Origin of the sequence: Phenylobacterium immobile (ATCC 35973) (assembly GCF_001375595.1) — a bacterium.
Taxonomy (GTDB): Bacteria; Pseudomonadota; Alphaproteobacteria; order Caulobacterales; family Caulobacteraceae; genus Phenylobacterium; species Phenylobacterium immobile.
In genome coordinates, this window is the sequence record NZ_CVJQ01000001.1 from 1,833,709 (window position 1) to 1,945,137 (window position 111,429).

Genomic DNA, 111,429 nt, shown 5'->3' on the forward strand with positions numbered 1-111,429 from the left:
AGGCTGTAGCCGTATAGCACCCAGGCGATCATGCCGATCGCGGCTACGGCGCTGACCTGCATCAGCATGGACAGCATGTTCTTTTCGCGGACCAGACCGCCGTAGAAGAGCGCGAGGCCGGGAACGATCATCAGCAGCACGAGCACGGCCGAGACCATCATCCAGGCGTTGTCGCCCTTATCCATGACGTCTTCGATCGCCGGGGCGGCTTCTTCAGCGGGCGCGGCGGCCGGAGCGGCGACAGGCGCGGCGGCTTCAGCCGGAGCGGCCGTGGCCACCGCCGGTGCGGCTTCCTGCGCCAGGGCGGGCGCGAGCGGCGCTCCAACCATGGCGGCGGCGAGCATCAAGCCCGCCAAGCCTTTGAATTTCATGAGAGACATAACTCCAGATCCCCTTTTCTTGCGCGTCAGAGCGCCGCGGCGCCGGTTTCGCCGGTCCGGATGCGCACGGCGTCCTCGACGTTGACGACAAACACCTTGCCGTCACCGATCTTGCCGGTGGCGGCGGCGGCCTTGATGGCCTCTATGGCCTTGGCGGCGAGAGAGTCGTCGACGACGGCTTCCAGCTTCACCTTGGGCAGGAAGTTCACCTGATATTCCGCGCCCCGGTAGATTTCAGTCTGCCCCTTTTGACGGCCGTAGCCTTTGACTTCCGAAACCGTCAGTCCCTCCACGCCGGCTGCGACGAGCGCTTCGCGCACGTCGTCCAGCTTGAAAGGTTTGACGATCGCCATGATGAGTTTCATCGCTCACTCCTGCGTAGCCCCGTGAGGGTCGCCGCTCTGTTGCTCGTTTGGCCGCCCGGACGTCCCCATCCCCTTGCACGACGGCAAGCCAAGCTATCCGCCGAACCGGGGTCTCTTGGCGCGGACCGGGGCGGGACCAGCCTGCAGAACTCGCAGCGAGCCCAAATTTGAGGCGCCTAAGCAGGACTTCGCCGTATTTTTGAGCTCAACTTGTCCGCTGCTTCGCGAGCCATGATTTCGCCGACAAGTTCTGGTCTTTCACGACCCCGTGAACGTCGGAAACCCAAGCTTCGCCGAGACGTACCTAGCGCTGTCGCGCCGCGTCTCGGAGAGGCAGGGCCGGCAGCTGTCTCCTGATGACAGGGGATCGACCTAAGCCTTGAGGACCCTATGAATTTGAATCGCCTGACGACCTTCACCACGGCTGCGGCTTTCGTCGCGGTCCTGGCCGCGCCGCACATGGCCGCCGCGCAAACTACGACTCCTGCGAGTCCGGCCGCCACGTCCGCTGCGCCGGCCACGACGACTGCGTCCCCCAGCGTGGTCGCCAAGGGCGATATCGTCGAGACCCTGAAAGCCTCCGGGCAATTCACCATGCTTCTGAAGGCCACCGACGCGACCAACCTGACCGCGGTGCTGAAGAACAACCAGGGCCTGACCCTTTTCGCGCCCACGGACGCGGCCTTCGCCGCCGTCCCCCAGGCGCAGATGACGGCGATGATGGCCGACAAGGCCGGCCTGCAGAAGGCGGTCATGCATCACCTGATCAACGCCAAGGTGGATTCCTCCAAGATCAAAGGCGCCAAGGGCCCGGTGCCGAGCGTGGCCGGCGACAAGATCGAGCTCGACGGTTCGACCGACGTTCTGAAGGCCGATAACGCAACGATCATCCAGGCCGACGTGACCCCGACGAACGGCGTCATTCACGTGGTCGACGCGATCTTGACACCCGGCGCCGCGACCGCCGTGGCGCCGGCGACTGAAGAGCCCGCCGCCGCGACAGCCGCGACCGCGCCGGCCCAGTAAAGCGAGCCGGCGACAACACGGTATAGAGACGACCCGGTAGACGGGCGGCGTCACGAGATGGAGCCAATTTGCAATTGGGGCGCTTTCGCAAGTCGAAGCTTTAGAAAGGACCCAACATTATGAAGCTCAATCTGTTGATGACCGCCGCGTCTGCTGCAGTTCTGATCGGCGGCGCGGCGATGGCCCAGAACGCCGCCCCCCCGGCGGCCTCGACGACTGCGACTCCCGCAACTGCCGGCGTGGTGAATCCGTCGGAGGGTCCAGGCTCCACCGCGCCGTCGGGCGCCCCGTCCGACGCGACCATGAGCCCTTCGGAGCCGGCGGCTGAGGCCACCCCCGATGTTTCCGCGACCCAACCGGCGACCATGCCGGCCGCAACCCCGGGGACGGACGCCTCGACAGGCTTGACCAGCGACGCCTCGACCACTGCCTCGGCGGGCGGCGCGACGGTCACCACCACGATGACCGCCAACCAGCCGGTGGCCGATACGGCGGAAACCCGCGCGAAGTACCCGCCGATGTCGCGGGCCGGAAAGCGCACCCAGGCCGCTGGCAACTAAGCTGAGAAACTAAGCCATAAGGGCCGCTTGCAGCGGCTTGAAGGGAAAGTCGGCGGGCCCTATGGTCCGCCGGCTTTTTTACTGCCCTGGCGCGGCCTTCACCCCTTCCGATGATGTCTGACAAGCCGCTCTCGTTTCAGGGCCTGATCCTGACCCTTCACGATTACTGGAGCCGCCAGGGGTGCGCGATTCTGCAGCCCTATGACGTCGAGGTGGGCGCCGGCACTCTGTCGCCGATGACCGCGTTGCGGACCCTTGGGCCGAAGCCCTGGAAGGTCGCCTACGTGCAGCCTTCGCGCCGTCCGGCTGATGGTCGCTATGGCGAAAATCCCAACCGCCTGCACCAACACCACCAGTATCAGGTGATCCTGAAGCCAAATCCCGCCGACCTGCAGGAGCTTTATCTTGGCTCGCTCGAGGCGATCGGCATCGATCCGGCTGTGCACGACATCCGGTTTGTCGAGGATGACTGGGAGAACCCGACCGTGGGCGCCTGGGGCCTGGGCTGGGAAGTCTGGTGCGACGGTATGGAAATCACACAGTTCACCTACTTCCAGCAGGTGGGCGGCCTGGATGTGTTTCCCGTTGCCGGCGAGCTGACCTATGGGCTGGAGCGGTTGAGCCTCTACCTGCAGGATGTCGACAACGTCTACGACCTGCAGTTCAACGACGAGTTCAAGTACGGCGACATCTATCTGGCGAACGAGCAGCAATTCTCCGCCTATGAGCTGGAGGTGGCCGATATCGATACGGCCAAGCGCCACTTCGAGGATATGGAGGCCCAGGTGCGGCGGATCCTGGCGGCGCGTGGACGCCAGGGCCAGCCGCTAGCTTTGCCAGCCTACGACCACGTGCTGAAGGCGAGCCACCTGTTCAACATCATGGACGCCCGCGGCGCGATCGCGGTCGCCGAGCGGCAGAGCTACATCGGCCGCATCCGCGACCTTTGCAAAGCCTGCGCGGAGGCCTGGGTGGGCGAGCAGGGCTCCAATTCCCAAGGCGAGGCGGCGTAGAGACCATGCCGCAGCTGTTGATCGAACTCCTCTGCGAGGAAATTCCCGCGCGCATGCAGGCCAATGCGGCGCGCGATTTCGAGCGCCTGATGCGCGAGCGTCTGGCCGACGAGGGCCTGCTGCCCGAGGCGATGAAGGCGTTCGCCGGCCCCAGGCGCCTGACGCTCGTGGCCGAGGGCCTGCCGGCCGTGCAGCCCGATCGTCATGAGGACCGCAAGGGTCCGCGCGTCGGCGCGCCCGACGCGGCGATGGACGGCTTCCTGCGCTCGACGGGCTTGACCCGTGAGCAGTTGGTCGAACGCGACGGTGTCTGGTTCGCTCATTTGCACAGGGCTGGCCGGCCTGTGCCGGCGATCGCCGCCGAGGCGTTGGACTCCGTCATCCGCGGCTTTCCGTGGCCGAAGTCGATGATCTCGGGGACCAGCAAGCTGCGCTGGGTGCGGCCGCTGAAGCGGATCCTGTTCCTGTTCGACGGCGAGGTCGTTCCCTTTGAGGTCGAGGATATCGCCAGCGGCGACCTGACGATCGGCCACAGGTTCATGGGATCGCGCCAAGTGCTGAAGGTCCGCGACTTCGACAGCTACCAGGATGCGCTCGCCGCCAACTTCGTGGTGCTCGATCCTGAGGAGCGCAAGGAGCGGATCATGGACGCCGCGCGAACCATCTGCTTCGCGCGTAATCTCGAGCTGGTCGAGGACGACGGCCTGCTGGACGAGGTGGCGGGCCTGGCCGAATGGCCGACGCCGGTGATGGGCGACATGGATCCGGATTTCCTGGATCTGCCGCCGGAAGTGATCCGCACGTCGATGCGGGTGCACCAGCGTTACTTCGCGGTGCGCGATCCACGCTCGGGCTTTCTCGCGCCGCACTTCATCACGGTCGCCAACATCGAGGCGACGGACGGCGGAACGACCATTGCGCGCGGCAACGCCAAGGTGCTGTCGGCCAGGCTCTCGGATGCGCGCTTTTTTTGGAACGAGGATCTACGGGTGCGCCTGGCGGATCGCGCCGCCAAGCTGAAGGGTGTGACCTTCCACGCCAAGCTCGGGACGATGCACGACCGGGTCGAGCGGATCGTCGCCCTGACAGAACGCTTGGCGCCGTTCGTCCGTGACGACGAGGAGACCCTTGTCCACGCGGCCACCGCCGCGCGGCTGGCCAAGGCCGATCTTGTCAGCGGCATGGTCGGGGAATTCCCCGAGCTCCAGGGCGTCATGGGCGCCTATTATGCGGAGAAGGAAGGCCAGGACCCGGAGGTCGTGGACGCCATCCGTCATCACTATCGCCCGCAGGGGCCGGCCGATTCGACACCGGTGCAAAGCGCCGCGGCGACCGTCGCCCTGGCCGACAAGCTGGACACGCTCGTCAGCTTCTTCAGCATCAACGAGAAGCCGACTGGCTCCAAGGATCCCTACGCCCTGCGCCGCTCAGCGCTGGGGGTCATTCGGATCCTGCTCGATACACGTACGCGCCTGCCGCTGGGACAGTTCGTTTCTGAGGAACTGGTGGCCTTCCTTGGCGATCGACTGAAGGTGCTGCTGCGCGACCAGGGCCAGAAGCCGGATCTGGTGGATGCAGTGTTCGCCCTCGGCGATGACGACCTGGTGCGGGTGGTCGCAAAGGTGGGCGCGCTCGAAAAATTCGTCGGATCGGACGACGGCGCCAATCTTCTGGCCGGATTCAAGCGCGCGGTGAACATCCTGCGGGCCGAAGAGAAAAAGGGCGCTTTGCCGCACGGCGCTCCGGTCGACATGGCGGGTGCTCCTGGGGAAGAGACTTCTCTGATCAATGCGTTGGGGCATGTGGAGATCGAACTGGACAAGGCGCTGGAGAGGGAGGACTACGCCTCCGCCATGGCCGTCCTATCGACGCTGCGCGCGCCCGTGGACGCCTTTTTCGACAAGGTGCTAGTGAATTCCGAGGTCGCCGCCGAACGGGAAAACCGGTTGCGGCTTCTGCTGCAAGTCCGCGACGCGATGAAACGTGTGGCGGACTTCGGCCAGGTGGTAAGTTGATTTTCAGGGCTTAGGCTGAAGGGGGACGCGGTATGGCCGACACTATGGTCGATACTCGGTGGGTCTATGCGTTCGGAGGAGGCGGCGCTGACGGCGACGCTTCCATGAAGAACTTGCTGGGCGGCAAGGGGGCGAATCTCGCTGAGATGTCGTCGCTGGGCCTGCCGGTGCCGCCAGGGTTTACGATCACCACGGAAGCCTGCGTCCACTACTATTCCAACGCCCAGGTCTATCCGGCGTCGCTGGACGGCCAGGTTGAAGCAGGCCTCAGGCGCGTTGAGGAGCTGACGGGCAAGACCTTCGGCGACGCCGCCAACCCGTTGCTGGTGTCGGTGCGCTCGGGCGCGCGCGCCTCGATGCCGGGCATGATGGATACGGTGCTGAACCTGGGCCTCAATGACCAGACGGTCGAGGGCCTGGCGGCGCTGGCCGGCGACCGCCGGTTCGCCTTCGATTCCTATCGCCGCTTCATTCAGATGTACTCGAATGTCGTGCTGGGCCTGGACCATCACATGTTCGAGGAAATTCTCGACGAGCATAAGGACCGCCTCGATGTCACCGTCGACACAGCGCTGACCGCCGAAGGCTGGGAAGCTGTCGTCGGCGACTACAAGAAGGCCGTCGAACGCGAGCTCGGCCATCCCTTCCCGCAGGACCCGCAAGCCCAGCTGTGGGGCGCGATCAGCGCGGTGTTCGCCAGCTGGATGAACGATCGGGCGAAGTTCTATCGCCGTATGCACGACATCCCGGAAAGCTGGGGCACGGCCGTCAACGTCCAGTCGATGGTGTTCGGCAATATGGGCGAGACCTCGGCTACGGGCGTCGCTTTCACCCGTAACCCGTCCACTGGCCAGAACCGCCTTTACGGCGAGTTCCTGATCAACGCCCAGGGCGAGGACGTCGTCGCCGGCATCCGCACGCCGCAGGCGCTGACGCAGATCGCCCGCGAGGAGATGGGCGACAAGAACCCGTCCATGGAAGAGGCCCTTCCGGAAGTGTTCACCCAGTTCAAGGGCGTCGTCGAGAAGCTGGAGTCGCACTATAGCGACATGCAGGACATCGAGTTCACGGTCGAACGCGGCCGGCTCTATATGCTGCAGACGCGCAACGGCAAGCGCACCGCCAAGGCGGCGCTGAAGATCGCCGTCGACCTGGCCAATGAAGGCGTCATCACCCACAAAGAAGCGGTGATGCGCGTCGAGCCGGCGTCGCTCGATCAGCTGCTGCACCCGACGATCGACCCGAAGAGTCCGCGCAATGTGATCGCCGCCGGCTTGCCCGCCTCGCCTGGCGCAGCCACCGGCAAGGTGGTGTTCACCGCCGAGGACGCCGAACACCAGGGCGCTGCGGGCGAATCCGTCATTCTGGTGCGCGAGGAGACCTCGCCCGAGGACATCCGCGGCATGGACGCCGCCCGCGGCATCGTCACCGCCCGCGGCGGCATGACCAGCCACGCCGCCGTGGTGGCGCGCGGCATGGGACGGCCTTGCGTCTCTGGGGCCGGCGAGATCCGCATCGACCATAAGGCCGAGGTGTTCGTCACGCGCGGCCAGACCATCAAGGCGGGCGACATCATTACCATCGACGGCTCGACCGGCGAGGTGTTGCTGGGCGCAGCCAAGATGGTTGAGCCGGAACTGTCGGGCGATTTCGCCACCCTGATGGGCTGGGCCGACGAATCGCGCCGCCTGAAGGTTCGCGCCAATGCCGAGACCGCGGTCGACGCGCGCACGGCCCGCCAGTTCGGCGCCGAGGGCATTGGCCTTTGCCGCACCGAGCACATGTTCTTCGACCCGGACCGCATCGCCGCTGTGCGCGAAATGATCCTGGCCGACGACGAGGCCGGGCGTAGATTGGCGCTGGCCAAGATTCTGCCGATGCAACGGCAGGATTTCGTCGAGCTGTTCGGGATCATGGAAGGCCTGCCGGTCACCATCCGCTTGCTCGACCCGCCGCTGCATGAGTTCCTGCCGCACACGGAAGAAGAAGTGGCCGCTGTCGCCGCCGCCACCGGCCTCGACGCTGACAAGCTGCTCAACCGGGCGCGCGAGATGCACGAGGTGAACCCGATGCTGGGCCACCGCGGTTGCCGCCTGGGCGTATCCTATCCGGAAATCTACGAAATGCAGGTCCAGGCCATCATAGAGGCCGCCTGTGAAGTCGCGGCGTCGGGCCGGCCCGCGCCGATCCCTGAGATCATGCATCCGCTGGTCGCCAAGGGCGAGGAGATGAAGTTCCTCCGCGAGCTCACCGACCGCACGGCCAAGGCCGTCATCGCCGAGAAGGGCTGTGAGATCGAATATATGGTCGGCACCATGGTGGAGCTGCCCCGCGCGGCCCTGCGCGCCGCCGACCTGGCCGAGAACGCCGAGTTCTTCTCCTTCGGCACCAACGACCTGACGCAAACAACCTTCGGCATCAGCCGTGACGACTCCGGCCGCTTCCTGAACGCCTATATCGACAAGGGCATCTTCGAAAAGGATCCCTTCGTCACCCTCGACCAGGAAGGCGTCGGCGACCTGATCCGCATCGCCGCCGAGCGGGGCCGTTCGGTGCGACCGAACGTCAAGCTCGGCATCTGCGGCGAACACGGCGGCGACCCGGCTTCGATCACCTTCTGCGAGAGCGTCGGGTTGGACTATGTGTCCTGCTCGGCCTACCGGGTGCCGATCGCGCGTCTGGCCGCCGCCCAGGCCGCCATCGGCGTTATGGAGAAGGATCGCTAAGCGACGTCCGCAGCTTTCAAGCGCTTGCAACGCCGGTTCGTGGGTATCCACGGACCGGCGTTCTCGTGTTTGACGCTGTTGCGCAAAAACCACATTCGTCCGTGGTCTGATCAGCGCCGCTGAACGGACTCCAAGAGGCCGCGTTTCAAGCCGAACCCGGGGCACGGGTTGGCGGCTGTTCGTAGGTAGTTGGAGTTTGAGAACATGAATAAGCTTATCGCCGCCGCATCCGTCGCCGCCCTGGCGATGGCCGTCCCTGTGCTGGCGCAGGCCCAGAGCACCGAACTGACCGGCCTCTATGGCAGCCTGGGCTATGGCCACACCAACGCCGCCGGCAGCGTCGACGTCGGCGCGATCCAGGGCCGGCTCGGCTATCGCGCCAATCCCTACCTCGGTCTCGAAGGCGAGCTCGGCTACGGGATCAATGGCGACAAGGTCTCGGTTGGCGCCACCGATGTGCGGATCAAGCAGCGCGGCGAGGCGGCCGCCTATGGCGTCGGCTTCCTGCCCATCGGGCCGCAGTTCGACCTGACGGCACGCATCGGCTACGGCACGACAAAGTTCAAGGCGTCGGCCGCGGGTGTCGGCGTCACCGGCTCGCAGGACAGCTGGAACTACGGGGTCGGCGGCCAATATCGCTTTGACGGGGTGAACGGAATCCGCGCCGATTTCACCCGCAAGGATTTCACCGGATCCAACACCGGCCACGCCGATGTCTATTCGGTGGGATACGTCCGCCGCTTCTAAGACCCGGCGAACGTGACTGGAGAGAGGCCGGCGGCGCGGTGCGCGACGCCGGCCTTTTTCGTTTCAGCCCAGGGTGACGTAGAGCTCGCCCTCGATGGTCCATTGGCCGACGGCCTTGCGCCAGACCGCTGTGTAGGGGCCTGAGGCGTAGGTGATGAGCGCGCCGGCGAGCTTCATCTGGGCGATCCAGCGGCCGTGCTCGACCGCGCGTTCGCCGTCGGCGCCGAGTTCGATCGAGTCAGGCGTGCGGACGTAGGCCACGAAGTCGGGATCGCGGAACTGGCCGGCGAAAGCGTCGATCATGGCGTCGGCGCCGACGATCAGCGCGCCGTCGCCGACGATCAGTTTCACGTCAGGGGCGAAGAACGGCCGCAGGCGCGCGGCGTCCTTGGCGGCGATCAACTTGTTGGTCAGCCGTCGGCGGGCGCGGATGGCGTCGTCCGGCGCGGTCGACATGGTTTAGGCCGGATCGGCTTCCAGGCGCTTGTCGAGATAATCACCAACGCTGCGCTCGACCGAGGGCAGGTGCTCAGTCCAGAAGTGGTTGGCGCCTTCGACCACCTCATAGTCGATGACGATGCCCTTCTGGGTGCGCAGCTTGGATACGACGCGTTCGACCTCGACCGGCGGGACGACGGTGTCGGCGGAGCCATGCAGGATCAGGCCCGAAGCGGGGCAGGGGGCCAGGAAGCTGAAGTCATAGGCGTTGGTCGGCGGCGAGACCGAGATGAAACCATCGGTTTCCGGCCGGCGCATCAGGAGTTGCATGCCCACCCAGGCGCCGAAGGAGTATCCGGCGACCCAGCACTGGGAGGCCGCGGGATTGGTGCTCTGCAGCCAGTCCAGGGCCGTAGCCGCGTCCGCCAATTCGCCGATGCCGCTGTCAAACTCGCCCTGGCTGCGGCCGACGCCGCGGAAGTTGAAACGCAGGACCGAGAAGCCGCGCTTCATGAACAGGTGGTAGAGCTGCACCGCGACCGGGTTGTTCATCTGGCCGCCGGCCCGCGGGTGCGGATGCAGGATCAGCGCCACGGGCGCCGTCTCCGACTTGCCCTGGGTGTAACGGCCTTCAATCCGTCCGGCCGCGCCGGTCAGAACGACTTCAGGCATACCTACCTCTTGCAGGGCCCGCGAGCTGTCCCGGGGGCTGTGGAATACTTGACTAAAGCACTCGGGCTTCTTAAGTCCGGCCCTTCGGTACGGAACCGGCTTGAAGCCTCCGCGCAAGGCGGCGGCTTGTAGCACAGGCCGCGCCCAATGCGCGCGAAAACTGCAGCAGGTCCAGTCATGCGGCTCTCCACGAAAGGACGTTACGCCGTGATGGCGATGGCGGATCTGGCTCGCCGCCAGAGCCCGTCCGAACGCGGCCTTTCGCTTGCCGATATCGCCGAGCGACAGGACATCTCCCTTTCCTATCTGGAACAGCTATTTGCGCGCCTGCGCCGCAAGGGCCTGGTGATCAGCGCGCGTGGTCCGGGCGGCGGCTATCGCCTGGCGACAGCGGCCAGCGAAATCACCGTGGCGGCGATTATCCACGCCGTGGACGAGCCGCTGCACGCCACCCGCTGCGAGGCGCTGGAACACCAGGGCTGCATGCATCGCGGCGAGCGGTGCCTGACCCACGATCTTTGGGATGACCTGGGCCGGCACATCGAGAACTTCCTGACCTCGGTCAGCCTGGCCGACGTCGCCGAAGGCCGCGTCGGCGGCCGCATGGGCGTGCGGGAGGCCGCGGAGTGACTGCGGTCTACCTGGATCATAACGCCACGACGACCGTGCGACCCGAGGCGGCCGAGGCGGTCGCGCGGGCGCTATCGGTCACGGGCAACCCGTCGTCGACCCATGCGGCCGGCCGTGCGGCCCGCGCGGGGCTGGAGGCTGCGCGCGCGCAGGTCGCCGCCTTGATCGCGGCGCCGGCCTCCACCGTGGTCTTCACCAGCGGGGGGTCGGAGGCCAACGGCCTCGCCATCGAGAGCGCGGTCGCCGGCGGATCACATCGCCTGATCATCTCGGCGATCGAGCATCCGAGCGTCCTGGAAACGGCGCAGGCGAGCGACGCGGCCATCGAGATCCTGCCGGTGGACAGCGATGGCGTCGTCGATTTGTCCTGGTTGGCCCGGCGGCTGAACGCCTGGGACGCCGCTGACGGCAGGCCCTTCGTGGCGATCATGCTGGCTAACAACGAGACCGGCGTGATCCAGCCGATCGCTGACGCCGCCACCCTGGTGCGCGCCGCCGATGGCTGGCTGCATGTCGATGCGATTCAAGCGGCGGGCAAGGTGGCGATCGATAGCCGGGGGATCGGGGCCGACACGCTAGCGATCTCGGCGCACAAAATTGGCGGGCCGCAAGGGATCGGCGCTCTGACATTCGGACCGCGCGCGGCCCTCCGTCGGCGGCTGCAGGGCGGCGGCCAGGAGCGCGGCTGGCGCGGTGGGACGGAGAACCGGCCCGGGATCATGGGATTTGGCGTATCCGCCGAGGCCGCGATGCGTGGTCTCGACGCAGCGGGCCGCCAGGCGGGCTGGCGCGACTCCGCTGCGTTGGCCCTGAAGGCGCACGGCGCCGTCGTGGCGGGCGAGGGCGCGCCCCGGATCGCCAATACGCTGAGCGTCGCTGCGGCAGGTTTCCCGTCTGAGATGCAGGTCATGACGCTGGACTTGGCGGGCGTGATGGTCAGCGCAGGCGCGGCCTGTTCGTCCGGCAAGGTGAAGGCCAGCCCGGTGCTGGCGGCGATGGGCTTTGGCGACCTCGCCGGATGCGCCATCCGCGTCAGCGGCGGCTGGGATACGACAGAGGCGGACTGGCGACGGTTCGCTGACGTCTGGGTGCAAGCATATCAACGGCATTCGGCGCGACGCGCGTCGGCCGCCGTGGGAGTAGGAGCCTAATGGCCGCCGTCCGTCAGACCGTCGATCAGGTCCAGAACCTCGAGAAGTACAAGCACGGCTTCGTCACGGAGATCGAGCAGGACTTCGCGCCGAAGGGCCTGTCCGCCGATATCGTGCGCTTCATTTCGGCTAAGAAGGAAGAGCCGGAATGGATGCTGCAATGGCGCCTCGAGGCCTATGAGCGCTGGCTGCAACTGGACGAGCCCACCTGGGCCAAGGTCAGCTTCCCAAAGATCGACTACCAGGACAGCTATTACTACGCCGCGCCGTCGCAGAAGGCGGGCCCGAAGAGCCTCGACGAGGTCGATCCGGAACTGCTGGAGACCTACAAGAAGCTGGGCATCCCGCTGCGCGAGCAGGAGGTCCTGGCGGGCGTCGAAGGCGCGCCGCGCTATGCCGTTGACGCGGTGTTCGACAGCGTCTCGGTGGTGACCACCTTCAAGAAGGAGCTAGGCCAGCATGGGGTGATCTTCTGCCCCATGAGCGAGGCGATTCGTGAGCATCCGGAACTGGTGAAAAAGTACCTAGGCTCGGTGGTGCCGACCTCGGACAACTACTTCGCCTGCCTGAATTCGGCGGTCTTCTCCGACGGCAGCTTCGTCTACATCCCGCCGGGCGTGCGCTGCCCGATGGAGCTTTCGACCTACTTCCGCATCAATGCGGCCGAAAGCGGTCAGTTCGAGCGGACCCTGATCATCGCCGACAAGGGCTCCTACGTTTCCTACCTGGAAGGCTGCACCGCGCCGATGCGCGATGAGAACCAACTGCACGCCGCGGTGGTGGAGCTGGTGATCCTCGACGACGCTGAGATCAAATATTCCACGGTCCAGAACTGGTATCCGGGCGATCCGGAAACGGGGAAGGGCGGCATCTACAACTTTGTCACCAAGCGCGCCGATTGCCGGGGCGAGCGGGCCAAGGTGTCGTGGACCCAGGTCGAGACCGGCTCGGCGATCACCTGGAAATATCCGTCCTGCATTCTGCGCGGCGACGACAGCGTCGGTGAGTTTTATTCCATCGCCATCACCAATGGCCGCCAGCAGGCCGACACCGGCACGAAGATGATTCACCTGGGCGCCAACACCCGCTCGCGGATCATCTCCAAGGGCATCAGCGCCGGCAGGTCGTCGAACACTTATCGTGGCCTGGTTTCGGCTCATCCGAAGGCCAAGGGCTCGCGGAATTTCACCCAATGCGACAGCCTGCTGATCGGCAAGGACTGCGCGGCCCACACCGTGCCCTACGTCGAGGCGCGCAACGGCCAGTCGGTGTTCGAGCACGAGGCGACGACGACCAAACTGTCGGAAGACCAGCTGTTCTATGTGATGCAGCGGGGCCTTTCCCAGGAAGAGGCGGTCCAGCTGCTGGTCAACGGCTTCGTCAAGGACGTGCTGCAGCAGCTGCCGATGGAGTTCGCCGTCGAGGCCCAGAAGCTGGTGGCGATCAGCCTCGAAGGGAGCGTCGGCTGATGGCCCTGCGTGACGCCTACTACGCCAAGCTGAGCCGGCGCGACGAGGCCCAGGCTGCGGCCGAGCGTCCCTATCACGAGGCCCATGCTGCGCTGAAGGCGCTGTTCCAGGAGATCATGCGCGACCGCGAGCTCCTGGATTCCATGGGCGCAGAGGTCGAGCTGAACGGCGATGAGCTGCAGGTCGATCCGGGCCCGATCTTCATCCGCGCCAGCGTCGATAAGGCCGGTGATTACCATCTGACCTATGAGATCAAGGCGGCGGACGATCCCGAGGTTCGGACGGTCCCCGTGAAGACGATCCCCGATATCGAGGAGGCGATCGCCGCCCTTCTCGTCGACTATGACGACCGCGATTAAGTCTGGAAGATGATGCTGAATATCAAAGACCTGCGCGCTGAAGTTCAAGGCAATGAGATCCTGAAAGGCCTCACTCTGGAAGTACCGGCCGGTGAGGTGCATGCCATCATGGGACCGAACGGCGCCGGCAAGTCGACGCTGTCCTATGTGCTGACCGGCCGCGACGGCTATGAAGTCACCGGAGGCTCAGCGAGCCTCGACGGCGAGGATCTGCTGGCGCTCGCGCCGGACGAGCGCGCCGCGCGCGGCGTCTTCCTGTCGTTCCAATATCCCCTGGAAATTCCAGGTGTTCCGGCGCTCACCTTCATTCGCACGGCGCTGAACGCGCAGCGCAAGGCGCGCGGCGAGGACGAGGTGACGGCGCCGGCGTTCCTCAAGCTCGCCCGGGAAAAGGCCGAGCTCCTGAAGATCGACTTCGACATGCTGAAGCGGGCGCTAAACGTCGGCTTCTCCGGCGGCGAGAAGAAGCGGATGGAGATCTTCCAGATGTCCATCCTGGAGCCCCGCCTGCTGATCCTCGACGAGACGGATTCGGGCCTCGACGTCGACGCCCTGCGGATCGTCTCGGAAGGCGTCAATGCGCTGCGCAGCGCCGACCGGGCGATGCTGGTGATCACCCACTACCAGCGCCTGCTCGACTACATCAAACCCGACCGCGTCCATGTGCTGGCCGGCGGGCGTATCGCCGACAGCGGCGGGCCGGAGCTGGCCCTCACGCTGGAGCGCGAAGGCTACGAACGCTATGCGAGGGCCGCTTGAGCTTGAAAGCCGCCATTGCGGCGCGCGACCTCGCCCAGCTGCCGAGCCGGCGCGACGAGGACTGGCGCTGGACGGACATCCGCGGCCTGATCCGGGTCTTGCCCGAGGCATCACAAGGCCATGCGGGCGCGGTGGGCGAGGGGCCGTTCGACGCCCTGGCCGATCGCCATGTCCGCGTAGTCAACGGCCTCGGCGGGGAGGCCATCGCGGTCGCCGCCGGTGAGACGACGACCGTGGCTCTGCGGTTCGTGTCGATCGCCGCCGGCGCCCACACGGCCTCGGTGACGGTGGACGTCGCCCCGGGCGGTCGCTTGACCTTGCTGGAAAGCTATGAGGGCGACGAGGGCGGCTATGTCGTCCAGGCCGGCCTGTCGATCACCCTGGGCGAGGGCGCTGAGGTTGAGCGCATCGTCCTGGCGCGCGACGGCGCCTTGGGCGTCAGCGTCAGCGAGGCCGATGTCGTGCTCAGCCCGCAGGCTAGCTTCAGGCAGACCGTGGTCACCGACGGCGCGCGCCGCCAACGGCTGGAAACACGCGTCGCCCATCCCGGCGGCGGGGCCCTGGCGCGTCTCGATGGGATCTATCTGCTGGACGGTCAGCAACACGCGGACCTGACCACCGTGCTCGATCACCGCGGGCCGGATGGCCGCACCGACCAGCTGACCAAGGGCGTGGTGCGCAACCAGGCGCGGGCGGTGTTCCAGGGACGCATCGTTGTCCATCAGGGCGCGGATCAGACCGATGCGCGGATGGGCCACCACGCCCTGATCCTTTCCGACCAGGCCGAAGTCGACGCCAAGCCGGAACTGCAAATCTGGGCCGATGACGTGTCGTGCAGCCACGGCAACACCATCGGCGCGCTGGACGACGAGGCGTTGTTCTACGCCCGTCAGCGGGGCATGCCGTTCGAGACGGCGCGCGCCCTGCTGATCGAGGCCTTCGTCGGCGAGGTCGCCGACCGGATCAGCCATGACGGCGCCCGCGAGGTCGTGCGCGCGTTCGCCGCCAGCCGCCTGGAAGCCTGAGCATGGCCTTCGACGTGCAGGCGGTTCGGGCGCAGTTCCCCATCCTGTCGCGCCAAGTGCACGGCAAACCTTTGATCTATCTGGACAGCGCCGCCTCGGCCCAGAAGCCGCGAGCGGTGATCGACGCCATGGTCCAGGCGATGGAACATTCCTACGCCAATGTGCACCGCGGCCTGCATACCTTGGCCAATGAGACGACGGACGCCTACGAGGCGGCGCGGCGCCAGGCGGCCGAGCTGATCGGCGCCGATATCAATGAGGTGGTCTTCACCAAGGGCGCCACTGAGGCGATCAACCTGGTCGCCGCGGGCCTGGGGGCGAGCCTGCAGGCGGGCGACGAGGTCCTGCTGACCGAGATGGAGCACCACGCCAACATCGTGCCGTGGCACTTCCTGCGCGAGCGCAAGGGGGTGGTCCTGAAGTTCGCCAAGGTGCGCGACGACGGATCGCTGGATATCGACAGCTTCAAAGCGCTGCTGAGCGACAAGACCAAGGTCGTGGGCGTTAGCCACATGTCCAATGTCCTGGGCACGGTCAATCCGCTCGCCGAGTTGATCGCTCTGGCTCATGACGCGGGCGCGGTCGTCTTGGTCGATGGCTGTCAGGCGATCGTCCATGAGATCGTCGATGTGAAGGTGCTGGACGCCGACTTCTACGTCTTCTCCGGCCACAAGCTCTACGGGCCGACCGGCATCGGCATCCTCTATGGCAAGGCCGAGGCCTTGGCGGCGTTGCCGCCGTACCAGGGTGGCGGCGAGATGATCGGCCAGGTGTCGCTGGAGGCGATCACCTATGCCGACCCGCCGCATCGGTTTGAGGCCGGCACGCCGCCGATTCTCGAGGCGATCGGACTGGGCGCGTCGATATCGTGGTTCCGGTCGCTGGATCGCGAGGCGGTCGTGGCCCATGAGGCGGCGCTCTACGCCCGGGTGCGCGACGGCCTGAGCGGTGCGAACTGGCTGCGCGTGATTGGTGAAGCGCCAGGCAAGGGGCCGATCCTGGCCTTCACCGTCGAGGGCGCCCATGCCCATGACGTGGCTCAGATCCTGGATCGGTATGGGGTGGCGGTGCGCGCCGGGACCCATTGCGCCGAGCCGCTGATGAAACGTTTTGACCTGACGTCCAGTGCGCGAGCATCTTTCGCACTATATAACACCGAGGAAGAGGCCGACGCCTTCGTAGAGGCCCTCTTCAAAGCCCAAGCCTTCTTTGCCTAGAGCGCCCAAATGACCGAAGCCGTCGAACCCGTCGCCAAGCTCGACCAGACTGTCCTCGACAACCTGACCGACCAGATCATCGAGCAGCTGAAGACCGTGTTCGACCCGGAAATCCCGGTGGACGTCTACGAGCTGGGCCTCATCTATGAGGTCGATATCTCGGATGAGCTCGACGTGACCGTCGAGATGACCCTGACCGCGCTGGGCTGCCCGGTGGCCGGAGAGATGCCGGGCTGGGTCAAGGACGCGGTTCTGAAGGTGCCGGACTTGAAGTCGGTGCGCGTCGCGCTCACCTTTGAGCCGCCGTGGGATCCGTCCCGGATGTCCGACTCGGCCAAGCTGCAATTGAACATGCTCTGATGGAAACAATCGGCGTCACCCCCCAGCTGCGTCCGCGCCGCCCGCGGCCCAAGGTCGTCACCCTGACCGAGCGTGCGGCTGAGCGAGTGCGCGAGATCATGGCGCGGAAGGCCCAGGATGCCGCTGAACCGCCGTATCTGGGCTTGCGCGTCGGCGTGAAGAACGGCGGTTGCGCTGGGCAGGAGTATGTCCTGGACTACGCCACCGAGGCCGGACCGCTGGACGAGGTGGTTGAAGACAAGGGCGTGACGATCCTGGTTGAGCCCAAGGCTGTGCTTTTCCTGATCGGCACAGAGATCGATTACGAGGTGAGCAAGCTCTCGGCCAAGTTCACCTTCCGCAATCCCAACGAGACCGACGCCTGCGGTTGCGGCGAGAGCGTGACGATCGTCCCGGCGACCGACGCTTAAGGCGCGGGCCATCTTCTCCCGCAAACGGGGAAGGGACCGACTTACCTAGATCAGGTCGCCGTGGGCCGGCGGCTTGGTGTGGTTGGCTTTCAGGGTCGCCCAGCTGTCGGCGTCCATCCATTCCGTCCAGATCCGGTAGGTCCAGAGCTGGGCGTGTTCGTTGATATTGGTGTCGACGTGGGCGACGCCTTCGATCACCTGGACCGGCGTCTTGTTCAGACCCATCGAAAAGTTCAGCGGATAGCGCTGGGCGATCACACCCTTCATGGCGCGCGTGGACTGGTCCCAATTCTCTCCGTCGTCCTGCTCCAGCAGGCCAGCGGCGCCGAACACGTGGTTCTCGGAGTTGATAATCTCCTTCTTCTTCGCCTCGCTGGCGTCCTTCGGCACGAAGCTGAACCACCAGATCTCGGTGTTCAGCGGCCCCCGGGGCAGACGCAGCGACAGCTGGTAGGCGCCGGTGGACACCCACAGGTTCGGGAAGATGTTGGGGTGGCCGGAGGTGTCCACGCCGACCTCGCCCAGGGCGGCGCGGCCTTGCGGCGTATCACGGTAGAGATCTTCCATGATCGGCTCGATCCGGTCGGCCATCGAGCGTCGCGCGTCGCGGGCTTCCTGGCTGCCGCGCGGGCCGCCAATGGCGTGGCCATAGGCTCCGAACACCACGCGGTGGCCGCGCGACATCCCCACAGCGCGAGCCTTTTCCAGCACGGCGTGGTCTTCCGGCGTGAGCTTCGAGCCGCCGCGCAGCATGCCGACCATGAACGCTGAGGCGTGGCTGATCTGCGGGTGGTACCAGTCGAACAGGTTGTCGACGGCCAGCTTCCAGTTGCAGCCGATCAGGTTCTTCTGGACGCCCTCGACGATCACCATGTCGCCACGCTCGGCGATCAGGTCGATGCTCATCCGGCCGACTTCCCCGAGGTATTCCTCAAGGTCCGGGGCTTCCGGATCCATGGTGGCGAAGACGAAACCCTTGTAGCTGGCCACCTTGCCGGCCTTCACCAGGCCCCACTGCGACTTGTCGAGTTGCTCGTGGTAGAAATCCTTGTAGCCGGGAACGCCGATCAGCTGGCCGTCGAGGCCATAGGTCCAGCCGTGGTAAGTGCAGAGGAACGAGCGGGCGTTGCCGCTCTCGGCCCGGCAGACCGCGTTGCCGCGGTGGCGGCAGCTGTTCAGCAGGACCTGCAGCTCGCCCTTCTTGTCGCGGGTGGCGATCACCGATTCTTCGCCGATGAAGCTCAGGAAGAAGTCGCCGGCCTTCGGGATCTGGCTCTCGTGGCACATGAAGTTCCACGCGCGGGCGAAGATGCGCTCCAGCTCGAGTTGGTAGATATCTGCATCAGCGAACATTGCCCGATCGACCGTGCCGGTCTCGACATCGACCATCGTCCTGAACGGGGTCTTCATCTCGTGCAGCATCGGGGATCCTCCGAAAAACGATCAGGCGAAGCCGCCCTTATTTTTCGGAGGAGCTTAACCGCGCGGATGCTTGGCGCATAGCGGCATGACACGCGCCCTGCCGAGCGCTCGGGATCTAGGGATCTAGACCAGTTCGCCGGCCTTCGGCGGGGCCGTGTGCTGGGCCTTCAGCACAGCCCAGCTTTCCGCGTCCATCCAGTCGGCCCAGTTGCGGTAGGTCCACAGCTGGGCATGTTCGTTGATGTGGGTATCTATGTGGGCATGGCCACGCTCGCCCACCTTGGTCACCCCGGTTCCAATCGCCATGGAGAAGTTCAGCGGATAGCGCTGGGCGACCACGCCGCGGGTGGCGCGGGTGGATTGGTCCCAGTTCTCACCGTCGTCCTGCTCAAGCATGCCGGCGGCGCCGAAGGTGCGGTTGGCGCGGTCCATGCGAATCTTGCGCTCGGCGTCGGACAGACCCTGCGGGAGCAGGGTGAACCACCAAAGCTCGGTGTTTCCGGGTCCGCGCGGCAGGCGCAGGCAGATCTGGTTGCCGGTGATCCACATGTTCGGGAAGATGTTCGGGTGGCCCGATGTGTCGGCCATGTCGCCCAAGGCCTCGGCGACTTCGGGCCTTTTGCGCCATTCCTGGTTCAGGAACTGATCGAGGGGTTTGCCCTCAGCCTTCATTTCTTCGACGATTTCCCATAGCCGCGGCTGGATCTTGTTGCCGCCGATCGCATGGCCGTAGTCGCCCAGTGTCACCCGGTGGTTCCACGGAGTGAAAAGGCCGGTCTCGGCGTGCTTGCGAGCGCCTGACATGGTGGCCGAGGCGTGGCTGATATCGACGTGATAGAAGTCGAAGAGGTTGTCGACAGCCAACTTCCAGTTGCAGCCGATGATGTTCTTTTGGACACCCTCGACGATCATCATCTCGCCCTGGCCGCTGAGAAGATCGAGTGCGAGACGGGCGACGGGGCCCAGGAACTCTTCCAGGTCCGGGGCTTCCGGATCCATGGTGGCGAAGACGAAACCCTTGTAGCTGGCCACCTTGCCAGCCTTCACCAGGCCCCACTGCGACTTGTCGAGCTGCTCGTGGTAGAAGTCCTTGTAGCCCGGGACGCCGATCAACTGGCCGTCCAGGCCGTAGGTCCAGCCGTGGTAGGTGCACAGGAACGATCGCGCATTGCCGGCTTCCGCGCGACAGACCGCATTGCCACGGTGGCGGCAGCTGTTCAGCAAGACCTGGAGCTCGCCCTTCTTGTCACGAGTCGCGATCACCGATTCTTCGCCGATGAAGCTCAGGAAGAAATCGCCGGCCTTCGGGATCTGGCTCTCGTGGCACATGAAGTTCCACGCGCGGGCGAAGATGCGCTCCAGCTCCAGCTCATAGATGGATTGGTCGGCGAAAATGGCGCGTTCAACGGTGCCTTTTTCGGCGTCGACCATGGTGTGGAACGGCGTCTTGATCTCGTGCAGCACGGCGGCCTACCCCCAGCGACTTTATGCGGAACGTTGGTCTCCCGCCGCATGCAAGTTGCTGCCGGCCTCATCAAAGAGCAAGCCGGCCCGATGTGCAGAACCGGGCAAGTTCATTCTGAAATGGGCCAGGTCGTTATTCCTTGGCGATGGGCGTCGCGCGCAGGAGGAACGCAGGCGTATCGGAGCCGAAGCCAACGACGCGGTCGTTGTCTTCTCGACTGCGGCCACGATCGGGATCCCGCTGCGGAGCGCGTTCGCGCTCCCGTTCGCGGCGGGGACCGCGTTCATTGCGATCAGGGCGATCGTTGCGCTCAGCGCGTTCCGGACGCTCGCTGCGTTCGGCGCGTTGCGGGCGTTCTACGGGCTCAGCACGCGCGACCGGCTCGGCGGCTTCTTGCGACAAACGGCGCGGACGGCGGGCGGGACGTTCGGCCGGGGGCGCCTCATCGTCTCGCTCAACCGCAGGCGCAGCGGCCTGCAGGGGCGTGGTCGAGGCTTGTTGCTCGCGCGGGGCGGGGGCAGGGGTTCGGTCGCGTTTGTTGCGGTCACGGTCGCGATCGCGGCCGCGTTCCTTCTCGCGGCGCGGGCCGTCCTTCATCGTCTCCCAGTCGAGGTCGATCGTCAGCTCGGCGGGGGTCTGCCCGATCAGCTTGATGACCTTGTCGAGGTTCTTCGAATCCGCCGGCGTCGTGATCATATAGGCCTCGCCGGTGCGTCCGGCGCGGCCTGTGCGGCCAATGCGGTGGACGTAGTCGTCGGCGTGGTGCGGCACGTCATAGTTGAAGACGTGGCTCACGGCGGGGATGTCGAGACCGCGGGCGGCGACGTCGGAGGCCACCAGTAGTTTCAATTCGCCTTTGCGGAACATCTCAAGCGTTCGCATCCGCGTCGCCTGATCGAGGTCGCCGTGGATGGCCGCGGCGTCGAAGCCGTGGGTCCGCAGCGACTTGGCGACGATGTCGACCTCTGACTTGCGGTTGCAGAAGACGATGCCGTTCTGCACGTCGTCGCGGGCGATGATGTGGCGTAGCGCCGTGCGCTTGGCCTTGGCGTCGGTCACCGGCAGGCGCACGACAAACTGGCTGATGTTCTCGTTGGTGGTGGCGGGACGCGAGGCCTCGATCCGCTCAGGATCGCGCAGGAACTGCTTGGTGAGGCGCGTGATCTCCGGCGGCATGGTCGCCGAGAAGAACAGGGTCTGCTTCTTAGCCGGCGTCAGCTTGAAAATGCGCTCGAGGTCCGGGATGAAACCCATGTCAAGCATGCGGTCGGCTTCGTCGACGACCATCAGCTGGACGCCGGTCATCAGCAGCTTGCCGCGCTCGAAGTGGTCGAGCAGGCGGCCCGGCGTGGCGATCAGGACGTCGACGCCGCGGTCGAGCTTGAGTTCCTGGTCGGAGAACGAGACGCCGCCGATCAGCAGCGCCCAGGAGAGCCGCTGGCCCTTGGCGTATTTTTCGAAGGAGGCGGCGACCTGGTCGGCGAGTTCGCGGGTCGGGGCGACGACCAGGGCGCGCGGCATGCGCGCCTTGGAGCGACCGGCCGCGAGTCGGTCGATCATCGGCAGGGTGAAGGCGGCGGTCTTGCCCGTGCCGGTCTGGGCGATGCCCAGCACGTCGCGGCCGGCGAGCGCCACGGGAATGGCGGCGGCCTGAATGGGTGTTGCGACGGTGTAGCCGGTCGCGGCGACAGCTGCGAGGGTCGCGGGCGACAGGCCCAGGGCGGAGAATTCGGTCATTGGGTACAAGAAGAAAATGGGCGCTCGTCAGCACAGACGTGGCGCGGCGGCGCTGACGGCGGTCGTCGCGCGGTGGCGAAAATAGGCTTGGACGACCTTAAGTCAACGCACGCAGGGAAGTTCGTCGGTCGGAGAGACAACATTAAGCCGAATTAGGTTGGAAGAGGCAGGGTGCGCGCGCGAAAAGCGCGCCGATTCTGCTGGAGTTCGCCCGTGTTCGCCCTCGTCGCCGCCGCATCTCTGATGGCCGCTCCGGCATTGCCGGCCCTGCCCAAGATCGAGCGGGCGCCACAGATCGTCTACCTCGACCGTTCCGGCCAGTGGCTGGGGGTGCGCGGGGGCCGATATGCGCCGCCGATGGATGTGGCGCGGCTGCCGGCCTACGTGCCCGCCGCCTTCGTCGCCATCGAGGATCGGCAGTTCTACGGCCATGCAGGATTCGATCCGCGGGGGATGGCCCGCGCGCTTGTGACCAATCTGGAGAAGGGCCGGATCGCCCAGGGCGCCTCGACCATCACCCAGCAGGTCGCGCGGATGCTGTTCCTGAACAATGCGGTGACGCTCGAGCGCAAGGGGATGGAGATCGTCTACGCGATCCAGCTGGAGCGGGCCTACAGCAAGAACCAGATCCTTGGGTTCTATCTGAGCCGCGCCTATTTCGGCGCCGGCGCCTATGGGCTGGAGGCCGCCGCGCAGCGCTACTTCGGCAAGCCCGCTGCGCGGCTGACGATGCGCGAGGCGGCGATGCTGGCGGCGGTGATGAAGTCGCCGGTGGACTATCACCCGCTGATCAATCCCAAGCGGTCGGCTGAACGCAGCGGCCTGGTGCTGGACGCCATGGTGGAGACCGGGCTGATCACGCGCGCCCAGGCGACGCGGGCGAAGGCCGAACGGCCAAATGTGCGTCCTGACGCCGAGGCGGATGCGGCGCAATATTTCGTAGACTGGCTCGATCCGCAGGCGCGCAAGGCGATGGGCGCGGTGAAACAGGACATGATCGTTGAGACCACGCTCGACCAAGGTCTTGAGGTTCAGGCCGCCCGCAACGCCAAGGCGGTTGTCGTCGGCCACGCGGCGCAACGGGTGGAGCAGGCGGCGCTCGTCTCGCTGGATGGCTATGGGCGGGTGCGGGCGATGATCGGCGGCGTGAACTATCGCGTCGCCCCGTTCAACCGTGCGACCGGAGCGCGGCGGCAGGCGGGCTCGGCCTGGAAGCCGTTTGTCTACCTGGCGGCGATGGAGGCCGGCCGCACGCCGGACGACCTGGTGGTCGACGAGCCGGTGACGATTCAGGGCTGGTCTCCGCGCAACTATGACGAGGGCTATGCGGGTCCCTTGACCCTCGAGGTCGCCTTCGCCCGCTCGCTGAACACGGTCGCCGCGCGGCTGGCGGATGAGACCGGGCGAGACCGGGTCGCCGCGACAGCGCGCCGTCTCGGCGTGACCTCGCCGATCAGCGTTAGCCCGTCTATGGCGCTGGGCGCCGTGCAAGTGACACCGCTGGAGCTGGCGCAGGCCTACGCGCCCCTGGCCAACGGCGGCTACGGCGTCCAGGCCTATGGGGTCGAACGGATCCGCACCCGGGCGGGCAAGGTCGTCTGGGCGCGCAGGGCGCCGGCGCTCAGCTCCGTCGTCGCCAACCCGGCCCTGGGCGAGCTGAACCGGATGATGCGCACGGTGATCACATCGGGCACCGGCGCGCGGGCGCGGATCGCCGGCTACGACCTGGCGGGCAAAAGCGGCACGACCTCGGACTACAAGGACGCCTGGTTCGCGGGCTATTCCGGCGGTCTCGTCACAGTTGTTTGGCTGGGCCGCGACGACGCCAAGCCGATGGCGCGGGTGACGGGCGGCGGGGCGCCGGCCGAGCTGTGGCGCGGCTTCATGGTCCAGGCGCTGAAACGCGGGGCCATGCCGATCCCGGCCGGTGCGCCCGCGCCGCCCGCGCCCCCGCTCAGCGAGGTCGAGCCGGCGACTGAATAGTCAGACGTCCAGATCGGCCAGGGCGAACTCGGCGTTTTCCTGGATGAAGCGGAAACGCAGTTCGGGCCTGCGGCCCATGAGCGCCTCGACCAGGTCGGCGACGGCTTCTTCGGCGCGAGGCAGGGTGACGCGGGCGAGCGTGCGCCTGCTCGGGTCCATCGTCGTTTCCTTGAGCTGGGCCGGCATCATCTCGCCCAGGCCCTTGAAGCGGCTGGTCTCCGGCTTCTTGCCCTTGAACTCGGTGGCCAGGAGCTCGTCGCGGTGGGCGTCGTCGCGGGCGTAAACCGCCTTGCCGCCGTGGCTCAGGCGATAGAGGGGCGGCAGGGCAAGGTAGAGCCGACCGGCGCGGATCATGTCGGGCATGGTCCGGTAGAAGAAGGTGATCAGCAGGCTGGCGATATGGGCGCCGTCGACGTCCGCGTCGGTCATGATGATGATCCGCTCATAGCGCAGATCTTCCTCGCGGAATTTCGTCCCGCCCTGCACGCCCAGTGCGAGCATCAGGTCCGACAGCTCCTTGTTGGCGCCCGTTTTGTCGAGAGAGGCCGAGGCGACGTTCAGAATCTTGCCGCGGAGCGGCAGGATCGCCTGGTTCTTGCGGTTGCGCGCCTGTTTCGCAGAGCCGCCGGCGGAGTCGCCTTCAACCAGGAAAAGCTCAGCGCCGTCGGTTGAGGTCCCGGAGCAGTCGGCGAGCTTGCCCGGCAGTCGCAGCTTGCGCGTGGCCGAGGCGCGGGCGACCTCGCGGTCCTTGCGGCGCTTGAGACGTTCCTCGGCGCGCTCGACGACGAACTGCAGGAGTGCGGTGGCCGACTTGGGCTGGGCGGTCAGCCAGTGGTCGAAGGGATCGCGGAGGGCATTCTCGACCAGACGCTGGGCCTCCGACGAGGAGAGCTTCTCCTTGGTCTGCCCCTGGAACTCCGGGTCGCGGATGAAGACGCTGACCAGGGCGCCGGCCTGGGCCACCACGTCGTCGGCGGTGATCAGCCCGCCGCGCTTATCACCCGTCAGTTCAGCGTAGGCCTTGAGGCCGCGGGTCAGCGCCGCGCGCAGTCCCGCTTCGTGTGTGCCGCCTTCCGGGGTGGGCACGGTGTTGCAGTAGGACTGCATGAAGCCGTCGGCCTCGCCGAAGCCGGCGGGAGTCCAGGTGAGCGCCCACTCGACCTTGCCTGGTTCGCCCTTGCGTTCATAGCGCCCGGTGAAGGGCTCCGGCGTGACTGTCTCGACGCCCTTGATGCGCTCGGCGAGGTAGTCGGCGAGGCCATTGGGGAAGCGAAACGTCGCTTCGGCGGGGGTCTGATCGTGGATGCGCGAGGGGTCGCACGTCCAGCGGATCTCGACGCCGCCGAAGAGGTAGGCCTTGGAGCGGGCCATGCGATGCAGGCGCGCCGGCTTGAATGCCACGCCTTCGCCGAAGATCTGCGGGTCCGGGCGGAAGGCGATCTCGGTGCCCTTCTTGCGGCTGGCCGCGCCGCGCTCGATGGGCCCCACCGGCTTCCCCCGGCTGAAGGCCTGGCGCCATTCGAAGCCGTCCTTCCATGCGGTGACGACGACGCTTTCGGACAGGGCGTTGACGACGGAGACGCCGACGCCATGCAGGCCGCCGGAGGTCTCATAGGCCTTGCCGGAGAACTTCCCGCCGGAGTGCAGGACGGTCATGATGACTTCCAGCGCCGACTTGCCTGGATGCTTGGGATGTGGGTCGACGGGGATGCCGCGGCCGTCGTCACGGACGGTCAGCACGCCGTCAGCGTTCAACGACACTTCGATCAGCTTGGCGTGGCCGGCGACCGCCTCGTCCATGGCGTTGTCGAGGACCTCGGCGAACAGGTGGTGAAGGGCGCGTTCGTCGGTGCCGCCGATATACATGCCGGGACGCTTGCGGACTGGCTCCAGGCCTTCGAGCACCTCGATGTCGGCGGCGGAGTAGCCGTCGGTCTTGCGCGGCGCGACGGGCTCGGGGCGCGGCTCATGGACCTGCGCCAGCGGCGAGGCCGGCGGAGGGTTGAGCGCGTCGTCCTCATCGAAGAGGCTGGGCGAAGGTTGGGCTACGGACTTAGCTGACATGACCTGACAGACTGGGGCGATTCTGGCGCCGGTATGAGCAAGACGCGAGGGCAAGGCAATCTGAGGGCGGCCTTGGCGGCCGTGACCCTGAGTGCGACGCCCGCCTGGGCGCAACGGACGCCCGTGCTTTGGGCGTGGGAACGGCCGGAAGACCTGTGGTTCGCGCCCGGCGTCGAGGTGACGGTTCAGACGGGCTTTGTCGAGGTCGGTGGGGCCGCGGTGACAGGGCGGGGGCGGATGTTCGTATTGCACGCTGCGCCCGGCCAGGTCTCGACGGCGCTCGTGCATATCCAGATCGACCATGGCCAGCACCGGCAATGGACGGCCGCCTTGCGCGCGCGGACGGCGGCCAAGGGGCTAGCCTTCGCCCGGGCGGGTTCGCCCTACGGCACAGCGTTATCAATGACTGGGCTCGCGTCCTGGTGCGGGAGCGAAACCTGGCTGGCGCTGGCTCCGGTGGACGACATCGTGCCGATGCTGTTTCGCGTGGGACCGGGCGGACGGGCGCTTGCGGCAGCCATAACCACTCGGGCCAAAGGGCATTCAAGATCCTGCACGCCCGCTATCCGAAGTCGGAATGGACGGCGAAGGCCCCATGCTTCTACGACTGAGCGTGCATGAAAAAGGCCCGGACGTCGCCATCCGGGCCCCCTCATAACGTCAGCTTTCGCCGATTAGCACTTGTAGTACATGTCGAATTCGACCGGGTGAGGATGGAGCTGGAGGCGCATGACCTCTTCCATCTTCAACTCGATGTAGGAGTCGATGAAGTCGTCATCCATGACGCCGCCGGCCTTCAGGAAACCGCGGTCCTTGTCCAGGTTTTCGAGGGCTTCGCGCAGCGAGCCGCAGACTTCCGGGATTTTCTTCTGTTCGCGGGGCGGGAGGTCGTAGAGGTTCTTGTCGGCGGGGCCGCCCGGATCGATCTGGTTCACGATGCCGTCGATGCCGGCCATCAGCAAGGCGGTGAAGGTCAGATAGGGATTGCCCATCGGGTCGGGGAAGCGAGCTTCCAGACGCTTGGCCTTCGGGCTGTCGACGTGCGGGATGCGGATCGAGGCCGAACGGTTGCGGGCCGAATAGGCCAGCTTCACCGGGGCTTCGTAGCCCGGCACCAGACGCTTGTAGGAGTTGGTCGTCGAGTTCGAGAAGGCGTTGATGGCCTTGGCGTGCTTGATGATGCCGCCGATGTACCAGAGGCACATTTGGCTGAGGCCCGCGTACTTGTCGCCGGCGAACAGCGGCTTGCCTTCGCCCCAGATCGACTGGTGCACGTGCATGCCCGAGCCGTTGTCGCCGAACATCGGCTTGGCCATGAAGGTGGCCGTCTTGCCGTAGGCGTCAGCGACATTGTGGATGACGTACTTATAGAGCTGCAGGCGGTCGGCCATGACGACCATGGTGTCGAACATCAGGCCAAGCTCGTGTTGAGCGGGCGCGACTTCATGGTGGTGTTTTTCCGGCTTCATGCCGAGCTCGCCCATGATGGAGAGCATTTCGCCGCGCATGTCCTGCAGGCTGTCGACCGGGTTCACCGGGAAATAACCGCCCTTCGGACCCGGGCGGTGGCCCATGTTGCCGCCTTCGTAGGCCTTGTTCGTGTTCACCGGCAGTTCGACCGAGTCGTAGCTGTAGCCGGTGTCATGCGGCTGGGTGGACCACTTCACGTCGTCGAACACGAAGAATTCGGCTTCCGGGCCGAAGTAGACCGTGTCGCCGATGCCGGCCGACTTCACGAAGTTCAGCGCGGCCTTGGCGATTGAGCGCGGGTCGCGATTGTAGGGGGTGCCCGTGTCGGGGTTCACGACGTCGCAGAAGATCGCCAGCGTCGTCTGCTGGTAGAAGGGATCGATGATCGCAGTGTCCAGGTCCGGACGCAGCTTCATGTCGCTTTCGTTGATGGCCTTCCAGCCGGCGATCGACGAGCCGTCGAACATGGTGCCGTCGGTCAGGAAGTCGTCATCGACGAGCGCGAGGTCGAAGGTGACGTGCTGCATCTTGCCGCGAACGTCGGTGAAGCGGACGTCGACGTACTTGACGTCTTTTTCCTTAATAAGAGCCAGAATATCCTTGGCGGTGTTGGCCATGGAAACGATCCCCTTTCCTTGAGCGCCGCGGCCCCTTGGACCGCGTTTTCGGTGGTTGGTGACTTAGACAGATTCTTCGAACCGCCTCGGTTCAGACAGCCTCCGGACCGGTTTCGCCGGTGCGGATGCGCATAACATCGAGGATGTCGGAGATGAACACCTTGCCATCGCCGATCTTGCCAGTGCGCGCGGCGCTGGCGATCGCCTCAATGGCGCGGTCGAGCTGGTCATCGGCGATGACGACCTCAATCTTTATCTTGGGCAGGAAATCGACGACATATTCGGCGCCGCGGTACAGCTCGGTCTGGCCCTTCTGGCGACCGTAGCCCTTGGCCTCGATCACGGTCATGCCCTGAACCCCAAGCTCCTGCAGGGCTTCCTTCACTTCGTCCAACTTGAACGGCTTGATGACGGCTTCTATTTTTTTCATTGGCTCGATCGGTCACTCTTCAAGCGCCCGCCTCAACGGACGCGGCGGACGGAGCACGTAGGCGGGCGCGCCGACAAGGGGCTATGCGACGGAACGCCCGCGAGCGTGCGGTAAACAAGCATATGTGCAAATAGTAGGCGCCTTGGGGACAATTTTCGACCATTGCCTAAAGGGCGATGTTGAGCCGCATTTTTACCGCGGGTCGGCCAAAAAGTTGGCGCAGAGATCGACGGGCCTGTTCAATGCAGGCTCTCGCCGAAGAAAACGCGGCGAAACTTGGCGTATTCGATCGAAAGCCAGCTTGGCCTTGCGGCTCCAGTTTGCTGAAGATTGTTACATTCGGCGCCCAATTTCCGGCGGCTCCGCAGGGGGGCCGACGCCTCGCTTGTGGGCGAAGGCGCAATCGCGCCACAACAGCCCCTACGGCGGAGGACTTGAGTTGAGCAGTATCCTGACGGTCGCCGAGATGCGCACAGCCGACGCCGCGGCGCTCGGCGCGGGCGCTTCCAACGCCATATTGATGGAGCGTGCGGCCGCAGCCGTGACGGAGGCGATCTGCGCGCGCCTGACGCCCCAACCGCTGACGGTGATCTGCGGGCCCGGCGACAATGGGGGCGACGGCTATGTGATCGCCCGCCTGTTGAAGTCTCGCGGCTGGCCCGTGACCGTTTGGGCGATCGCGGAGCCTGCGAGCGAGGGTTGCCTTCGTGCGCGGCAGGAATGGGCGGGGCCGGTCGCCCTCGCGGGGGCCGCGCCGCCGGAAGGCCTGGTGGTCGACGCGATGTTCGGCGCGGGGCTGGCGCGCCCCTTGAGGGGCGAGGCCGCGACCTTGGCGGCGCGGCTCGCCGAGAGTCCCAGTCGGGTAGTCGCCGTCGACCTTCCCAGCGGTCTTTCGGGCGACACAGGCCGTCCCTTGGGAGCCTGCGTCGCCGCGGCCCTGACCGTCACCTTTCATGCGCGCAAGATCGGCCACGTCCTGGAGCCTGGCCGCAGCCTGTGCGGCGAGGTCGTCGTCGCCGACATCGGCCTGGCGCCCCTGGCGACGACGGTTGTCGAGAATGACGTCGCCCTCTGGTTAGCCGGGTTTCCCTGGCCAGACGCTGCGTCCCACAAGCACTCCCGAGGCCGGATGCTGGTGGTCAGCGGCGACGCCTGGAACACCGGCGCCGCACGGCTGTCAGCGCGAGCCGGCCTGCGCATCGGCGCCGGCGTTGTCACGCTCTTCTCGCCCATCGAGGCGGCGGCGACCAACGCCGCGCATCTGGAGGCGGTCATGTTGCGCCCCTTCGAGACCGACATGGAGCTGGAGCAGGGTGCGGCGGACGTCGACGCCGCGGTCATCGGTCCGGCGGCGGGTGTGACGGAATCGACCTTGCTGAACGTGATGGCGCTGGCCCGTACGGGCGCGGCCCTGATCCTCGACGCCGACGCCATCACCATTTTTCGCGCCGACAGCGACGAGTTGTTCTCCATTCTGGATCGCGACGACGTGCTGACGCCGCATCCCGGCGAGTTCGAGCGGTTGTTTCCGGGGCTCCTGGCCAAATCGGAACACAGGATCGCCGCAGCGCGTGAAGCCGCGGGGATCGCCGGGGCCGTGGTTCTGTTGAAAGGCTCGGACACGGTGATCGCCGCGCCGGACGGGCGCTGCGCCGTCAGCCTCAACGGGTCGCCCTGGCTGGCGACCGCGGGATCGGGGGACGTGCTGACGGGGTTCATCGGCGGGCTGATCGCCCAGGGGATGGATAGTTTCGATGCGGCCTGCGCCGGCTGCTGGATTCACGCCGAGGCGGCTGAATTGCATGGCCCCGGTCTGATCGCGGAGGACTTGCCGGACCTGGCGCCTGAAATCCTGCGCCGACTCTACGACGCGCGCCAGGACTAGACGAGCGGCGGATAGGCGTGGAGGCGGCCTTGCGGATCCTCCACGTATTCGCCGTCCCAGTAGTGCGGTCCCACCGGGACCTTGCCGTGGCCGCCGGGGATATCGAGGACGTAGGTGGGCTGACACAGGCCGGACCAGCGCCCGCGCATAGCGCGCATCACCGCCTGGCCTTCGTCGAGGGTGGCCCGCAGATGGCTGGTGCCCGGCGCAAGGTCGCCATGGTGAAGGTAATAGGGCTTGATGCGTGTCTCGACGAATGCGCGCATGAGGGCGCCCAAGACCTCTGGATCATCGTTGACGCCCTTGAGCAGGACGCTCTGGGACAGCATGGGGACGCCGGCGTCGACGATGCGAGCGCAGGCGGCGCGGGCTTGAGGCGTGAGCTCGCGCGGATGATTGGCGTGCAGGGCCAGGTAGACGGCCTTGTCTCCGCATTTCAGCGCGCGCACCAGGGCGGGCGTGATCCGTTCGGGATCGACGGCCGGGACTCGGGTGTGGAGGCGTACGACCTTCACGTGGGCGATGTCGGCGAGGCGGGCCATCACCGCCTTAAGCCGTCGCGGCGACAGGACGAGGGGATCGCCGCCTGACAGGATCACTTCCCAGATGGCCGGCGTCGCGGCGATGTAGGAGAGGGCGGTCTCGATCTCGGCTGGCGTGAGGGCGCCGACCCCGCCGGGGCCGACCATCTCGCGCCGGAAACAGAACCGGCAGTAGGTGGCGCAGGCGTGGGTGAGCTTGAGCAGGCAGCGGTCTTCGTAGCGGTGGACGACGCCGGGGACAGGGCTGTGTGCGTCGTCGGCGATGGGATCTGCGGACTCCTCCGGCAAGTGGTTGAATTCCTCAGCCTGGGGCAGGAATTGCCGCGCAATGGGGTCGGCTTCGTCCAGCGGGTCGATCATCTCGGCCAGGGCCGGCGTCACCGCCACCGCGTAGCGGGCGGCGACCCGCTCCAGGGCGGGCAGCTGTTCCGCGCGGATCAGGCCGGCGTCGGCGAGCGCCACGGCGCTCGTGAGCGTCTTGAGGGGCTTGTTCATGGACAGATCTCCGCAACGGGGCTCCATAGCACCTGCTCGATGTGGTTCGCGCCAGAGGCGAGCATCACCAGCCGATCAAAGCCAAGCGCCGCGCCAGAAGCCTCAGGCATGATCTGCAGCGCCGCCAAGAAGTCCGGGTCGATGGGGTAACGTTCGCCGTAGACGCGAGCCTTCTCGGCCATCTCGGCCTCGAAGCGCGCGGCCTGCTCCGTGGCGTTGGTCAGCTCGCCGAAGGCGTTGGCGAGCTCGACCCCGCAGGCATAGAGCTCGAAGCGCTCGGCCACCCGCGGATCGTCGGCCTTACGCCGCGCCAGCGCGGCCTCGGCGGCGGGGTATTCGTGGAGGATGGTGGGGCGGCCGTGGCCGAGGTTGGGTTCGACCTTCTCCACAAGCACACGGCTGAAGACGTCCGACCAGGTGTCGTCGTCAGCTACGCGAACGGCCACGGCCGTCGCTGCTGTGGCCAGGGCGTCGCGATCCGTCGCGCCGGTCGTAGCGATGGTCGCCAGGAGGTCGATCTGCGCGAAGTCTTCGAAGGCCTCGGCTAGCGTCAATCGAGCGGGTTCGGCGAAGGGGTCGCAGGTCGAGTCGCGCCATGTTAGCGCCGGACGGCCGGCCGCTTCGGCGGCCAGCGCCAGCAGCAGGGCGCAGTCCGCCATTAGAGACTCATAGGGCTCTTCCGCCCGGTACCACTCGAGCATGGTGAATTCGGGATGGTGGAGGCGGCCGCGCTCGCGGTTGCGCCAAACCTTGGAAATCTCAAAGATGCGCTGCTCTCCGGCGGCCAACAGGCTCTTGCACGCGAATTCGGGAGAGGTGCGCAGGTAGAGGGCGCGGCGGGCGCCATCAAGCCCGAGCGCCTCGGTCTGGAAAGCATGTAGATGGGCTTCGTTGCCGGGGGAGACCTGCAGGCCCGCTGTCTCGACTTCGACAAAGCCGCGGTCGTCGAACCAGGCCCGCACGGCCTTCAAGATACGGCCGCGCGCTTCCAGGAACGGCCGGCGGTCCTGGTGGATGTCAGGCCGCCACCAAGGGGACGGAGAAGGCAGGTTCACGGGCGAAATCTTCGGCAGGCTGGCGATTTGGCCGCCGATCGTATAGGTGCGCCGACACAGGCTGTCGCCAGCAGAGTCATAGGCGGACCCCGGTCCGCAGAAATCTTAAGGACAAGAAACGTGAAAGTTCAGGCCAGCTCGCTGCGCAAGGGCGCCGTCGTCGACATGGATGGCAAGCTGTACGTCGTGCTCAACGCTGAAAATATCCACCCAGGCAAGGGCACGCCCGTGACCCAGCTCAACATGCGCCGCATCTCGGACGGGGTGAAGGTGTCGGAGCGCTATCGCACCACTGAGGTGGTCGAGCGCGCGACGGTGGATCAACGCGACTACACCTTCCTCTACAAGGACGGCGAAGAGTACCACTTCATGAACCCCGAGAGCTTCGACCAACTGGTGGCGCGCGACGACATCATCGGTGAACTCGGCGCCTATCTCGCTGATGGCATGACGGTAACCTTGCAGACCCACGAGGGGGCGCCCATCGCGCTGGAGTTGCCTGCCCGGGTGACCCTCGAGGTTGTGGACACCGAGCCGGTGACCAAGGGTCAGACGGCTTCAGGTTCGTATAAGCCGGCGATGTTGGCCAACGGTGTGCGCACCATGGTGCCGACCTACATTACCGCCGGCACCCGCATCGTGGTGCTGACCGAAGACGGTTCCTATTACGAGCGCGCGAAGGACTGATTAGTCCTGGCCTCGCGCCAAACAGCAAAACGGCGCGGAGGGTGACCTCCGCGCCGTTCGCATGTCGACCTTGGTCGGAAGCTTAGTCTTCCGAGTCGCCTTGGATCGAACCCGCACCGCCTTCAAGGAGGTCGGCCTGGGCTTCTTCGTCGGCGAGACGATCTTCTTCGAACTGCGAGTTGATGACGTTCTCACCGCGCGCCTGGCGCTCGGCTTCGTCTTGGCTGCGCGCGATGTTCAGGGTCACGGTGACCGTGACCTCGGCATGTAGGCGCACCTTCACCTCGTGGACGCCGATCGTCTTGATCGGCTTGTCCAGGACGACCATCGAGCGTTCGACCTTGCCGCCTTCGGCGTTGACCGCGTCGGCCACGTCACGACCGCTGACCGAGCCGTAGAGCTGGCCGCTTTCGCCAGCCTGACGGATCAGGATGTACGACGTGCCGTCCAGACCTTCGCCGGATTGGGCGGCGTCAGCCTTGGTGCGGGCGTTGCGGGCCTCGATGTCGGAGCGCTGGGCTTCGAACACCTTCAGGTTGGCGTTGTTGGCCCGGAGCGCCTTGGCGCGGGGCAGCAGGAAGTTGCGGGCGTAACCGTCCTTGACGTTGACCACGTCGCCGAGGGTTCCCCAGCCTTCCACGCGTTCGAGCAGAATGACTTTCATCTGTGCGCTCCCTTACTTCACGACGTAGGGGAGGAGGGCCAGGAAGCGGGCGCGCTTGATGGCCTTGGCCAGTTCGCGTTGCTTCTTGGCCGACACCGCGGTGATGCGCGAGGGCACGATCTTGCCGCGTTCCGAGACGTAACGCTGCAGCAGCTTCACGTCCTTGTAGTCGATCTTCGGGGCGTTGGCGCCGGAGAACGGGCAAACCTTGCGGCGGCGGAAGAACGGGCGGCGGGCGCCGCCTGCCGATGCGCCGGCGGTCGGGGCCGTGGAGGTTTCGTCAGTCATAGCGAGAGCCTCCCTTTCTTAGAATTGCGGGACATCGTCGCGACGATCGCGGTCGCGATCGCGGCGGGCGAGGACCGGAGACAGCTCCAGGTCCAGTTCTTCGACGCGAACGGTCATGAACCGCAGGACGTCTTCGTTCAGCGACAGCTGGCGTTCCATTTCCTTCACGGCGTCCGACGGAGCGTCGATGGCCAGGAGGGAATAGTGACCCTTGCGGTTCTTCTTGATCCGGTAGGTCAGGTTGCGCAGGCCCCAGTATTCGATCTTGGCGACATTGCCGCCGCCGGCTTCGATCTGGGCCTTCAGGGTGTCGTTGAGGGCTTCGGCCTGTTGCGGCGAGATATCCTGCCGCGAAATGACCACGTGTTCGTAAAGCGCCATATGGCTATTTACTTCCATGCTTGGGGCGGCGCGTCCGGTGGCGGAAGGTCCGACCGGATACGATGGATCTCTGATGCGCGGCGGCCGGGAGTTTCCCGAACCCTTTAGTGTTCCGCGCGAGACCGCTCCCGTGAAGAGGCGGGCGAATAGGGGAAAACCGCGGTTCTGGCAAGGAATACCTCCCCCTGCGTAGAGGGGGAGGGCAAGCATCCCCTACTTCTTGGCCCTCCAGGCCTTCACCGCGGCCAGGCTCTGGTTGACGTGTTCGTTGGGGTTGAGGTTGTCGTAGGCCAGCAGGATCTTGCCGTTGGGGGCGATCACATAGGTGGTGCGCGCCGACAGGTCGGTGGGCGGGGTGATGCCGGCGACCTTAAGAGGGGCGTCGTAGCTCTTGGCGATCTTGGCGCCCGGATCGGCGGCCACGGGGAACTTGCCGCCGCAGTGCTCGGTCTCGGCGGAGAAGGCGGCCAGTTCGTCGATCTTGCCGGCAGTGACGCCGATCACCGATGCGCCCTGAGCCTTGAAGTCGTCGACGGCCTCCGAGAACAGGTGGGCCTCGATGTTGCAGCCCTTGGTGTGGGCCGAGGGGAAGAAATAAAGCACGACGGGTCCCTTTTTCAGGGCGTCAGCCAGCTTGTAGGTGAAGGGCTTGCCGGCGAGGTAGGCGGGCGCAGTGAAGGCCGGGGCCACCGTCCCGGGCTTGAGGTCGGCCAGGGCGGGGCTGGCGGCGAAGGCGGCGAGCGCGAAGGCGGCGGCGAGGCGTTTCATGGCGGAGCTTCCTGGAGGCGTTTTGGGGGCTTATTTCCAACCAGACTACGCCCCTGGCGCGGATTGGGAAGCGCGACCGTCAGCGCCGACCCTTAACTTGCGGGGCGTTTTCATATCCCCTAAGTCCTCCCGCCTCAGAAGAAGCAAGAAAGTGAGAGGGAGCGGCATGAGCCTAGCGTTCATCTTTCCCGGACAGGGCAGCCAGGCCGTCGGCATGGGCGCCGAACTGGCCGAGGCCTTCGCCTCGGCGCGCGAAGTCTTCCAGGAGGTCGACGACGCCCTGGGCCAGAACCTCTCTCGGCTGATGCGCGAGGGCCCTGAAGACCAGCTCACCCTAACCGAAAACGCCCAGCCCGCCCTCATGGCGGTGAGCCTGGCGGTGATGCGCGTGCTGGAGCGCGACTTCAGCGCTGGCATCGGCAAGGCGGCCTTCGTGGCGGGCCATAGCCTGGGTGAATATTCGGCCCTCGCCGCCGCTGGCGCGCTCAGCCTTTCCGATGCGGCCCGACTCCTGAGGGTGCGCGGCCAGGCCATGCAGCGCGCCTTGCCGGTGGGCGCAGGCGCCATGGCCTCCCTGATCGGTCCGAAGACCGATGTCGCTCTGGCCGAGGAGGCCGCCGCCGAGGGCGCCAAGTTCGGCGTCTGCGTGGTCGCCAACGACAACAACCAAGGCAATGTGGTCATCAGCGGCGACAAGGCCGCCGTCGGCGCCGCGATCGAGAAGGCCAAGGCGCTAGGGGCGCGTGCGATCCTGCTGAACGTGTCGGCGCCGTTCCACTGCCCGCTGATGCAGCCGGCCGCAGACGAGATGGCCGAGGCCCTGGCGTCGGCGCGGATCATCGCGCCCGCTGCGCCCGTGGTGACCAATGTCACGGCGCGGCCGACGCTGGATCCGGAAGCGATCCGCGGCCTTCTGGTCGATCAGGTGACCGGCCGGGTGCGCTGGCGCGAGAGCATGCTATGGCTCGCTGGCGAAGGCGGAATCACACGGTTCGCCGAGGCGGGTTCGGGCAAGGTCCTGGCTGGGATGGCGAAACGGATCGCCCCTGACGCAGCGGCCGTTTCCCTGAACAGCCCGGCCGATCTCGAAACCTTCGCCGCGACCGTCTAAGGAGCCCGCCATGTTCGACCTGACCGGCAAGACCGCCCTCGTCACCGGGGCCACCGGCGGCATCGGCGCCGCGATCGCCCGCGCGCTGCACGCCCAGGGCGCGACGGTCGTGCTCTCCGGCACCCGCGAGGTGGCGCTGCAGACGCTGGCCGAAGAGCTCAAGGAGCGTGTCGCCATCGCGCCGGCGAATCTGTCGGACTCCGCGGCCGTGGACGGCCTGGTGGAGAAGGCGGAGACCATCGCCGGCCAGCCGCTGGACATCCTGGTCGCCAACGCCGGCATCACACGCGACGGCTTGATCTTGCGAATGAAGGACGCCGACTGGGAAGACGTGATCAAGGTGAACCTTGAGAGCTACTTCCGGCTGGCCCGGGCGGCGACCAAGGGCATGATGCGTCGTCGCCATGGCCGCATCATCGGCATCACCTCGATCGTCGGCGTGACCGGCAATCCAGGGCAAACCAACTACGCCGCCTCCAAGGCCGGCATGATCGGCTTCTCCAAGGCGCTCGCTCAGGAGGTCGCGACCCGCGGAATCACCGTGAACTGCGTCGCCCCCGGCTTCATAGAAAGCCCGATGACGGACGCCTTGAACGAATCCCAGAAGGCCCAGATCATGGGGACAATCCCGGCCAACCGGCTCGGGACCGGATCGGAAGTCGCGGCGGCCTGCGCCTACCTGGCGAGCGCCGAGGCGGCTTATGTCACAGGGCAAACCTTGCACGTCAACGGCGGCATGGCGATGATCTGAGCAGCGCCTATCTAGGGCGTGGCGCCCTAGTCGGGAACATGCTAACCGGCTGGCCGAACCAATCCATGCTGCGGCGGAAGACGCCGCAGTTAGAAGCTGACTAACGAGGGACCTACCTAATGTCCGACGTCCTTGAGCGCGTCCGTAAGATCGTCATCGAACACCTGGACGCCGATCCGGAGAAGGTCACTGAAAAGGCCAGCTTCATCGACGATCTGGGCGCCGACAGCCTCGACAACGTCGAGCTTGTGATGGCCTTTGAAGAAGAGTTCGACATCGAAATTCCCGACGACGCGGCCGAACACATCCAGACGGTCGGCGACGCCGTGAAGTTCATCCAGGAGCGGGTCGGCGCCTAATCGGCCCCCCAATCTGAGTTGACTCTCTGCTGACACCCATGGGCCGCCGCGCCGTTGAGGACCAAACTCCTCGGCCGCGGCGGCTTTCGTTTGAGGATCGCCCGTTTGAGCACCACTGCCCGCCGCGTCGTCGTCACCGGAATCGGCCTTCTGACCCCGTTGGGTCAGGGGACGGAGCTGAGCTGGAAGGCGATTCTCGAAGGCAAGTCCGGGGCCGGTCGGATCACCACGTTCGACCCCACCGACTACGCCTGCCAGGTCGCCTGCGAAGTGCCGCGGGTGGATGGCCGGGGCGGCGGCGGACCTGAGATCGAGGGCTCGTTCGATCCTGACAAGACCATGTCGCCGAAGGATCAGCGCCGGGTCGACGACTTCATCCTTTACGCCATGGCCGCCGCCGACGAGGCTGTCCGCGATGCCGACTGGATGCCGACGGACGAACATGAACGTCGGCGCACGGGCGTTATCCTGGGATCGGGCATCGGCGGCTTGGCGACGATTGAACGGACTTCCATCGAACTGGCGGAGAAGGGTCCTCGGCGGGTCAGCCCGTTCTTCATCCCCTCGGCGCTGATCAACCTGGGAAGCGGCCAGGTCTCGATCCGCTACGGTTTCAAGGGTCCTAACCACGCGGTTGTCACCGCCTGCGCGACGGGCGCCCATGCGGTCGGCGACGCGACGCGCCTGATCAAATATGGCGACGCGGACGTGATGCTGGCGGGCGGGGCGGAAGCAGCGATCTGCCCGGTCGGCATCGCCGGCTTCATCGCCTGCCGCGCGATGTCCACCGGGTTCAACGACTCCCCTCAAAAGGCCAGCCGCCCCTACGACAAAGGCCGGGACGGGTTTGTCATGGGCGAGGGTGCGGGCGTCCTGGTGCTGGAAGAATACGAACACGCCAAGGCGCGTGGCGCGAAGATTTACGCCGAGGTCGTCGGCTACGGATTGGCCGGCGACGCCTATCACATCACTGCGCCTGTCGAAGACGGCGACGGCGGCTTCCGGGCCATGGAGGCGGCGATCCGCGACGCCGGCATCAGCCCTGCCGATATCGACTACGTGAACGCCCACGGGACCTCGACGCCGCTCGGCGACGAGATCGAGCTTGGCGCGGTGTCGCGGTTGATGGGCGAGTCGGTGAACGGCCTGACCATGAGCTCGACGAAATCGGCGACAGGGCACCTCCTGGGCGCTGCGGGGGCGATCGAGGCGGCCTTCACCTGCTTGGCGATCCGCGACCAGATCGCGCCGCCGACGATCAATCTTGACGATCCGTCGGTGGAGACGCCGATCGATCTGGTGCCGAACAAGCCCAAGCCGATGGCGATCAATGTGGCGCTGTCCAACAGCTTCGGCTTCGGCGGCACCAACGCCTCGGTGATCTTCAAGAAAGTCTGACGTGGCCCGCACGCGCCGTCGTGCGCAGAACCGACGTCGCCGTCTTGCCCCGGCTTTCCGACGCCCCACAGCTCTGGGTGCGATCGGCCAGGGCGCCATCGCGCTGGCGGCGTGCCTGGGCCTGGCTGCGCTTTGGACGGGCTGGACCTACCTGGGGCCAGGCCCGGACGCGGTCTCCGGCGGGCTGGTGTCGATCGTCCTGCCGAAGGGCGCCGGCGTCGGCGACATCGCCGAGCAGTTGAAGGATGCCCGTGTCATTCGCTCCGAGAGCGTCTTCATCATGGTGGCGCGCGCGACGGGCGCCGCCGGTGGACTGAAGGCCGGCGAGTACGAGTTCCGACAAGGTGCGCCTATGGCCGACGTCCTGGCGGACATTCGGGCGGGCAAGGTGGTGCGCCGCATGGTGACGATCCCCGAGGGCTGGACCAGCGCCATGGCCGCCGAGGCCGTCGGCAAATCCGCCGTGCTGACGGGATCGACGGTTACGCCCGAGGAAGGGGTGCTACTGCCTGAGACCTACCGCGTCGAACGTGGGCAGACCCGGCAATCGGTGCTGGCGCGGATGGAGAAGGCTCAGGGCGACCTCCTCGCGGAGCTGTGGCCGGGGCGGCAGAAGGATTTGCCGTTCAAGACGCAGCGCGAGGCGGTGACGCTGGCTTCGATCGTCGAGAAGGAGACGGGGCTCGCTTCGGAGCGTCCACGGATCGCGGCGGTCTTCATCAACCGGCTGCGGAGGGGCATGCGGTTGGAGAGCGACCCGACGATCATCTATGGCGTGACCGCAGGCCGGCCGCTAGGACGCCGGATCTTGGCCTCGGAGATTGCTGCGCCGACAGCCTACAACACCTATCAGATCGACGGACTGCCGCCGACGCCAATCGCCAATCCGGGCCGCGACGCCATTGCTGCGGTGTTGAATCCGCCTAAGACCACCGAGCTATTCTTCGTGGCCGACGGCCAGGGGGGGCATGTTTTCGCCTCGGACTATGCGACCCATCAAGCCAATGTGGCGCGCTATCGCGCCTACCAGCGAAGTCAGGGCATCCGATGAGCGCGACCGTTTCCGGGATGACCGGCTTCGGACGGGCTGAGGGCGTCCACGGGGGCTGGAGCTGGGCGGTCGAGGCGCGCAGCGTCAACGGACGCAACCTCGAAGTTCGGTTCCGTGGCCCGCCAGGGTTTGACACCCTGGAACGAGTGGCGCGCGAGGCCGCGCAGAGCCGGTTCCAGCGGGGGCAGTTGACGATTGGTCTCCAGGCCAAGCGCCAGGAGGCGATGGGCGGCGTTCGCATCAATGTCGAAGTTCTGGAGCGCTATCTGGCTGCGGCCAGTCCCTATGTGGCCACGGGCCTCGCGGCGCCCCCGACCATGGACGGTCTGCTGGCCCTGCGCGGCGTGATCGAGCAAGATGCTGGCGAGGACGAGGCGGATAGCGCTGAGGCGGAGGCGGCCATGGCCGCCTCGCTCGGCCTGGCGATCGCCGCCCTGGAGTCCGCGCGCAGGGAGGAGGGCGAACAGCTGTCGCCGATCCTGGGCGGCCTTATGGATCGCATATCGGACCTGACAGTCCAGGCGGGCGCGCTGGCCGTTGATCAGCCCGGGGCCATCAAGGCGCGCTTCGCGCGGCGGATGGCCGAGCTGCTCGGTGAGGCCGTCAGTGAAGAGCGTGTCGTCCAGGAGGCCGCCGCCATGGCCGTGAAGGCTGATGTGCGCGAGGAGCTCGACCGCTTGGCTGGCCACGTCCGTGCGGCCCGCGCGCTGCTGGCTTCGGGTGAAGCCGTGGGGCGACGACTGGATTTCCTGACTCAGGAATTCATGCGCGAAGCCAACACCCTGTGCTCAAAGTCAGCGATCGGCGCGTTGACGACCGTTGGCTTGGATCTCAAGGCGACGATCGAGCAATTTCGCGAACAGGTGCAGAATGTGGAGTGAACGCCGATGAGCGATGACCACGGCCGGCCTTGGGAAACCCAGCGTCGCGGCCTTCTGCTGCTCGTATCCAGCCCCTCGGGCGCCGGGAAGACCTCGTTGTCGCGCCGTCTGGTGGCCGACTATTCCGATATGGTCCTGTCGATATCGGCGACGACACGGGCGCCCCGGCCGGGCGAGCAAGAGGGGCGCGAGTACTTCTTCAAGACCCGCGAAGCCTTCGAAGCGATGATCGCAGCCGGCGAACTTCTGGAGTGGGCTGAGGTCAACAAGAACCTCTACGGCACGCCGAAGGCGCCGGTGATGGCGGCCTTGGAGACCGGCAAGGATGTGCTGTTCGATATCGACTGGCAGGGTGCGGCCCAGGTCGCTGAGCATGCGCCGCACGACAGTGTGCGCGTGTTCATTCTCCCGCCGTCCTGGACCGACCTGTCGCGCCGCCTGCATGCGCGCGCTCAGGATTCAGAAGCTGTGATCCGCGCGCGCCTCGATCTGGGCAAGCAGGAGATCGAGCGCTGGGCCGCCTATGATTATGTGATCGTCAACAAGGATTTCGACCGCGCCTACGCGGACCTCGGGCATATCTATCGCGCCGAGCGGATGAAGCCCGGCCGCAACCCTTGGCTGCCGGGCTTTGTCGACAGCCTGCTTGACGAGACGATCTAACGTTCAGAACAGCGATTACGCCGCACCGCGTCGCGAGCTTTTGCCTGGGCGCAGCGCGGACTTAGGTCGATCTGTCGGGCGGCCGGGGGTCTTGATGCGCGCGATGAGCGAACAGGCATGTCAGTAGGCGGGAGCCTTGGCGGCTGTCGACGCCGGCAGGACCGCGTTGGCCGTTTCCTGGATGGGGGTGTCCGTTGGCTCCAAACCCGCGGCCTTGAGGCCGGCCGCGACTGTGCGATTGGGCTCGCCGGATAGGGTTGTGAAGGTGAGGGTGGCGCTCTGGGCGCGCAGTTCACCTCGGTTGGCGAAGCCCCGCTTCTCCGATGCGTTCAGGGTCACGCCATAGGTCTTTCCAGGCCAGGCCCGGCACAGCAGGACAAAGGTCTTCTCGTCGTTGAGCAGGCGCGGGGTCTGAACGCACTCCAAGGGTTCGCCGCCCGGCGCCGGCCCGTAGTCGAAGCCGTTCAGCAGCATCTTCTGGTTGAAAGTCACTTTCAGGACCAGAACACCCGGCGCCACCGTCTGGTCTTGGGCCGGGTAGGTCGCCACGACTTTCGGCGCTTCGCCCGAAAACACCGTCACGGGCGAGACGGTCTGGGCGAACGCTGGTGCGGCGGCGACGGTCGCCGCCAGGGCGAGGCAGATCAGGCGCATGAGTCCACTTTGCGCGCCAAGCGTGACCAAGAGAAGGCCCGAAGCGGCGCTCTGGCGGCGGACAACAGTTTGTCAGGTGGGTTGAACTTCACCGTATGAGCGGCCAACTCGGACGCTGACGCGCTGGAGATTCGATGCCGCACGACGACAGCTTGATCCTGATCCTGGTCGCCGGATTCGTGCTGGCCTTCGTCTTCGGCATGCTGGCGCTACGCCTCAAGCTGTCGCCCCTGGTCGGCTATCTGCTGGCGGGCGTGGTGGTGAGCCCGTTCACACCAGGCTGGGCGGCCGACAGCGGCCTGGCCTCACAGTTGGCTGAGATTGGCGTGATCCTGCTGATGTTCGGGGTCGGTCTGCACTTCTCGGTCGCCGACCTGATGAAGGTGCGCAAGGTCGCCATCCCTGGCGCCGTCGTGCAGATCGCGGCGGCCACTCTGCTGGGGTGGGGCGTGGGTCGGCTATGCGGGATGGGCGACGCCGAGGCGCTGCTGATGGGCTTTGCGCTCTCCGTCGCCTCAACAGTGGTTCTGCTGCGCGCGCTCGAGGAGCGCAAGGCGGTAAAGAGCGACGCTGGCCGCATCGCCGTCGGCTGGCTGATCGTCGAAGACCTGGTGATGGTCCTGGCGCTGGTCCTTCTACCGCTGGTTGCGAGCGCGGCCTCCGGCGCCGCCACCCCCGCGTCGATCGCCATTAGGGTTGGCGCGACCCTCCTCAGCGTCACGGCCTTCATCGCCCTGATGTTGGTGGTGGGCGGCCGGGTGCTGCCCTGGCTTCTCGTAAAGATCGCTCATACCCGATCGCGCGAACTCTTCACCCTAGGCGTTCTGGCGATCGCCCTAGGCATCGCCTGGTTGGCCTATGCCGTCTTTGGCGCATCATTCGCGCTCGGCGCCTTCATCGCCGGCGTCGTCTTGAATGGCACTCCGCTTGGCCACAACGCTGCGGAGCGTTCGCTGCCGCTGCGCGACGCTTTCGCCGTCCTGTTTTTCGTCTCGGTGGGCATGTTGTTCGATCCGCGTGTGCTGGTCGAAGCGCCGCTTGAGGTCGCCGCGGTGCTGGCGATCATCGTGGTAGGCAAGGCCATCGCGGCGCTGATGATCGGCGCGGTCTTCAAGGTCGAGCGCGGCGCGAGCCTGACCATCGCCGCCAGTCTCGCTCAGATCGGCGAGTTCTCTTTTATTCTCGCGGGGTTAGGATTGAAGCTTCATATTCTTTCGCGCGAAACCCACGACTTGATCCTGGCCGCGGCGCTGCTATCGATCGTGCTTAATCCGTTCGCCTTCCGATTGGCCGACCGACTGCGCGGCGCGCCGAAGGCGGCGGAGGCGTCAGCTTAGACCGGCGTCGCGGTTACGGATATCTCTGAGGGTCACCGGATCGCCCGGCATCTTAATCTGTGCGCCTGCCAACTTTAGCGCAGCCACACGGTGTTCATCGAAGCCCGGCACACAGGCTACTTCCTCCCAGGAGAGATAAGGACGCCACAGAATAAGATCGTAAGCACTTGATAAACCTACGAGCTTCGCCAGTGGTTCAACGCTTGCGGTGTTTAGGTCCAAGCTCGGCCTCCGCGTAACATGGGTCACCCAGCACGCGACCAACCCAGGGCGACAGCCCGAGTTCCGCACAGAACGTCACGATTGTGAATTAAAATGTGGACAAACGCCGTCATTGACGACCTCGCGCCCGTTGCTTCTGGCCGCTATACGACGGGGATGATCGGTCGTTTGAACCATGTCGGGGTTGCGACCCCCTCTATCGCCGAGGCGGTTTTGGTGTGGCGCGACATGCTGGGCGCCGACGCCATCCGGCCAACATTCGACATGGTCGAGCAGGGCGTGCGGGTCTGCTTCATAGATCTGCCCAATGGCCAGATCGAGCTTATCGAACCGCTGGGCGAAAGCTCGCCGCTGCATGGCTTCCTGGCGCGCAACCCGCGCGGAGGGCAGCATCACCTCTGTTTCGAGGTTGAGGACATCATTGCGACACGCGACGCCCTGATGGCCAAGGGCGCCACGATCCTGAATGCGGGCCAGCCACGGATCGGCGCCCACGGCGTGCCGGTGATCTTCGTGCGGCCCGCTGACATGGGCGGCGTCTTGATCGAGTTGATGGCTAAACCTGAGGAGACGCACTGATGGGCGTTCTGACCGGATTTGCGATCTACCTGACCGTCTGGTGGACGGTGTTGTTCGTCGTCCTGCCGCTGGGCACGGTGACCCACGCCGAAGCCGACATCAGGTTGACCGATGGCAGCGACCCGGGTTCCCCGGTGAACCCGAACCTGAAGAAGAAGTTCATCACCACCACCTGGGTGTCGGCGCTTGTCTGGTTGATGATCTGGGCGGTGATCCATTTCCACCTGATCAACCTGTCTGATCTGCCCTGGCGCAGCTAAGCTGCGCCGGCGGTCAAAGACCGCGCTGCGAGATTCGAAACACCTGAGGATTATCTATGCGTCTGTCGCGTTACTTCATGCCTACCCTGCGCGACGCGCCGGCCGACGCCCAGATCGTGTCGCACCAGTTGATGTTGCGCGCCGGCATGATCCGCCAGGAGGCCGCCGGCATCTACGCCTGGCTGCCGCTGGGCCTGAAGGTGCTGAAGAAGATCGAACAGATTGTCCGTGAGGAGATGAACCGCGCCGGCGCCGTCGAAATCCTCATGCCGACGCTGCAACTCGCCGACCTGTGGCGCGAGAGCGGCCGCTATGAAGCCTATGGCGAGGAGATGCTGCGCATCAAGGATCGCCACGAGCGCGACCTTCTCTACGGCCCTACCGCGGAAGAGGTCGTGACCGATATTTTTCGGTCATACGTGAAGTCCTACAAAGACTTGCCGAAGAATCTTTACAACATTCAATGGAAGTTTCGCGACGAGCGGCGCCCGCGTTTCGGCGTGATGCGCGGGCGTGAGTTCCTGATGAAGGACGCCTATTCCTTCGACGTCGACGAGGCCGCCGCACGGCGGGCCTACAACCGAATGTTCCTAGCCTATCTCAACGTCTATTCGCGCCTGGGCCTGAAGGCGATCCCCGTGCGGGCCGACACTGGTCCGATCGGCGGCGACCTGAGCCACGAGTTCATCATCCTGGCCGAGACCGGCGAGAGTGAGGTTTTCGCACATAGGGATCTGGTGGAGATGGGCGCGCCCGGCGCCGACATCGATTGGGACGGGGATCTCCAGCCCCTGGTCGATCAACGCACTCGCCTCTACGCTGCGAGCGACGAGATGCATGATCCCGCTCGGTTTGAAGCCGAAGCGCCGGAAGACAAGCGCATGATGGCGCGTGGTATTGAGGTCGGCCACATCTTCTACTTCGGTGAGAAATATTCCAAGCCGATGAAGGCCTCGGTGACCGGGCCGGACGGCGTCGACAAGCCTGTGCACATGGGCTCCTACGGTGTTGGCGTCTCGCGCCTGGTGGCCGGGATCATTGAGGCCAGCCATGACGACGCCGGCATCATCTGGCCGGACTCCGTCGCGCCCTTTGGCGTCGGCATCGTCAACTTGCGCCCCGGCGACGCGGCGGTCGACGCGGCTTCCGAAGAAGCTTACCGCGCGCTCGCCGCCTTTGATCCGTTGCTGGACGACACCGACCAGCGCCCCGGCGCGAAGTTCGCCGCCATGGACCTGGTGGGCATCCCCTGGCAGCTGGTGATCGGGCCCAAGGGTTTGGCTGATGGCGTCGTCGAGCTGAAGCGCCGCGCGACCGGCGAGAAGCAGAGCCTGCCTTTGACCGACGCGCTGAAGGCGATCGGCGCGTGAGCGCAGGCGCCGCCGGCCAAGGCTACGTCGGAAAGAGCGCCGCGCCGTTCGGCCTATGGGAGCGGATGCTGGCGAGTCGCTATCTGCGGGCCAAGCGCAGCCAGGGCGGCGTCGCCCTGATCTCGGTGATCTCCTTCATCGGCATCCTGCTCGCGGTGGCGACGCTCATCATCGTCATGAGCGTGATGAACGGCTTCCGCGCCGAGCTGCTCGGCCGGATTCTCGGCTTCAATGGTCACCTGTATGTGGCTGGCGCGCCGTTGGATCCGGATCAGCGGCAGGCGGCCGTCCAGCGCCTCCTCAAGGTCCCGAACGTCGTCCAGGCCTCCCAGGTGGTCGAGGCCCAGGCGATCGCGGTCGGGCCGTCACAGATCTCCGGCGCGATCGTCCGCGGACTATCGCCAGCTGACCTCAAGGCCACTCAGTTGGTGTCGGGCAACATCAAGTCCGGCTCCCTGCGCGAGTACGGCGTGGGTGAGTACGGCGGCGACACCGTGGTGATGGGCGAACGACTGGCGCAGATGATCGGCGTGAAGGTCGGCGACTACGTGACCCTCATCTCGCCCTCGGGCGGCGCCACGGCGTTCGGCGGCGCGCCGCTGCAAAAGCCCTATCTGGTCGGCGCGACCTTCGCCGTGGGCATGAGCCAGTACGACCAGACCTATGTCTATATGCCGATCAGCCAGGCGCAGCTGTTCTTCGGTCGGGAGAACGCCATCGACGTCATCGAAGTGAAGGTCGCCGATCCCGACGCCGCGGCGCGGATGAAGCCCGGCGTCGAGCAGGCCTTGGGGCGCGGCGCCATCGTCACGGACTGGACCCAGCGGGACAGCTCATTTTGGGGCGCTTTGAAGGTCGAGCGCAATGTGATGCGTCTGATCCTCATGCTCCTGGTGGCGATCGCCGCGATGAACATCATCTCCGGCCTTGTGATGCTGGTGAAGAACAAGGGCCGCGACATCGCCATCCTTCGGACCATGGGGGCAGGGCAGGGGTCGATCCTGCGCATTTTCGTCATGGCCGGCGCCTCTGTCGGCGTCCTGGGCACCGCCGCGGGGATGCTGATCGGCGTGCTCTTCTGCCTGTACATCGGCCCGATCCAGAACTTGGTGGAATGGGCGACGGGCCAGACTGTCTTCTCGTCAGACGTCTATTACCTGAGCCGCGTGCCGGCCAAGGTCGATCCGGCGGAGGTGGGAGTCATCGTCTTCTGGGCGCTGGCCATGAGCTTCCTCGCCACCCTGCCGCCAGCCTGGCGGGCCAGTCGGCTCGATCCGGTGGAGGCGCTTCGCTATGAGTGACACCGTCCTGTCGATCCGCGGCCTGGAGCGGCGCTACGTGACCGGGGACAAGACCCTGACGGTGCTGAGCGGCGTCGACCTGGATGTGTCCGCGGGCGAGATTGTTGGCCTTGTGGGTCCCTCGGGATCAGGCAAGTCGTCGCTGCTGCACGCTGCGGGCCTGCTGGAGCATCCTGACGCCGGACGGATCAGCATCCTCGGCCAGGATTGCTCGGATCTCGCCGACCGTCCGCGGACCCATGTGCGCCTGTCGACCATCGGCTTCGTCTACCAGTTCCACCACCTGCTGCAGGAGTTCTCGGCCCTCGACAATGTCGCCTTGCCGCAGATGATCCTGGGGGCCTCGCGCAAGGCCGCACGCGATCGGGCGGCGACGCTGCTAGGGGAACTGGGGCTGGCCGACCGCATCGAACATCAGCCGGCGCAGATGTCGGGCGGTGAACAGCAGCGCGTCGCCATCGCCCGCGCGCTCGCCAACAATCCACGACTGCTGCTTGCCGACGAGCCCACCGGCAACCTCGATCCTGCGACCTCGGCGGCGGTGTTCGATAATCTCTACGGCCTGGCGCGAAAGCAGGGAGTCGCCTGCGTGATCGCCACCCATAACCTTGAACTCGCCCGGCATATGGACCGTATCCTCGCCATGAAGGACGGCCAGCTGGAGCCGCGTGGGCCGGGCGATCTCGCGGCCTGATTGCCGCGGGGAGCAAAGCCTTATAGGACGCACTCACGGTCGGTTTCGGGGTGTAGCGCAGCCTGGTAGCGCATCTGCTTTGGGAGCAGAGGGTCGGAGGTTCGAATCCTCTCGCCCCGACCAACCGGCCTCTAAGCCTGCAGCAAGGCTCATTGATGATCGACGCGTCATGTCACGGCGGCGCGGTGAGGTTTTCAGAGTGGCGACCGCGCCGGCGGATGGCGGCGAACGGCCGCCTGTTCCCCGCTGAAGCGCTGGAGTTGATCGCTATGCGGCACACGACAGGCTCGGCGTAAGAGACCGCGCCGCGCCGCTGGAAACTTCAGCGCAATCCCAGTATGTCGGCGCTGATCGCTGGTTCGTCAGGATTTCCATATGCTCGCGCGCATCTTCCGCCCCGCCAAGAACGCCATGCAGTCCGGCCAGGGCATGAGAGCCGACTGGCTGCTGGAGTTTGAGCCGGCCTCGGCGCGCAGGTCAGATCCCTTGATGGGGTGGACCCAGACGACCGATACCGAAGGCCAGGTGCGCCTCAGCTTCGAGACCAAGGAAGATGCGGTGCGTTACGCCGAAGCGCACGGCATCGCGTTCCAGCTGGTTGATCCGAAGCCCGTGAAGCGGATCATCAAGGCCTATGCCGACAATTTCGCCTTTGGTCGCAAGGTGCCCTGGACGCACTGATTCTCAAGAACACGACCCCGTAGCTCAGCTGGATAGAGCACGTGCCTTCTAAGCATGTGGTCGCAGGTTCGAATCCTGCCGGGGTCGCCACGATCGCCTGATCGACCCGCCGTCAGTCGACTTGCGTGGTCGGCAGCCAGGTGGCGAGGATCCGCCGGAAGACATCGGCGTCGATCTCGTAGTCCATGTCCTGGGCGCGGCCGAGAACCTCGTCAATCTGCGGACCATGATGGTCAAGCCGTCGGAGCCGCAGGTCACCAAGCCGTCGGTCTGGGGTGGTGAGGAGGCAAAGCCCGAGAGCTCGGCGAGCGCTCGGCTTCCTTCGACTCGTCGACATGCTAGGCTGTGAAGCTCAACCTCGCCTCCGTATGGCGGCAAGCTCAGCGAAACGGACGCAGCGGAACATGACCGACCTGGAAGCGCTCCTGGACCTCGATCGTCGCCGCGTGGACGGCTGCAACGCCCAGGACGCCGCGATGATGCGCGCCGTGTTGGCCGACGACTACGTCCATATCCACACCGGCGGGACCTTCGATACCGCGGACAGTTATGTCGAGGGAGCAACGAGGGGAGATCGGCGGGTTGAGCCGCGGACGCTTCAGGTACGCATCTGGGGCGATAGCGCGGTGCTGATCGGCCCCCAGGTCATGCATATCAAGACGCCGAACGGAGAGCGTATCCTCAACATGGTCTGCACCCAAGTCGCGCAGCGGACCGCCAACGGTTGGAAGTTCGTATCACTGCAGGCGACGGCGCTGCCCGCCTAGCCGAGCGGCTTTTGGTAGATGTCGTCGTCCTCGACGCCAGCCGCGTCGAGGAGACGTTTGGCCGAGGCGATCGCGGCTTCGCGCGTTAATGAGATGGCGACTCCGTCGGGGCCCGTGATGGCGACCTCGTTATCGACCTTGGTGATCTCGAGCGGAGTGTTGAACGCTTGGGTATGACCCATGCTCAGGAACTCCTCAGCCGGGTCGCCGCCTCGTCGAGGGCCGTGCGGTTGTTCCCGTGTCGCGCGATGAGTTCGCGGGCCTGGTCGGCGCTGATGCCGTGCTTGTTGGCGAAATATTCGACTTCATAGTCTTCGCCGCCTGCCACGCGGCTGCGGTCGGGCTCGCCGCGATTGTTGGTGCTATCGGCCACTATCGTTGTCTCCCATGAAGTTGAGAGGCCAACGACGACTCGGCGAGGGATGTTCCCGTTAAGGCCCGGAGATTTCCTCCAGCGCCCGCTTGGCGGTGCGCGGGCCGAACCCACCGATCACGCCGACGACGACGAGCATAGCGCCGGCGATGAAGACGAAAACGCCCGGCGCGCCATAGCTCTCCAGGAAGAAGGCGACCATGAAGCTGGTCAGAACCGTCGACACCCGGCTCCAGCTGTAGACGAAGCCCACCGCGCGCGCGCGGATGCGCGTGGGGAACAGTTCAGCCTGGTAGGCATGGTAGGCGTAGGACAGCAGGTTGTTGCTCAGTGTGATCAGAACGCCGAGCAGGATCAGGGCGGCGGCGGCGCGCTGGGTGGTGAAGAGCAAGCCGAAGGTGGCGGTGCCGATCGCCGCGGCGATGATCTGGTGCTTCCGCTCAAACCGGTCGGCGATGAAGCTGAAGATCAAGGGACCGATCGGATAGGCGAAGGCGATGACGAAGGACCAGAGCAGGCTCTTGGTCACGGTCACGCCCTGGGAAGCCAGGAGCGAGGGCACCCAGTTGCCGAAGCCGTAGAAGCCGATGGTCTGGGCGAAGTTGAACACCGCCAGCATGATCGTCCGCCGCCGATAGGGCGGCTGGAATATCTCGGCGAAACGTCCACGACCTTCGAGGGGGCTGGACGGCTGCGGCTCAGCTCTCGGCTGGACCAGGGGGCCGGTCTCAGCCTCGACCTTCTGCTCGATGCGGCGCGTGATGCGGTCGGCCTCTGCGAGACGGCCGTGGGTGGCCAACCAGCGGGGAGACTCCGGCACGCGGGCGCGGATGAACCAAACGAAGACCGCGCCGATCGCGCCGGCCAGCATCACCCAGCGCCAGCCTTCCAGGCCGAACGGCGCCAGAGGCGTCAGCAGGTAGCAGGCGATGGCGACGGTCGGGACGGCCATGAACTGGATCGCCTGGTTGATGGCGAGCGCCTTGCCGCGGACCTCGCGGGCGACCAGTTCGGTGACGTATGTGTCGATGGTGACCATCTCGACACCGAGGCCGATGCCCGAGATAAATCGCCAGAGATGCAGGCCATCGGCCGTGTTCTGGCAGGCCATGGCGACCGTAGAGACGGTGTACCAGATCAGCGACCAGGTGAAGATGAGCCGTCGGCCGAAGCGGTCGGCCGCCTGGCTGAAGACGATGGTGCCGATGAACAGCCCAGCGAAGGTGGCAGCGGCGAAGGTCGCTTGGTCGCTGAGTCCGAAGAGGCCGGAATCCTTGCCAAAAATCCCCTCGGCGGTCAGCGCCGGGGAGATGTAGGCCGTCATGAACAGATCGTAGAATTCGAAGAACCCGCCCAGCGAGAGCAAAGCGACGAGACCCCACACATGTCGCGACATCGGCAGCCGGTCCAGGCGCGCGCCGATGCCGGCCGCCGTCGCGGCTCCCGATGCTGTGTGCTCCACCCGTCAGGCCCCCCTGAGCAGCGGGGCCAGAATCAGCCGCCGCCGTAACCACCGATGATCGGCAGGATTTCGCCTGTGATGTAGCTTGCCGTCTGCGGTGAAGCCAGGAAGACATAGGCGGGCGCAATCTCTTCTGGTTGGGCGGGCCTGGCCATTGGCGTCTTGGCGCCGAACTCGGCGATGTTGGCGGGCGACTTGTCGGCTGGATTGAGCGGCGTCCATACCGGCCCTGGGGCGATGGCGTTCACGCGGATGCCTTTGGGAATGAGGTGGCCCGAGAGCGCGCGGGTGAAGGCGTGGATGCCGCCCTTGGTCATCGAGTAGTCGAGGAGCTCCTTTGAGCCCTCGATGCCGGTGATCGAGCCGGTCATCAGGATGCAGCCGCCAGGCCTCATGTGCGGCACGGCGGCCTTGGCCATGTGGAAGTAGCCATAGAGGTTGGTCTTGATCGTCCTGTCGAAGTGCTCTTCGGTCAGGTCTTCGAAGGCGTTCACGTGCTCCTGAAAGGCGGCGTTGTTGACCAGGACGTCCAGTCGACCGAAGGCCTTCAGGGTCTTGGCCACGGCGTCGGTGGCGAAGGCCGCATCCGCCACGTCGCCAGGCAGCAGGATGGCGCGGCGGCCTTCGGCCTCAACGGCTTTGGCGGTAGTCTGGGCGTCTTCCGTCTCATCGAGGTAGGCGATCGCCACGTCGCAGCCTTCGCGGGCGAAGAGGACGGCGACCGAACGGCCGATCCCGGAATCGGCGCCGGTGATGAGGGCGGCCATGCCCTCGAGCTTGCCGGAGCCCTTATAGAACGGCGCATCCCACATGGGTTGGAGCTCAAGGTCGGCTTCGAGCCCGGGTTTCTGCAGATGCTGTCGCGGCAGGGGCGGCGCGGGATATTCGCGCGCGCCAGCCTGCATCGGCTTTGCCTGAGGTTTCTTGAAGCTCCGAGACTCCTTTGCGTCGACCTCGTCCTGAATCTTTCGCTCAGCCAGCGCGGTCTTGCGGGCGGCGTCTTCAAAGTTCTCTGTGGCCATCTGGGCTCTCCTTCGAGCCCTGCAATCTGCCAGCCGGCGCCAAGGTTCCGAGGATCAGGCCGGATAGGCTTCCAGCGCCTGAGCCAAGTCGGCGATCAGATCATCGGGGTCTTCGAGGCCGACGTGAAGGCGGATCATTGGGCCGCCGTAGTCGCGGCGAAGTTTGCGCGCGCGCAGCTGGGGATCGCAGGTCACCGCCAGACTTTCAAAGCCGCCCCAGGAGAAGCCGAGGCCGAACAGCTTCAGCCCGTCGATCACCGCGTCCACGGGTCCGGGCTTGAGGACGATGGAGAAGAGGCCGCAGGGACCGCTGAAGGTGCGCTCGTAGATGGGGTCGCCAGATAGGGCCGGGTGCAGGACGGTCTCGACGGCCGGATGGCTCTGCAGCCACCGGGCGACTTTCAAGCCGCTGTCGCCGTGGCGGGCGAGCCGCGTGGGCAGGGTGCGCAGACCCCGCAACATAGCGTAGGCGTCTTCCGGCGAGACCGCCCAGCCGATGTGCAGTCCGCCGTCCGACAGCGCCTTGGCCAGCGCAGGATGGCGCGCGGCGGCCGAACCCATGAAGACGTCGGAGTGGCCGCCCATGTACTTGGTGAGGGCCTGGATCGAGATATCGACCCCGAGGTTCAGCGGCTTGCAGAGGTAACCCGCGCCCCAGGTGTTGTCGCAGGCGGTCAAGATGCCGCGGGCGCGGGCCAGAGCGGCCACGGCGGCCATGTCCTGCAACTCGAAGCTGAGCGATCCCGGCGATTCCATGAGGATCAGTTTGGCCGCGGGCGATGCGCCGGCCACGAGGTCCTCCGGCGAGGTCCTCGGATCGAAATATGTGGTGGTGACGCCGAAGCGCTTCAGCACAGTCGCGCAGAACCGGGCGGTGGGCCGATAGATCGTGTCGGTGACCATCACCTCGTCGCCCGCCGACAGGACCGCCAGCATGGCGCCGGTGACGGCGGCGAGGCCGGAAGGATAGAGCTGTACGCCCGTGGCGCCCTCGAGGTCGGCCAGCGCGTCCATCAGGGTGGTCTGCGCCGCCAGGCCTTGTCTCCCGTAGGTGACGTAGCCGTCATCGTCATAAAGCGACGCAGCGTTCGGCAGCAGGATGGTCGAGCCCTTCTGGATCGGCGGGCCGACCGTGCGGGGCAGGGAGGCGGCGGCCTTGCCGGCGCGGATGGCCCTCGTGGCGTCGTGCTCCGCCACGCCTTAAGCGCCAGTCGCGACGGGGAGGTCGTTGCGACCGCCCCATTCGGTCCAGGATCCGTCGTAGACCGGGACGTCGAGTCTGCCGAGGCGGGCGAAGGCTAGCGCCAGGATCGCGGCGCTCACGCCGGAGCCGCAGGTTGTGATGATCGGCCGGTCCAGATCGACGCCGGCCTCGGTGAAGACTGCGCGCAGGTCGTCCGGAGGCAGCATGGCGCCGTCGGGACCGATGACCTGCTGCCAGGGCGTATTCAGCGCGCCGGGCATGTGGCCGGACCGCAAGCCGGGGCGGATCTCAGGGACGTCGCCGCGAAAGCGGTCGGCGGCGCGGGCGTCGACGATCTGGACATCGCCCGCCTCCAGGTGCGTGCGGACCTGATCTGCGTCGGCGACCAGGGCTGCGTCGAACTGCGCCGCCACCTGGACGGCCGTCGCCGTGCCGCCCCCCTGTTCGACGGGATGGCCGGCGGCGCGCCAGAGCGTCAACCCGCCGTCGAGCACGAACACCTTGTCGAACCCGGCTGTGCGCAAGTGCCACCAGACGCGGGGGCCGGAGAAGATGCCTTGGGCGTCATAAATGACGATGGTGTCGCCACGGTTCAGGCCGAGGGCGCCGACCGCGGCGGCGGTCGCCTCAGGCGCCGGCAGCATGTGCGGCAGGCTGCTCGCCTTGTCCTTGATGTCCTCGATATCGAAGAAGACGGCGCCAGGGATATGGGCGGCTTCGTACTCGCCCCGCGGCGATCTTGGGTCGCCCGGCAGGAACCAAGTGGCGTCGACCACCTTCACGTTCGGCTCGTCCAGGCGGGCGGCCAGCCAGTCGACTGTGACGAGGGGATCGGTCATGTTCAGGCGATCCAGGGCGGCGTCGGAAGGCCCTTTTCCGCGAGGAAGGCCGAGTTGTATATCTTCGACTGATAGCGCGAGCCGTGGTCGCAGAGCACGGTCACGATGGTGTGGCCAGGACCGAGATCCTTGGCCATGCGGATAGCGCCGGCGACATTGACGCCAGTGGAGCCGCCCATGACCAGGCCCTCGTGCTCAACCATGTCGTAGATGGCCAGCAGCATCTCTTCGTCACTGATGCGATAGGCGCGGTCGACTTTCAGACCCTCGAGGTTCGCGGTGATCCGCCCCTGGCCGATGCCCTCGCTGATCGAGCCGCCGTCCGACTTCAGTTCGCCGTCGGTATAGTAGCTGTAGAGGGCCGCGCCGTGGGGGTCGGCGAGGCCGATGGCGACGCTGGGCTTTCGCGCCCTGAGCGCCTGGGCGACGCCCGCCAGGGTGCCGCCTGAACCCACCGCGCAGATAAAGCCGTCAACCTTGCCGCCGGTCTGGGCCCAGATCTCAGGGCCTGTGGTTTCGACGTGGGCCTGGCGATTGGCGACATTGTCGAACTGATTGGCCCAGATCGCGCCAGCCGGTTCTTTCTCGTTCAACTCCTCGGCCAGCCGGCCAGAATAGCGGACGTAGTTCATGGGGTTGGAATAGGGCGCCGCATCCACCTCGACCAGTTCGGCGCCGTAGAGCCGGATGGCGTCCTTCTTCTCCTGGCTCTGGGTGCGCGGGATGACAATCGTGCACTTGTAGCCCAGCGCCTTGGCGACCATCCCCAGACCTATCCCGGTGTTACCCGCGGTGCCCTCGACGATACGGCCGCCCGGCTTCAGCAGGCCCTTGGCCTCAGCGTCGCGGATTAGGAACAGGGCGGCGCGGTCTTTCACGGACTGACCCGGGTTCATGAACTCGGCCTTGCCGAGGATTTCGCAGCCCGTCGCCTCGCTGGCGTACCGAAGGCGGATGAGCGGCGTATCGCCAATGGCGTCCAGGACGCTGTTGCGGATGGGGGCGCTAGCAGTCATGCCCGCTACTTAAGGCCCAGGCGCCTCCAGGAACAGAGGGCCGATCAGGCCTTGGCGAGATTAAGCTGCACCACGTCAGTTCGCCGGCTACGGAAGCCGGCTTCGCAGTAAGCCAGGTAAAAGCGCCAGAGCCGGTGAAAGCGGGCGTCGAAGCCTTGGTGCTTAATCTCGTCCCATGCGGCTTCGAAACCCTGAGCCCAGGCCGCAAGCGTTCGTGCATAGTCCTGGCCGAAGTGCAGGGCGCCATCGCAGACGAGTCCCTGCGCGGCGATCTCGCTCGCCAGTCGGCTTTGCGAAGGCAACATGCCGCCCGGGAAGACGTACTTCTGGATGAAGTCTGAGCGGCTGCGGTACTCCTCGAAAAGATCGTCGCGGATGGTAATGATCTGCAGGCCGGCGCGGCCATCATCCTTGAGCCGATCGCGAATGGTCTCAAAGTAGATTGGCCAATATTTTTCACCAACCGCCTCGAACATCTCGATCGAGGCGACGCGGTCGTAAGTCCCGCGGACGTCGCGGTAGTCGATGAGTTGGATGTCGGCGCGCTCGGCGAGGCCGGCCTCGAACAGCCGCTTTCGGGCGAAATCGTACTGCTCGCGCGATATGGTGACGCCGCTTACCTGGGCGCCGACTTCGCGGGCTGCGAACTCCGCAAAGCCTCCCCAACCGCAACCGATCTCCAAGACGCTGTGGCCCGCCTGCAGGCCCATGCCGCGGGCCAGGACCTCATACTTGCGTGTCTGAGCGGTCTCGAGGCTGGCGTCGACCCCGTCATAGAGGGCGGAGGAGTAGGTCATCGAGGGGTCGAGCCAGGCGGCGTAGAAGTCGTTGCCGAGATCGTAGTGCACCTGAATATTGCGGCGGGAACCGGCGCGCGAGTTGCCACGCAGAGCATGGCCGATTCGCTGAATCAGCCGGGTGAGTGGATTGCCAAGCGTCACCTGCTTTATCTCATCGAAGTTGAGGCTAAGGGCCTCGAGCAAGGCGGCGAGGTCGGGGCTGTCCCACTCTCCGGCCAGGTATCCCTCGGCGAAGCCGATATCGCCCGCGACGAGGACGCGGCGCGTCGTGCGGTAGTCCCGTAGGATAAGGCTGCCGTGTGGTCCTGCGCGCTGACCTTCCAGGCGAAAGGCTTCGCCCCGTGGTGAAACAAAGCTCAGGGAGCCAATCCGCCAGTTTTGCGAAAGGCTCTGAATGATGGCGCGGAAGGCTGCGGGCGCGCCGTCGAAACGCGCGCGTCCGCCAATGGAGTTGTCCTGGGCGAGGCTCATGTCCGGTCCGAAGCGTCCTTCCGGCGATTTGAAGACCCAGACGCGTCTCTTGGCCAGGGCGTCGATGATTGGACTTACGGGCCTGGGCAAGCGGCGGACGCGGTCCGGGTGACGGAAATCGTCTTGTGGCGCTCCGCGCGACGGGTCACTTAGCGGGTCATACAAGCGCGGCGCGGCGCGAAGGGTTGGAGCGGCATGGCCGTCTTGAAGCTGGAACGATGGGGGTTGAACGTCGGCGACGGGCATCCGTTGCTGGTGATCGCCGGGTTGAACGTGCTGGAAGACGAGGCTCTGGCGCTGGAGACGGCGCACACCCTGAAGGCGATTTGTGCGCGGCTGGACCTGCCGTTCGTCTTCAAGGCCAGTTTCGACAAAGCCAACCGCTCGTCCATCAGGAGCTATCGCGGTCCCGGTCTGGAAAAGGGGTTGGCCATCCTGGCCAAGGTGAGGGCCGAGGTCAGCGTGCCAATCGCCACCGACCTCCACGAAGTCGTCCAAGCCGGGCCGGTGGCGGCTGTGGCCGACATTGTGCAGATCCCTGCCTTCCTGGTGCGTCAGACTGATCTGGTGGTCGCCGCCGCCCGGGCGACGCACGCGGCTGGCGGCTGGCTGCACGTCAAGAAGGCCCAGTTCCTCGCGCCTTGGGACTGCGCCAACATTCTCTCAAAGATTAAGGAGGCGACGGAAGGTGCGGATTTAACGCTTCTTTGTGAGCGGGGGTCGTCGTTCGGATATAACAATCTCGTCGTGGACATGCTGGGTATGGCCGAGATGAAGAAGCTTGGCGTGCCGGTGACGATCGACGCCACCCACGCCGTGCAACTGCCGGGAGCCGACTCCCGCAACGGCGTGGCCTCCACGGGCGGTCGCCGTGACGGGGTGCCCATCATAGCCAAGGCCGCCGTGGCGGCAGGCGCCGACGGCGTTTTCTTGGAGTTCCATCCTGATCCTGATCGTGCCCTGTGCGACGGTCCAAGCTGCCTCCCGCTCGCGGAAGCGGAGAGTCTGCTGACGACGCTCAAGGCGCTGCATGGCGTCGTGAACGGAGGCTGAGGCGTGGAGCTTGCCGATCTTCAGGACCTACTGAACCGCGCGCCCGGGCGGCGGGTGGTTTGCCTCGGCGACTTGATGGTCGACCGCTTCGTCTATGGCCAGGTCACCCGCGTGTCGCCCGAGGCGCCGATCCCCGTGCTCGCCCGCTCTCGAGAGCTGGTGATGCTTGGCGCGGCGGGCAACGTCGCGCGCAACGTGGCGGCGTTGGGCGGCGAAGTCGCTCTGATCGGCGTGATCGGCGGCAATGACCCCAACGGCCGCGAGGCCCTGCGCCTCGTCGAGCAGGAAACGCAGATCGAAGGCTATCTTGTCGATGATCCTGACCGCCCGACCACACTGAAGACCCGCTTTGTCTCTGGCGGCCAGCAACTGCTGCGGGTCGATCTCGAGGACGACAAGCCGATCGGCGGGACTGTCGAGCAGCGGGTGATCCGGTGCGTGGAGGATTCCTGCCAGGGCGCCGGGGTTGTGTTGATTTCGGACTATGGCAAGGGCGTAGTGACCGACGCCGTGATCGCCGCGGCGCGGCGCGCGGCGACGGCTTGCGGCGCCAAGATCGTCGTCGACTCCAAGGCGCGATCCTTCGCCCGTTATGGCGCGGTCGACCTCATCAAGCCGAATGCAGCCGAGTTGGCCTATGCGACCGACATGCCGACAGAGAGCGATGATCAGGTGGCGGCGGCGCTCTTGCGCGCGCTGGAACTTTGCGAGGCGAAAGCCGTCGTCGTAACGCGGGCGTCGAAGGGCATTTCAGTCGCGGTGCGGGGCGAAGCCGTGCGTCACTTCCCGGGCGTGCCGCGAGAGGTGTTCGACGCTTCGGGGGCGGGCGACACGACCCTGGCGGCCCTGGGACTGGCCCTTGCCGCCGACGGTGCGCTGGAAGACGCCGTCGCCTTCGCTCAGCTGGCCTCAGGCGTGGCGGTGGGCAAGGTCGGCACGGCCACTGTCTCCCCGGATGAGCTCGTCGAGGCCGCGCTCTCGGCGCACATGGCGCCGGCCGAGGCGAAGATCGTCGGTCCGCAGCGGCTGAGCGAGATCGTGGCGCGCTGGCGGGCGAAGGGCCTACGGGTCGGCTTCACCAACGGCTGCTTCGATATCCTGCACAAGGGCCACGTGGCCTACCTCACCCAGGCTCGGGCTTGGTGCGACCGGCTGGTGGTCGGCGTAAACAGCGACGCCTCTGTCCGCCGGTTGAAGGGCGAGAGCCGCCCGCTGAACGGCCTGGAGTCGCGCGCCATGGTGCTGGCCGGCATGTCCAGCGTCGATCTGGTGGCGCCCTTCGAAGACGACACGCCGATCGGCCTGATCGAGCTCGCCAGGCCCGATATCCTGATCAAGGGCGCGGACTATGCCGAGGACGGCGTGGTGGGCGCCGACCTCGTCCGCGGCTGGGGGGGCGAGGTCAAGCTTGCTCCGCTTGTGAACGGCTATTCCACCACAGGCGTCATCGCCCGCATGCTGGAGACCAAATCATGACCCGCAAAATTATCTTCGTGACGGGGGGGGCCGGCTTCATCGGCTCCAACATCGTGGCGAGGCTGGCCGAGGATCGCGGCCTCGACGTCGTGGTCTGCGACCGGCTGCGGGAGGCCGACCTCGGCAAGTGGCGCAACATCGCCAAGCACCCTATCGGCGATTTCGTGGCGCCGGAGGACATGTTCGATTGGCTGGAAAGGCGCTGGCGCGAGGTCGAGGCGGTGGTCCACATGGGGGCGATCTCGTCGACCACCGAACCGAACGCCGACAAGATCATCGAGCAGAACTTCTGCCTGTCGCGCGATCTCTTCCGCTGGTGCGCCGACCGTCAGCGCAGGATGATCTACGCCTCCTCGGCCGCCACCTACGGGGCGGGCGACGCAGGCTTTGTCGACGACAACGATTTCGAGGCGCTTGCGGCCCTGCGGCCGCTTAATACCTACGGGTGGTCAAAGGCCCTCTTCGATGCGTTCGCCGTGCGTCAGGCCGCGCGTGAGTACGCCCCACCGCAGTGGGTGGGCCTGAAATTTTTCAACGTCTACGGCCCAAACGAGGAACATAAGCGCTCAATGAAATCGGTCGCCTCGCAGGTGTGGCCAAAGGTGCGGGACGGCCAGACCGTGCAACTGTTCAAAAGCTATCGGGAAGGCGTGCCGGACGGCGGTCAGATGCGCGATTTCGTCTATGTTCGCGACGTCGCCGAGGTCGTGGCCTGGTTAATTGCGAACGAGCAGGTGAACGGCGTTTTCAACCTCGGCTCCGGCGAGGCGCGGACCTTCGCGGATCTCGCCAAGGCGGTGTTCGCCGCCGCCGGCCGTGAGCCGCAGATCGAATACACCGCCATGCCGCCGGCGATCCGCGACAAGTACCAGTACTTCACCCTGGCCCCGATGGAGCGCCTTCGCGCCGCGGGCTACGATCGGCCGATGACTTCGCTCGAAGACGGGATCAGCGACTATGTCGAACGCTACCTCAGCCAGCCGGATCATTATCGCTAGGCCATGAGGCCTCCTGGCTGGATCACCGCCGCCGCCATCGGGCTGGTCGCGCTGGTCGTCGGCGCGGCGGCGCTGTTCTGGGGCGATGTGATGCAGAGCACGCTGGATCCGCGCACGCCGTTCCAGACCTATACGCCGCCGCCAGCGCCGGACTACGAGGAGCCCCAGGCCTGGCTGTTGAAGCCCCGCAGTGTCGAGCGGCCTCAGGCGGATCTTGAGGCTGATGTCTTCTTCATCGCGCCCACGACATATGACGGCGGCCGGGATTGGAACGCGCCGATCGGAGACCCTGCGGCGGACCAGCTGTTCCGGCGGGTCATGGCCCCCAACTACGCGGGGGCGTTTACGCGGGTGGGGCGGATTTTTGCGCCGCGCTATCGGCAGGCCGGGCTCTATAGCCAGCTGACCCTGCGCGAGGACGCCCGTGATGCGCGCCGGTTCGCCTACGGCGATGTCGCCACGGCCTTTCGCTGGTACGTCGCCCACAGCGGCGACCGGCCCTTCGTCCTGGTCGGGGTGGAGCAGGGCGGCTTTCTGGGGCAACGTCTCTTGGCCGAGGAGATCACGGCGCGGCCGCAGGTGCGTTCGCGCCTGGTGGCCGCCTATCTGATCGAAACTGCGGCCCCCGCCGACCGCCCCGCCGCCGTTCCCTGCGTGCGCAAAGACCAGGCTGGCTGCTTCGCGGCCTGGATCAGCGCGCGGGTGAATCGGGAGGATCGCGCGCGGGAGTTGCTGGATCGCGCCCTCGTTTGGACCGCCAAGGGTGAGGTCGAGAACCTGCGCCGCCGTCCGGCCCTGTGCTTCAATCCGATCCTGGGCGCGGTGAGCGATCAACCGGCGTTGGCGCGGTCGCACCTGGGCGCGGCGAACGCCACGGGGCTCGAATGGGACGCCAGGCCCGCGTTCCTGAAGCGCCAGGTCGCCGCACAGTGCCGGGGCGGGGTCTTGCGGGTGTCGCAGCCGAAGTCACCGTCCCTCCGTCCGGCGGGCAGCTGGATCGAGCGGCGGCGCGCGCCAGGGTTCAACCTGTTCTACGCCGATCTTGAGGCCGACGCTCGCGGGCGGGTCGCCGCCTGGCGGGCCCTAGCCCGCGGCGCGCAGTCCCAGCCCGGCCTTCCAGTCGAATAGCGCCTCCAGCACCTCGAGCCCTGCCGCTCGCGGCCCGGCCTTGGCCAAGCCCTGGCTGACGATCAGGCGAGCGTCATCGCCGGCCGCGGCGATCAGGTCGCGGTGGGCGATGGGGTCGGCGAAGACGTAGTCGGGAAAGCCGCTCTGGCGCAGGCCTAGCGCGTCGCCGCCGCCGCGCAGTTCCAGGTCGGTTTCGGCGATGACAAAACCGTCGTCGGTGCGTCGTAGGATATCCAGCCGTCGCTGTGCGATCTCCGACAAGGGCGGATCATAAAGCAGAACGCAGGCGCTTTCCCGTTGGCCGCGCCCGACGCGACCGCGTAGCTGGTGGAGCTGGGCCAGGCCAAAGCGCTCGGCCTGCTCGATCACCATGATGGTGGCGTTGGGCACATTGACGCCGACCTCCACGACGGTGGTCGCCACCAGGATCGACAGGCGGTTCTCCGCGAAGTCGGCCATCACCGCGTCCTTGGCGGCGGCGGTCATCTTGCCGTGGATGAGGCCGACGCGCCTTGCCAGCGCTGGTCCGAAGCTGGCGGCGAGCTCCTGAGCGCGGGTCTCGGCGGCCTTCAGATCGACCAGTTCGGATTCGGCGACCATGGGGCAGATCCAGAAGGCCTGGGCGCCTTCCGCCAGCACGTTGCGTAGGCGCGCTTCCACCTCGGCGACACGGGTCATGGGGACGGCGCGGGTCGCCACCGGCGTGCGGCCAGGCGGCTTCTCGTCGATGCGGCTGACGTCGAGATCGCCGTAGACGGTCAGCTCCAGCGTGCGCGGTATCGGCGTCGCCGACATGGCCAACAGGTGCGTGGACGCGCCTTTTGACTGCAGCCGCTGGCGTTCACTGACGCCGAAGCGATGCTGTTCATCGATCACCGCCAGCTGCAGCGCCTCGAAGATAACGTCGTCCTGGAAGACGGCGTGGGTGCCGACGACGACCTTGGCCGCACCGGAAGCCAGGGCGCGCAGCTTTTCAGCGCGGCTCGCGCCCTTGTCGCGCCCCGTGAACAGGATCGTCGACACGCCGTGGCCAGCCAGCGGCTCGGCGATGGTCTCGAAGTGTTGACGCGCGAGAATCTCGGTGGGCGCCATGAGGACGCTTTGTCCGCCGCCCGCAGCGACATCGGCCATAGCGCACATGGCGACGACCGTCTTTCCGGAGCCGACATCGCCCTGGATAAGCCGGCTCATTCGCTTGCCGGCGGCGAGATCGCCGCGGATTTCGGCCAGAGACCGGCTCTGTGCGCTCGTGAAAGCGAAGGGCAGGTCAGCTTGCAGCCGCGCGGCGACGTCGCTAGCCGCGATGCGGGACGCGGGCTGGTCTTGCCGAGCAGCCTTGCGTTCGGCGAGGGCCAGTTGATGGGCGAGAAGCTCGTCATAGGCGAGCCGGCGCCAATGGGGGCTCTGGGCGGAAAGTTCGGCTTCGCTCCGTGGATTATGAAGGCCCGCCAGGGCCTCGCGCCAGGCGGGAAAGCGCTCCTGCGCGCGCCAGGGACCATCCAGCCATTCGGGCGGCTCCGGCGCGCGTGAGAGCGCTTCCAGAGCGAACTTGCGGACGGTGCGGGGCGGCAGGCCAGCGGTAGCCGGATAGACGGCCTCGACCTCCGGCACCTCGGCGGCTTTCTCGGCGTCGACGAAATAGTCCGGATGGATCATCCGCCATTCGCCGCGGTCGAGCTCGACCTTGCCGGAGATCACCCGCTTGGCGTTCAGCGGGTGGCGTTGTTCGAGGCTTGCGCCGAAATTCCCAAAGAACACCAGGGTGAGGAATCCCGTTTTGTCGAACACCCGGATGCGCCACGGCTGCTGGGGTCCGCGCGGCGGGGTGTGGCTTTCGACATGGACGGCGAAGGTCATGACCTCGCCGTCGACCGCCTGGCCGATCTCAGCCACGGTGCGGCGGATCAGCGAATGCGGCTTCAAGAACAGGACATCGCGCACGATCGGCCCGGCCAATTTCTCGAGAAGAGGCGCGACTCGTGGCCCCACGCCCTTGAGCGTCGAGATCGGAGCGAACAGCTTGAACAGAATCTCAGGCCGCATGCTCGCACCATACTCGCTGGCTTTGGGCTGGCGCGCCCTCTATATCCGCGGCCTTCATGCAGAATGATCCACACGACGAGATCCGGCTGAAGAAGCTGAAGTTCCGCGCCTGGCGTCGGGGCTTCCGCGAGGCCGACCTGATCCTGGGTCCGTTCGCGGACGCCTACGCCTCGGCCATGTCCCCCGCCGAACTCGACGCCTTCGAGCTGATCTTGGATCAACCTGACCAGGATCTCTACGGTTGGATCCTCGACCGGGAGCCGACGCCGCCGGAGTTCGACGGCGAGATCATGCGACGCATCAAGGCGTTCCGAGACCAGGCCTACGCGATGCGGGCGGACGACCATGGCGGCTGACGGCGGGCGCGCGCCCGGCCAAGCCGCCCTTCGGCGCGCGGCCGACGATCCCGGACGCCTCGACCTCGTCGGCGCGCCGGAAGGCTTCGACGCCCTGGTCATGGCCGACGTCGTGCGGGCCCGCAAAGGCCTGTCGGTGTTTGTCGCCCGTGACAGCGCCCGGCTGACAGCCTTCAGCGAGGCCTTCGCCTTCTTTGCCGCGGACATCGAGGTCTTGGCCTTCCCCGCGTGGGATTGCTTGCCCTACGACCGGGTTGGTCCGTCGGCCGGTGTCGCCGCCCAGCGGATGACGACGCTCTCAAGGCTGGCGATGGGTATCGACGGCAAGGCGCCGCGCCTGCTGGTCACGACCGCGCCGGCCCTGATCCAGCGCGTGCCGCCGATAAAGGCGGTGACCGGCGCCACCTATTCGGCCAAGACCGGCGGGACCGTCGATATCGCCGATCTCGAGAGCTATTTCGCGGTCAACGGCTACCAGCGGGCCTCGACGGTTTCCGAACGTGGCGAGTTCGCCATCCGCGGCGGCGTGATCGACGTCTTTCCGCCAAGCGCGGAGGAACCGGTGCGCTTGGACCTTTTCGGCGACACCCTGGAATCGATCCGCGCATTCGATCCGGAAAGCCAGCGCTCGACCAAACAGCTTAAGACCCTTGATCTCCTGTCGGTTAGTGAGGCGCTGCTCGACAAGCATGCGATCAGCCGCTTCCGCAGGCGTTACCTTGAGATCTTCGGCGCCCCCGGAGACGACCCGCTGTATGCGACGGTGAGCGAAGGTGGGCGGCGCGCCGGGATGGAGCACTGGCTGCCGCTCTTCTACGAGAAGATGGCGGCGCTGTTCGACTACCTGCCCGATGGAACCCTGATCGCCCTCGACCATCTTGCGCGAGAGGCGCGGGAAGAACGGATGGCGTTGATCGCCGACGCCTTCGACAGCCGCAACGCCGCCGAGCGCAAGGTGCACTATCACCCTCTGCCGCCGGCCGCGCTCTACCTCACCGACGCCGAATGGCGCGAACAGCTGGCGGTCCGCCCGGTCCGGCGGTTCTCCGCGTTCAACGAAGCCGACGGTGAGGCGGTCATCGACATGGGCGCGCGGCCCGGCCGCAGCTTCGCGCCCGAGCGCCAACGCGACAGCGTCAACCTGTTCGAAGCCACCGTTGATCACGCCAGGGCCCTCACAGAGGGCGGCAAGCGCGTGCTGTTCGCATCCTGGTCGGAAGGCTCCTCCGACCGGCTGGGGTCCATGCTGGCTGATCACGGGCTGCAGAAGGCGCCCTTCGCGCCCTATTGGGATGCGGCTCGGGCCGCCAATCCGAAGGTCGTGCAGCGGGTCGTCCTGCCTCTGGAGGCGGGCTTCGAAACCGACCAGCTGGCGGTCATCTCAGAGACGGACATCCTGGGGGATCGCCTGTCGCGGCCGAAGCGGCGGCGTCGCGCCAACAACTTCCTGGCCGAAGCGTCATCGCTGACGCCGGGAGACCTGGTGGTCCACATCGATCATGGGATCGGCCGCTATGCGGGCTTGAAGACCCTCGATGTCCAAGGCGCGCCGCACGACACCTTGGAGCTGCACTACGGCGCCGAGGCCAAACTCTACCTGCCTGTCGAGAATATCGATCTCCTGACGCGCTATGGCGCCGACAACGATGGCGTGCTGCTCGATCGCCTGGGCGGCGCGGCCTGGCAGGCGCGCAAGGCCCGCGCCAAGGATCGCCTGCGTTCAATGGCCGAGGGCTTGATACGGATAGCCGCCGAGCGGGCGACCAAGTCGACCGAACCGTCGATTCCGCCGCATGGGGTGTTCGATGAATTCTGCGCCCGTTTCCCCTATGAGGAAACCGAGGACCAGTTGAACGCCATCGGCGACGTGCTCGAAGACCTCGGCGCCGGTAAGCCTATGGACCGCCTGATCTGCGGCGACGTCGGCTTCGGCAAGACCGAGGTGGCCCTGCGCGCCGCCTTCGTTGTGGCCATGAGCGGCCAGCAGGTGGCGGTCGTCGCGCCGACAACGCTTTTGGCGCGTCAGCACTTCAAGACTTTCAGCGAGCGGTTCGAGGGTTGGCCGGTGAAAATCCGCCGGCTGTCGCGCCTGGCTCCGGCCAAGGAGGCCGCCGAGACCCGCGAGTTGCTGAAGAACGGCGAGGTCGAGATCGTCGTCGGCACCCATGCGGTGCTGTCGAAGCAGGTGGGGTTCCGCGACCTCGGCCTGGTGATCGTCGACGAGGAGCAGCACTTCGGGGTCAAGCACAAGGAGAAGCTCAAGGAGCTTCGCGCCGACGTGCACATGCTGACGCTCACCGCCACGCCGATCCCGCGCACGCTGCAGATGTCGCTGTCCGGCATCCGCGAGATGTCGATCATCGCCACCCCGCCGGTCGACCGGTTGGCGGTGCGGACCTACATTACCCCGCAGGATCCCGTAGTGGTCCGCGAGGCCCTGCTTCGCGAAAAGTACCGCGGCGGCCAGGCCTACTATGTCGTGCCAAGGATCAGCGACCTGCCGGCGGTAGAGCGGTTCCTGCGCGAGGACGTGCCCGAGGTGAAGTTCGTGGTCGGTCACGGCCAGATGGCGCCGACCCAGCTCGAAGAGGTGATGACCGCCTTCTACGACGGCAAATACGACGTCCTGCTGTCGACGACGATCGTCGAAAGCGGCCTGGATATCCCAACCGCCAACACCATGATCATCCACCGCGCCGACATGTTTGGCCTGGCCCAGCTCTACCAGCTGCGCGGACGGGTGGGACGGTCCAAGAGCCGCGCCTATGCCTATCTGACGACTCCGTCTGAGAAGCAGATCACGCTCTCGGCCGAGAAGCGCCTCAAGGTGCTGCAGTCCCTGGACAGCCTGGGCGCCGGATTCCAGCTGGCGAGTCACGACCTCGATATCCGTGGCGGGGGCAACCTGCTGGGCGACGAACAGTCGGGTCACATCAAGGAGATCGGCGTCGAACTTTACCAGCAGATGCTGGAGGACGCGGTCAACGAGCTGAAGGAGCGAGGCGGCGAGACCAACGACGAGCGGGGATGGTCGCCGCAGATCAACACGGGCGCGGCCGTGTTGATCCCCGAAGCGTACGTGCCAGACCTGAACGTACGCTTGTCGCTCTATCGTCGCCTGTCCGAGGCCGAACGCGCAGACGATCGCGAATCGCTGGCCGCTGAGCTTATCGACCGGTTTGGCCCGCTGCCGCCGGAGGCCGGCCAACTACTGAAGGTCGTCGCGATCAAGGGCATGTGCCGCCAGGCCAATGTCGCAAAGATCGATGTCGGGCCCAAGGGCGCGGTGGTCAGCTTCCGCAACGAGACGTTCAAGAACCCGGGTGGCCTGGTGGAGTTCGTATCCAAGAACCCGGTCGCCTGGCGAATTCGCCCCGACAACAAGGTGGTCATCAAGGGTGAGTGGGAGACGCCGGAGCAGCGCCTCGCCGCCGCTGAGAAAGTGCTGGCGGAACTGGCCAAGCTCGCCGCCTGAAGCCTGTGATCTTGTAACGCTGGGCGTTTAGCGGCGAGTTCAAGGGAGAACACCCATGAAAAGTCTGAAGGCGTTGGTCGTGTCGGCTATTCTCGCCGTCGTCGCCTCACCCGCCGCCGCACAGGCTGCGGTGAGCCAGGACGTGAGTTGCCTGGTGCTTTCAATGGCGCCCGCGCAGTCGACGAACCTAGCCATCAAGCAGAACGGCTTGATGGCGCAGTCCTATTTCATGGGCAGGCTCGACGCGCGGGACGCCGCCAATCTTAGCGCGTTGCTGAACGCCCAGGTCGTTGGTCTGACCCCGGAACGCGGCAAAGCCGAGAACGCCCGGTGCACGATGCTTATCGACAACCGTATTACGGCGATGAGGGCGACGCTTTCGCGCGTGAAGTCGCAAGCGGGTGTCTGAGCGCCGTGGGTTTCCTGACCTGCGTGTTCAGGTGGGGTTCAGGCGGAGCGCTCTAGAAAGATCGCAAGGTTGGTCGTCGCGCTCTCCCGTCCCTCGAAGCGGCGGCCGCCCTTGATGGAAGACACGCCCATCGGCGGCGCGTCGCCCCACCCGGGCGGCGCGCCGTTTTCCGTGTCGACCCGTTTTCCATTTGCCATGCGCGCAAGCCTTGGCCACTTTCCGCCCGCTTTGGCGCGGACGGAGACCTTGGCTTGAGAAGAGCAGATCCGCTCCGTTGGGACATGGCGCACTGGCTGCGCGTCGGGCTGAACACCGTGGGACGGGCGCTTACGCGTCTCTGGGGCCGCGACGTGATGCTCTACACGGGCGGAGCGTCGTTCTTCGTCATGCTGGCCATCTTTCCTGCCTTGGCTCTTATGATCGGCGGCTACAGCCTGTTCAGCGACCCAGAGCACGCCGCGGAAACCGCGCGAGGGCTCGCGCAGATGGCGCCGGCCGAGGCCAGGCCCCTGCTACAGGGCGAATTTCTGCGGCTGGCGCACGCGCCTCACGTCGCCATGTCGGCGCAGAGCGTACTAGCCTTTCTGATCGGCGCCTACGCGGCCCATCGCGGCCTAAAGGCGGTGATCGCCGGCCTATCCTTTATCCACGACGAGGATGAGCCTCGCGGTTTCGTCAGTTTCAACCTCATGGTGCTGGCGGTGCTGATCGCGGTCTTCGTGCTGATCGCGGTGATTACGACGGTGTTCTTCAGTTTGCGGGTGATGGGCTCGACCTTCGCGCTGCGGCCGCTGCGGGGTGTCTCGTGGCTGCTCAGCGAATGGACGTGGGCCAGTATCGGCCTGACCCTGTGCATGGGCCTGATCTACCGTTTCGTCATGTCACGCCGGCCCGTCGACTGGCGCGCTTCCTTTGCAGGCGGTGCGGCCGCGGCTGGCCTGTGCCTGTTCGCGTCCTGGGGGATCGCCGTCTATGTCGAGCAGATCGCCCACCTGGGGGCGACCTATGGCTCAGTTGCTGCGATCATCGTCTTTCTGATCTGGTTGTCGTGGAACGTGAATGCGCTGTTTTTCGGCGGCGCGCTCGCCACTGAGATCGAGCTGTCGATCGACGCAGCACGACCGTTCAGTCCCTGACGACGACGAAGGAAAGAGTCTTCCCATCCTCATCACGCTCTATAATCCGGGCGCCGATCTGGCTAGCGAAGTGCGGCACGTCGATGCGCGCCAACGGGTCGTCGGCCAAAAGGCGCACACGCACGCCGTGGCCCGCCGTCTCCAGCGCGCGGCGCAGGCGAAGCGTCGGGACCGGGCAGCGATGGCCGCGGGCGTCGACAAGGACGTCTACGTCCATGACTCAGCGGCCCCGCCGGAAGCTGGGCGCTCGCTTTTGCAGAAAGGCCATGACGCCTTCAGCGAAGTCAGAGGAGCGCGCGGCCTTGGCTTGAGCGTCGCGCTCGGTCTGAAGATGGTTGGCCCAGGAGGCGTCGAGGCCTTCCCACGTCAGGCGCCGGATTGCGCCCATCACCTCGGGTCCGGCTGCGATTTCACGGGCTAAGGCGTTGGCGGCTTCGGCCAGGGCGTCGTCGTCGACCACGGCGTTCACCAGACCCCAATCCAGCGCCTTGGCGGCGTCGACGGGGCGAGCCAGCAGCATCATCTCCATCGCCCGCGCCTTGCCGATGAGGCGCGGGAGCAGCCAGGTCGAGCCGCCGTCGGGGGCCAGGCCGATGGTTTTGAAGCCTTGGAGGAAATAGCCGCTGCGCCCAGCGACCAAGATGTCGCCCATCAGGGCGAGCGAGCAGCCTATGCCCACAGCGCCGCCGTTGACCGCGCAGACGATTGGCACGGGGCAGTCGCGCAGGCTCTGGATCAAGGGGTTGAAGACCTGATCTAGGCGCGCGCCGGCGTCAAAGTCTGCGGGATCAGCGGGAAAGGGCGCTTCAGGATCGCGCAAGTGCGCGCCCGAGCAGAAGGCCTGGCCCGCTCCGGTGATCACGAGACAGTCGGCCTCGATGGCGCGCGAAGTGATCTGACCAATCAGGCTGGCGAGCTCAGCCGCCATCCTCAGCGAGAGCGCATTACGGGAGGATGGATCATTGAGCATGGCGGTGATCACGCCGTCTGCCGCCTCGACGGTCAGTTTGGTGTAGTCCATCGGGCCTCTCCACGCCCGCGCGGCGCCGTCACACAATATCGGGTTGGGGGAAAGTCGCACCAGGCAGATGGCTCTGTTGGGTTATCGCGGTGCGCTCGGCGTCTGACAGGCGATTGAGCACGGCGATATAGCCATCCGCTACGCCGTCGCCGTTCAGGTCGACCTCAAGCACGGTGAACGGTGTTTCGGGCGCCGGAGGGTGCGGTTCGCCGCCGCCTGGCGTAGGTTTGATCGTCGTTTCGCCGTGGAAGCCAGCGCCGCGGATCAATCCCTTCAGCGCGCCCTCTGGCGGAGGCCCATCGCCGAAGCGCATCCCTGCAGCGCGGCCATCGGCGGTGACCAGGCGATCGCCTTCGAGAAAGCGGAAGTCGAGGATTGCGCCCAGTAGTCGATCGGCGCCGCCTGCTTCATTTGGGGCGCGTAGAACGAAGGAGTCGCCGCCAACGCCGCCCGCCGCGAGCGTGTGAGCGTCGAGATAGAGGTGGTCGTCTCCGGCGCCCCCGATCAATGTGTCCCAAAGGCCTTCTGGGGCGCCGCCACCGGAAAGTGTGTCGGCGCCATCACCGCCAGAGATGAAATCCGCGCCCTTCGCGCCGATGAGCCGATCATTGCCGTCGGTGCCTGCCACGTGCGTCACCGCATCAAACCGCATGAACTCCGGCTCTTCGGAAAGGCGCCACTGCCCACCGCTCCCGCTCGCTTCGGAGCCTGCCAGGGCGATTGTCGGAAGGCTGGTCGCCGCCGCTGCGGACGCCGCATGCGCGGTCTCGGCGGCCGCGAGGGCGTTGCGCGCCTGACTCGGATCTGACGGCGCTGTCGCATCCTGCCCAGCCGCGCGCGGCGCGTCGGATGGGGGCGGGGCGTTGGCGCCATTTTCGGTGGCCTCAGCGACCGTGCTCGGGGTCGGGGCGTCAGGCTCGACCCCCGCCAGGGTGGCGGTGAACAACGGCAGGCGCGATTCGATGGCGAACGCCGCGCCCACGATCAACGCGATCAGCACCTGCGCTTCGCGACCATCATCATTGGCCGCCCGGAAGGCGGACCTGGGCGACGCCGGCAGGCGGTCCGCCAGGGCGCTGCGCAGGTCGGGCGCCTCGGCCATGACGTCATCGGCCGCGTAGTGGACGACAACGCGGGCGCCGATCCGGGCGACGTGGATCAGCACCTCAGAATCCTGGTCGGTCACCACGCACCAGGGGTCGCCGGAGTCGGACGCGCCGAACGCCACCTCGACGGGCGTGGCTTCAGCCGTCAACTGGTCGACCAGCGCCTGCAGGCTCGCCCGCTCCGGGGCTGTCCAGCCGCCTTCGGCCTGAAGTCTGGCGATAAAGGGGAGAATGTCGCCCATGCGGCGGGTCTAGGGTCCTGGAGCCATATCTAGGTCAGGCGCTCGCTCTCAAGGCGTCGGCCTCGAAGAGCAGGCGGTGAAGTTCGGGTTCATAGAATTCCAGGAGCGTCCTGGCGAATGAACTCGGATTAAGGTTCAGGGCCAGCGCCCAGGCCGCCTGCATCTCGATAGGCACGCGGCCGACGCCGCTCTCCACCTGGGAGACGAACGTGTAGTAGCGCAGGCCGACCCGCTCGGCGAGTTCGGCCTGGGTCAGGCTACGCGCTTCCCGCGCCGCCTTCAGCCAACGACCAGCCTCCTGGCGCAGCGCCTTGGTCTGGGCGGCCTTGGCGGGATCAGGCGCGGGTCTCGACATGAAGGCCTTGCATCCGGTTTGAAGGGGCAGGCTTCCAGGCCTTGCCGCCCGGCGATTCCGCCGCTAGTTTAGTTTTAACGCAACTAGTAAACGATAGATGCATCTTCGCACGTCGAACGTATCACGTCGTCAAGGAATGAGAAGCATGAAGCGCAGGCTGCTGAACTCGGCCGTCTTCCCGTGGATGGTCCTTCCCCTTGTGATGGCCGGGCACGCTTGCGCCGAGACCAGCATCTCCACCGCCACGACGGCCCCGGTGGCGACAGCCACGGCGGCTAACGGCCAGCCCGACAGCCTGCTGATCACCACCGCAGGGTCTGTCGTCCCGACAGTTTCGGGTGCGGCGGTGACGGTGAATTCGAACCATGCCGTCACCAACAACGGTTCGATCAGCTTCAACGACGTGAACGACGCGACGGGCGTCCTGCTCGCGGGCGGCGCCGGGGGCGGCCTGACCAACACCGGCTCGATCAGTCTCGGCGAGACCTATGTGGCCGCCGACGGCGACAATGATGGCGATGTCGATGGCGTCTTCGCCCAAGGCGCGCGGCGTTACGGCGTGCGGCTGGGCGCCGGGACTTACACAGGGAACCTCAACAACGCGGGCTCCATCACCGTGAAGGGCGTTGATTCCGCGGCTGTCCTGCTCGAAGGCCGGCTGGTGGGATCGCTTTTGAGTTCAGGCTCGATCTCGGTGATTGGCGAACGCACCGTCGGCTTGTCGGCCGCCTCCGTCGCCGGCGATGTGCGGGTCACGGGCGCCGTCTCCGCGGCGGGCGAAGCCGCCACCGCGATCCGGCTGGGCCAGATCGACGGATTAGTCGCCCTTCAAGGCGCCATCACGGCGACGGGCTATCGCTACACCAGCCGGCTGACCGATGCGGAGCGGGCCAAGCTGGACGCCGACGACCTGAAGCAGGGCGGTGCGGCCGTGGCGATCACGGGCTCGGTCGGCCGCGGGTTGTTGCTTGATGCGCCCCCTAGCAATGTCGACGCCAATGACGCCGACGAGGACGATGACGGCGTCGACGATTCCGCGGAGCTGACGGCGGCGGTGACGTCCTATGGCGGCGCGCCAGCCATCCTGATCTCTGGCGACCAGGCCCTGAGCCTGGGCGCAGTCGGACCGGGCGCTCTGGCCTACGGCGTCGTCAACAAGGGTCAGGTCAATGCCTATGGCGTGTTCGACGGAATCGACGCCACGGCGCTGAAGATCGGCCGATCTGGCGGGCAGGGCGTAATTGTGACCGGCGGCATCAACAACCTGGGCGGCGCCGTTGTGGCTTCAGCGTACAACGCCTCGGCGACGGCGGTGCTCCTTGAGGGTGACGCGAGTGTTCCGGCCCTGTTGAATTCCGGCGCAATCACGGCGACGCAGACGGGCGGAGCGCACAACGCCAGCGCCATCGTCGATCTGTCCGGAAGCCTGGGCTGGATCGAGAGCTCCGGGACGATCACGGCGGGAGTCACGGCGACCACGGGGGTCAAGCCGACAGGCGAGGCGATCGCCATCGACCTGACGCGCAACGGCGCGGGTGCGACGGTCCGGCAAACCGCCGGTAGCGAAGCCGCGCCTTCGGCCATCACCGGCGCCGTGCGGTTTGGCGCGGGCGACGACAGGCTGGAGATCCTGTCCGGCTCTTTGACGGGCGACATGCGCTTCGGCGCTGGTGCGGACACGCTGGTGGTGGATGGGTTGGCCAAGGTGCAGGGCGCGCTGAGCGACGGCGACGGTCGGCTGACGATCGACCTCAGGTCAGGCCGGCTGGGCCTGACCAACGCCGGCGCGGTGGCGGTCAGCGCCCTGAACGTCGGCGCGACGGGCGTGTTCGCTGTCACCATTGATCCCACGGCCGGCGCGACCGGCGGGCTGAATGTGGCGGGCGAAGCCGCATTCGCGGATGGCGCGAAGGTGGAGGTCGCCCTGACCTCGCTTTTGAAGGATCCCGCCAGTTTCGAAGTGGTGCGGGCCGGTTCGCTGAAGGTCGGCGCCGTGGGCGCCACCCTGGGCGGCGCACCCTACCTCTATGCTGCGTCGCTGAAGGCCAATGCGACCACGGGCGTGCTGTCGGTGGATCTAAGACGCAAGACGGTCGAAGAGATTGGCCTGACGGGTTCTGGAGCGCAGGCCTATGACGCGGTGTTTGGCGCGCTGGGACAGTCGAGCGCCCTGCAAGGCGCCTTCCTGGCGCAAACGACCCAGGCGGGCTTTGAAGGTCTCTATGATCAGATGCTGCCGGACCATGCCGGGGCGTCGCTGATGTCGGCCGCGGCGATCTCCGGGGCCATCGCCTCGGCGACGGCGGCGCCGAGGCGCGCCTCGACCAATGTCGATTCGGCCGTCTGGGCGCAGGAGATCGCCTTCAACATCCGCCGCGCCCGTGAAAGCGCCGCCGGTTACGCTTCCAGCGGCTTTGGCTTGGCGGCGGGGGCGGAAGCGATCTCAGGACCTCAGGCGCTGGGGCTCAGCATGAGCTTCGTCAGCACAGACTACCGTGACCGTGGGGCCGACGATCGCGAGCAGGTCTCGATGTCGCTGATCTCCGGCGGCGCCTATTGGCGTGTGCGACAGGGTGCGTTCCAGGCCCATGTCGGCGCGGGCCTTGGCTATGGCGTGTTCGACGGCAAGCGGCGCCTGAGCGGCGCGGGTCTCGACCTTGTGGCGGACGGCAAATGGCGCGGTTGGCTGGCGAAGGCCGACGCCAGCGCGGCCTACACACTGGAGGCTGGCCCCTTCTATGCGCGGCCTCAACTGTCTGTGAATTATGTGCGGCTCGCGGAGAGCGGCTACCAGGAACGTGGCGGCGGCGACGGGTTCGATCTCAAGGTCTCCAGCCGCACAGGCGACTTCCTAACCGGCGAAGGCCTGATGGCGATTGGCGCGCGGTTTGGCGGCGACGACTACTGGGCGCCCGAGGTCAGCGTCGGTTATCGCCAGCGCCTTGCTGGATCGCCCGGCCGGACAACCGCCAGCTTTTCCGGCGGCGATTCCTTCACCGTCGACCCCGAACGACCCTTCAAGAGCGCCGTCCTTGCGCGCGGCGGGGTGAAGATCGGCTTTAGCGACGTCTTAATTGCAGTCGATGGCGGCGGCGCCTTTGAGGCGAACTACCGCGAGTACGATGTGCGGGCGGTGATCCGATACCAATTCTGATGTTGCTATAACGATAGTTGTATTATAACTATATATGGGTTCCTCCCCTTCCGCCGTCTGGCCGGAGCGCGCGCGACACTTCCCCCCGTCGCCGTGTTCCGATCAGGCGGCGGACGCTGAGAAGGTCTTGGAAAGATGCGTAAACGTTACGAAATCCGCTGGGCTCGCGTTCCTGAGACGCTCGGCATGGCGGTGACCCTGATCGCCTTGGGCGTGGTCTTGGCTGGCGGCCTGACCGGTCCTTTCTAGGCGGAGCGCCGTGTCTCCGGTAGCGGCATGAAGGCTTCGATATTCGCCGGAAGCTGGGCGCGCATGTCGCAGCGTAGGCCCTCTGAAGCGTAGTCGAGCGAGACCGCGCCGCGCAGTTCGCCTTTGAAGGCGCCATGGATGAGGCGAGTGCCAAAGCCCTTGCGCGTTGGTGGCGTCACGAGGGGGCCGTTGCTTTCGCGCCATTCCAGACGAAGTTCGCCAGAGGGGCTCGCGCGCCACGTCAGAGCGACCTGGCCGGTGTCGTTGGACAGCGCACCGTACTTCACTGCGTTCGTGGCGAGTTCGTGGAACACCAGGGCTAATGTCAGAGCTGCGGACGGTGTTAGGCGCATCGGCGCCCCGCTGACCTCGATCTGTCCGGAGGCGGCGGCGCTGAAGGGCCTCAAGGCTCGCATCGCGACATCATGCAGCGCCGCCCCGTTCCAATTTTCCCGCGTCAGGACGTCGTGGACTTCCGACAGACCGATCAGGCGGGCTTCGAAGGCGCCATAGGCGCGGTCGGGGTCACGTTCATGCCGCAGGGTCTGGGCGGCCATGGATTGCACGGTGGCCAGGGTGTTTTTAACCCGGTGATTCAACTCGTTGATCATCAGCCGCAGCTGGTCCCGATGACGCGCCTGTTGCGTCTCGGCCAGCTTGCGGGGCGTGATGTCCTCGACGACCGAGACGAAATAGTCCGGCGCACCGTCGGCTGTCCGCACAAGGGAAACCGTCAGGTTGGCCCAGAGCAAGTCTCCGGTTTTACGTAGGTAGCGCTTCTCCATGGTGAAAGTCTCGATGCGGCCTTCGAGCATCGACTGCACACGGCTTACATCTGCGGCTAGGTCATCAGGGTGGGTGATCGCCTGAAAGGTGAGACTGAGCAGTTCCTCGCGGGCGTAGCCCAGGGTGGCGCACAGCCCGCCGTTGACCTCCAGGAACAGGCCATCTGGGGAGACGCGCGCAACACCGATGGCGGCCTGGTCAAAGACTGCGCGGTAGCGGGCTTCAGCGGCCTCCAGTCGCAAACGTTCCTCCACGCTGGCGGAGACATACTCGCAATAGAGAACCAGTCCGCCGATTTCACCATCCTGGTCTCGCCAGGGCGACATCGACCAGTTGACCCACTCGACCGCGCCGCCGGGCTGCGGGAAAGGGTCCGCGGGATGCCGTCTGGTCTGGCCATCGTTAAGGACGAGGGCGTGCAGCTCACGCCAGCGCGCGGGGATGTTCGGAAAGACATCGTAATGGCGCCGCCCGAGGACGAGCGCGGGATCGCCCGGCATATCCTGGTCAGTCAGGAATCGGCTCGAAACGGCGAGGTAACGCATTTCACGATCGAAAATCGCGATGCCTAACGGCGCCTGGGTGAGCGCGGTGATCACGGCCGACGGCGCCGCGCACGGGCTACCCGTAGCGTCTGTACGATCAGCGTCTTCCATGTACGGCCCCGGAACTCGAATACTGTGAGGGTGTGTCGATACTCGGGGTCGAGTATCTGTTATACTGGATGGTGAGACGAACGGTCGCAACCTGCGCGTCGATCGAGGTGCGCTTTGGCGATCAAAGCAACGCGCTGCGCAGAACCCGCACCGCGATCGCCGTGGAAATGACCAGGACGCCGGGAGACCCTGACACGTCTGTCGGCGCGAGGTGGGGGGAGAATGGCGGCGTCAGACGCCATCAACACGCCGAAGGGGCCGCGTATCGGCCTGGCCGCGCGGCTGCTGGGCGCGCGGACGGCAGGGTTGTCGCTTGGCGCGCTAGCCGTGGGCGCTGTCCTGCTTGAGCAGCAGCGATCGGCTGTCCTTTTCGGCCTCCTGGTCGCCAACGCGCTTCTCTGGCCGATTGTCGCCTTTTTGCTGACCTCGCGGAGTGAACGGTCCGTTCGCCAGGAGAGCCTGAATCTCATCATCGACTCCGCCCTTGGCGGCGTCTGGATCGCCGTGATGCACGGCGCCCTGTTGCCGAGCGCCTTGCTGGTCGCCACGCTCTCGATGGACAAGGTGGCGTTCGGCGGCTGGCGGCTGCTTGCGCCGGCGGCGGCTGCGCAGGTCTTGGCCGGCTCCGCTGTGTGGCTGGCGCTGGGATCGACGTTTGAACCTAATGTTTCAGCGCGGGTGGTTATGGCCTGCTTGCCGCATCTGGTGATTTATCCCGTCATGGTCAGCACGGCGACGCACCGTCTGCTGAGGGTGAGCCAAGCCCAGCGCCGCCTGATCGCCGAGATGGCGCGACACGATTCCTTGTCCGGTCTACTGAACCGAGGGCAGTGGGAACGCGAGGCCGGCGACCAGTTGGCGCATCTGCGCGGACTGCCGGAAGGCGCAGCGCTGCTGCTGATCGACATCGACAACTTTAAGACTATCAACGATCGCCACGGCCACTTGGTTGGCGATCAGGTTATCCGCAGCGTCGCCGACACCATACGTGGTCTTACTCGCGAGACCGACGTCGCCGGACGATACGGCGGCGACGAGTTCGTGGTCGTTCTCGCGGGCGCAAACGCGGACGCCGCCTGGCGGATCGCCGACCGGCTGCAATCGGCGATCGCCACCACCGCCCATCTGATAGGCCTCCAGGGCCAACTGACCACGAGCATCGGGATCGCTTCGATCGGCCCGGAGATCGCCAGCCTTGAGCAGTGGGTCGGCAGAGCCGACGCCGCTCTCTATCAGGCCAAGGCCGGCGGCCGCGCGCTCGTGGTCGCCGGCTAGCGCTCGGCGACCATCTCCGCCTCGATACGACCCAGGCCTTCGACCTCGCAGGCCACATGATCGCCGGGCTGGAGGTACCGCGGCGGCTTCATCGCCGTGCCGACGCCGCCTGGCGTTCCCGTGTAGATGATGTCGCCAGGTTCCAGGGTCATAACCTGCGACAGTTCTACGATCTGATCGTACACGTCGAAGATCAAGTTCGATGTATTTGAATTCTGGCGAACTTCTCCATTGACGATGGATCGGATGGCCAAGGCGTGCGGATCGGAGACCGCGTCGGACGTGGTGATCCAGGGACCGAAGGGGCCATGGGTGTCGAACGACTTTCCCAGCATCCATTGAGCTGTCTTGCGTTGCCAATCCCGGGCGCTGACGTCGTTGCCGACACAGTAGCCGAAGATCGCCGCCGGCGCGTCGGCCTTGGAGATATGCCGACCGCCCTTGCCGATAACGGCGACCATTTCGACTTCATAGTCGACCATGGTCGAGGCCTTCGGCACGTCGATGGGATCGAAGGGTCCATGGGCGGCGGTGGGTTGCTTGCAGAACCAGATCTGGTGTTCCGGCGTCTTGCCACTCGTTTCGGCGACGTGGTCGGCGTATATCAGACCCATGCACAGGATCTTGTTGGGGCGCGGAACGGGCGCCAGCAGGCGCACTTGATCGAGGGGGATTGCGTCAGCGCCATCCAACCAGCCCGCGGCGACGCCCGAGAGCGCATCCCACTGCTCGATCAGACCAATCATCCCCAGCGCTGAGATATCGGCGGGGGCCGGAATGACCCCAGCGTCGCTGACGAGGCCGATTTCCGGCGATTGCGCGCCGGCGCGCAAGAAGGTCGCGAGTTTCATATGAGATTCCTTAATCGAGACGACGCCCAAGGCCCACGCTCTTTGGCGCGGGTTCTGCTGAAGGTTAGGCGAACGCGCGGGCCTGCTCCAAGACTTTCCGTCATCGACGCGATGGCGGAAGCGGTGGGATTCGAACCCACGGACGGCTCACACCGTCGCTGGTTTTCAAGACCAGTGCCTTAAACCACTCGGCCACACTTCCATCGTCGACGCCGAGGCGCCGCGCCACCGGGTCCTATTGGGCTCCGGGGCGCGGCTCAAGAGGCAAGGCGTCGCCTAGCCCTTCAGGAAGGGGATCACCGCTCGAAGAAAGGCTTCCGGTTCTTCGAACTCCACGAAATGGCCGACGCCGCCGCCCCACAGATGCAGTTCGACATGGGGGATGAGCGCCAGCGCAGAGAGCGCCGCGTCCATTGGCACCATCCGGTCCTGGTGGCCCCAGAGCACCAGGGTCTGGGGTTTAAGGTTCTGCGCGGCTTCACGAAGATCCGCCGTGCCGAGGGGCGCGACGCTCGCCGGCGGATGAGCCATCGCCTGTTGGGCGGAAGCGAATCGGGCGTCGATCATTGCCTTGGTCAGCAAGCCCTCGCGCGGGATGAACAGGCGCATGATCTGCTCCATGTTCTCGTAACTGGGGTCCGCCCGAAAGGCGGTGAGGGCCTTGATGCCGTCGGGCGGGCTAGGGGTGAAAAGGTTTGGCCCAAGGCCAACCGGACATTTCAAAACCAGCTTCAGCACGCGCTCCGGATGGTCGTGGGCGAGACGAAGCATCGGCGCTGCGCCCATCGAGGGACCATACAGATGGGCCTTGCTGATGTTCAGGGCATCCATCACCGCGAGGATCGCGCGTGCGTAGAAACGATCATTGGTTTCACCGGGAAGCGCCTCCATCGGCGGGCTAGCCCCGTAGCCCGGCAAATCGAGCATCACGACGTGGAAGTGGCGGCTGAGTTCGTCCACCACCCATTTGGTGTTGTCCCAGCCGTTTGCGCCTGGACCGCCGCCATGGAGGCAGATCAAGGCGTCGCCGTCCCCAGCCTCATTGTAGTGGACGACGGTTCCCGCCGCTGCGATCTGACGGCGCGTGTCCTCAAAACTGAGCATCACTTCCTCCCTGGCTTTGCAGCTGAGCTTAACCGGCATACGCCGTAAGGCCAACGCGATGGGATCGGCGGTTAACCGCTCCGCAAGTCTCGCCTGCCATGGTGGCGTTGCGGCGATGGTCGGCGGAGGCGGACGACCGGGATGGGTCGGACTTTGCACATCGGAATCTGGCGGTTCGCGGCGGTGCTGGTTGCGAGCGCGAGCCTTGCCGCCTGCGCGTCGGGCGGTCCGAAGACCCTGAGCGCCGGCCAGAAGGTCGGCGCGCCCTATCGGGTCGCCGGCAAGACCTATGTGCCGAAAGCCGATCCTCATTACGACAAGGTGGGGACGGCGACCTGGTACGGGGACGCCTACCACAACCGCCCGACCGCCAGCGGCGAGCGGTTCGACATGAATCGGTTGACCGCGGCGCACACGACCCTGCCGCTTCCATCCATGGTCGAGGTGACCAATCTGGAGAACGGGCGCAAGGTCGTGGTGCGCGTCAACGATCGTGGCCCATTCTCGGGTGGGCGGATTATCGACCTCAGCCGCGGTGCGGCCCGGGCGCTGGGTTTCGAACGCCAGGGCTTGGCGAAGGTGCGCGTACGCTATATCGGTCCCGGCGCCGGCAACGCGCCACGGTTGGCGCGTGCGGAAGCTCCGCCCGCACCGCGCCCGGCCGGCGCCAGTGATGCGCTGTTCGAGGCTACTCATGGGGCGGTGAACCCGGCCGACACGCCGCCGGCGGATCGGCGTCCGCCCGACCAGCTGGTCAACGCGCCTACGATCAGTCTCTCCAACCCGTATCGTGTTCAGGTCGGCGCCTTCGCCGATCCAGCGAACGCTCGGCAGGCCGCCGATCGACTGTCGCCGGCTGGCGTCGCCGTGATCGAAGCCGTGGCCCGTGATGGCGTGACCTTCTACAGGGTGTACCTGCCGGCGCCGGCGGATGAGGCGCAAGCCTTCGCTTTACGCGATCAGGCCGCCGCCTATGGGTTCACGGAGGCCCGCGTCGTGCGGCCCGCTGGACTTTAGCGGCGAAGCGGCCAATTTGGACCGGTGGCGCGCGGTCGGTTCATCACATTTGAAGGCGGGGAGGGAGCGGGTAAATCCACCCAGCTCCGGCGCCTGATTGCGCGCCTCCGGGCGCAGGGTCTGAACGCCTTGGCGACCCGCGAGCCCGGCGGATCCGCAGGCGCAGAGCAGATCCGCGACCTGGTGCTGAGGGGCGCGGCTGACCGTTGGAGCGCGATCTCGGAAACGCTGCTGATGTACGCGGCGCGCCGTGACCATATCGAGCGCGTGATCGAACCCGGCCTCTCCCAGGGGGCCTGGGTGATTTGCGACCGTTTCGCCGACTCGACGCGCGCTTACCAGGGCGGTCCCGCCGGCGCGCCGCCAGGGCTGATCGCGGCCCTTGAGACGCATGTTCTCCAGGGAACCACGCCGGACCTGACCCTCGTGCTCGATCTCCCAGCCGAGATGGGCTTGGCCCGCGCGGAAGCCCGCGCCGGCGCGGAGATGCGCTTCGAGTCCAAGGGCCTAGCCTTTCATCAAAACCTGCGCGACGCTTTCATGGCGATCGCGGCCGCGGAGCCAGAGCGCTGCGCTGTGATCGACGCCGCCGGGGATCTCGATGCGGTTGAATCCGCAGTTTGGTCCGCCGTCTCCACGAGGCTCGACCTTGGCTGAGCTGATCGCCCACCCACGCGACGTCTTTGACCTGGCGGGTCACGAAGGCGTTGAGGCTGAATTTGAAGCCGCGCGTGCGCGGGGGCGGCTGCATCACGCCTGGCTGCTCACCGGGCCCGAAGGGGTCGGCAAGGCTACCTTCGCCTATCGCGCGGCGCGTCGTCTGCTAGGCGCCGCCTCATCGCCTGAGCGTGGACCGTTGGGGGCCGATCCCGACGATCCGGTGGCCCGCCAAGTCGCTGCACGGTCCCATCCGGATCTTCTGATCCTTGAGCGAATTGGCGAAGACGGTAAGCCGCGCAAGGTCATTCCCGTGGACGAAGCGCGCCGACTTGGTGAGTTTTTCTCAAAGTCGCCGGCGTCGGCGCCGCACCGCGTCGCCATTGTCGACGCCGCTGATGATCTCAACGTCAACGCGGCCAACGCCATCCTGAAGACCCTGGAAGAACCGCCGCCGAGCGGGGTCCTGCTCATGGTCAGCCATTCGCCTGGCCGTCTCCTGCCTACGATTCGTTCCCGTTGCCGAAGGCTCGCCTTTGCGCCGATGGCGCTCGATGCCGCTGCGGCCTTCGTGTCAGCCCGCAGTGATGCGAACCCGGAAGAGGCGCTCCGCTTGGCGAAGATGGCCCGCGGCGCTCCGGGCCGCGCCTGGAGCTTGGCCGGGGAGGGGGCGCTCGCCCTGGACGATGCGGCCCGTGAGTTGCTGGCGGGATTACCGGGCGTTGACGCCGCAGCGGCGCTGGCCCTGGCCGACCGCTTCCGCGGGCCTGAGGGCCAGGCGCAGTTCAATCTGTTGTTCGAACGCCTCGCTGAGCGCGCGCACGCCTTTGCGCTGAACCGCATCGAGGCCGGCGTCGGCGGCCTCGACGGCTGGGCGCAGGCATGGGAGACGCTGCAGCGCCTGCCGCGTGAGGTTGAGGGCTTGAACCTCGACCGCGCAGATGCGCTTTTTACGGCTCTGGTCGATCTTCGCCGCGCCGCCGCCTGAACCTCGCGTTTGAACCATGCTCATCGACAGTCACGTCAACCTCCATGCGCCGCAGTTTGACGAGGACCGCGAGGCGGTGATCGCCCGCGCCCGGGAGGCTGGCGTCGGTCTGATGGTCAACATCTGTGACAAGCTCGCCAACTATGAGAAGAACCGTGCGGTCGCCGAAGCCCCGGACATCTGGTGCACGGTGGGCGTCCATCCGCACGAAGCCAGAGAGACACCGGACCTCGCCCCGCAGACCCTGGTGGCGATCGCCGCTGATCCGCGAGTTGTGGGGATTGGCGAATGTGGGCTGGATTTTCACTATGACCTCAGCCCGCGGGACGTCCAGGCCGAGGTTTTCCGGGCCCATTGCGCAGCGGCGCGCGAGACCGGCTTACCGCTCGTGGTGCACACCCGCGAGGCTGATGACCTGATGGGCGACATCCTGGAAGACGAGCACGGGCAGGGCCCGTTTTCGATCCTGATGCATTGTTATACGTCTGGGCATGCGCTGGCGGCACGCGCCGACCGGCTGGGCGCTTGGTTCAGCGTGTCCGGCATCGCGACCTTCAAGGCCGCGGAAGATGTCCGCGACGTGATCCGTCAAATGCCGGCCGATCGCATTATCGTCGAGACAGACTGCCCTTATCTAGCGCCGATACCCCATCGTGGCCGGCGCAACGAACCGGCCTACATCGCCCACGTCCTGGCGAAGGTCGCGGAGATACGCGGTTGGACGCTTGAAGAGGCCGAGACGAGGACCGCATCTGCGTTCTTTGATCTTTTCCAGAGAATTCCCCGCCCCAGCGGAAGCGTGGCATGACTGAGATTCTGGAGTTCACCATCCTGGGCAGCGGCTCCTCGGGGGGCGTGCCACGGTCCGACGGCGTTTGGGGGCGCTGCGATCCCGCCGATCCGCGCAACCAGCGTTCGCGCTGTTCGCTGCTGGTGCGCCGCAAAGGTCAGGAAGGTGAAGAAACTAGCCTGATCGTAGATACCGCCCCGGAGCTGCGCCAACAGGCCGTCGCAGCGGAGGTGCGCCGGTTGGACGCGGTGCTCTATACGCACGACCATGCTGACCAGACCCATGGGATCGACGACATCCGGCCGTTCTACCAACACCAGAGGCAGGTCATCGATTGCTGGATGGACGCGGCGACCCTCACCAGTCTTACGCGCCGGTTTGACTATGTTTTCGAGACGCAGGGCGGGTATCCTGCCATTGCGCGGCCTGCGCTGATCCCGCCCCATGGGGATTCCTGGTTCATCCGCGGGCCGTCGGGCCGCATTCCGGTGAAGACTTTTGATCAGGCGCATGGGCCAATCCGCTCGGTGGGCTACCGGTTCGGGGGCGTGGCCTATTCGCCGGACGTCTCAAGCCTTGACGAGGCCGCTTTCGCCGCCTTGCAGGGGCTGGATGTTTGGATCGTCGACGCCCTGCGCGACACGCCTCATCCCACCCACGCGAACGTCGAAGCAGCGTTGAGCTGGATCGCCCGGCTCAAGCCGAAGCGGGCGATCCTGACTGATCTGCACATCGATCTGGATTACCAGGAACTCAACGCCCGCCTGCCGCCCGGCGTCGAAGCGGCGTATGACGGCCTGCGCTTCGACCATCTGATTGAGTAGGACAGCCGTTGAAATCACCACTCAACCTGGGATTTCTCGCCTCCGGAAACGGCACAAGCGCACGCGCCATTATCGCCGCGGCGCGCTCGGGCCAGCTGGCGGCGGAGCCTAAGCTGATGGTGAGCAATCGTCGTGATGCGCCGGCCCTGGATTTCGCGCGCGAGAATGGCGTCCCCGCACTGCATATCGCCACCTTGCCAGATGCGGCTGCAGCGGATCACCGACTTGCAGAGGCTCTTTCGAGGCATGGCGTCGATTTCGTTGTTCTGTCCGGGTATCTTCGCCTGCTAGGCTCGAAGGTGCTGAGTCGGTTCCAAGGCCGCATCCTCAACATCCACCCTGGGCTTCTGCCGGAGTTCGGTGGGCACGGGATGTACGGCATGCGCGTGCACGAGGCGGTGATCGCTTCGGGCGTTCGGGAGAGCGGCGCCACCATTCATCTTGTCGATGGCGAATACGACCATGGCGCTGTGGTCGCACAACGCGTGGTTCCGGTTCTTCCAGACGACAGCGCGGCTACGTTGCAGTTGAGGATCGCCGCGCAAGAGCCTGCGTTTTTTGTGGAAACCTTGATCCGGATAGCGAACGGCGAGCTTCACTTGCCCTTGGGGGGCCACGTTATTTCGTGAGATTCGTTCGCCGGAGGATACGCTCAATTGAGCGGTCTTCAGCGCGGTCGAGCAGTTGCAGGAGCATGCCGAGCAGGCGGCTTGCACCGTAGATCAGCAGCACTTGGAGCACGACGCTGGGCATCGGGTCGTCCGAAGTTCGATGGTTGGACCGATACGCGACAGAAGCGTCGGAATACCACAAGTTAACTATCTTGGAAGCTACCCGGGGTTGTGAAAATGACATGCGTCGATTTCCGATAATATACATTAGGCGATGAACTGAAACAGGACCTGCACGGGGCTGCGCTCGGGCGAACTCGCTAAATTGAATCTCTTCGCCTTCTGAAGGCGGTTGATCGTTCCTAACGTGAGATATGGATTTGTACCGGGCGCGCACCTATCTTGAAGCCAAGGGGAAGTCTTTCGAAACGGAGAGTCTTCGATGCGGACTGCAATCTTGGCTGGAGCCGCCGTGGCGGCGCTCAGCTTCTCAGGCGTCGCGCTGGCCGCGCCCGCGTCGGTCACCGTGAATGTCGGCCCGGAACTTCAGGAAAAGGCCGACAAATATGGCCAACGTGATCTGGATCTCCTGACGCGCGACCTGCAACGCACGGTGAGCCATCGCCTCGCACGATCGGGCGCCTATGACGATGCTCGGATCGAGCTGACGCTGGTCGACGCCAAGCCAAACCGCCCGACCTTCGAAGAGATGGGCGCCAGCCTTGGCCTTTCGCCGCTCAGCTTCGGGATTGGTGGCGCGGAGATCGTCGGTCGCGCCATCCGCCCTGATGGTGTGGAAACGCCGATTGGCTACAAGTGGTATGAGACGGATATACGCCAGGCGCCCTATAGATCGACCTGGGGCGACGCGCAGATCGTCTTTGAACGCTTCGCCTACCGCCTCGCCAAGGGCGACCAGGTGGCGATGCGCTGATCCCGCGCGGCTTTGCTTGCACTGATGAACGGCGCGCGGTCAGATCGGTCGCGCGCCGTTTTCTTGTCCGGAACCCATCATGAAGCGCCCGCCTCCGCCTGACGCCCTGCGGCCTATCGATCGGCTGATCGCCATAATGGCGCGCCTGCGCGACGCCGAGGACGGCTGTCCCTGGGACATCGAGCAAACCTTCGCGACCATTGCGCCTTACACGGTGGAGGAAGCCTATGAGGTAGCCGATGCGATCGAGCGCGGCGACCTGGGCGACCTGAAGGATGAGTTGGGCGATCTATTACTGCAGGTCGTTTTCCATGCCCGGATGGCTGAAGAGGCCGGCGACTTCGCCTTCGACGACGTGGCGCGCGCCATCAATGACAAGATGATTCGCCGGCATCCCCATGTTTTTGGTGAAGAGTCCTACGCCGACCTCAGCGCCCAGGTTGAGGGCTGGGACGCGATCAAGGCGGCTGAGCGGGCCGACAAAGGCCGGGCCGATAGCGTGCTCGACGACGTGCCGGTCGGCCTGCCCGCTCTGACCCGCGCCGTGAAGCTCTCCAAGCGCGCCGCCCGCGTGGGGTTCGTGTGGCCATCGATCCATGAGGTTCTGGCCAAGCTGGCGGAGGAAGTCGGTGAGCTGGAGGCCGAGATCGCCGCCGGCGACCTGGACAAGGCCCGCGCGGAACTGGGCGACGTACTGTTCGTCGTCGCCAATATCGCGCGCACGCTGGACGTCGATCCAGAAGACGCATTGCGTGGCACGAATGCAAAATTCGTTCGTCGTTTCCAACACATCGAAGCGCAACTTGCGGTGAGCGGCCGCACGCCGCAACAGTCCGACCTCGCAGAAATGGATGCCTTGTGGAACGAGGCGAAGGCCATCGAGAAGAGCAAGGCGGCGGAATGATCCTCATCGGCCAGTTCGATTCGCCCTTCGTGCGCCGGGTCGGCGTGGCGATGCAGGTCTATGGCCTGGCCTATGAGCACAGGCCCTGGTCGACCTTCGGCGACGCCGACCTGATCCGCCCGTACAATCCCCTCACCCGCGTGCCGACCCTCGTGCTGGACGGTGGCGAGGTGCTGATCGAGAGCTTCGCGATCCTGGATTGGCTCGACGAACTGGCGGGCCCGGATAAGGCGTTGATCGACGCCGCGGGCGACGGTCGTCGTCAAACGCTGCGCCGCTCAGCCCTGGCCACGGGTCTCTGCGATAAGATGGTCAGCCTCATCTACGAGCGCGCCCTGCACGACGTGACGTCGGAGGCTTGGCTTAACCGCTGCGAAACCCAGGTCGGCGCAGCGATGGACGCGCTGGAGCGTGAGCGGGCGGGTGCAGCCCTTCCCTACTGGTCCGGTGATCGACTCACCCACGCCGACATCTCCCTTGCTTGCGCCGTCCGCTTCCTGGGCGAGGCGCATCCGACGATCTTTGCGCTCGCCCGCTGGCCGAACCTCGTGGCGCACGGGGAACGCTGCGAGGCGCTCGCGGCTTTCCAGGCTGTGAAGCAGGTTTTCATTCCGCCGGCTTGAAGCGGATGTCCCCAGGGTGGCGCTTAGGACGTCTTACCGCGCCTTCACGTAGGCTTGCGGGAATCGTTGCTCGAACTGACCCAGGGCCTGCGGCGAAAGGCTGACTTCCAGACGCACGGAACCGTCGTGGTCGTCTGAGCGGTCGATGACGCGGCCATTGCGGTAGAGCCAGGCGATCGCCTCCCCCTCGCCTGCGGGCGTGTAGATTGCGACCGGCGCGGCCTCGTCGACCAGACCCGCCAGGGCGTCGAGCAGGAGGTCGCACCCCTCCCCAGTCTCCGCCGAAACGCAGATCGCTTGTGGGTCAGCGCGCCGCGCGTCGCGTTCAGCTTCGTCTCGCGCGTCCGGGTCGAGCAGGTCGATCTTGTTCCAGACTTCGACCAGTCGCTGTTCATCGGCCTCGATGCCAAGTCGCGCGAGCACGGCGCGGACATCCTTCGCCTGGGCCAGGCTCTCTTCGCTGGCGATGTCGCGCACGTGGAGCACGACATCGGCCTCGGCGACTTCCTCAAGGGTGGCGCGGAAGGCCTCGACCAGTTCGTGGGGCAGGTCGGAGATGAAGCCGACGGTATCGGACAGGATCGCCGGCCGGCCATCGGGCAGCTTCACCAGGCGCAAGGTCGGATCCAGGGTGGCGAACAGCATGTCCTGGGCCACGACATCGGACTGGGTCAGCCGGTTGAAGAGCGTCGACTTGCCGGCGTTGGTGTAGCCGACCAGGGCGACCGCCGGGTACGGATGGCGCTGGCGCGCGCCGCGCTGCAAGGTCCGGGTGCGGCGCACCTCGTCGAGGTCTCGTTTCAGGCGGCCGATCTTGTCGGCCAGAAGGCGGCGGTCGGTCTCGATCTGGGTTTCGCCTGGGCCGCCCATGACGCCGAAGCCGCCGCGTTGGCGCTCCAAGTGGGTCCAGGTGCGGACGAGGCGTGAGCGTTCGTAGGACAGGCGCGCCAGCTCGACTTGCAGGCGGCCCTCGCGGGTGCGAGCGCGGCGCGCGAAGATCTCGAGGATCAGGCCGGTGCGATCGATCACCTTGGCTTCCCAGGCGCGTTCGAGATTGCGCTGCTGGACGGGCGTCAATTGATCGTCGACCACCACCACCGTGGCGTCGCAGGCCTGGATGGTCAGTCCGATCTCGTCGACCTTGCCGCGACCGAACAGGGTCGCAGGGGTTAGCTTGCGCAGGGGCGCGATGAGCGTCTCGCGCACATCGAGATCGAGCGCGAGGGCCAGGCCCACAGCCTCTTCCAGGCGTGCGGAGGCCGCCCGGTCGGGCCCTCGGCCCTCCCGGTCGGGGTGGACGACAACCGCGCCTTGAATGGGCGCGGCGTGGTCAATGAGTTTTGAGGTCAATCGTCGCCGTCGTCGGCCGGCTCATACAGCTGCACGGGCTGAGCGGGCATGATGGTGGAAATCGCGTGCTTGTAGACGAGCTGGGACTGCCCGTCGCGGCGGAGCAGCACACAGAAATTGTCGAACCAGCTGACCACGCCCTGCAGCTTGACGCCGTTGACCAGGAAGATGGTGAGAGGGGTCTTGGACTTCCGGACGCTGTTCAGGAAGGTGTCCTGCAGGTTCTGTTTCTTATCGCTCATAGCGGTGGCTCAACTCTTCTTCTTTTCATTTCGGACGGCCAATGCGCCATCCACACACAAGGCGCACGCTAGCTTGCGCCCAACAGCGGAAGCAAGGGCTGGCGTCAGATGGCGCCGGCGATTGCGTGCTCGATATAGAGATTGCGCAAGCGCATCGCCACTGGGCCGACCGATCCATCGCCCACGGGCCGACCATCCACCGCGATCACAGGCAGGACCAGCGAGCCGGCGCCCGTAATGAAGGCTTCCCTTGCAGCGATGGCGTCACCGGGCGTGAAGGGCCGCTCGTCGATCATCAAGCCTTCGGTCTGCATCGACTCGATCAGGGTCTTGCGCGTCACACCCCGCAGGATGTTGGCGTTGGTGTCGCGGGTCCGCAGGCGTCCGTCCTGGTCGACGATCCAGGCATTGGATGACGCGCCTTCGGTGACGAAACCCAGGTCATCGACGAACCAGGCCTCATAAGCGCCCGCCTCGCGCGCGGCCTGTTTGGCCAGCGCATTCGGCAGCAGGCCCACGGTCTTGATGTCGCAGCGACCCCAGCGGTTTTCGGGCGTTGTGACCACCGTTACCCCCTTTGCCGCGCGCGCCTCTGAGGCCGCCCGGTCCAAGCCTCTGACTGTGATCACGACGGCGGGGCGCACTGGCGCGGTCGGAAAGGCGTGATCGCGCGGCGCGACGCCACGACTGACCTGGAGGTAGACCGTGCCTTCGCGCACGCGATTGCGCCGAACGGTCTCCTTCAGGACGAAGGTGAGCGCCTGGCGGCTCATCGGCATGGCGATCTTCAGTTCCGATAGGCTGCGCTCCAGCCGCTCGAAGTGACCTGCCGCATCAGCCATGCGGCCGCCGAACAGGGCCCAGACTTCGTAGACGGCGTCAGCCAGCTGGTAGCCGCGGTCCTCGATGTGGACGACAGCCTGGCCGTGGGGCACGAAACGGCCATTGACGTAGGCGACACGGCCCATCAGCCGACCTCTTCCTCGACTCCGCGACCACCGGATAAGCCAAGGCTCTTCAGCTTGCGGTGAAGCGCCGAGCGCTCCATGCCGATGAAGGCGGCCGTGCGCGAGATATTGCCGGAGAAGCGCATCATCTGGGCGTTCAGATACTCCCGCTCGAAGACCTCACGGGCTTCGCGTAGGGGCAGCGCGATGATCTTTTCAGCGCCCAACCCCCCGGCCTGGTCGCTGACCGAGGCCTCGGCTGGCAGCATCTCGGCGGTGATCGCATCGGCCGGCGCGCCGGAGGCCAGGATCAGCATGCGTTCAATGTTGTTGCGCAGCTGGCGGACATTGCCGGGCCAGGCGCGGACCTGCAGACTGGCCAGGGCGTCATCGGCCAGACGTCGGCGCGGCATGCCGGTCGCCTCGGCGATGCGCTCGATGAAATATTCCACCAATTCTGGAATATCCTCGCGCCGCTCCGCCAGGCCGGGGACATTCACCGGCACGACGTTCAGGCGGTGGAAGAGGTCTTCGCGGAAGCGCCCGGCGGCGATCTCTTCGCGTAGATCGCGAGAGGTGGAAGAAACGACGCGGACGTCGACCTCGACATCGCTGTCGCCGCCGACGCGCCGGAACCTCTGCTCGACCAGGACGCGCAGAATGCGCCCTTGGGTTTCGCGCGGCATGTCGGCCACTTCGTCGAGGTAGAGCGTGCCGGCGTGGGCGCGTTCGAACACGCCGATCTTAGCGGTGCGCCCCCCCTCGCCTTCCTGGCCGAAAAGTTCGACATCCATGCGCTCCGGCGTCATGCCGGCCGCGCCGATGGCGACAAACTCCCCCTTGGCGCGCTGGCCGGCGGCGTGGATCAGTCGCGCCACCGTTTCCTTGCCCGCCCCGGAAGGACCAGAAATCAGCACGCGACTGTTGGCGGCCCCCAGCTTCGTGACCATGTTGCGCAGCTGCTGAGCGGCCACGGAACGGCCCAGCAGGCCTTCGGGCGTAATCGCCTGGGTGCGTAGCCGGCGGTTCTCGCGGCGCAGCGATGAGGCCTCAAGCGCACGCTCGACGACGAGCAGCAGGCGGTCGGATTTGAAGGGCTTTTCCAGGAACTCGTAGGCGCCGCGCTTGATCGCGTTGACCGCGGTCTCGATGTTGCCGTGGCCGGAGATCATCAACACCGGGAGGTCGACGTCGAGCGCCTTGACCAAGTCGAGCAACTCCAGACCGTCCATGCCGCCGCCGGCCATCCAGATGTCGAGGATCAGCAGGGCGGGCTTACGCGCGCGGATAGCGGCCAGGGCGGATTCGGAGTCGTTGGCGGTGCGGACCTCGTAGCCTTCGTCCGACAGAATGCCGGCCACCAGCTCGCGGATATCCGCCTCATCGTCGACCACCAGAACATCAGCCGCCATCAGCAAGCATCCTCTACGCCGAAATCGAAAGGGTGGCGCCCGGCCGCACGCGGGCGGTCGCGGGCAGCCGCAGGCTCGCCAGAGCGCCGCGACCATAGTGCGAATCGGCGAGATCGAGCTCGCCGCCATGGTCTTCCATGATCCGTTTGACGATGGCGAGACCAAGGCCGGTGCCCTTCTCGCGCGTCGTCACATAGGGTTCGGTCAGTCGATCGCGATCCTTGGCCGGCAGGCCCACGCCATTGTCCTCAACCTCGAAGGCGACGCCGTCCTCGTTCTCGACCAGCCGCGCGCGGACCTTACCGGCCAGATCCGGTTCGGCGGCCTGTCGGGCGGCGACGGCCTCCGCGGCGTTCTTCAGCAGATTGGTCAGCGCCTGGGAGAGCATGCCGCCGTCGGCAAGAATGCGGGCCGCCGGCGCTGGCTCCTCCATCTCGACCTCGATGTCGGGGCTGCCGACGCGGCGGGCGAAGACGGCGGCGCGCAGCAATTCGGCCGCGTCCTGCTCGCTGAACTTTGGCGCCGGCATGCGAGCGAAGGCCGAGAATTCGTCGACCATGCGGCCGATATCCCCGACCTGTCGGATGATCGTGTCGGTGCAGCGGTCGAAGGTATCGAGTTCGCTCTCGGCGATGTCCTTGCGGTATTTCTTGCGGATACGCTCCGCCGACAGCTGGATCGGCGTCAGCGGGTTCTTGATTTCGTGGGCGATACGGCGGGCGACGTCGCGCCAGGCGGCGTTGCGCTGGGCAGTGACCAGGCGCGTGATGTCGTCGAAGGTTAGCACCAGGCCGCCTTCGCTGCGGCTGGCGCGCACCCGAAGGCGGCGGGTGTCGCGGCCGCGGATGACGTCGACCTCCTCCTCGACGCCCCCTTCGGCAACGATCGAGGCGAGTTCCGGGGCGATCTCCGACAGGCTTCGGCCGATCCCACGACCCTGAGGCAGGGCCAGCAAGATCTGCGCCTGGCGGTTGGCGGCGGAAACTGCGCCCTCGGCGTCGAGGCCGATGACCCCGGCGCTGACTTCTGAGAGCACCGTCTCGATGAATTGGCGGCGGCTTTCGGCTTCGTCGCTCGCGCTCTTCAGCGCCGCCTGCTGAGCCTGCAGGTCGTGGGTCATGCGGTTGAAGGCGCGCGACAGGATGGCGATCTCGGCGGGATCGCGATCGGCGTCGACACGGGCGTCGAGGTCGCCGGCGGCCACGCGGCCCGCAGCCTGCACCAGCCGTCCGATGGGACCGGTAATAGCGTTCGCCGCGGCCATGCCGAGCCAGACCGCCCCGACCAGGACAAGGAGCGCGGTCTCGGCGTAGCTGATGATGAAAATTGTCTGGATTTGCGCGCGGCTCTGGGCGGTCTCGCGATAGGAGATGAGCGAGTCCTCCGCCTCGCGCAGGTGGTTGATGATCCCCTTCTCCACGGGCAGGACCACGTAGAGATAGGCGTCGGGATAGGCGCGCAGCCGATATACCGCACGCATGAAGTCGGGTGAATCGAAGGGCGGCACAGAGATGTCGCCCTCGTCGGCCGCTTTGAAGCTGGTCGGGGGCGGCAGGATGAACCCTGGCGCGTCAGCCGTCTCGGCGCGGGCCAGGACGCGGCCGTCACGGTCCACCAGATAGGCGGCCGGGAAGCTGTGATAGGAGGCCAGGATCGCCAGGTAGTGATTGAAGCCGATCGGACTTTCCTGCAGGTGCGCCGCCTCACGATTGAGGTCTGCGCCCATGATCGTCACGTGCTCCTGGATATAGCGTGTCTGGTCCTCGACGTAGGATCTGGCGACTGTCGCGGAGTTCTCGACGACGGTCTGCACCCGCTCGCTGAACCAGTTGTCGATGCCCCGATTGACGAGCACGCCGTAGAACAGCGCGACGACGACCGCGGGCGCGACCGCGGCCAGGGCGAACATGGTGACAAAACGCAGGTGCAGACGGGCTGCGGCGTCGGCGCGGTCATGGACCAGGCGCAGGAGTTGCAGGCCCACCAGCGCCGATAGGCCCAGGATCAGGACGAGGTTGAAGGTCAGGACCGCCAGGATCTGCGCACTGGCGGGCCCAAGGGGGCCCTTCTCCGGGGGCGCAGCCGCAAGCAGGATGGCCGCCCCCGTCAGGATCGCCGCCAGCCCATAGCCGCAGCCCAGGACCGCGCGAGACTGTGCGATACGCCAGAGGCGTTGGGTAGCGGCTCCGCGCAGACTGTCGGCGGTCAGGACCATGCCAGCGAAAACTAAGGCACTGTGCCCTCAAATCAACAGAGATGTCGCCGCAGGGGCGCAGTCCGCCCCGCGGCCGCAGACCGTCAGCGCCGGCCGCGGGCCATCTCCACGCCGAGATCCTGGATCTTCTTGCGCAGGGTGTTGCGGTTGAGACCAAGGATTTCGGCCGCGCGCACCTGGTTACCGCGCGTGGCGGCGAGCGTCAGCTGGATCAGTGGGCGTTCGACCTCCTCGAGGACGCGATCGTACAGACCCGCGGGGGGAACGCCTTCCGGCTGGTCGGCGAAGTAGGACGACAGCTTTCGCTCGACGATTTGCGAGAGCGTCGCCGGACCTTCCTGGCCTTCGACCACCGGCTGCTGGTCCGCCAGTTCGCGCTCGATAATCCGGGCGGTGATCTGATCTTCGGCGTAGAGGGCGCAGATCCGGCGGATCAGGTTCTCAAGTTCACGGACGTTGCCTGGCCAAGCGTGCAGCTTCAGCCGATCGAGCGCATTGCCGTCGATCGTCTTGGCGGGCAGGCCCTCGCGGTTTGCGCGCAGCAGGAAGGCGCGCGCGAGATCCGGGATGTCATCGGTGCGATCGCGCAGCGGCGGCAGGCGCAGCGGTGCGACGTTCAGGCGGAAGAACAGGTCCTCGCGGAACAAGCCCTGCTGGATCAGGCCGCGCAGATCGCGGTTCGTCGCGGCGATGATCCGGACGTTGGGCCGGCGGCCCGTCTTGGGGTTGAGCGCCGGCTCTGAGCCGTCGATCACCCGTAGCAGGCGGGTCTGCGCATCGAGCGGCATGTCGCCGATCTCGTCGAGGAACAGGGTGCCGCCATCGGCCTCGACCAGCTTGCCGACATCACCCTCGCCCTTGCCGAATAGTTCGCTTTCGACGCGTTCGCGTGGCACGGCGGCCAGGTTGATGACGACGAACTTGCCGTCGCGACGGCGGCCCATGTCGTGCAGGGCGCGGGCCACAAGTTCCTTGCCGGTGCCGGATTCTCCGAGGATCAGCACTGTCAGGTCAGCGCCGACCAGGCGCGCGACGGTGCGATAGACGTCCTGCATCGGGCCGGAACGGCCGATCAACGGCAGGCGATCATCACGGACGGCGCGGGCCTGGGCTTTTGAAGCCTCGGCGTCGGCCGGACGCATCAGAGCGCGCCGCGCCGCCGAAGTCATGTCGTCCAGGTCGAAGGGCTTGGGCACATAATCGAAGGCGCCGACTTCGGCGGCGTTGACCGCGGTCAGCAGGGTGTTCTGCGCGCTCATGACGATGACCGGCAGCTTGGGCCGCTCTTTGCGGATGCGCGGCAGCACGTCGAAGACATTCTCGTCGGGCATCATTACGTCGGTGACGACCAGGTCGCCCTCGCCATCGGTCACCCACTTCAGGAGCGTCGTGGCGTTGCCGGTGGCGCGGACCTGATAGCCCAGGCGCGTGAACGCTTGCGAGAGCACCAGCCGGATGGAGGCGTCGTCGTCGGCGATCAGGATTTTCTTGCTGGCCGCGTTCATGTGTTGACGTCCTCTTCGGTGGCGATGGGCAACAGCACCCGGAAAACGGTCCGTCCGGGTTCGGAATCGAAATCGATCAGGCCGCCGTGGCCGGCGACAAGCTTGGCCACCAGGGCTAGGCCGAGGCCTGCGCCGTTGGCTTTGGTGGTGACGAAGGGCTGGAACAGGCTGTCGCGCAGGTGGGCGGGAACCCCGGGACCGTTGTCCTGCACGCGAATCTCCAGCGGCGCGCCATGCAGCGCCTGGCCGGTGGAGGACCGCACGCGCACGCCGTGGCGGTAGGCCGTGTGGATCGAGACCTCGCCGCGGCCATCGCCGCGGCTATGCGCGGCCTCGGCGGCGTTCTTCACGAGGTTGAGGAAAACCTGGATCAGCTGGTCTTCGTCGCCGCGCGTCGGCGGCAGCGAAGGGTCGAAACGTTCGCGCAGATAAAGACCGTCGGCGAAGCCATTGACCGCCAGCGCTCGCACCCGGTCCAGGACCTGGTGGATGTTGATCGGCGTCAGGCTGGGCAGGGCGTCGTCGGAGAAGGCCTCCATCCGCTCGACCAGGCGGCGGACCCGGTCAGTCTCGTCGACGATCAGTTGGGCGAGCGGCGCGTCCTCGGCCTTAGCGCCGGACTTCAGGAGCTGGGCGGCGCCACGAATGCCGGCCAGCGGGTTCTTGATCTCATGGGCCAACATGCGGCCGAGCCCGACGATGGAGCGTAGGCCAGCGCCTTCGAGGTTGTTGCGGTCGGTGATGCCATGGCCGCGGACGGTGAGGGTCAGCAGGACCGAGCCGTCGCCTAGGGGGGCGGCTGCGCCGTCCGCCTCGAAGGGCGCGAGGCCGAAGAGGCTGATTTGCAGGCCGCGTTCGCGCACCTTGACGCGTTCGACCAGGGCGCGGTCGAGCAGCGACACCAGGGTCGACCCCGGCGGCAGGGCCGAACCGAACCGGCCGCGCGACAGCAGCGACAGGCCTTGGCCGAAGAGCGCCTCGGCCGCCTCGTTGGCCGCCACCAGGGCGCCGTCGGGGTCGATCACGAGGGCGGGGTCAGGGCTGAGCTCAAAGGCCGCCGACTTCAGGGCGTCAATTTCCGGAGACTTGTTGCTCAGCCTGTTGCGCGTGCTCATGCCGCCAGTCGCCTTTCGGGATATCGCCACAGGGCTGTAAGCGCCGCCTCGACCTCGACGGGCCTTTCGAGCCGGCAAAGCTGCGCGCGGGCGGCGCGTCGTTCTAAGGGGTCCGCTGGCCAGGGCGCCTGTTCGACATAGGCGGCCAGATGCTTGCGGAAGATTTTCAGGCCCAACCGGTCGCCATAGAAGGTCAGGCTGTCGCGGAAGTGGTCGAGCACGATCGCCAAGCGCGCCTCTGCGTCGGGGGCCTCGAACGCCTCGCCGGCCAACTCTGATTCGATCTGGGCGGCGAGCCACGGCCGGCCGAGTACGCCGCGACCCACCATGACCGCGTCGGCGCCGGATTGATCCAGGGCCTGGCGCGCCGTCGCGCCATTGACGATGTCGCCGTTGACGATGACCGGGATCGAAACCGCGGCCTTGACCTTGGCGACCTCTGACCAATCGGCGCGGCCGGTGTAGAATTGCTGGCGTGTCCGGCCATGTACGGTGATGGCCGCAAGGCCAAGCGCCTCGGCGCGTTTCGCCAGGTCGGGGGCGTTCTTGCTGTCGGCGTCCCAGCCCAGTCGCATTTTGACGGTGACGGGCACGCTGACCGCGCCAACCGCAGCCGCCATCAGCGCCTCGGCCAACTCCGGTTCGCGCATCAGCGCCGAACCCGACGCCGCACCTGAGGTCACTTCCTTGGCGGGGCAACCAAAGTTCAGGTCGATAATCTGGGCGCCCGCATCCTGCGCCAAACGCGCGCCTTCAGCGACGTGTGTCGGATCACGGCCAACGAGTTGTACGACCATCAACGGCAGACCCTCGCCGACAGCGGCGCGACGGACAACATCCGGACGTCCCTTGGAAAATTCGGCGCAGGCGACCATTTCGGTGGCGACATAGCCCGCGCCCAGGCGGCTGGCCGCTCGGCGAAACGGCAGGTCGGACACGCCAGTCATCGGCGCGATCCACACCCGGCTATCCACCTCTACCCTACCAAGCTTGAGCAAACTGCTCATTTTGTGAACATCCCCATCGCCGCCTTTTTAGGCATATTATTCGCCTGCGTAAAGCCTGGACATGAGACCGCCAAACCGGAAGAACGACGCATGGATTTTTCAGCGGTGATCGTCGCCGCAGGCTCCGGCCTACGCGCCGGCCCTGGCGAGTCAAAGACCTGGCGCCGCCTTGGCGGCAAGCCCGTCCTACGCTGGTCTGTGGAAGCTTTCGCCGCCGCCGGCGCGCGACAGATCGCCGTGGTTATCTCGCCCGATCGGCTGGAGTTTGCGCCGGCCGTTCTGGAGGGCCTCTCGGGCTGGACGCTCGTGCCCGGCGGTGTGACCCGGGCGCAGTCGGTGCGCTCTGGCCTGGCGGCGTTGCACCTGGGTGAGGCGGTTCTGATCCACGATGCGGCGAGGCCTTTTGTCGGGGCCGCGCACATTGAACGACTGATCGCCGCCCTGGCGAATGCGGAAGGCGCGCTTCCTGCCCTACCGGTCGCCGACACCTTGAAGCGCGGCGACGGTTTGGTGTCCGAGACGGTTTCGCGCGAGGGCCTGTGGCGCGCTCAGACCCCGCAGGCCTTCCGTCGCGCTGCGCTGGACTCCGCTTTGGCCTCGTGGCCGGCTCATGAAGAGCCGACTGATGACGCCGTCATGGTGGAGCGCGTCGGCGGCCGCGTCGTGCTGACGCCGGGCGATCCCATGCTGATGAAGCTGACCTATCCGGAGGATTTCGCCATGGCCGAACGCCTTGCCGGCGGCCAGCGCCTGATGCGCATTGGCCAGGGCGTTGACGCTCACCGATTCGGACCGGGCGACAGTGTCTGGCTGTGCGGCGTCGAAGTGGCCCACAGCCAAGGCATGATCGGCCATTCCGATGCAGATTGCGGACTGCACGCCCTGACCGACGCGGTCTTGGGCGCGATCGGCGCAGCCGACATCGGCGCGCATTTCCCGCCCAGTGATCCGCAGTGGAAGGGCGCGGCGTCGCACCAGTTCCTGAGCCATGCCATGGGACTGGTGGCGGCGCGCGGCGGACGTGTCATCAACGTGGATGTGACCTTGATCTGCGAGCGGCCCAAGATCGGCCCGCATCGCGAGGCCATGCGCGCCCGTATCGCCGAGATCATGGATCTGCCCGTCGACCGGATCAGTGTGAAGGCAACCACGACCGAAGGCATGGGCTTCACCGGCCGACAAGAGGGCCTGATGGCTCAGGCCGTTGTCACCGTTGAGACGCCTTCATAAAGCTGCCGGCGAACGGCACGTCGAGGCGGCGTATCATGGCGCCGGCGAGGTTCGTGTAGTCGTCCGTCCAGGGCCGCGTGTCCGTCTGGTCCAGGATGGTCCAGCGCGGGTCATCTAGGAAACGCTCCATGGCCGCGCGTGAACGACCGAGGACCAGCACGTTTTCAGAGGATTCCACCACGTCGGCCACGCGGTCGGGCCTGCGATACTCCTGGTAGAGGGCGACCGCGCCGGCGCCTTTGGCGCTGGCCTGGGCCGGCGTGACCAACTCCAGGTTGCGATTGGAGAGGTGGAGCACGATCACCCCGTCGGGCTTGATGCGCGCAAGATACATCCGCATCGCCTCCACCGTCAGCAGGTGCGCCGGGATAGCATCGGAGGAGAAGGCGTCGATCAACAGGACGTCAAAGGTGTTCGGCGGCTCCTTCTGCAGGGTAAGGCGTGCATCGCCCACCCGGTAGTCGACCGTACCGACGGCGCAATCGCGCGTGTAGCTGAAGTGCGTGGGGTCGCTGGCCAGGCGGACCACCAGCGGGTCGATCTCGAAGAAGGTCATGTGGTCGCCCGGGCGGACATAGGCTGAAACCGTGCCCGCGCCCAATCCCACTGCGCCGATGCGAACTGTCGTCTTCTCGGTTTGCAGGGCGGCGATGGTCTGGCCGATGGCGGTCGCCGGTGCGTAGTAGGTGAGCGGCAAGCAACGCCACGCCGTGGCGTAGGCCTGCGCTCCGTGAAGGGTCGTTCCGTGGCTGAGCGTTTTCACCGGACCGCCGATGTCCGGAACGTGGACCCAGCCCTCGCGGACCACGCCGAAGAAGCTGCGCCAAGTCTGGCTGGTGGAGACTCGGTCTGCTGCATGATGCGAGGCTAGCGAGATTGCGCCGACCATTAGGACGAAGAGGACCGTACGGTCGCGGATCAGGAAGGCTGCGACTACGCCCCCGCCCAGGCAGGCGCGCACGCCCAAGTTAAAGAGCTCAATTTGAGTCATGCCGCCAAAGACGACCTTGGCGGTCATCAGTGGGGCCACGAAGGCGTAGAGCAGTTGTACGCTCACACAGGCGATCAGGCCCGCGGCGAAGATGGCGCCGAGCCGCAGGGTCATGGACGTCCGTGACCTTGGCCTGGCGAGGCCTGCGAGGACCAGGCCGATGGGATATTCCCAGACATTGTCGAAGATCACGGGCGCGATGAACGCGTTGAAGCCGCCGCCGACTACTCCGCCCAGAGACATCCAGAAATAGAACTCGGTCAGTTGGCTGGCGTCCGGTCGTCTGGCCACCAAGTGCTGATGGCAGACGAGCGCGGTGAAGAAGAAGGCTGCCAGGTGGATGATCAACTGCGTCAACAGGTTGGTCGTGGCGTAGGGCAGCATGGCCGCACAAGCCGCCACCGCGGCGGCCTGGACGATCAGGGCGACGTTCGATGAGATCGCCGGCCGCGCCTGGAAGGCGACGATGAAGGTGATGAGATAGAGCGCCAAGGGGACGACCCACAGGAAGGGCGCCGAGGCGACGTCGGTCGTCAGGTGGGTGGTCACGCCCAGCATCAAGCTGGACGGCGCGGCGGCTAGACCGAGCCAGATCAGCCGCTGGGACCAGGTGACGGGGGCGGCCGGAGGCGGGACCGCGCGCACGCCATTAAGGACCACGGCGCGAGCGGCGCGGCGGCCCAGCGCGATCATCAGCAGAGCGAATGCGACGTAGAGCACGCTCCAGCCGAGGCGTTGCGCCTGCAGGGCGAGCGTCGGCTCAATCAGCAGCGGATAGGCCAACAGGGCAACCAGGCTGCCGAGATTGCTCGCCGCATAGAGGCTGTAGGGTTCGCGGCCGACGGTTCGGGCGTACCAGGCCTGCACGAGCGGCGCGGTCGCTGAAAGGGCGGCGAAGGGCGCGCCCACAGATAGCGTCAAAGCCGCCAGCAGCCATAGGATCGGCCGGTCGGACGAAGGTTCTCCCACAAAGGCGGGAATGCGCAACGGAAGGGCGAAAGCGGCGGCGATGAGCGCAGCGCCGTGGATCGCCGCCTGGACGCCCAGCCGCTGAACCTTTTGCAGCAGGTGGGCGTAGCCATAGCCGGCCAGGAGGGCGATCTGGAAGAACGCCATGCTGGTGTTCCAGATCGACGGCCCTCCCCCCAGGAGCGGCAGGGCGAGCTTGGCCACCATCGGCTGGACCAGGAAGATCAACCCTGCGCCGCCCAGGGTGGCCGCGACAAACAGGGCGGCGGGCGGCGGGCCGGACCGGGTCTGATCAGTTGAATTCGTCATCAACGCTGAATCGCCTTGAACGTCCGGGTGGCGGAATGCTCCTGTGGGAGTCGCCAATGGCTAAGCCTTCAGGGGATGCGATGTTTCCGCAAGAGATCAAGACCGTCGCGGAGATGCTGGTCGACGCTGCGCGCGACAGACACCTGCGAATCGTCACTGCGGAAAGTTGTACGGGCGGTCTGGTGGCCGCTGCGATCACCTCCATCCCCGGTTCGTCAGAGGTCTTCGACCGGGGCTTCGTCACCTACTCCAATCGGGCCAAGCAGGAGATGCTGGGTGTCGCGGGCGACCTGATCGCTGATATGGGAGCCGTCTCAGAGCCGGTCGTGAGGGCCATGGCCGAGGGCGCGTTGGCGCGGTCGAACGGCCTGATTTCAGTGGCGATTACGGGGGTCGCCGGACCCGGCGGTGGTTCGGCTTTCAAGCCGGTTGGCACAGTCCACTTTGCGACGGCGCTCACCAATCAGGATGTCCGACATCGCGAATTCCACTTCAACCATGAGAGTCGTGAGGCCGTGCAGATGGCGGCGACCCTTACGGCGCTGCAGCTTTTGGTTGAGCGCGCCGAAATCTAAGAGCGGTAGCGGCGCGCGGCCTCGGCCTCGAAACAGCCGATCAGCCGATCCACGGCGTGACTGAAGTTCGCCGCGAGCAGCGCCTCCAGCAGGCGCGACTTGAAGGCGAAATCGATGCTGAAATCGATGCGGGTCTGGCCGTCGACCGTAGCGGAGAAGGCCCAGCGGTTGTCGAGCTTTCGGAAGGGTCCTGAGAGGAGGCTGACGTCGATGGTGCGCGCCGACGCGTCCCGGCGTACGCGGGTGGCGAACCGCTCCTTGAGAAAGGCGAAGCCGACGCCGGCCTCGGCGTCAAGACTATCGATCCCCGCCTCCCGACTCTGGGTGTTCCAAGTCCGCATGTGGGTGATCCAGGGGACGAACTGTGGATAACGCTCCACATCGCCCACCAACGTAAACAACTGGTCAGGCGTGTAAGGCAACACCTTGGAGACTTGGTGGCGCAATGGCCCGCGTCAGGCGGCTTGGGCGGCGCGACGCGCGGCTTGCAGGCGCGCGAAGTCTTCGCCGGCGTGGTGCGAGGAGCGCGTCAGCGGGCTTGCTGAGACCATCAGGAAGCCCTTGGCCCAGGCGATATCCTCCAGGGCCTTGAACTCCTCAGGGGTCCAGAACCGGTCGATCGGCGCATGCTTGCGGGTTGGCTGCAGGTACTGCCCGATGGTGATGAAATCGATGCCGGCCGACCGCATGTCGTCCATTACCTGCATGACCTCTTCCTTGGTCTCGCCCAGGCCGACCATGAGGCCGGACTTGGTGAACTGCTCGGGGTCGCGTTCCTTCACGCGTTCCAGAAGCCGAAGGGAATGGAAGTAGCGGGCGCCCGGGCGGATGGACAGGTAGAGCCGCGGCACCGTCTCCAGGTTGTGGTTGAAGACGTCGGGGGTGGCGTCGATAATCGTCTGCGCGGCTGAGACCGGCTTGCGCAGGAAGTCTGGCGTCAGGATCTCGATCGTCGTGCCGGGCGCGCGGGCGCGAATCTCGCGGACCACGGCGGCGAAGTGCGCCGCGCCGCCATCGGCCAGGTCGTCGCGGTCCACCGAGGTGATGACCACATGCTTCAGCCCCATCTTGGCCACGGCGTCGCCGACCCGCTGGGGCTCGGTGGCGTCGAGCGCCTGGGGCTTGCCAGTGGCGACGTTGCAGAAGGCGCAGGCCCGCGTGCAGATGTCGCCCATGATCATCATGGTGGCATGGCTCTTGGTCCAGCATTCGCCGATGTTGGGACACGCCGCTTCCTGGCAAACCGTCACCAGGCCATGCTCTTTGACGATCTCATGGGTCGCGTTGTAGCCGGCCGATCCAGGCGCGCGGACGCGCAACCACTCGGGTTTCTTCAGAATCGGCGTTTCCGGCCGGTTCTGTTTTTCAGGGTGGCGGATGCGGCGGGTGTCGATGACCACAGTCATGGGTCCTAGATCGTCCTGCAACGCCTCAGGATCAAGCCGAGATTACCGCTTTATCTCCCAACCCCCTAAGGTTCCGACGAAATGGGAGTTCACATGCGTCTTTTGCTGCTCGCCGCCGCCCTCGCCGCCCTGCCCGTGGGCGCTTCAGCCCAGACCGCGACAACCGAGCGAGCCTCCGGACGCGCGCCTTGGTGGATGGACCGGCCGATCATTGCGTCGTTGGGCCAGGTTTGGACCGAAGTCCCAGCCAATCGCGCCTCGACGTCGGCGACTTATGAGGTGGTCGATCGCGACTCCGCCGCCGCGACCCGCGCCGCTGCGGACAAGGTGCGCACCCTGACTGAGGCGCTGACCGCCTTCGGGCGCGAGCGGGTGATTATCGCCACCAGCTTCACGATCACGCCGCTCTACGAGCAGTACAAGGATCGCCAGGGGGAGGTGAACGACAACACCAGGGCCGACAAGATCGAGCGCTATCAGGTCTCAATCACGATCAACGTCGACATCCGCGACGCGCGCCTGGCCGAGGCGGTCTACGCTACCCTGATGTCGGCCAAGCCGGTCTCGACCACGCCGGTGAGCTTCCGCCTGGAGGTCGACAACGAAACCCTGACCCAGATGTCCCGCCTGGCGGTGGAGGACGCCCGACGCCGCGCCCGGCTGGGCGCTGAGGCCGCCGGCGTGAGCCTGGGGTCGGTCAAGCTGATCGATCCGACCGGCCGCGCCTGCCAGACCGACGTGCTGTTGACCGGCGCCTTCGACAATGGCGCTCAGAACCTGGGACCGACGCATGCGCCGCCTCCCCCTCCCCCGCCGCCTATGGCCGCGCCGAGCATGGATTCCATCGTCCTGACCGCCAGCCGACGCGCAGCGGAGGTCGGACTGAAGCCGGAGGACTTCCGCCTGCCGCTCCAGGTCCCGCAGCGGCGCCTCGACGACCGCGCGTGCGTGGTCTTCACTCTGGGCTGACGCTTTCTTGCAACGCTTCGCCTCGGCTATACGCTTTCACCTCAAGGGCTCGCGCCAAGATGAGTCCCGCCGGAGCCGAAACGTCTTGCCGCACTACGACGCCGCCCACGCCCAGTCGCCGCTGTTCGACGCCCTCGTCGAGGCGTCGCAGACTTACGGGGCGAACAAGCTGATCCTCGAGGACCAGACCCGGCAGCCCATGAGCTACACCGGCCTGATCCGCGCGGCGTTCGCACTGGGTCGCCGGATCGCAGCGGTGACCGACCCAGGCGAACGCGTCGGCGTAATGCTGCCGGCGAGTTCGGCGACGGTGGTCACCTTCTTCGCCCTGCACGCCTTCGGCCGGACACCGGCTATGCTCAACTTCACCTCGGGCATCCGTAATCTCCGTGCGGCCTGCGCTCTTGCGGGGGTCAAGCGGGTGCTGACATCGCACCGGTTCATCGAGCAGGCCAAGCTTCATGACCTCGTGGACGCGCTGGAGAACCGAGCGACCGTCACCTATCTCGAGGATTTGCGGCGCGAGGTCGGCCTCGCGGACAAGCTGTTCGCGGCGGTGGCCGGCGCCCTGCCCCGCGCCTTCCGCAGCCCGGCCAAGGCGTCCGATCCAGGGGTGGTGCTCTTCACCTCAGGCAGCTTCGGGGCGCCGCGCGGCGTGTTGCTGACCCAGGGCAACCTTGTCGCCAATGTCCGCCAGATCGCCGCCCATATCGCCCTCGATCCGGACTGGGTGATGTTCAATCCCCTGCCGACTTTCCATTGCTTCGGCCTGACCGGCGGCGCGCTGCTGCCGCTGCTGACGGGTATGAAGGCGTTTCAGTATCCCTCGCCGCTCCACGCCAAGCAGATCCCGCCGCTGATCGCCGAGGTGGGCGGCTCGATCCTGCTGACGACCGACACCTTCCTGAACCAGTACGCCCGGGCGGCGGAGCGTGGTGAACTGGGTGCGCTCAAGTTCATTGTCTGCGGCGCGGAACGGGTGCGTGAGGAAACCCACGCCCTGATCGCGGAAAAGTTCGGGCCTGTGCCGGTGTTGGAAGGCTATGGCGCGACCGAGACCGCGCCGGTCCTGGCGGTGAACAAGCCCGACGACAACCGCCACGGCACGGTCGGCGGCCTGCTGCCCGGCATTGAATACCGGCTGGACAAGGTCGCCGGCATCGCGCGGGGCGCCAAATTGATGGTGCGCGGGCCGAACGTCATGGCGGGCTACCTCATGCCCGATGGGTCGCTTGAGGCGCCTGACGACGGGTGGCATGACACGGGCGACGTCGTCGAGGTCACTGACGATCGCTGGGTGAAGATCCTCGGGCGGGTCAAACGCTTCGCCAAGATCGGCGGCGAGATGGTCTCGCTTAACGTCGCTGAGGACCTGGCCGCCGGCGTGTGGCCCGATGCGCGCCATGCCGTCGTCGCCACGCCGGATCCGCGTAAGGGTGAGCGGCTGGTGCTCGTGACCGACCGTCGCGACGCCACGGTGGACAAGATCGTCACATACGCTCAGCAGGTCGGCGCCCCCGAGATAGGCGCCCCGCGCAAGATCATGCACGTCACTGAAATCCCGGTCTTGGGCACCGGCAAGACCGACTATGTCGCGGTGCAGCGCATCGTCGACGCCGAGGCGGCGCGGGCCGCCTAGATCTGCCCGCCGTTTCGACGTGCGTCGTCGTCAGGCGTCATCAGCACACCGCTCGGCGCGGCGGCGTCTTCCGACTGATGGACGCGATTGCGCCCGCTCTGTTTGGCGGCATAGAGCGCCTGGTCGGCCCGCCGCAGAGCTACGTCCAGCGACGTGCGCTCATGACGCGTCGCCAGCCCCGCGCTGACCGTGAAGCGCCGGCCAGCCACTTCGCTGGTCTCGGCGTTTGATCTGACCTGTTCGGCGAGGCGCAGCGCGGCCTCAGCGCTCAGACCGGCCGCGGTGATGACGAATTCCTCGCCGCCCATGCGCGCGACGACCGCGCCGGATGGCGCGTGGTCGCTGAGAAGGTCCGCAAAGTTCACGATGACGGCGTCGCCCACGGCGTGGCCGTAGAGGTCGTTGATGCTCTTAAACCGGTCGATGTCGAAGACGATGACCTGCAGCTGCGCCTCGGTTTGCTCGCCCATGCGGTGGAAGAAGCCGCGACGATTGAGCAGGCCGGTCAGAAAGTCATGATGGGCCTCTCGCCGCGAGCGGGTCATGGATTCATCGAAGACGAGCAACAGTAGGATCAGGCCGGCGGAGGTCAGGAGCATCCCCGTAGCCGCCTGGGAGAAGACCGCATAGGCGCTTGAGGCGTAGGCCTGGGCTGTGGCGCCGGAGCGGATGATGGTCGAGACGACGGCCTTGACGGGGTAGTGAGCCGCGATCAGGGCGAAATCGGCGGCGAGCGCCACGGTCAGCCATCGCCGCGGGCGCGCGTGTGCGGCGAACAGGGCGGCCAACAGCATGGCGAGGGCGAAGGGCGCTTGATAGGCGATCTCATAGGGCAGCCAGTCGCGGGGACCGCTCCAGATCGCCAGGCGCAGGCCGACGCCCACGGCGAAGATGACGATCAGCAGACGCTTGCGCGAGGTCTGGCCGAAGAACTGGCTGACGCAGTGAGCCGTCATCAGCTGCGCGGCCAGGAAGGCGACGTAGCCCAGAAAGGAGAAGGCCGCGGGCGAGCTGCTATAGCGGACCAGGATCTCGCTGAGCGGCGTCAGCAGGCCGACGGCGTAGGCGGCGCCGAACCGGCGCGCATGGACCTGGCTGGAATCCGTCAGCGCGATGGCCGCGAAGGCCGCGGCGAACAGGGCCGCGATCCCGGTGTTGGCCATCAGGCCGAAAACGCCCGCTTCCATCTCAGTCCCAACCGGCGCAACGGCGCCTATCCTGTCGGCGGCCCGCAGATGCGCCTCAAGCTTGGGACGACGACCGCCTTACAGATGGAGCATCTTCCCATAGGCGTCGAGCGCGCTTTCGTGCATCGCTTCGCTCATGGTGGGGTGTGGGAAGACCGTGGCGTGCAGTTCGGCTTCGGTCGCCTCGAGCGTTATCGCCAGGGCGAAGCCCTGGATCATCTCGGTGACCTCGTGTCCGATCATATGCGCCCCGATCAAGGCGCCGGTCTTGCCGTCGAAGATCGTCTTCACGAACCCTTCGGTGTCGCCCGAAGCGATGGCCTTGCCGTTCACACGGAACGGGAAGCGGCCGACCTTGATCTCAAGTCCCTTTTCCTTCGCTTGAGCCTCCGTCAGGCCGATCGAGGCGATCTGCGGCGTCGAATAGGTGCAGCCCGGGATCAAGGCGGCCACGTAGGGTCCCGCCTGGCCGGCGATATGTTCCACGCAGTGAACGCCTTCATGGCTGGCCTTGTGCGCGAGCCACGGCGGGCCAGCGACGTCGCCGATGGCGTAGAGACCGGGCACATTGGTCGCGCCGTGGTTATCGGTGACGACATGGCCGCGGTCGACCTTCACGCCCAGATCCTCAAGGCCGAGGTTTTCAACATTGCCAGTGATGCCGACCGCGACGATCGCCACCTCGGCGGTCAAGGTTTCGGCCTTGCCGGCGGCTTCGATTTCGACGCTGACGCCCGTCTTAGAGGCTTTCAACGATTTCACCGACGCTCCCACCCGGAAGGCCAGGCCGCGGCTCTCGAAAGCCTTGCGCGCGGCCGTGGAGACTTCCTCGTCCTCGACCGGCAGGATCCTCGGCAAGGCTTCGACCACCGTCACCTGGCAGCCGATGGCGCGGTAGAAGCAGGCGAACTCGATGCCGATGGCGCCGGAGCCGATCACGATCAGCGACTTGGGCGCGGCCTTCGGGTTCATCGCCTCGCGATAGGTCCAGATCCGGTCGCCGTCGGGCACGAGGCCAGCGGCGGGAATAGTGCGGGCCCGCGCGCCGGTGGCCAGCATGACGTTCTTGGCGGTGAGCGTGCGTTCGCCGCCGGCCTTCAGGCTGACCACGACCTTGGGCGACTTTTCGCCCTTGATCAGCTTGGCGGTCCCGTCGATCACCTCGATCTTGTTTTTCTTCATCAGGTAGCCGACGCCCTGATTGAGCTGACTGGCCACCTTGCGCGAACGCTCGACGATCTTGGTGAAGTCGAACGACTTGCTGCCGACGGAAATCCCGTAGGCCGTCAGGTGATCGAGCTGGTCGTAGACCTCGCCGGACTTCAGCAGGGCCTTCGTCGGAATGCAGCCCCAGTTCAGGCAGACGCCACCCAAGGCCTCACGTTCGATGATGGCCGTCTTCAGGCCGAGTTGTGCGGCGCGGATCGCCGCCACATAGCCGCCGGGGCCGGCGCCGATGACGATCAGATCGAAATCCATACGTGAGGTCGCCTTAGGCCAGCATGGTGAAAGGGTCTTCGATGAAGGTGCGGAAGGCGCCCAGCCATTGGGCCCCGACCGCGCCGTCGACGACCCGGTGGTCGCAGGTCAGCGTCACGCTCATCACTGTGGCGATCTCGAGTTTGTCGCCGCGGACGACCGGACGCTTTTCGCCGGCGCCGACCGACAGGATGCAGCCCTGAGGCTCGTTGATGATGGAGGCGAAGGACTTGATGCCCATCATACCGAGGTTCGACACAGAGAAGGTCCCGCCCTGGAACTCCTCGGGCTTGAGCTTGCGGCTGCGGGCGCGTTCGGCCAGGTCGCGGGCTTCGGCGCCGATCTGGATCAGCGACTTGCTTTCCGCGCTGCGGATGATCGGGGTGATCAGGCCGCCGTCGATAGCCACCGCCATGGCGATGTCCGCGTTGTGGTGCATGGCGATGCCATCGGGCGTGTAGGACGCATTCGCCGCCGGCACCTTCTTCAGCGCCATGGCGCAAGCCTTGATCACCAGGTCGTTGACGCTGACCTTGCCACTCTCGCCCGCGTAGGCGTTGATGGACTTGCGCGCTTCCAGCAAGCGATCGATCTCGAGATCGATGTTCAGCGGGAAGTGCGGCACGTCGCGGAAGCTGTCGGTCAGGCGGCGTGCGATGGCCTTGCGCATGCCGTCGAGCGGCACGAGGTCGTAGCTGCCAGTTGGGATTCCCATCTGCTCGAGGCTAAGGACCTGACGTGGCGCGGAAGCCGCACCCGTGGGGGCCGGCTGAGCGGCGCCGGGCTTTGCATTCTCGACGTCGGCCTTGACGATCCGGCCGTGCGGGCCAGACCCTTTCAACGTCGCAAGATCGAGGCCCTTGTCCTTGGCGATCCGCCGGGCAAGGGGCGAAGCGAAGATGCGCTGGCCGTTGGCGGCGGGCGTAGGCGCCGCTGCAGCCACGGGGGCCGGCGCGGCGGCCGCGGGCGTAGCTTCCGCCTTGGCGGCCTGGGCAGGCTTGCTCTCAGGCGGAACTTCCACCTTCGCTTCCGGGGCTTTCGCCTCAGGCGCCTTGGCCGCGCCGGCGCCCGCCAGGCGGGCGATGGGCGTGTTCACCTTGACGCTCTGTGAGCCTTCCGGAACCAGAAGTTCCTCGACCACGCCGTCGTCGACGGCCTCGACATCCATGGTCGCCTTGTCGGTTTCGATCTCGGCGATCACGTCGCCAGAGCGCACCTTGTCGCCCGCCTTGATGTGCCATTTGGCGAGGACGCCCTCCTCCATGGTGGGAGACAGCGCCGGCATCAGAATATCGACCATCAGAGACTCACTTGTAGCTGACGGCCTTGGCGGCCTTGACGATCTTTTCCACCGACGGAAGCGCAAGCGCCTCCAGGTTGGCGGCGTAGGGCAGAGGGACGTCTTCCTGGCAGACCCGCGCCGGCGGGGCGTCCAGGTAGTCGAAGGCGCTCTCCAAGACCCGGGCGATGACCTCGGCGCCGACGCCCATCGGGCCCCAGCCTTCCTCGACGGTCACCAGGCGGTTGGTCTTCTTGACGCTCTCGATCACCGTCTCGGCGTCGAGGGGGCGCAGAGTCCGCAGGTCGACGACCTCGGCCTCGATACCTTCCTTGGCCAGTTCCTCGGCGGCCTTCAGCGCCAGACCGACCATCCGCGAGTGGGCGGTGATGGTCACGCCCGTACCTTCGCGGCGCACCTTGGCCTTACCGATTGGCACCACGTAGTCGACGCCTTCCGGCACATCGAATTCCTGGCCGTACATCATCTCGTGTTCGAGGAAGACGACGGGGTTCGGATCGCGGATCGCGGCTTTCAGGAGACCCTTGGCGTCGGCGGCGTCATAGGGCGCCACGACCTTCAGGCCTGGAACGTGAGCGTACCAGTTGGAATAGTCCTGGCTGTGCTGGGCGCCGACGCGCGAGGCTGCGCCGTTGGGCCCGCGGAACACGACCGAGGTCCGCAGTTGGCCGCCCGACATGTAGAGCGTCTTGGCCGCCGAGTTGATGATCTGGTCGATCGCCTGCATGGCGAAGTTGAAGGTCATGAACTCGATGATCGGCTTCAAGCCGGCCATGGCCGCGCCGACACCCATGCCGGCGAAGCCGTGCTCGGTGATCGGGGTGTCCATCACCCGCTTCTCGCCAAACTCCTGCAGCAGGTCGCGGCTGACTTTGTAAGCGCCCTGGTACTGGGCGACTTCCTCGCCCAGCAGGAACACCGTGTCGTCGCGGCGCATCTCCTCGGCCATCGCGTCGCGCAGCGCGTCGCGGACCGTGGTCTTGACCAGCTTGGCGTCGGCCGGGATCTCGGGATCGCGCAGTTCGACCTTCGGCGTGACGGGCGCAGCCGCCTCGCCTTCCGGCTGGACCGCTACGGCTTCCGGGGGCGTCTTTTCAGGATCACCGGCAGCCGCGGCCGGCGCCGGCTTGGGGGCGGCCTGAGACGGCTCGCCGCCCGCGAGACGGGCGATTGGAGTGTTGACCTTCACCCCTTGCGCGCCTTCGGCGACCAGAAGCTCCTCAATGGCGCCTTCATCGACCGCCTCGACCTCCATGGTCGCCTTGTCGGTCTCGATCTCGGCGATCACATCGCCCGAACGCACCTTGTCGCCTACGCTCACATGCCACTTGGAGAGCGTGCCCTCCTCCATGGTCGGCGAAAGGGCCGGCATCAGAATGTCGGTCACGCCTGGGCCTCCGTATAGACGTCCGTATAGAGCTCGGACGGATCCGGCTCGGGCGAGGTGCGGGCGAACTCCGCGGCCTCGGCGACGATGTCCTTCACCTCGGCGTCGATGGCGGTGAGCGTGGCTTCATCGCCGACGCCCTGCTTTTCCATCAGCATCTGCAAATGTTCGATCGGGTCGCGGGTCTTGCGGACCTCGTCGACTTCGTCGCGCGTGCGATACTTGGCTGGATCGCTCATCGAGTGGCCGCGATAACGATAGGTCTTCATCTCCAGGATGAAGGGGCCTTTGCCCGTGCGCGCGTGTTCAGCGGCCTCGCGGGCGGCTTCGCGCACCGCAAGGACATCCATGCCGTCCACTTCCATGCCCGGGATCAGGAAGGACTCGCCGCGCTTATAGAGGTGGGTCTGGGCCGAGGAGCGCTCGACCGAGGTGCCCATGGCGTATTGGTTGTTCTCGATCACATAGACAACCGGCAGCTTCCACAGCTGAGCCATGTTGAAGCTCTCGTAGACTTGGCCCTGGTTGGCCGCGCCGTCGCCGAAATAGGTGAAGCTGACCTTGCCGTTGTCGCGGTAGCGGTTGGCCAAAGCCAGGCCGGTGCCAAGGCTGACCTGCGCGCCGACGATGCCGTGGCCGCCGAAGAAGTTCTGCTCCATCGAGAACATGTGCATGGAGCCGCCTTTGCCCTTCGACGAGCCGGTGACCCGGCCCGTAAGCTCGGCCATAACCTCGCGCGCTTCCATACCGCAGGCCAGCATGTGGCCATGGTCGCGGTAGCCGGTGATCACTTGATCGCCTTGCTCCTGGATCGCTTGCACGCCCACAGCGACGGCTTCTTGACCGATGTAGAGATGGCAGAAGCCGCCAATCAGGCCCATGCCATACAACTGGCCCGCGCGCTCCTCGAAGCGGCGGATCAACAACATGTCCCGATAGTACTTTAGGAGCTCGTCCTGAGTAGCGGAAATGTTGGTGGTTTTCGGCCCGTCATCGGTGGCCTTCCGCCGACCGGCCGTACCGGTCTGCCCGCGCGCCATGCGTCTCTCCGTGGTGTCCTTTGATACCGAATGGCAGCGCCTGGCGTCGCCGAGGTGCGTCCCTACGGGGTCTCGCGGATCATATAGTCTCTAGGATCAGCGAAGCCTAGCAAAGAGCGCGCCCTTTCCTCCAGGAGATCGGCGGAAAGACTGGTATCGCGCAGAAGGCGCGCGCGCATTTCCAGGTCCTGGCGCTGCGCCCGCACCAGCGCGAGCTCCTGCGTCTTGGCCGCGAGCGCTTCATTCCTTTGATTCGAACTAAGAATTCCGCGCTCGCCGGTCAGGGCATGGAAGCCGAAGTAGGCGATCAACAGCACCAGCGAGAAGGTCATAAAATAGGGGCGGAGGCTGCTGAACACGGCGAATCCTTACGCGACGCGCCATTATCTCATG

109 protein-coding genes and 3 tRNA genes (1 of these 112 only partly in view) are annotated in these 111,429 nt (G+C 66.1%); 59 read left to right on the forward strand and 53 right to left on the reverse strand.

What is annotated here, in order from left to right:
- Together BN1313_RS08980 and BN1313_RS08985 are read right to left on the reverse strand one after the other, a co-directional pair.
- Nucleotides 1–371, reverse strand: the start of a protein-coding gene (locus BN1313_RS08980) for an ammonium transporter (protein ID WP_218054340.1). Its footprint begins 1,147 nt before the window's first position; the window shows 371 of its 1,518 coding nt (coding positions 1–371); the start codon lies at nt 369–371; the stop codon falls past the left edge of the window.
- 35 nt (nt 372–406) lie between these two features.
- The gene (locus tag BN1313_RS08985) at nt 407–745 is read right to left on the reverse strand and encodes a P-II family nitrogen regulator (protein ID WP_091739308.1); all 339 of its coding nucleotides are present in this window, start codon (nt 743–745) and stop codon (nt 407–409) included.
- A 390-nt stretch (nt 746–1,135) separates the two neighbouring features.
- On the opposite strand from BN1313_RS08985, the gene BN1313_RS08990 reads away from it, so the two are divergent.
- The 6 genes from BN1313_RS08990 (at nt 1,136) to BN1313_RS09015 (ending at nt 8,832) form a co-directional block, all read left to right on the forward strand.
- Nucleotides 1,136–1,771, forward strand: a complete 636-nt coding sequence (locus tag BN1313_RS08990) for a fasciclin domain-containing protein (protein ID WP_091739311.1) — start codon at nt 1,136–1,138, stop codon at nt 1,769–1,771.
- A gap of 119 nt (nt 1,772–1,890) precedes the next feature.
- Nucleotides 1,891–2,331 (forward strand): hypothetical protein, encoded by a 441-nt coding sequence (locus tag BN1313_RS08995; RefSeq protein ID WP_091739315.1) that lies wholly within the window; start codon nt 1,891–1,893, stop codon nt 2,329–2,331.
- A gap of 110 nt (nt 2,332–2,441) precedes the next feature.
- Nucleotides 2,442–3,344 (forward strand): glycine--tRNA ligase subunit alpha, encoded by a 903-nt coding sequence (locus BN1313_RS09000; RefSeq protein WP_091739318.1) that lies wholly within the window; start codon nt 2,442–2,444, stop codon nt 3,342–3,344.
- 5 nt (nt 3,345–3,349) lie between these two features.
- On the forward strand, nt 3,350–5,359 hold the full coding sequence (glyS, locus tag BN1313_RS09005) for a glycine--tRNA ligase subunit beta (protein WP_091739320.1): 2,010 nt from the start codon (nt 3,350–3,352) through the stop codon (nt 5,357–5,359).
- A 32-nt stretch (nt 5,360–5,391) separates the two neighbouring features.
- Nucleotides 5,392–8,085, forward strand: coding sequence for a pyruvate, phosphate dikinase (gene ppdK / locus BN1313_RS09010; RefSeq protein WP_091739322.1), 2,694 nt, complete (start codon nt 5,392–5,394; stop codon nt 8,083–8,085).
- Between the two features lie 204 nt (nt 8,086–8,289).
- Nucleotides 8,290–8,832 (forward strand): porin family protein, encoded by a 543-nt coding sequence (locus BN1313_RS09015; RefSeq protein WP_091739325.1) that lies wholly within the window; start codon nt 8,290–8,292, stop codon nt 8,830–8,832.
- Nucleotides 8,833–8,895: 63 nt separating this feature from the next.
- Here BN1313_RS09015 and BN1313_RS09020 read toward each other — a convergent pair whose 3' ends face one another.
- Nucleotides 8,896–9,288 (reverse strand): YybH family protein, encoded by a 393-nt coding sequence (locus BN1313_RS09020; protein WP_091739327.1) that lies wholly within the window; start codon nt 9,286–9,288, stop codon nt 8,896–8,898.
- Nucleotides 9,289–9,291: 3 nt separating this feature from the next.
- Complete coding sequence (locus BN1313_RS09025) at nt 9,292–9,942, reverse strand: alpha/beta hydrolase (RefSeq protein ID WP_091739331.1); 651 nt, start codon at nt 9,940–9,942, stop codon at nt 9,292–9,294.
- 177 nt (nt 9,943–10,119) lie between these two features.
- On the opposite strand from BN1313_RS09025, the gene BN1313_RS09030 reads away from it, so the two are divergent.
- From BN1313_RS09030 to BN1313_RS09070, 9 genes are read left to right on the forward strand one after another with little or no spacing between them, the layout of a single operon-like run.
- Complete coding sequence (locus tag BN1313_RS09030) at nt 10,120–10,572, forward strand: Rrf2 family transcriptional regulator (protein WP_091739334.1); 453 nt, start codon at nt 10,120–10,122, stop codon at nt 10,570–10,572.
- Nucleotides 10,569–11,723, forward strand: a complete 1,155-nt coding sequence (locus BN1313_RS09035) for a cysteine desulfurase family protein (RefSeq protein WP_091739337.1) — start codon at nt 10,569–10,571, stop codon at nt 11,721–11,723. Before BN1313_RS09030 ends, BN1313_RS09035 begins: the two co-directional genes overlap by 4 nt.
- On the forward strand, nt 11,723–13,192 hold the full coding sequence (gene sufB / locus BN1313_RS09040; RefSeq protein WP_091739340.1) for a Fe-S cluster assembly protein SufB: 1,470 nt from the start codon (nt 11,723–11,725) through the stop codon (nt 13,190–13,192). The genes BN1313_RS09035 and sufB overlap by 1 nt, the downstream gene beginning before the upstream one ends.
- On the forward strand, nt 13,192–13,551 hold the full coding sequence (locus tag BN1313_RS09045) for a hypothetical protein (RefSeq protein WP_091739343.1): 360 nt from the start codon (nt 13,192–13,194) through the stop codon (nt 13,549–13,551). The genes sufB and BN1313_RS09045 overlap by 1 nt, the downstream gene beginning before the upstream one ends.
- A 12-nt stretch (nt 13,552–13,563) precedes the next feature.
- Complete coding sequence (gene sufC, locus BN1313_RS09050) at nt 13,564–14,310, forward strand: Fe-S cluster assembly ATPase SufC (protein WP_091742560.1); 747 nt, start codon at nt 13,564–13,566, stop codon at nt 14,308–14,310.
- On the forward strand, nt 14,307–15,335 hold the full coding sequence (gene sufD / locus BN1313_RS09055) for a Fe-S cluster assembly protein SufD (protein WP_091739346.1): 1,029 nt from the start codon (nt 14,307–14,309) through the stop codon (nt 15,333–15,335). The genes sufC and sufD overlap by 4 nt, the downstream gene beginning before the upstream one ends.
- A 2-nt stretch (nt 15,336–15,337) precedes the next feature.
- Nucleotides 15,338–16,552 (forward strand): aminotransferase class V-fold PLP-dependent enzyme, encoded by a 1,215-nt coding sequence (locus BN1313_RS09060; RefSeq protein WP_091739350.1) that lies wholly within the window; start codon nt 15,338–15,340, stop codon nt 16,550–16,552.
- Between the two features lie 9 nt (nt 16,553–16,561).
- The gene (locus BN1313_RS09065; RefSeq protein ID WP_091739353.1) at nt 16,562–16,912 is read left to right on the forward strand and encodes a DUF59 domain-containing protein; all 351 of its coding nucleotides are present in this window, start codon (nt 16,562–16,564) and stop codon (nt 16,910–16,912) included.
- Nucleotides 16,912–17,322, forward strand: a complete 411-nt coding sequence (locus BN1313_RS09070; RefSeq protein WP_091739356.1) for a HesB/IscA family protein — start codon at nt 16,912–16,914, stop codon at nt 17,320–17,322. The genes BN1313_RS09065 and BN1313_RS09070 overlap by 1 nt, the downstream gene beginning before the upstream one ends.
- A 45-nt stretch (nt 17,323–17,367) precedes the next feature.
- Here the strand turns inward: BN1313_RS09070 and BN1313_RS09075 are convergent, their stop codons facing one another.
- The 3 genes from BN1313_RS09075 to BN1313_RS09085 all read right to left on the reverse strand — a co-directional run bounded on the left by BN1313_RS09075 (nt 17,368) and on the right by BN1313_RS09085 (nt 21,946).
- The gene (locus BN1313_RS09075) at nt 17,368–18,744 is read right to left on the reverse strand and encodes an aromatic ring-hydroxylating oxygenase subunit alpha (RefSeq protein ID WP_091739359.1); all 1,377 of its coding nucleotides are present in this window, start codon (nt 18,742–18,744) and stop codon (nt 17,368–17,370) included.
- Between the two features lie 123 nt (nt 18,745–18,867).
- A complete protein-coding gene (locus BN1313_RS09080; protein WP_091739362.1) occupies nt 18,868–20,208 on the reverse strand; it encodes an aromatic ring-hydroxylating oxygenase subunit alpha in 1,341 nt (446 codons plus the stop codon).
- A gap of 133 nt (nt 20,209–20,341) precedes the next feature.
- Complete coding sequence (locus BN1313_RS09085; protein ID WP_091739365.1) at nt 20,342–21,946, reverse strand: DEAD/DEAH box helicase; 1,605 nt, start codon at nt 21,944–21,946, stop codon at nt 20,342–20,344.
- A gap of 213 nt (nt 21,947–22,159) precedes the next feature.
- On the opposite strand from BN1313_RS09085, the gene BN1313_RS09090 reads away from it, so the two are divergent.
- Nucleotides 22,160–23,929 carry a transglycosylase domain-containing protein gene (locus tag BN1313_RS09090; RefSeq protein WP_091739369.1) on the forward strand — a complete coding sequence of 590 codons (1,770 nt, stop codon included), beginning with the start codon at nt 22,160–22,162 and terminating at the stop codon, nt 23,927–23,929.
- Here BN1313_RS09090 and parE read toward each other — a convergent pair whose 3' ends face one another.
- Nucleotides 23,930–25,993 carry a DNA topoisomerase IV subunit B gene (gene parE, locus BN1313_RS09095; protein ID WP_091739372.1) on the reverse strand — a complete coding sequence of 688 codons (2,064 nt, stop codon included), beginning with the start codon at nt 25,991–25,993 and terminating at the stop codon, nt 23,930–23,932.
- Between the two features lie 33 nt (nt 25,994–26,026).
- Here parE and BN1313_RS09100 point away from each other — a divergent pair, with 33 nt between their 5' ends.
- Nucleotides 26,027–26,614: a hypothetical protein gene (locus BN1313_RS09100; RefSeq protein ID WP_091739375.1), complete on the forward strand. Its 588-nt coding sequence runs from the start codon at nt 26,027–26,029 to the stop codon at nt 26,612–26,614.
- Nucleotides 26,615–26,667: 53 nt separating this feature from the next.
- Here BN1313_RS09100 and glnA read toward each other — a convergent pair whose 3' ends face one another.
- Both glnA and BN1313_RS09110 read right to left on the reverse strand, forming a co-directional pair.
- Nucleotides 26,668–28,080: a type I glutamate--ammonia ligase gene (gene glnA, locus BN1313_RS09105; protein ID WP_091739380.1), complete on the reverse strand. Its 1,413-nt coding sequence runs from the start codon at nt 28,078–28,080 to the stop codon at nt 26,668–26,670.
- A 91-nt stretch (nt 28,081–28,171) separates the two neighbouring features.
- Nucleotides 28,172–28,510, reverse strand: a complete 339-nt coding sequence (locus BN1313_RS09110) for a P-II family nitrogen regulator (protein ID WP_091739383.1) — start codon at nt 28,508–28,510, stop codon at nt 28,172–28,174.
- Nucleotides 28,511–28,976: 466 nt separating this feature from the next.
- On the opposite strand from BN1313_RS09110, the gene BN1313_RS09115 reads away from it, so the two are divergent.
- Nucleotides 28,977–30,395 (forward strand): NAD(P)H-hydrate dehydratase, encoded by a 1,419-nt coding sequence (locus BN1313_RS09115; RefSeq protein WP_091742563.1) that lies wholly within the window; start codon nt 28,977–28,979, stop codon nt 30,393–30,395.
- Here the strand turns inward: BN1313_RS09115 and BN1313_RS09120 are convergent.
- The gene (locus tag BN1313_RS09120) at nt 30,392–31,432 is read right to left on the reverse strand and encodes a lysine-2,3-aminomutase-like protein (RefSeq protein WP_091739386.1); all 1,041 of its coding nucleotides are present in this window, start codon (nt 31,430–31,432) and stop codon (nt 30,392–30,394) included. The genes BN1313_RS09115 and BN1313_RS09120 overlap by 4 nt on opposite strands.
- Nucleotides 31,429–32,487, reverse strand: coding sequence for an EF-P lysine aminoacylase EpmA (gene epmA / locus BN1313_RS09125; protein WP_218054341.1), 1,059 nt, complete (start codon nt 32,485–32,487; stop codon nt 31,429–31,431). Before epmA ends, BN1313_RS09120 begins: the two co-directional genes overlap by 4 nt.
- 120 nt (nt 32,488–32,607) lie before the next feature.
- Here epmA and efp point away from each other — a divergent pair, with 120 nt between their 5' ends.
- Nucleotides 32,608–33,174: an elongation factor P gene (gene efp / locus BN1313_RS09130; protein ID WP_091739389.1), complete on the forward strand. Its 567-nt coding sequence runs from the start codon at nt 32,608–32,610 to the stop codon at nt 33,172–33,174.
- A gap of 82 nt (nt 33,175–33,256) precedes the next feature.
- On the opposite strand, the gene rplI is transcribed toward efp, so the two are convergent.
- The 4 genes from rplI to BN1313_RS09150 form a co-directional block, all read right to left on the reverse strand.
- The gene (gene rplI, locus BN1313_RS09135) at nt 33,257–33,838 is read right to left on the reverse strand and encodes a 50S ribosomal protein L9 (RefSeq protein WP_091739391.1); all 582 of its coding nucleotides are present in this window, start codon (nt 33,836–33,838) and stop codon (nt 33,257–33,259) included.
- Between the two features lie 12 nt (nt 33,839–33,850).
- Nucleotides 33,851–34,126, reverse strand: a complete 276-nt coding sequence (rpsR, locus tag BN1313_RS09140) for a 30S ribosomal protein S18 (RefSeq protein WP_091739394.1) — start codon at nt 34,124–34,126, stop codon at nt 33,851–33,853.
- An 18-nt stretch (nt 34,127–34,144) separates the two neighbouring features.
- A complete protein-coding gene (gene rpsF, locus BN1313_RS09145) occupies nt 34,145–34,507 on the reverse strand; it encodes a 30S ribosomal protein S6 (protein WP_091739398.1) in 363 nt (120 codons plus the stop codon).
- A gap of 213 nt (nt 34,508–34,720) precedes the next feature.
- The gene (locus tag BN1313_RS09150; protein ID WP_091739401.1) at nt 34,721–35,275 is read right to left on the reverse strand and encodes a peroxiredoxin; all 555 of its coding nucleotides are present in this window, start codon (nt 35,273–35,275) and stop codon (nt 34,721–34,723) included.
- A 166-nt stretch (nt 35,276–35,441) separates the two neighbouring features.
- Between BN1313_RS09150 and fabD the strand changes: the two genes are divergently transcribed.
- From fabD to gmk, 7 genes are all read left to right on the forward strand, one after another.
- Nucleotides 35,442–36,386, forward strand: a complete 945-nt coding sequence (gene fabD, locus BN1313_RS09155) for an ACP S-malonyltransferase (RefSeq protein ID WP_091739405.1) — start codon at nt 35,442–35,444, stop codon at nt 36,384–36,386.
- A 10-nt stretch (nt 36,387–36,396) separates the two neighbouring features.
- Nucleotides 36,397–37,137, forward strand: coding sequence for a 3-oxoacyl-[acyl-carrier-protein] reductase (gene fabG / locus BN1313_RS09160; RefSeq protein WP_091739408.1), 741 nt, complete (start codon nt 36,397–36,399; stop codon nt 37,135–37,137).
- Nucleotides 37,138–37,256: 119 nt separating this feature from the next.
- Nucleotides 37,257–37,496, forward strand: a complete 240-nt coding sequence (locus tag BN1313_RS09165) for an acyl carrier protein (RefSeq protein ID WP_091739411.1) — start codon at nt 37,257–37,259, stop codon at nt 37,494–37,496.
- A gap of 105 nt (nt 37,497–37,601) precedes the next feature.
- Entirely contained in the window at nt 37,602–38,894 is a 1,293-nt protein-coding gene (fabF, locus tag BN1313_RS09170) for a beta-ketoacyl-ACP synthase II (protein ID WP_091739414.1), read from the forward strand.
- A gap of 1 nt (nt 38,895) precedes the next feature.
- A complete protein-coding gene (mltG, locus tag BN1313_RS09175; protein ID WP_245620149.1) occupies nt 38,896–39,945 on the forward strand; it encodes an endolytic transglycosylase MltG in 1,050 nt (349 codons plus the stop codon).
- Nucleotides 39,942–40,826, forward strand: coding sequence for a YicC/YloC family endoribonuclease (locus BN1313_RS09180; RefSeq protein WP_245620150.1), 885 nt, complete (start codon nt 39,942–39,944; stop codon nt 40,824–40,826). Before mltG ends, BN1313_RS09180 begins: the two co-directional genes overlap by 4 nt.
- A 6-nt stretch (nt 40,827–40,832) precedes the next feature.
- Nucleotides 40,833–41,489, forward strand: a complete 657-nt coding sequence (gmk, locus tag BN1313_RS09185) for a guanylate kinase (protein WP_091739417.1) — start codon at nt 40,833–40,835, stop codon at nt 41,487–41,489.
- 120 nt (nt 41,490–41,609) lie between these two features.
- On the opposite strand, the gene BN1313_RS09190 is transcribed toward gmk, so the two are convergent.
- On the reverse strand, nt 41,610–42,143 hold the full coding sequence (locus BN1313_RS09190) for a hypothetical protein (RefSeq protein ID WP_091739421.1): 534 nt from the start codon (nt 42,141–42,143) through the stop codon (nt 41,610–41,612).
- A 134-nt stretch (nt 42,144–42,277) separates the two neighbouring features.
- On the opposite strand from BN1313_RS09190, the gene BN1313_RS09195 reads away from it, so the two are divergent.
- From BN1313_RS09195 to BN1313_RS09235, 9 genes are all read left to right on the forward strand, one after another.
- Nucleotides 42,278–43,480, forward strand: coding sequence for a cation:proton antiporter domain-containing protein (locus BN1313_RS09195; protein WP_091739424.1), 1,203 nt, complete (start codon nt 42,278–42,280; stop codon nt 43,478–43,480).
- A gap of 378 nt (nt 43,481–43,858) precedes the next feature.
- Nucleotides 43,859–44,281, forward strand: coding sequence for a methylmalonyl-CoA epimerase (gene mce, locus BN1313_RS09200; protein WP_091739427.1), 423 nt, complete (start codon nt 43,859–43,861; stop codon nt 44,279–44,281).
- The gene (locus BN1313_RS09205; RefSeq protein WP_091739430.1) at nt 44,281–44,541 is read left to right on the forward strand and encodes a DUF1467 family protein; all 261 of its coding nucleotides are present in this window, start codon (nt 44,281–44,283) and stop codon (nt 44,539–44,541) included. The genes mce and BN1313_RS09205 overlap by 1 nt, the downstream gene beginning before the upstream one ends.
- A gap of 56 nt (nt 44,542–44,597) precedes the next feature.
- A complete protein-coding gene (gene proS, locus BN1313_RS09210; protein ID WP_091739433.1) occupies nt 44,598–45,911 on the forward strand; it encodes a proline--tRNA ligase in 1,314 nt (437 codons plus the stop codon).
- Between the two features lie 65 nt (nt 45,912–45,976).
- On the forward strand, nt 45,977–47,212 hold the full coding sequence (locus BN1313_RS09215; protein ID WP_091742574.1) for a lipoprotein-releasing ABC transporter permease subunit: 1,236 nt from the start codon (nt 45,977–45,979) through the stop codon (nt 47,210–47,212).
- The gene (locus BN1313_RS09220; protein WP_091739436.1) at nt 47,205–47,906 is read left to right on the forward strand and encodes an ABC transporter ATP-binding protein; all 702 of its coding nucleotides are present in this window, start codon (nt 47,205–47,207) and stop codon (nt 47,904–47,906) included. Before BN1313_RS09215 ends, BN1313_RS09220 begins: the two co-directional genes overlap by 8 nt.
- 46 nt (nt 47,907–47,952) lie before the next feature.
- A tRNA-Pro gene (locus BN1313_RS09225) sits at nt 47,953–48,029 on the forward strand.
- Nucleotides 48,030–48,281: 252 nt separating this feature from the next.
- A complete protein-coding gene (locus BN1313_RS09230) occupies nt 48,282–48,587 on the forward strand; it encodes an ETC complex I subunit (protein ID WP_091739439.1) in 306 nt (101 codons plus the stop codon).
- Between the two features lie 13 nt (nt 48,588–48,600).
- A tRNA-Arg gene (locus BN1313_RS09235) sits at nt 48,601–48,677 on the forward strand.
- 22 nt (nt 48,678–48,699) lie between these two features.
- Here the strand turns inward: BN1313_RS09235 and BN1313_RS09240 are convergent.
- Nucleotides 48,700–48,924 carry a hypothetical protein gene (locus BN1313_RS09240; protein WP_091739442.1) on the reverse strand — a complete coding sequence of 75 codons (225 nt, stop codon included), beginning with the start codon at nt 48,922–48,924 and terminating at the stop codon, nt 48,700–48,702.
- A gap of 67 nt (nt 48,925–48,991) precedes the next feature.
- On the opposite strand from BN1313_RS09240, the gene BN1313_RS09245 reads away from it, so the two are divergent.
- The gene (locus BN1313_RS09245; protein WP_176695951.1) at nt 48,992–49,354 is read left to right on the forward strand and encodes a nuclear transport factor 2 family protein; all 363 of its coding nucleotides are present in this window, start codon (nt 48,992–48,994) and stop codon (nt 49,352–49,354) included.
- Here the strand turns inward: BN1313_RS09245 and BN1313_RS09250 are convergent.
- From BN1313_RS09250 to BN1313_RS09285, 8 genes are read right to left on the reverse strand one after another with little or no spacing between them, the layout of a single operon-like run.
- Nucleotides 49,351–49,536, reverse strand: a complete 186-nt coding sequence (locus BN1313_RS09250) for a hypothetical protein (protein WP_091739448.1) — start codon at nt 49,534–49,536, stop codon at nt 49,351–49,353. The genes BN1313_RS09245 and BN1313_RS09250 overlap by 4 nt on opposite strands.
- Before the next feature lie 2 nt (nt 49,537–49,538).
- Entirely contained in the window at nt 49,539–49,727 is a 189-nt protein-coding gene (locus BN1313_RS09255; protein WP_091739450.1) for a DUF3606 domain-containing protein, read from the reverse strand.
- Between the two features lie 58 nt (nt 49,728–49,785).
- The gene (locus tag BN1313_RS09260; RefSeq protein ID WP_218054342.1) at nt 49,786–51,189 is read right to left on the reverse strand and encodes an MFS transporter; all 1,404 of its coding nucleotides are present in this window, start codon (nt 51,187–51,189) and stop codon (nt 49,786–49,788) included.
- Between the two features lie 32 nt (nt 51,190–51,221).
- Entirely contained in the window at nt 51,222–52,211 is a 990-nt protein-coding gene (locus tag BN1313_RS09265) for an SDR family oxidoreductase (RefSeq protein WP_091739456.1), read from the reverse strand.
- Between the two features lie 54 nt (nt 52,212–52,265).
- Complete coding sequence (gene metC / locus BN1313_RS09270) at nt 52,266–53,408, reverse strand: cystathionine beta-lyase (protein ID WP_091739458.1); 1,143 nt, start codon at nt 53,406–53,408, stop codon at nt 52,266–52,268.
- A 3-nt stretch (nt 53,409–53,411) separates the two neighbouring features.
- On the reverse strand, nt 53,412–54,254 hold the full coding sequence (gene sseA, locus BN1313_RS09275) for a 3-mercaptopyruvate sulfurtransferase (protein WP_091739461.1): 843 nt from the start codon (nt 54,252–54,254) through the stop codon (nt 53,412–53,414).
- Nucleotides 54,255–54,256: 2 nt separating this feature from the next.
- Entirely contained in the window at nt 54,257–55,270 is a 1,014-nt protein-coding gene (locus BN1313_RS09280; protein ID WP_091739464.1) for a cysteine synthase A, read from the reverse strand.
- 44 nt (nt 55,271–55,314) lie between these two features.
- Complete coding sequence (locus BN1313_RS09285; RefSeq protein ID WP_091739467.1) at nt 55,315–56,541, reverse strand: SAM-dependent methyltransferase; 1,227 nt, start codon at nt 56,539–56,541, stop codon at nt 55,315–55,317.
- A 195-nt stretch (nt 56,542–56,736) separates the two neighbouring features.
- Between BN1313_RS09285 and kdsA the strand changes: the two genes are divergently transcribed.
- From kdsA to BN1313_RS09305, 4 genes are read left to right on the forward strand one after another with little or no spacing between them, the layout of a single operon-like run.
- Nucleotides 56,737–57,594, forward strand: coding sequence for a 3-deoxy-8-phosphooctulonate synthase (gene kdsA, locus BN1313_RS09290; RefSeq protein WP_091739470.1), 858 nt, complete (start codon nt 56,737–56,739; stop codon nt 57,592–57,594).
- A gap of 3 nt (nt 57,595–57,597) precedes the next feature.
- Complete coding sequence (rfaE2, locus tag BN1313_RS09295) at nt 57,598–59,070, forward strand: D-glycero-beta-D-manno-heptose 1-phosphate adenylyltransferase (protein ID WP_091739474.1); 1,473 nt, start codon at nt 57,598–57,600, stop codon at nt 59,068–59,070.
- Nucleotides 59,067–60,068: an ADP-glyceromanno-heptose 6-epimerase gene (rfaD, locus tag BN1313_RS09300; protein WP_091739477.1), complete on the forward strand. Its 1,002-nt coding sequence runs from the start codon at nt 59,067–59,069 to the stop codon at nt 60,066–60,068. The genes rfaE2 and rfaD overlap by 4 nt, the downstream gene beginning before the upstream one ends.
- Nucleotides 60,069–60,071: 3 nt before the next feature.
- Complete coding sequence (locus tag BN1313_RS09305) at nt 60,072–61,196, forward strand: DUF3089 domain-containing protein (protein WP_091739480.1); 1,125 nt, start codon at nt 60,072–60,074, stop codon at nt 61,194–61,196.
- On the opposite strand, the gene recG is transcribed toward BN1313_RS09305, so the two are convergent.
- Nucleotides 61,152–63,239: an ATP-dependent DNA helicase RecG gene (gene recG, locus BN1313_RS09310; RefSeq protein ID WP_091739483.1), complete on the reverse strand. Its 2,088-nt coding sequence runs from the start codon at nt 63,237–63,239 to the stop codon at nt 61,152–61,154. The genes BN1313_RS09305 and recG overlap by 45 nt on opposite strands.
- A 56-nt stretch (nt 63,240–63,295) precedes the next feature.
- Here recG and BN1313_RS09315 point away from each other — a divergent pair, with 56 nt between their 5' ends.
- The 4 genes from BN1313_RS09315 (at nt 63,296) to BN1313_RS09330 (ending at nt 68,615) form a co-directional block, all read left to right on the forward strand.
- Nucleotides 63,296–63,595 carry an FAD assembly factor SdhE gene (locus BN1313_RS09315; protein ID WP_091739486.1) on the forward strand — a complete coding sequence of 100 codons (300 nt, stop codon included), beginning with the start codon at nt 63,296–63,298 and terminating at the stop codon, nt 63,593–63,595.
- Complete coding sequence (gene mfd / locus BN1313_RS09320; protein ID WP_091739488.1) at nt 63,585–67,070, forward strand: transcription-repair coupling factor; 3,486 nt, start codon at nt 63,585–63,587, stop codon at nt 67,068–67,070. The genes BN1313_RS09315 and mfd overlap by 11 nt, the downstream gene beginning before the upstream one ends.
- Before the next feature lie 55 nt (nt 67,071–67,125).
- Entirely contained in the window at nt 67,126–67,479 is a 354-nt protein-coding gene (locus BN1313_RS09325; protein ID WP_091739491.1) for a hypothetical protein, read from the forward strand.
- A gap of 251 nt (nt 67,480–67,730) precedes the next feature.
- Nucleotides 67,731–68,615, forward strand: coding sequence for a YihY/virulence factor BrkB family protein (locus BN1313_RS09330; protein ID WP_245620151.1), 885 nt, complete (start codon nt 67,731–67,733; stop codon nt 68,613–68,615).
- Here BN1313_RS09330 and BN1313_RS09335 read toward each other — a convergent pair.
- The 4 genes from BN1313_RS09335 to BN1313_RS09350 are packed head-to-tail and all read right to left on the reverse strand — an operon-like array spanning nt 68,605 to nt 71,339.
- Nucleotides 68,605–68,832: a sulfurtransferase TusA family protein gene (locus BN1313_RS09335; RefSeq protein WP_091739496.1), complete on the reverse strand. Its 228-nt coding sequence runs from the start codon at nt 68,830–68,832 to the stop codon at nt 68,605–68,607. The genes BN1313_RS09330 and BN1313_RS09335 overlap by 11 nt on opposite strands.
- Nucleotides 68,833–68,835: 3 nt before the next feature.
- Complete coding sequence (locus tag BN1313_RS09340) at nt 68,836–69,636, reverse strand: enoyl-CoA hydratase-related protein (RefSeq protein WP_091739498.1); 801 nt, start codon at nt 69,634–69,636, stop codon at nt 68,836–68,838.
- Between the two features lie 28 nt (nt 69,637–69,664).
- Entirely contained in the window at nt 69,665–70,984 is a 1,320-nt protein-coding gene (locus BN1313_RS09345; protein WP_091739501.1) for a calcium-binding protein, read from the reverse strand.
- 34 nt (nt 70,985–71,018) lie between these two features.
- Nucleotides 71,019–71,339 (reverse strand): helix-turn-helix domain-containing protein, encoded by a 321-nt coding sequence (locus BN1313_RS09350; RefSeq protein ID WP_091739504.1) that lies wholly within the window; start codon nt 71,337–71,339, stop codon nt 71,019–71,021.
- 145 nt (nt 71,340–71,484) lie between these two features.
- Between BN1313_RS09350 and BN1313_RS09355 the strand changes: the two genes are divergently transcribed.
- Nucleotides 71,485–74,493, forward strand: a complete 3,009-nt coding sequence (locus BN1313_RS09355) for an autotransporter outer membrane beta-barrel domain-containing protein (protein WP_091739507.1) — start codon at nt 71,485–71,487, stop codon at nt 74,491–74,493.
- A gap of 245 nt (nt 74,494–74,738) precedes the next feature.
- Here the strand turns inward: BN1313_RS09355 and BN1313_RS09360 are convergent, their stop codons facing one another.
- Nucleotides 74,739–76,184: a sensor histidine kinase gene (locus BN1313_RS09360; RefSeq protein ID WP_091739510.1), complete on the reverse strand. Its 1,446-nt coding sequence runs from the start codon at nt 76,182–76,184 to the stop codon at nt 74,739–74,741.
- A 222-nt stretch (nt 76,185–76,406) separates the two neighbouring features.
- On the opposite strand from BN1313_RS09360, the gene BN1313_RS09365 reads away from it, so the two are divergent.
- Nucleotides 76,407–77,459 carry a sensor domain-containing diguanylate cyclase gene (locus BN1313_RS09365; protein WP_091739513.1) on the forward strand — a complete coding sequence of 351 codons (1,053 nt, stop codon included), beginning with the start codon at nt 76,407–76,409 and terminating at the stop codon, nt 77,457–77,459.
- Here BN1313_RS09365 and BN1313_RS09370 read toward each other — a convergent pair.
- The 3 genes from BN1313_RS09370 to BN1313_RS09380 all read right to left on the reverse strand — a co-directional run bounded on the left by BN1313_RS09370 (nt 77,456) and on the right by BN1313_RS09380 (nt 79,414).
- The gene (locus BN1313_RS09370; protein ID WP_091739516.1) at nt 77,456–78,310 is read right to left on the reverse strand and encodes a fumarylacetoacetate hydrolase family protein; all 855 of its coding nucleotides are present in this window, start codon (nt 78,308–78,310) and stop codon (nt 77,456–77,458) included. The two genes, BN1313_RS09365 and BN1313_RS09370, sit on opposite strands and share 4 nt — an antisense overlap.
- 112 nt (nt 78,311–78,422) lie before the next feature.
- Nucleotides 78,423–78,512: transfer RNA gene (locus BN1313_RS09375), tRNA-Ser, on the reverse strand.
- Nucleotides 78,513–78,586: 74 nt separating this feature from the next.
- Nucleotides 78,587–79,414, reverse strand: a complete 828-nt coding sequence (locus tag BN1313_RS09380) for an alpha/beta fold hydrolase (RefSeq protein ID WP_176695952.1) — start codon at nt 79,412–79,414, stop codon at nt 78,587–78,589.
- Between the two features lie 141 nt (nt 79,415–79,555).
- Between BN1313_RS09380 and BN1313_RS09385 the strand changes: the two genes are divergently transcribed.
- From BN1313_RS09385 to purN, 6 genes are read left to right on the forward strand one after another with little or no spacing between them, the layout of a single operon-like run.
- Nucleotides 79,556–80,431, forward strand: a complete 876-nt coding sequence (locus BN1313_RS09385) for a septal ring lytic transglycosylase RlpA family protein (protein ID WP_091739523.1) — start codon at nt 79,556–79,558, stop codon at nt 80,429–80,431.
- A 24-nt stretch (nt 80,432–80,455) separates the two neighbouring features.
- Nucleotides 80,456–81,088: a dTMP kinase gene (gene tmk, locus BN1313_RS09390; protein WP_091739526.1), complete on the forward strand. Its 633-nt coding sequence runs from the start codon at nt 80,456–80,458 to the stop codon at nt 81,086–81,088.
- A gap of 1 nt (nt 81,089) precedes the next feature.
- Nucleotides 81,090–82,076, forward strand: coding sequence for a DNA polymerase III subunit delta' (locus tag BN1313_RS09395; RefSeq protein ID WP_425415032.1), 987 nt, complete (start codon nt 81,090–81,092; stop codon nt 82,074–82,076).
- A gap of 16 nt (nt 82,077–82,092) precedes the next feature.
- Nucleotides 82,093–82,884: a TatD family hydrolase gene (locus tag BN1313_RS09400; protein WP_091739532.1), complete on the forward strand. Its 792-nt coding sequence runs from the start codon at nt 82,093–82,095 to the stop codon at nt 82,882–82,884.
- Nucleotides 82,881–83,690: an MBL fold metallo-hydrolase gene (locus tag BN1313_RS09405; protein ID WP_091739535.1), complete on the forward strand. Its 810-nt coding sequence runs from the start codon at nt 82,881–82,883 to the stop codon at nt 83,688–83,690. Before BN1313_RS09400 ends, BN1313_RS09405 begins: the two co-directional genes overlap by 4 nt.
- A gap of 8 nt (nt 83,691–83,698) precedes the next feature.
- Complete coding sequence (gene purN / locus BN1313_RS09410) at nt 83,699–84,319, forward strand: phosphoribosylglycinamide formyltransferase (protein WP_176695953.1); 621 nt, start codon at nt 83,699–83,701, stop codon at nt 84,317–84,319.
- Here purN and BN1313_RS16975 read toward each other — a convergent pair.
- On the reverse strand, nt 84,309–84,443 hold the full coding sequence (locus BN1313_RS16975; protein WP_281176475.1) for a hypothetical protein: 135 nt from the start codon (nt 84,441–84,443) through the stop codon (nt 84,309–84,311). The genes purN and BN1313_RS16975 overlap by 11 nt on opposite strands.
- 300 nt (nt 84,444–84,743) lie before the next feature.
- Here BN1313_RS16975 and BN1313_RS09415 point away from each other — a divergent pair, with 300 nt between their 5' ends.
- The 3 genes from BN1313_RS09415 (at nt 84,744) to BN1313_RS09425 (ending at nt 86,762) form a co-directional block, all read left to right on the forward strand.
- Nucleotides 84,744–85,235 (forward strand): hypothetical protein, encoded by a 492-nt coding sequence (locus BN1313_RS09415; protein WP_141653108.1) that lies wholly within the window; start codon nt 84,744–84,746, stop codon nt 85,233–85,235.
- Nucleotides 85,236–85,314: 79 nt separating this feature from the next.
- Nucleotides 85,315–86,139: a nucleoside triphosphate pyrophosphohydrolase gene (gene mazG / locus BN1313_RS09420; protein ID WP_091739540.1), complete on the forward strand. Its 825-nt coding sequence runs from the start codon at nt 85,315–85,317 to the stop codon at nt 86,137–86,139.
- Nucleotides 86,136–86,762, forward strand: a complete 627-nt coding sequence (locus tag BN1313_RS09425; RefSeq protein ID WP_091739543.1) for a glutathione S-transferase family protein — start codon at nt 86,136–86,138, stop codon at nt 86,760–86,762. Before mazG ends, BN1313_RS09425 begins: the two co-directional genes overlap by 4 nt.
- A 33-nt stretch (nt 86,763–86,795) precedes the next feature.
- Here BN1313_RS09425 and hflX read toward each other — a convergent pair whose 3' ends face one another.
- The 8 genes from hflX to dusB all read right to left on the reverse strand — a co-directional run bounded on the left by hflX (nt 86,796) and on the right by dusB (nt 96,555).
- Nucleotides 86,796–88,112, reverse strand: coding sequence for a GTPase HflX (hflX, locus tag BN1313_RS09430; RefSeq protein ID WP_091739546.1), 1,317 nt, complete (start codon nt 88,110–88,112; stop codon nt 86,796–86,798).
- Complete coding sequence (gene hfq, locus BN1313_RS09435) at nt 88,109–88,354, reverse strand: RNA chaperone Hfq (RefSeq protein ID WP_091739549.1); 246 nt, start codon at nt 88,352–88,354, stop codon at nt 88,109–88,111. The genes hflX and hfq overlap by 4 nt, the downstream gene beginning before the upstream one ends.
- A gap of 104 nt (nt 88,355–88,458) precedes the next feature.
- The gene (locus BN1313_RS09440; RefSeq protein ID WP_091739552.1) at nt 88,459–89,322 is read right to left on the reverse strand and encodes a D-amino-acid transaminase; all 864 of its coding nucleotides are present in this window, start codon (nt 89,320–89,322) and stop codon (nt 88,459–88,461) included.
- Nucleotides 89,322–90,713, reverse strand: coding sequence for a nitrogen assimilation response regulator NtrX (gene ntrX / locus BN1313_RS09445; protein WP_091742578.1), 1,392 nt, complete (start codon nt 90,711–90,713; stop codon nt 89,322–89,324). Before ntrX ends, BN1313_RS09440 begins: the two co-directional genes overlap by 1 nt.
- 13 nt (nt 90,714–90,726) lie before the next feature.
- Complete coding sequence (locus tag BN1313_RS09450; RefSeq protein ID WP_091739556.1) at nt 90,727–92,928, reverse strand: sensor histidine kinase NtrY-like; 2,202 nt, start codon at nt 92,926–92,928, stop codon at nt 90,727–90,729.
- A gap of 83 nt (nt 92,929–93,011) precedes the next feature.
- Nucleotides 93,012–94,433 carry a sigma 54-interacting transcriptional regulator gene (locus BN1313_RS09455; protein WP_091739559.1) on the reverse strand — a complete coding sequence of 474 codons (1,422 nt, stop codon included), beginning with the start codon at nt 94,431–94,433 and terminating at the stop codon, nt 93,012–93,014.
- Nucleotides 94,430–95,548, reverse strand: coding sequence for a two-component system sensor histidine kinase NtrB (locus tag BN1313_RS09460; RefSeq protein ID WP_091739561.1), 1,119 nt, complete (start codon nt 95,546–95,548; stop codon nt 94,430–94,432). The genes BN1313_RS09455 and BN1313_RS09460 overlap by 4 nt, the downstream gene beginning before the upstream one ends.
- A complete protein-coding gene (gene dusB, locus BN1313_RS09465) occupies nt 95,545–96,555 on the reverse strand; it encodes a tRNA dihydrouridine synthase DusB (protein WP_091739563.1) in 1,011 nt (336 codons plus the stop codon). Before dusB ends, BN1313_RS09460 begins: the two co-directional genes overlap by 4 nt.
- 90 nt (nt 96,556–96,645) lie before the next feature.
- Between dusB and BN1313_RS09470 the strand changes: the two genes are divergently transcribed.
- Nucleotides 96,646–97,785, forward strand: coding sequence for a bifunctional 2-C-methyl-D-erythritol 4-phosphate cytidylyltransferase/2-C-methyl-D-erythritol 2,4-cyclodiphosphate synthase (locus tag BN1313_RS09470; RefSeq protein WP_091739565.1), 1,140 nt, complete (start codon nt 96,646–96,648; stop codon nt 97,783–97,785).
- On the opposite strand, the gene BN1313_RS09475 is transcribed toward BN1313_RS09470, so the two are convergent.
- Complete coding sequence (locus tag BN1313_RS09475; RefSeq protein ID WP_141653109.1) at nt 97,763–100,054, reverse strand: spermidine synthase; 2,292 nt, start codon at nt 100,052–100,054, stop codon at nt 97,763–97,765. The two genes, BN1313_RS09470 and BN1313_RS09475, sit on opposite strands and share 23 nt — an antisense overlap.
- A gap of 80 nt (nt 100,055–100,134) precedes the next feature.
- On the opposite strand from BN1313_RS09475, the gene BN1313_RS09480 reads away from it, so the two are divergent.
- Nucleotides 100,135–100,629, forward strand: a complete 495-nt coding sequence (locus tag BN1313_RS09480) for a CinA family protein (protein ID WP_091739572.1) — start codon at nt 100,135–100,137, stop codon at nt 100,627–100,629.
- On the opposite strand, the gene BN1313_RS09485 is transcribed toward BN1313_RS09480, so the two are convergent.
- A complete protein-coding gene (locus BN1313_RS09485; protein WP_091739575.1) occupies nt 100,626–101,075 on the reverse strand; it encodes a type II toxin-antitoxin system RatA family toxin in 450 nt (149 codons plus the stop codon). The two genes, BN1313_RS09480 and BN1313_RS09485, sit on opposite strands and share 4 nt — an antisense overlap.
- A gap of 9 nt (nt 101,076–101,084) precedes the next feature.
- Nucleotides 101,085–102,035 carry a lipoyl synthase gene (lipA, locus tag BN1313_RS09490; protein WP_091739578.1) on the reverse strand — a complete coding sequence of 317 codons (951 nt, stop codon included), beginning with the start codon at nt 102,033–102,035 and terminating at the stop codon, nt 101,085–101,087.
- 93 nt (nt 102,036–102,128) lie between these two features.
- Here lipA and BN1313_RS09495 point away from each other — a divergent pair, with 93 nt between their 5' ends.
- Both BN1313_RS09495 and BN1313_RS09500 read left to right on the forward strand, forming a co-directional pair.
- Nucleotides 102,129–103,004 carry an SIMPL domain-containing protein gene (locus tag BN1313_RS09495; RefSeq protein WP_176695954.1) on the forward strand — a complete coding sequence of 292 codons (876 nt, stop codon included), beginning with the start codon at nt 102,129–102,131 and terminating at the stop codon, nt 103,002–103,004.
- 85 nt (nt 103,005–103,089) lie between these two features.
- Nucleotides 103,090–104,643, forward strand: coding sequence for an AMP-binding protein (locus BN1313_RS09500; RefSeq protein ID WP_091739584.1), 1,554 nt, complete (start codon nt 103,090–103,092; stop codon nt 104,641–104,643).
- Here the strand turns inward: BN1313_RS09500 and BN1313_RS09505 are convergent.
- The 6 genes from BN1313_RS09505 to BN1313_RS09530 form a co-directional block, all read right to left on the reverse strand.
- A complete protein-coding gene (locus BN1313_RS09505; protein WP_091739587.1) occupies nt 104,640–105,830 on the reverse strand; it encodes a GGDEF domain-containing protein in 1,191 nt (396 codons plus the stop codon). The genes BN1313_RS09500 and BN1313_RS09505 overlap by 4 nt on opposite strands.
- Nucleotides 105,831–105,908: 78 nt before the next feature.
- Nucleotides 105,909–107,309 carry a dihydrolipoyl dehydrogenase gene (gene lpdA / locus BN1313_RS09510; protein WP_091739590.1) on the reverse strand — a complete coding sequence of 467 codons (1,401 nt, stop codon included), beginning with the start codon at nt 107,307–107,309 and terminating at the stop codon, nt 105,909–105,911.
- A gap of 13 nt (nt 107,310–107,322) precedes the next feature.
- Nucleotides 107,323–108,609 carry a pyruvate dehydrogenase complex dihydrolipoamide acetyltransferase gene (locus BN1313_RS09515; protein WP_141653110.1) on the reverse strand — a complete coding sequence of 429 codons (1,287 nt, stop codon included), beginning with the start codon at nt 108,607–108,609 and terminating at the stop codon, nt 107,323–107,325.
- A gap of 7 nt (nt 108,610–108,616) precedes the next feature.
- Nucleotides 108,617–109,996, reverse strand: a complete 1,380-nt coding sequence (locus BN1313_RS09520) for a pyruvate dehydrogenase complex E1 component subunit beta (RefSeq protein ID WP_091739594.1) — start codon at nt 109,994–109,996, stop codon at nt 108,617–108,619.
- Nucleotides 109,993–111,036, reverse strand: a complete 1,044-nt coding sequence (gene pdhA, locus BN1313_RS09525) for a pyruvate dehydrogenase (acetyl-transferring) E1 component subunit alpha (RefSeq protein ID WP_091739597.1) — start codon at nt 111,034–111,036, stop codon at nt 109,993–109,995. Before pdhA ends, BN1313_RS09520 begins: the two co-directional genes overlap by 4 nt.
- A 62-nt stretch (nt 111,037–111,098) precedes the next feature.
- Nucleotides 111,099–111,368, reverse strand: a complete 270-nt coding sequence (locus tag BN1313_RS09530) for an FtsB family cell division protein (RefSeq protein ID WP_425415004.1) — start codon at nt 111,366–111,368, stop codon at nt 111,099–111,101.
- Nucleotides 111,369–111,429: the final 61 nt, after the last annotated feature.

What these genes read in the sequence shown, in the direction of transcription:
- BN1313_RS09400 (WP_091739532.1), top strand. Translation starts at nt 82,093, where the DNA reads ATGCTCATCGACAGTCACGTCAACCTCCATGCGCCGCAGTTTGACGAG.
- lipA (WP_091739578.1), bottom strand. Translation starts at nt 102,035, where the DNA reads ATGACTGTGGTCATCGACACCCGCCGCATCCGCCACCCTGAAAAACAG.
- BN1313_RS09350 (WP_091739504.1), bottom strand. Translation starts at nt 71,339, where the DNA reads ATGTCGAGACCCGCGCCTGATCCCGCCAAGGCCGCCCAGACCAAGGCG.
- BN1313_RS09065 (WP_091739353.1), top strand. Translation starts at nt 16,562, where the DNA reads ATGACCGAAGCCGTCGAACCCGTCGCCAAGCTCGACCAGACTGTCCTC.
- kdsA (WP_091739470.1), top strand. Translation starts at nt 56,737, where the DNA reads ATGGCCGTCTTGAAGCTGGAACGATGGGGGTTGAACGTCGGCGACGGG.
- BN1313_RS09070 (WP_091739356.1), top strand. Translation starts at nt 16,912, where the DNA reads ATGGAAACAATCGGCGTCACCCCCCAGCTGCGTCCGCGCCGCCCGCGG.
- BN1313_RS09190 (WP_091739421.1), bottom strand. Translation starts at nt 42,143, where the DNA reads ATGCGCCTGATCTGCCTCGCCCTGGCGGCGACCGTCGCCGCCGCACCA.
- BN1313_RS09195 (WP_091739424.1), top strand. Translation starts at nt 42,278, where the DNA reads ATGCCGCACGACGACAGCTTGATCCTGATCCTGGTCGCCGGATTCGTG.
- BN1313_RS09305 (WP_091739480.1), top strand. Translation starts at nt 60,072, where the DNA reads ATGAGGCCTCCTGGCTGGATCACCGCCGCCGCCATCGGGCTGGTCGCG.
- BN1313_RS09180 (WP_245620150.1), top strand. Translation starts at nt 39,942, where the DNA reads ATGAGCGCGACCGTTTCCGGGATGACCGGCTTCGGACGGGCTGAGGGC.
- mce (WP_091739427.1), top strand. Translation starts at nt 43,859, where the DNA reads ATGATCGGTCGTTTGAACCATGTCGGGGTTGCGACCCCCTCTATCGCC.
- BN1313_RS09425 (WP_091739543.1), top strand. Translation starts at nt 86,136, where the DNA reads ATGATCCTCATCGGCCAGTTCGATTCGCCCTTCGTGCGCCGGGTCGGC.
- BN1313_RS09205 (WP_091739430.1), top strand. Translation starts at nt 44,281, where the DNA reads ATGGGCGTTCTGACCGGATTTGCGATCTACCTGACCGTCTGGTGGACG.
- hfq (WP_091739549.1), bottom strand. Translation starts at nt 88,354, where the DNA reads ATGAGCGATAAGAAACAGAACCTGCAGGACACCTTCCTGAACAGCGTC.
- mazG (WP_091739540.1), top strand. Translation starts at nt 85,315, where the DNA reads ATGAAGCGCCCGCCTCCGCCTGACGCCCTGCGGCCTATCGATCGGCTG.
- parE (WP_091739372.1), bottom strand. Translation starts at nt 25,993, where the DNA reads ATGTCAGCTAAGTCCGTAGCCCAACCTTCGCCCAGCCTCTTCGATGAG.
- BN1313_RS09415 (WP_141653108.1), top strand. Translation starts at nt 84,744, where the DNA reads ATGCGGACTGCAATCTTGGCTGGAGCCGCCGTGGCGGCGCTCAGCTTC.
- rplI (WP_091739391.1), bottom strand. Translation starts at nt 33,838, where the DNA reads ATGAAAGTCATTCTGCTCGAACGCGTGGAAGGCTGGGGAACCCTCGGC.
- BN1313_RS09335 (WP_091739496.1), bottom strand. Translation starts at nt 68,832, where the DNA reads ATGGACGTAGACGTCCTTGTCGACGCCCGCGGCCATCGCTGCCCGGTC.
- BN1313_RS09325 (WP_091739491.1), top strand. Translation starts at nt 67,126, where the DNA reads ATGAAAAGTCTGAAGGCGTTGGTCGTGTCGGCTATTCTCGCCGTCGTC.
- BN1313_RS09045 (WP_091739343.1), top strand. Translation starts at nt 13,192, where the DNA reads ATGGCCCTGCGTGACGCCTACTACGCCAAGCTGAGCCGGCGCGACGAG.
- BN1313_RS09110 (WP_091739383.1), bottom strand. Translation starts at nt 28,510, where the DNA reads ATGAAAAAAATAGAAGCCGTCATCAAGCCGTTCAAGTTGGACGAAGTG.
- BN1313_RS08995 (WP_091739315.1), top strand. Translation starts at nt 1,891, where the DNA reads ATGAAGCTCAATCTGTTGATGACCGCCGCGTCTGCTGCAGTTCTGATC.
- BN1313_RS09360 (WP_091739510.1), bottom strand. Translation starts at nt 76,184, where the DNA reads ATGGAAGACGCTGATCGTACAGACGCTACGGGTAGCCCGTGCGCGGCG.
- BN1313_RS09315 (WP_091739486.1), top strand. Translation starts at nt 63,296, where the DNA reads ATGCAGAATGATCCACACGACGAGATCCGGCTGAAGAAGCTGAAGTTC.
- mfd (WP_091739488.1), top strand. Translation starts at nt 63,585, where the DNA reads ATGGCGGCTGACGGCGGGCGCGCGCCCGGCCAAGCCGCCCTTCGGCGC.
- BN1313_RS09220 (WP_091739436.1), top strand. Translation starts at nt 47,205, where the DNA reads ATGAGTGACACCGTCCTGTCGATCCGCGGCCTGGAGCGGCGCTACGTG.
- BN1313_RS09265 (WP_091739456.1), bottom strand. Translation starts at nt 52,211, where the DNA reads ATGGCCACAGAGAACTTTGAAGACGCCGCCCGCAAGACCGCGCTGGCT.
- BN1313_RS09020 (WP_091739327.1), bottom strand. Translation starts at nt 9,288, where the DNA reads ATGTCGACCGCGCCGGACGACGCCATCCGCGCCCGCCGACGGCTGACC.
- BN1313_RS09365 (WP_091739513.1), top strand. Translation starts at nt 76,407, where the DNA reads ATGGCGGCGTCAGACGCCATCAACACGCCGAAGGGGCCGCGTATCGGC.
- BN1313_RS09060 (WP_091739350.1), top strand. Translation starts at nt 15,338, where the DNA reads ATGGCCTTCGACGTGCAGGCGGTTCGGGCGCAGTTCCCCATCCTGTCG.
- BN1313_RS09370 (WP_091739516.1), bottom strand. Translation starts at nt 78,310, where the DNA reads ATGAAACTCGCGACCTTCTTGCGCGCCGGCGCGCAATCGCCGGAAATC.
- BN1313_RS09530 (WP_425415004.1), bottom strand. Translation starts at nt 111,368, where the DNA reads ATGACCTTCTCGCTGGTGCTGTTGATCGCCTACTTCGGCTTCCATGCC.
- sufC (WP_091742560.1), top strand. Translation starts at nt 13,564, where the DNA reads ATGCTGAATATCAAAGACCTGCGCGCTGAAGTTCAAGGCAATGAGATC.
- fabD (WP_091739405.1), top strand. Translation starts at nt 35,442, where the DNA reads ATGAGCCTAGCGTTCATCTTTCCCGGACAGGGCAGCCAGGCCGTCGGC.
- BN1313_RS09460 (WP_091739561.1), bottom strand. Translation starts at nt 95,548, where the DNA reads ATGAGCACGCGCAACAGGCTGAGCAACAAGTCTCCGGAAATTGACGCC.
- BN1313_RS09380 (WP_176695952.1), bottom strand. Translation starts at nt 79,414, where the DNA reads ATGCTCAGTTTTGAGGACACGCGCCGTCAGATCGCAGCGGCGGGAACC.
- BN1313_RS09405 (WP_091739535.1), top strand. Translation starts at nt 82,881, where the DNA reads ATGACTGAGATTCTGGAGTTCACCATCCTGGGCAGCGGCTCCTCGGGG.
- lpdA (WP_091739590.1), bottom strand. Translation starts at nt 107,309, where the DNA reads ATGGATTTCGATCTGATCGTCATCGGCGCCGGCCCCGGCGGCTATGTG.
- gmk (WP_091739417.1), top strand. Translation starts at nt 40,833, where the DNA reads ATGAGCGATGACCACGGCCGGCCTTGGGAAACCCAGCGTCGCGGCCTT.
- BN1313_RS09025 (WP_091739331.1), bottom strand. Translation starts at nt 9,942, where the DNA reads ATGCCTGAAGTCGTTCTGACCGGCGCGGCCGGACGGATTGAAGGCCGT.
- glyS (WP_091739320.1), top strand. Translation starts at nt 3,350, where the DNA reads ATGCCGCAGCTGTTGATCGAACTCCTCTGCGAGGAAATTCCCGCGCGC.
- pdhA (WP_091739597.1), bottom strand. Translation starts at nt 111,036, where the DNA reads ATGGCGCGCGGGCAGACCGGTACGGCCGGTCGGCGGAAGGCCACCGAT.
- BN1313_RS09150 (WP_091739401.1), bottom strand. Translation starts at nt 35,275, where the DNA reads ATGAAACGCCTCGCCGCCGCCTTCGCGCTCGCCGCCTTCGCCGCCAGC.
- BN1313_RS09100 (WP_091739375.1), top strand. Translation starts at nt 26,027, where the DNA reads ATGAGCAAGACGCGAGGGCAAGGCAATCTGAGGGCGGCCTTGGCGGCC.
- BN1313_RS08990 (WP_091739311.1), top strand. Translation starts at nt 1,136, where the DNA reads ATGAATTTGAATCGCCTGACGACCTTCACCACGGCTGCGGCTTTCGTC.
- BN1313_RS09280 (WP_091739464.1), bottom strand. Translation starts at nt 55,270, where the DNA reads ATGACTGCTAGCGCCCCCATCCGCAACAGCGTCCTGGACGCCATTGGC.
- ppdK (WP_091739322.1), top strand. Translation starts at nt 5,392, where the DNA reads ATGGCCGACACTATGGTCGATACTCGGTGGGTCTATGCGTTCGGAGGA.
- BN1313_RS09450 (WP_091739556.1), bottom strand. Translation starts at nt 92,928, where the DNA reads ATGGTCCTGACCGCCGACAGTCTGCGCGGAGCCGCTACCCAACGCCTC.
- BN1313_RS09455 (WP_091739559.1), bottom strand. Translation starts at nt 94,433, where the DNA reads ATGAACGCGGCCAGCAAGAAAATCCTGATCGCCGACGACGACGCCTCC.
- BN1313_RS09120 (WP_091739386.1), bottom strand. Translation starts at nt 31,432, where the DNA reads ATGAACAAGCCCCTCAAGACGCTCACGAGCGCCGTGGCGCTCGCCGAC.
- BN1313_RS09505 (WP_091739587.1), bottom strand. Translation starts at nt 105,830, where the DNA reads ATGGAAGCGGGCGTTTTCGGCCTGATGGCCAACACCGGGATCGCGGCC.
- BN1313_RS09495 (WP_176695954.1), top strand. Translation starts at nt 102,129, where the DNA reads ATGCGTCTTTTGCTGCTCGCCGCCGCCCTCGCCGCCCTGCCCGTGGGC.
- BN1313_RS09475 (WP_141653109.1), bottom strand. Translation starts at nt 100,054, where the DNA reads ATGACGAATTCAACTGATCAGACCCGGTCCGGCCCGCCGCCCGCCGCC.
- BN1313_RS09240 (WP_091739442.1), bottom strand. Translation starts at nt 48,924, where the DNA reads ATGTCGACGAGTCGAAGGAAGCCGAGCGCTCGCCGAGCTCTCGGGCTT.
- BN1313_RS09385 (WP_091739523.1), top strand. Translation starts at nt 79,556, where the DNA reads ATGGGTCGGACTTTGCACATCGGAATCTGGCGGTTCGCGGCGGTGCTG.
- sseA (WP_091739461.1), bottom strand. Translation starts at nt 54,254, where the DNA reads ATGACCGATCCCCTCGTCACAGTCGACTGGCTGGCCGCCCGCCTGGAC.
- BN1313_RS09015 (WP_091739325.1), top strand. Translation starts at nt 8,290, where the DNA reads ATGAATAAGCTTATCGCCGCCGCATCCGTCGCCGCCCTGGCGATGGCC.
- BN1313_RS09000 (WP_091739318.1), top strand. Translation starts at nt 2,442, where the DNA reads ATGATGTCTGACAAGCCGCTCTCGTTTCAGGGCCTGATCCTGACCCTT.
- BN1313_RS09480 (WP_091739572.1), top strand. Translation starts at nt 100,135, where the DNA reads ATGTTTCCGCAAGAGATCAAGACCGTCGCGGAGATGCTGGTCGACGCT.
- BN1313_RS09245 (WP_176695951.1), top strand. Translation starts at nt 48,992, where the DNA reads ATGACCGACCTGGAAGCGCTCCTGGACCTCGATCGTCGCCGCGTGGAC.
- BN1313_RS09470 (WP_091739565.1), top strand. Translation starts at nt 96,646, where the DNA reads ATGGATTTTTCAGCGGTGATCGTCGCCGCAGGCTCCGGCCTACGCGCC.
- BN1313_RS09075 (WP_091739359.1), bottom strand. Translation starts at nt 18,744, where the DNA reads ATGCTGCACGAGATGAAGACCCCGTTCAGGACGATGGTCGATGTCGAG.
- BN1313_RS09345 (WP_091739501.1), bottom strand. Translation starts at nt 70,984, where the DNA reads ATGGGCGACATTCTCCCCTTTATCGCCAGACTTCAGGCCGAAGGCGGC.
- ntrX (WP_091742578.1), bottom strand. Translation starts at nt 90,713, where the DNA reads ATGGCGGCTGATGTTCTGGTGGTCGACGATGAGGCGGATATCCGCGAG.
- BN1313_RS08985 (WP_091739308.1), bottom strand. Translation starts at nt 745, where the DNA reads ATGAAACTCATCATGGCGATCGTCAAACCTTTCAAGCTGGACGACGTG.
- BN1313_RS09250 (WP_091739448.1), bottom strand. Translation starts at nt 49,536, where the DNA reads ATGGGTCATACCCAAGCGTTCAACACTCCGCTCGAGATCACCAAGGTC.
- rpsR (WP_091739394.1), bottom strand. Translation starts at nt 34,126, where the DNA reads ATGACTGACGAAACCTCCACGGCCCCGACCGCCGGCGCATCGGCAGGC.
- recG (WP_091739483.1), bottom strand. Translation starts at nt 63,239, where the DNA reads ATGCGGCCTGAGATTCTGTTCAAGCTGTTCGCTCCGATCTCGACGCTC.
- BN1313_RS09115 (WP_091742563.1), top strand. Translation starts at nt 28,977, where the DNA reads ATGCGCACAGCCGACGCCGCGGCGCTCGGCGCGGGCGCTTCCAACGCC.
- fabG (WP_091739408.1), top strand. Translation starts at nt 36,397, where the DNA reads ATGTTCGACCTGACCGGCAAGACCGCCCTCGTCACCGGGGCCACCGGC.
- BN1313_RS09285 (WP_091739467.1), bottom strand. Translation starts at nt 56,541, where the DNA reads ATGAGCCTCGCCCAGGACAACTCCATTGGCGGACGCGCGCGTTTCGAC.
- proS (WP_091739433.1), top strand. Translation starts at nt 44,598, where the DNA reads ATGCGTCTGTCGCGTTACTTCATGCCTACCCTGCGCGACGCGCCGGCC.
- BN1313_RS09230 (WP_091739439.1), top strand. Translation starts at nt 48,282, where the DNA reads ATGCTCGCGCGCATCTTCCGCCCCGCCAAGAACGCCATGCAGTCCGGC.
- BN1313_RS09165 (WP_091739411.1), top strand. Translation starts at nt 37,257, where the DNA reads ATGTCCGACGTCCTTGAGCGCGTCCGTAAGATCGTCATCGAACACCTG.
- BN1313_RS09515 (WP_141653110.1), bottom strand. Translation starts at nt 108,609, where the DNA reads ATGGTCGATATTCTGATGCCGGCGCTGTCTCCCACCATGGAGGAGGGC.
- BN1313_RS09085 (WP_091739365.1), bottom strand. Translation starts at nt 21,946, where the DNA reads ATGACCGAATTCTCCGCCCTGGGCCTGTCGCCCGCGACCCTCGCAGCT.
- BN1313_RS09355 (WP_091739507.1), top strand. Translation starts at nt 71,485, where the DNA reads ATGAAGCGCAGGCTGCTGAACTCGGCCGTCTTCCCGTGGATGGTCCTT.
- dusB (WP_091739563.1), bottom strand. Translation starts at nt 96,555, where the DNA reads ATGAGCAGTTTGCTCAAGCTTGGTAGGGTAGAGGTGGATAGCCGGGTG.
- BN1313_RS09440 (WP_091739552.1), bottom strand. Translation starts at nt 89,322, where the DNA reads ATGGGCCGTGTCGCCTACGTCAATGGCCGTTTCGTGCCCCACGGCCAG.
- glnA (WP_091739380.1), bottom strand. Translation starts at nt 28,080, where the DNA reads ATGGCCAACACCGCCAAGGATATTCTGGCTCTTATTAAGGAAAAAGAC.
- BN1313_RS09215 (WP_091742574.1), top strand. Translation starts at nt 45,977, where the DNA reads ATGCTGGCGAGTCGCTATCTGCGGGCCAAGCGCAGCCAGGGCGGCGTC.
- BN1313_RS09340 (WP_091739498.1), bottom strand. Translation starts at nt 69,636, where the DNA reads ATGGACTACACCAAACTGACCGTCGAGGCGGCAGACGGCGTGATCACC.
- sufB (WP_091739340.1), top strand. Translation starts at nt 11,723, where the DNA reads ATGGCCGCCGTCCGTCAGACCGTCGATCAGGTCCAGAACCTCGAGAAG.
- rfaD (WP_091739477.1), top strand. Translation starts at nt 59,067, where the DNA reads ATGACCCGCAAAATTATCTTCGTGACGGGGGGGGCCGGCTTCATCGGC.
- rpsF (WP_091739398.1), bottom strand. Translation starts at nt 34,507, where the DNA reads ATGGCGCTTTACGAACACGTGGTCATTTCGCGGCAGGATATCTCGCCG.
- BN1313_RS09030 (WP_091739334.1), top strand. Translation starts at nt 10,120, where the DNA reads ATGCGGCTCTCCACGAAAGGACGTTACGCCGTGATGGCGATGGCGGAT.
- BN1313_RS16975 (WP_281176475.1), bottom strand. Translation starts at nt 84,443, where the DNA reads ATGCCCAGCGTCGTGCTCCAAGTGCTGCTGATCTACGGTGCAAGCCGC.